The 111,474-nt window shown below is 61.5% G+C and carries 109 protein-coding genes and 2 pseudogenes (2 of these 111 running past the window's edge); 58 read left to right on the top strand and 53 right to left on the bottom strand.

The features are described from left to right. The 3 genes in view from tssC to tssA are tightly spaced (at most 54 nt apart) and all read right to left on the bottom strand, a layout consistent with a single transcriptional unit that may run on beyond the window. Positions 1 to 293 carry the beginning of a type VI secretion system contractile sheath large subunit gene (gene tssC / locus BFQ01_RS20960; protein WP_065926733.1) on the bottom strand. The gene continues 1,204 nt to the left of window position 1, outside the view, so the window shows 293 of its 1,497 coding nt (coding positions 1-293); its start codon is at positions 291 to 293; its stop codon lies beyond the left edge, outside the window. A gap of 2 nt (positions 294 to 295) precedes the next feature. Next, positions 296 to 802 (bottom strand): type VI secretion system contractile sheath small subunit, encoded by a 507-nt coding sequence (tssB, locus tag BFQ01_RS20955; RefSeq protein ID WP_065926732.1) that lies wholly within the window; start codon positions 800 to 802, stop codon positions 296 to 298. 54 nt (positions 803 to 856) lie between these two features. Continuing rightward, entirely contained in the window at positions 857 to 1,876 is a 1,020-nt protein-coding gene (gene tssA / locus BFQ01_RS20950) for a type VI secretion system protein TssA (RefSeq protein ID WP_065926731.1), read from the bottom strand. Positions 1,877 to 2,269: 393 nt separating this feature from the next. Here tssA and tagH point away from each other — a divergent pair, with 393 nt between their 5' ends. From tagH to BFQ01_RS20885, 13 genes are all read left to right on the top strand, one after another. Then, on the top strand, positions 2,270 to 3,604 hold the full coding sequence (tagH, locus tag BFQ01_RS20945; protein ID WP_065926730.1) for a type VI secretion system-associated FHA domain protein TagH: 1,335 nt from the start codon (positions 2,270 to 2,272) through the stop codon (positions 3,602 to 3,604). A 57-nt stretch (positions 3,605 to 3,661) separates the two neighbouring features. Then, on the top strand, positions 3,662 to 4,171 hold the full coding sequence (gene tssJ, locus BFQ01_RS20940; protein ID WP_065926729.1) for a type VI secretion system lipoprotein TssJ: 510 nt from the start codon (positions 3,662 to 3,664) through the stop codon (positions 4,169 to 4,171). Positions 4,172 to 4,190: 19 nt separating this feature from the next. Further along, a complete protein-coding gene (gene tssK / locus BFQ01_RS20935; RefSeq protein WP_065926728.1) occupies positions 4,191 to 5,525 on the top strand; it encodes a type VI secretion system baseplate subunit TssK in 1,335 nt (444 codons plus the stop codon). Between the two features lie 6 nt (positions 5,526 to 5,531). Further along, positions 5,532 to 6,821, top strand: a complete 1,290-nt coding sequence (locus BFQ01_RS20930; RefSeq protein WP_027608269.1) for a DotU family type VI secretion system protein — start codon at positions 5,532 to 5,534, stop codon at positions 6,819 to 6,821. Beyond that, positions 6,818 to 10,318, top strand: a complete 3,501-nt coding sequence (gene tssM / locus BFQ01_RS20925) for a type VI secretion system membrane subunit TssM (protein WP_065926727.1) — start codon at positions 6,818 to 6,820, stop codon at positions 10,316 to 10,318. Before BFQ01_RS20930 ends, tssM begins: the two co-directional genes overlap by 4 nt. Beyond that, complete coding sequence (tagF, locus tag BFQ01_RS20920; RefSeq protein ID WP_065926726.1) at positions 10,315 to 10,968, top strand: type VI secretion system-associated protein TagF; 654 nt, start codon at positions 10,315 to 10,317, stop codon at positions 10,966 to 10,968. Before tssM ends, tagF begins: the two co-directional genes overlap by 4 nt. After that, positions 10,969 to 11,688, top strand: coding sequence for a PP2C family protein-serine/threonine phosphatase (locus BFQ01_RS20915; RefSeq protein WP_065926725.1), 720 nt, complete (start codon positions 10,969 to 10,971; stop codon positions 11,686 to 11,688). It begins immediately after the preceding gene. Then, positions 11,685 to 14,693: a serine/threonine-protein kinase gene (locus BFQ01_RS20910; protein WP_065926724.1), complete on the top strand. Its 3,009-nt coding sequence runs from the start codon at positions 11,685 to 11,687 to the stop codon at positions 14,691 to 14,693. The genes BFQ01_RS20915 and BFQ01_RS20910 overlap by 4 nt, the downstream gene beginning before the upstream one ends. Next, positions 14,693 to 15,397, top strand: coding sequence for an ABC transporter ATP-binding protein (locus BFQ01_RS20905; RefSeq protein WP_065926723.1), 705 nt, complete (start codon positions 14,693 to 14,695; stop codon positions 15,395 to 15,397). The genes BFQ01_RS20910 and BFQ01_RS20905 overlap by 1 nt, the downstream gene beginning before the upstream one ends. Next, positions 15,397 to 16,581, top strand: coding sequence for an FtsX-like permease family protein (locus BFQ01_RS20900; RefSeq protein WP_065926722.1), 1,185 nt, complete (start codon positions 15,397 to 15,399; stop codon positions 16,579 to 16,581). Before BFQ01_RS20905 ends, BFQ01_RS20900 begins: the two co-directional genes overlap by 1 nt. Positions 16,582 to 16,624: 43 nt before the next feature. Next, on the top strand, positions 16,625 to 18,283 hold the full coding sequence (locus BFQ01_RS20895) for a formylglycine-generating enzyme family protein (protein ID WP_242001056.1): 1,659 nt from the start codon (positions 16,625 to 16,627) through the stop codon (positions 18,281 to 18,283). Between the two features lie 84 nt (positions 18,284 to 18,367). Continuing rightward, positions 18,368 to 19,294: a type VI secretion system-associated lipoprotein TagQ gene (gene tagQ / locus BFQ01_RS20890; protein WP_027608277.1), complete on the top strand. Its 927-nt coding sequence runs from the start codon at positions 18,368 to 18,370 to the stop codon at positions 19,292 to 19,294. 124 nt (positions 19,295 to 19,418) lie between these two features. Beyond that, the gene (locus BFQ01_RS20885; RefSeq protein WP_065926883.1) at positions 19,419 to 19,799 is read left to right on the top strand and encodes a helicase; all 381 of its coding nucleotides are present in this window, start codon (positions 19,419 to 19,421) and stop codon (positions 19,797 to 19,799) included. A 49-nt stretch (positions 19,800 to 19,848) separates the two neighbouring features. Here BFQ01_RS20885 and BFQ01_RS20880 read toward each other — a convergent pair whose 3' ends face one another. From BFQ01_RS20880 to exbB, 6 genes are all read right to left on the bottom strand, one after another. Further along, on the bottom strand, positions 19,849 to 21,249 hold the full coding sequence (locus BFQ01_RS20880; RefSeq protein WP_065926720.1) for an aminoacyl-tRNA deacylase and HDOD domain-containing protein: 1,401 nt from the start codon (positions 21,247 to 21,249) through the stop codon (positions 19,849 to 19,851). Positions 21,250 to 21,326: 77 nt separating this feature from the next. After that, positions 21,327 to 23,402 carry an ATP-dependent DNA helicase RecG gene (gene recG / locus BFQ01_RS20875; protein ID WP_065926719.1) on the bottom strand — a complete coding sequence of 692 codons (2,076 nt, stop codon included), beginning with the start codon at positions 23,400 to 23,402 and terminating at the stop codon, positions 21,327 to 21,329. Between the two features lie 8 nt (positions 23,403 to 23,410). Next, entirely contained in the window at positions 23,411 to 24,331 is a 921-nt protein-coding gene (locus BFQ01_RS20870; RefSeq protein ID WP_015886540.1) for a hydrogen peroxide-inducible genes activator, read from the bottom strand. Between the two features lie 142 nt (positions 24,332 to 24,473). Continuing rightward, entirely contained in the window at positions 24,474 to 25,223 is a 750-nt protein-coding gene (locus tag BFQ01_RS20865) for a TonB family protein (protein WP_065926718.1), read from the bottom strand. Continuing rightward, a complete protein-coding gene (gene exbD, locus BFQ01_RS20860; RefSeq protein ID WP_017526806.1) occupies positions 25,220 to 25,645 on the bottom strand; it encodes a TonB system transport protein ExbD in 426 nt (141 codons plus the stop codon). Before exbD ends, BFQ01_RS20865 begins: the two co-directional genes overlap by 4 nt. Before the next feature lie 6 nt (positions 25,646 to 25,651). After that, positions 25,652 to 26,623, bottom strand: a complete 972-nt coding sequence (exbB, locus tag BFQ01_RS20855; protein ID WP_065926717.1) for a tonB-system energizer ExbB — start codon at positions 26,621 to 26,623, stop codon at positions 25,652 to 25,654. Positions 26,624 to 26,812: 189 nt separating this feature from the next. On the opposite strand from exbB, the gene BFQ01_RS20850 reads away from it, so the two are divergent. Then, a complete protein-coding gene (locus tag BFQ01_RS20850) occupies positions 26,813 to 27,664 on the top strand; it encodes an SDR family oxidoreductase (protein ID WP_065926716.1) in 852 nt (283 codons plus the stop codon). 64 nt (positions 27,665 to 27,728) lie between these two features. Here BFQ01_RS20850 and BFQ01_RS20845 read toward each other — a convergent pair whose 3' ends face one another. The 6 genes from BFQ01_RS20845 to BFQ01_RS20820 form a co-directional block, all read right to left on the bottom strand. Then, on the bottom strand, positions 27,729 to 28,472 hold the full coding sequence (locus BFQ01_RS20845; RefSeq protein ID WP_065926715.1) for a hypothetical protein: 744 nt from the start codon (positions 28,470 to 28,472) through the stop codon (positions 27,729 to 27,731). A 56-nt stretch (positions 28,473 to 28,528) separates the two neighbouring features. After that, the gene (locus BFQ01_RS20840; protein ID WP_003176922.1) at positions 28,529 to 28,909 is read right to left on the bottom strand and encodes a RidA family protein; all 381 of its coding nucleotides are present in this window, start codon (positions 28,907 to 28,909) and stop codon (positions 28,529 to 28,531) included. A 24-nt stretch (positions 28,910 to 28,933) separates the two neighbouring features. Then, on the bottom strand, positions 28,934 to 31,039 hold the full coding sequence (spoT, locus tag BFQ01_RS20835) for a bifunctional GTP diphosphokinase/guanosine-3',5'-bis pyrophosphate 3'-pyrophosphohydrolase (RefSeq protein WP_005792489.1): 2,106 nt from the start codon (positions 31,037 to 31,039) through the stop codon (positions 28,934 to 28,936). 60 nt (positions 31,040 to 31,099) lie between these two features. Then, a complete protein-coding gene (rpoZ, locus tag BFQ01_RS20830; protein ID WP_017735757.1) occupies positions 31,100 to 31,363 on the bottom strand; it encodes a DNA-directed RNA polymerase subunit omega in 264 nt (87 codons plus the stop codon). Positions 31,364 to 31,530: 167 nt separating this feature from the next. Further along, positions 31,531 to 32,151 carry a guanylate kinase gene (gmk, locus tag BFQ01_RS20825; protein WP_027608284.1) on the bottom strand — a complete coding sequence of 207 codons (621 nt, stop codon included), beginning with the start codon at positions 32,149 to 32,151 and terminating at the stop codon, positions 31,531 to 31,533. 10 nt (positions 32,152 to 32,161) lie between these two features. Beyond that, positions 32,162 to 33,025: a YicC/YloC family endoribonuclease gene (locus BFQ01_RS20820; protein WP_065926714.1), complete on the bottom strand. Its 864-nt coding sequence runs from the start codon at positions 33,023 to 33,025 to the stop codon at positions 32,162 to 32,164. Between the two features lie 204 nt (positions 33,026 to 33,229). Here BFQ01_RS20820 and rph point away from each other — a divergent pair, with 204 nt between their 5' ends. Then, positions 33,230 to 33,952 (top strand): ribonuclease PH, encoded by a 723-nt coding sequence (gene rph / locus BFQ01_RS20815; RefSeq protein ID WP_027608286.1) that lies wholly within the window; start codon positions 33,230 to 33,232, stop codon positions 33,950 to 33,952. A 22-nt stretch (positions 33,953 to 33,974) separates the two neighbouring features. Further along, the gene (locus tag BFQ01_RS20810) at positions 33,975 to 34,343 is read left to right on the top strand and encodes a DUF4870 domain-containing protein (RefSeq protein WP_027608287.1); all 369 of its coding nucleotides are present in this window, start codon (positions 33,975 to 33,977) and stop codon (positions 34,341 to 34,343) included. A gap of 58 nt (positions 34,344 to 34,401) precedes the next feature. Here BFQ01_RS20810 and BFQ01_RS20805 read toward each other — a convergent pair whose 3' ends face one another. Continuing rightward, on the bottom strand, positions 34,402 to 35,181 hold the full coding sequence (locus BFQ01_RS20805) for an exodeoxyribonuclease III (protein ID WP_003195493.1): 780 nt from the start codon (positions 35,179 to 35,181) through the stop codon (positions 34,402 to 34,404). 82 nt (positions 35,182 to 35,263) lie between these two features. Here BFQ01_RS20805 and pyrE point away from each other — a divergent pair, with 82 nt between their 5' ends. Beyond that, entirely contained in the window at positions 35,264 to 35,911 is a 648-nt protein-coding gene (gene pyrE / locus BFQ01_RS20800; RefSeq protein ID WP_065926713.1) for an orotate phosphoribosyltransferase, read from the top strand. A gap of 62 nt (positions 35,912 to 35,973) precedes the next feature. Here pyrE and argB read toward each other — a convergent pair whose 3' ends face one another. The 4 genes and pseudogenes from argB to coaBC form a co-directional block, all read right to left on the bottom strand. After that, positions 35,974 to 36,879 carry an acetylglutamate kinase gene (gene argB / locus BFQ01_RS20795; protein ID WP_015886532.1) on the bottom strand — a complete coding sequence of 302 codons (906 nt, stop codon included), beginning with the start codon at positions 36,877 to 36,879 and terminating at the stop codon, positions 35,974 to 35,976. 18 nt (positions 36,880 to 36,897) lie between these two features. Then, a pseudogene (locus tag BFQ01_RS20790) lies at positions 36,898 to 38,319 on the bottom strand (phosphomannomutase/phosphoglucomutase); the annotation flags it as partial. A 241-nt stretch (positions 38,320 to 38,560) separates the two neighbouring features. Next, on the bottom strand, positions 38,561 to 39,016 hold the full coding sequence (gene dut / locus BFQ01_RS20785) for a dUTP diphosphatase (RefSeq protein WP_065926712.1): 456 nt from the start codon (positions 39,014 to 39,016) through the stop codon (positions 38,561 to 38,563). 5 nt (positions 39,017 to 39,021) lie between these two features. Beyond that, complete coding sequence (gene coaBC / locus BFQ01_RS20780) at positions 39,022 to 40,230, bottom strand: bifunctional phosphopantothenoylcysteine decarboxylase/phosphopantothenate--cysteine ligase CoaBC (protein ID WP_027608291.1); 1,209 nt, start codon at positions 40,228 to 40,230, stop codon at positions 39,022 to 39,024. A gap of 143 nt (positions 40,231 to 40,373) precedes the next feature. Between coaBC and radC the strand changes: the two genes are divergently transcribed. Next, positions 40,374 to 41,048, top strand: a complete 675-nt coding sequence (gene radC / locus BFQ01_RS20775; RefSeq protein ID WP_065926711.1) for a RadC family protein — start codon at positions 40,374 to 40,376, stop codon at positions 41,046 to 41,048. Between the two features lie 120 nt (positions 41,049 to 41,168). On the opposite strand, the gene BFQ01_RS20770 is transcribed toward radC, so the two are convergent. After that, complete coding sequence (locus BFQ01_RS20770) at positions 41,169 to 42,761, bottom strand: ABC transporter substrate-binding protein (RefSeq protein WP_065926710.1); 1,593 nt, start codon at positions 42,759 to 42,761, stop codon at positions 41,169 to 41,171. A gap of 458 nt (positions 42,762 to 43,219) precedes the next feature. On the opposite strand from BFQ01_RS20770, the gene rpmB reads away from it, so the two are divergent. Both rpmB and rpmG read left to right on the top strand, forming a co-directional pair. After that, on the top strand, positions 43,220 to 43,453 hold the full coding sequence (gene rpmB, locus BFQ01_RS20765; RefSeq protein ID WP_003176907.1) for a 50S ribosomal protein L28: 234 nt from the start codon (positions 43,220 to 43,222) through the stop codon (positions 43,451 to 43,453). Positions 43,454 to 43,464: 11 nt separating this feature from the next. Further along, positions 43,465 to 43,620 carry a 50S ribosomal protein L33 gene (gene rpmG / locus BFQ01_RS20760; protein WP_003176906.1) on the top strand — a complete coding sequence of 52 codons (156 nt, stop codon included), beginning with the start codon at positions 43,465 to 43,467 and terminating at the stop codon, positions 43,618 to 43,620. 70 nt (positions 43,621 to 43,690) lie between these two features. Here rpmG and BFQ01_RS20755 read toward each other — a convergent pair whose 3' ends face one another. Then, a complete protein-coding gene (locus BFQ01_RS20755; protein ID WP_027608294.1) occupies positions 43,691 to 44,053 on the bottom strand; it encodes a cupin domain-containing protein in 363 nt (120 codons plus the stop codon). 229 nt (positions 44,054 to 44,282) lie between these two features. Between BFQ01_RS20755 and BFQ01_RS20750 the strand changes: the two genes are divergently transcribed. Further along, positions 44,283 to 45,776, top strand: a complete 1,494-nt coding sequence (locus tag BFQ01_RS20750; RefSeq protein WP_027608295.1) for an aldehyde dehydrogenase — start codon at positions 44,283 to 44,285, stop codon at positions 45,774 to 45,776. 148 nt (positions 45,777 to 45,924) lie between these two features. After that, complete coding sequence (locus BFQ01_RS20745) at positions 45,925 to 47,067, top strand: MFS transporter (RefSeq protein WP_065926709.1); 1,143 nt, start codon at positions 45,925 to 45,927, stop codon at positions 47,065 to 47,067. 12 nt (positions 47,068 to 47,079) lie between these two features. Here BFQ01_RS20745 and BFQ01_RS20740 read toward each other — a convergent pair whose 3' ends face one another. Then, positions 47,080 to 48,645 (bottom strand): phospholipase D family protein, encoded by a 1,566-nt coding sequence (locus tag BFQ01_RS20740; protein ID WP_065926708.1) that lies wholly within the window; start codon positions 48,643 to 48,645, stop codon positions 47,080 to 47,082. Between the two features lie 62 nt (positions 48,646 to 48,707). Continuing rightward, positions 48,708 to 50,132 (bottom strand): aminotransferase-like domain-containing protein, encoded by a 1,425-nt coding sequence (locus tag BFQ01_RS20735; protein ID WP_065926707.1) that lies wholly within the window; start codon positions 50,130 to 50,132, stop codon positions 48,708 to 48,710. 166 nt (positions 50,133 to 50,298) lie between these two features. Here BFQ01_RS20735 and BFQ01_RS20730 point away from each other — a divergent pair, with 166 nt between their 5' ends. Next, positions 50,299 to 50,523 carry a DUF1127 domain-containing protein gene (locus BFQ01_RS20730; RefSeq protein WP_065926706.1) on the top strand — a complete coding sequence of 75 codons (225 nt, stop codon included), beginning with the start codon at positions 50,299 to 50,301 and terminating at the stop codon, positions 50,521 to 50,523. Here BFQ01_RS20730 and BFQ01_RS20725 read toward each other — a convergent pair whose 3' ends face one another. Beyond that, the gene (locus BFQ01_RS20725; protein ID WP_065926705.1) at positions 50,524 to 51,816 is read right to left on the bottom strand and encodes an NAD(P)/FAD-dependent oxidoreductase; all 1,293 of its coding nucleotides are present in this window, start codon (positions 51,814 to 51,816) and stop codon (positions 50,524 to 50,526) included. Positions 51,817 to 51,931: 115 nt separating this feature from the next. Between BFQ01_RS20725 and BFQ01_RS20720 the strand changes: the two genes are divergently transcribed. After that, on the top strand, positions 51,932 to 52,285 hold the full coding sequence (locus tag BFQ01_RS20720) for a YkgJ family cysteine cluster protein (RefSeq protein ID WP_065926704.1): 354 nt from the start codon (positions 51,932 to 51,934) through the stop codon (positions 52,283 to 52,285). Here BFQ01_RS20720 and BFQ01_RS20715 read toward each other — a convergent pair. Continuing rightward, on the bottom strand, positions 52,282 to 52,770 hold the full coding sequence (locus BFQ01_RS20715) for an Lrp/AsnC ligand binding domain-containing protein (RefSeq protein WP_003176896.1): 489 nt from the start codon (positions 52,768 to 52,770) through the stop codon (positions 52,282 to 52,284). The genes BFQ01_RS20720 and BFQ01_RS20715 overlap by 4 nt on opposite strands. A gap of 156 nt (positions 52,771 to 52,926) precedes the next feature. Between BFQ01_RS20715 and dadA the strand changes: the two genes are divergently transcribed. From dadA to BFQ01_RS20690, 5 genes are all read left to right on the top strand, one after another. Next, complete coding sequence (gene dadA / locus BFQ01_RS20710) at positions 52,927 to 54,228, top strand: D-amino acid dehydrogenase (protein ID WP_065926703.1); 1,302 nt, start codon at positions 52,927 to 52,929, stop codon at positions 54,226 to 54,228. Next, a complete protein-coding gene (locus BFQ01_RS20705) occupies positions 54,200 to 54,553 on the top strand; it encodes a RidA family protein (RefSeq protein WP_065926702.1) in 354 nt (117 codons plus the stop codon). The genes dadA and BFQ01_RS20705 overlap by 29 nt, the downstream gene beginning before the upstream one ends. A gap of 79 nt (positions 54,554 to 54,632) precedes the next feature. Further along, positions 54,633 to 55,706 (top strand): alanine racemase, encoded by a 1,074-nt coding sequence (alr, locus tag BFQ01_RS20700; RefSeq protein ID WP_065926701.1) that lies wholly within the window; start codon positions 54,633 to 54,635, stop codon positions 55,704 to 55,706. A gap of 116 nt (positions 55,707 to 55,822) precedes the next feature. Beyond that, on the top strand, positions 55,823 to 56,371 hold the full coding sequence (locus BFQ01_RS20695) for a cupin domain-containing protein (protein ID WP_003176893.1): 549 nt from the start codon (positions 55,823 to 55,825) through the stop codon (positions 56,369 to 56,371). 180 nt (positions 56,372 to 56,551) lie between these two features. Next, positions 56,552 to 56,968, top strand: coding sequence for a c-type cytochrome (locus tag BFQ01_RS20690; RefSeq protein WP_065926700.1), 417 nt, complete (start codon positions 56,552 to 56,554; stop codon positions 56,966 to 56,968). 79 nt (positions 56,969 to 57,047) lie between these two features. Here BFQ01_RS20690 and BFQ01_RS20685 read toward each other — a convergent pair whose 3' ends face one another. Genes BFQ01_RS20685 through BFQ01_RS20670 form a run of 4 tightly spaced genes read right to left on the bottom strand, consistent with a single transcriptional unit; the run spans position 57,048 to position 60,245 of the window. After that, the gene (locus BFQ01_RS20685) at positions 57,048 to 57,404 is read right to left on the bottom strand and encodes a hypothetical protein (protein WP_065926699.1); all 357 of its coding nucleotides are present in this window, start codon (positions 57,402 to 57,404) and stop codon (positions 57,048 to 57,050) included. Next, positions 57,401 to 58,114 (bottom strand): hypothetical protein, encoded by a 714-nt coding sequence (locus tag BFQ01_RS20680; RefSeq protein ID WP_065926698.1) that lies wholly within the window; start codon positions 58,112 to 58,114, stop codon positions 57,401 to 57,403. The genes BFQ01_RS20685 and BFQ01_RS20680 overlap by 4 nt, the downstream gene beginning before the upstream one ends. Next, positions 58,111 to 58,869, bottom strand: a complete 759-nt coding sequence (locus BFQ01_RS20675) for a ferritin-like domain-containing protein (protein WP_256097767.1) — start codon at positions 58,867 to 58,869, stop codon at positions 58,111 to 58,113. The genes BFQ01_RS20680 and BFQ01_RS20675 overlap by 4 nt, the downstream gene beginning before the upstream one ends. 35 nt (positions 58,870 to 58,904) lie before the next feature. After that, positions 58,905 to 60,245 carry a saccharopine dehydrogenase NADP-binding domain-containing protein gene (locus BFQ01_RS20670; protein WP_065926697.1) on the bottom strand — a complete coding sequence of 447 codons (1,341 nt, stop codon included), beginning with the start codon at positions 60,243 to 60,245 and terminating at the stop codon, positions 58,905 to 58,907. A 266-nt stretch (positions 60,246 to 60,511) separates the two neighbouring features. Here BFQ01_RS20670 and BFQ01_RS20665 point away from each other — a divergent pair, with 266 nt between their 5' ends. Then, on the top strand, positions 60,512 to 62,434 hold the full coding sequence (locus tag BFQ01_RS20665; protein ID WP_065926696.1) for an acetyl-CoA hydrolase/transferase C-terminal domain-containing protein: 1,923 nt from the start codon (positions 60,512 to 60,514) through the stop codon (positions 62,432 to 62,434). A gap of 131 nt (positions 62,435 to 62,565) precedes the next feature. Here BFQ01_RS20665 and BFQ01_RS20660 read toward each other — a convergent pair whose 3' ends face one another. Continuing rightward, positions 62,566 to 63,138 carry a xanthine phosphoribosyltransferase gene (locus BFQ01_RS20660; RefSeq protein ID WP_053258645.1) on the bottom strand — a complete coding sequence of 191 codons (573 nt, stop codon included), beginning with the start codon at positions 63,136 to 63,138 and terminating at the stop codon, positions 62,566 to 62,568. Between the two features lie 58 nt (positions 63,139 to 63,196). Then, complete coding sequence (gene rep, locus BFQ01_RS20655) at positions 63,197 to 65,206, bottom strand: DNA helicase Rep (RefSeq protein WP_065926695.1); 2,010 nt, start codon at positions 65,204 to 65,206, stop codon at positions 63,197 to 63,199. Positions 65,207 to 65,461: 255 nt separating this feature from the next. On the opposite strand from rep, the gene BFQ01_RS20650 reads away from it, so the two are divergent. After that, positions 65,462 to 67,135, top strand: a complete 1,674-nt coding sequence (locus BFQ01_RS20650) for a putative bifunctional diguanylate cyclase/phosphodiesterase (RefSeq protein ID WP_065926694.1) — start codon at positions 65,462 to 65,464, stop codon at positions 67,133 to 67,135. Here BFQ01_RS20650 and BFQ01_RS20645 read toward each other — a convergent pair. Continuing rightward, positions 67,132 to 68,544, bottom strand: a complete 1,413-nt coding sequence (locus BFQ01_RS20645; protein WP_065926693.1) for a NorM family multidrug efflux MATE transporter — start codon at positions 68,542 to 68,544, stop codon at positions 67,132 to 67,134. The genes BFQ01_RS20650 and BFQ01_RS20645 overlap by 4 nt on opposite strands. Positions 68,545 to 68,696: 152 nt before the next feature. On the opposite strand from BFQ01_RS20645, the gene BFQ01_RS20640 reads away from it, so the two are divergent. Both BFQ01_RS20640 and BFQ01_RS20635 read left to right on the top strand, forming a co-directional pair. Beyond that, the gene (locus tag BFQ01_RS20640; protein WP_065926692.1) at positions 68,697 to 69,617 is read left to right on the top strand and encodes a LysR substrate-binding domain-containing protein; all 921 of its coding nucleotides are present in this window, start codon (positions 68,697 to 68,699) and stop codon (positions 69,615 to 69,617) included. 177 nt (positions 69,618 to 69,794) lie between these two features. Continuing rightward, a complete protein-coding gene (locus BFQ01_RS20635; RefSeq protein WP_065926691.1) occupies positions 69,795 to 71,771 on the top strand; it encodes a methyl-accepting chemotaxis protein in 1,977 nt (658 codons plus the stop codon). 59 nt (positions 71,772 to 71,830) lie between these two features. On the opposite strand, the gene BFQ01_RS20630 is transcribed toward BFQ01_RS20635, so the two are convergent. Continuing rightward, the gene (locus tag BFQ01_RS20630; protein ID WP_065926690.1) at positions 71,831 to 73,327 is read right to left on the bottom strand and encodes a YifB family Mg chelatase-like AAA ATPase; all 1,497 of its coding nucleotides are present in this window, start codon (positions 73,325 to 73,327) and stop codon (positions 71,831 to 71,833) included. 225 nt (positions 73,328 to 73,552) lie between these two features. Further along, the gene (locus BFQ01_RS20625) at positions 73,553 to 73,813 is read right to left on the bottom strand and encodes an accessory factor UbiK family protein (RefSeq protein WP_065926689.1); all 261 of its coding nucleotides are present in this window, start codon (positions 73,811 to 73,813) and stop codon (positions 73,553 to 73,555) included. A 422-nt stretch (positions 73,814 to 74,235) separates the two neighbouring features. Between BFQ01_RS20625 and glnK the strand changes: the two genes are divergently transcribed. The 4 genes from glnK (at position 74,236) to sutA (ending at position 76,999) form a co-directional block, all read left to right on the top strand. Beyond that, a complete protein-coding gene (gene glnK, locus BFQ01_RS20620) occupies positions 74,236 to 74,574 on the top strand; it encodes a P-II family nitrogen regulator (protein WP_002555808.1) in 339 nt (112 codons plus the stop codon). Between the two features lie 34 nt (positions 74,575 to 74,608). After that, entirely contained in the window at positions 74,609 to 75,946 is a 1,338-nt protein-coding gene (locus BFQ01_RS20615) for an ammonium transporter (protein WP_027608313.1), read from the top strand. Between the two features lie 199 nt (positions 75,947 to 76,145). Beyond that, positions 76,146 to 76,571, top strand: coding sequence for a secondary thiamine-phosphate synthase enzyme YjbQ (locus BFQ01_RS20610; RefSeq protein WP_065926688.1), 426 nt, complete (start codon positions 76,146 to 76,148; stop codon positions 76,569 to 76,571). Between the two features lie 101 nt (positions 76,572 to 76,672). After that, positions 76,673 to 76,999, top strand: a complete 327-nt coding sequence (gene sutA / locus BFQ01_RS20605) for a transcriptional regulator SutA (RefSeq protein WP_027608315.1) — start codon at positions 76,673 to 76,675, stop codon at positions 76,997 to 76,999. A gap of 195 nt (positions 77,000 to 77,194) precedes the next feature. Here the strand turns inward: sutA and BFQ01_RS20600 are convergent, their stop codons facing one another. The 6 genes from BFQ01_RS20600 to BFQ01_RS31795 are packed head-to-tail and all read right to left on the bottom strand — an operon-like array spanning position 77,195 to position 81,783. Beyond that, on the bottom strand, positions 77,195 to 77,890 hold the full coding sequence (locus BFQ01_RS20600) for an HAD family hydrolase (RefSeq protein ID WP_065926687.1): 696 nt from the start codon (positions 77,888 to 77,890) through the stop codon (positions 77,195 to 77,197). Then, complete coding sequence (xerC, locus tag BFQ01_RS20595; RefSeq protein ID WP_065926686.1) at positions 77,887 to 78,786, bottom strand: tyrosine recombinase XerC; 900 nt, start codon at positions 78,784 to 78,786, stop codon at positions 77,887 to 77,889. Before xerC ends, BFQ01_RS20600 begins: the two co-directional genes overlap by 4 nt. A gap of 2 nt (positions 78,787 to 78,788) precedes the next feature. Further along, complete coding sequence (locus tag BFQ01_RS20590) at positions 78,789 to 79,508, bottom strand: DUF484 family protein (RefSeq protein WP_027608318.1); 720 nt, start codon at positions 79,506 to 79,508, stop codon at positions 78,789 to 78,791. A gap of 13 nt (positions 79,509 to 79,521) precedes the next feature. Beyond that, entirely contained in the window at positions 79,522 to 80,352 is an 831-nt protein-coding gene (gene dapF / locus BFQ01_RS20585; protein ID WP_065926685.1) for a diaminopimelate epimerase, read from the bottom strand. A 3-nt stretch (positions 80,353 to 80,355) separates the two neighbouring features. Then, complete coding sequence (gene lysA / locus BFQ01_RS20580; RefSeq protein ID WP_065926684.1) at positions 80,356 to 81,603, bottom strand: diaminopimelate decarboxylase; 1,248 nt, start codon at positions 81,601 to 81,603, stop codon at positions 80,356 to 80,358. A 9-nt stretch (positions 81,604 to 81,612) separates the two neighbouring features. Then, positions 81,613 to 81,783: an LPS translocon maturation chaperone LptM gene (locus BFQ01_RS31795; RefSeq protein ID WP_010207449.1), complete on the bottom strand. Its 171-nt coding sequence runs from the start codon at positions 81,781 to 81,783 to the stop codon at positions 81,613 to 81,615. A gap of 238 nt (positions 81,784 to 82,021) precedes the next feature. On the opposite strand from BFQ01_RS31795, the gene cyaY reads away from it, so the two are divergent. The 3 genes from cyaY (at position 82,022) to rnk (ending at position 83,117) form a co-directional block, all read left to right on the top strand. Further along, a complete protein-coding gene (gene cyaY, locus BFQ01_RS20575; protein ID WP_065926683.1) occupies positions 82,022 to 82,354 on the top strand; it encodes an iron donor protein CyaY in 333 nt (110 codons plus the stop codon). 2 nt (positions 82,355 to 82,356) lie between these two features. Further along, positions 82,357 to 82,575 carry a DUF1289 domain-containing protein gene (locus BFQ01_RS20570; protein WP_027608322.1) on the top strand — a complete coding sequence of 73 codons (219 nt, stop codon included), beginning with the start codon at positions 82,357 to 82,359 and terminating at the stop codon, positions 82,573 to 82,575. 131 nt (positions 82,576 to 82,706) lie between these two features. Beyond that, entirely contained in the window at positions 82,707 to 83,117 is a 411-nt protein-coding gene (gene rnk / locus BFQ01_RS20565) for a nucleoside diphosphate kinase regulator (RefSeq protein WP_053127715.1), read from the top strand. Here the strand turns inward: rnk and BFQ01_RS20560 are convergent. From BFQ01_RS20560 to BFQ01_RS20550, 3 genes are all read right to left on the bottom strand, one after another. Then, on the bottom strand, positions 83,114 to 85,954 hold the full coding sequence (locus tag BFQ01_RS20560; RefSeq protein ID WP_065926682.1) for a class I adenylate cyclase: 2,841 nt from the start codon (positions 85,952 to 85,954) through the stop codon (positions 83,114 to 83,116). The two genes, rnk and BFQ01_RS20560, sit on opposite strands and share 4 nt — an antisense overlap. Before the next feature lie 167 nt (positions 85,955 to 86,121). Then, positions 86,122 to 86,376, bottom strand: a complete 255-nt coding sequence (locus tag BFQ01_RS20555; protein ID WP_027608325.1) for a TIGR02647 family protein — start codon at positions 86,374 to 86,376, stop codon at positions 86,122 to 86,124. A 95-nt stretch (positions 86,377 to 86,471) separates the two neighbouring features. Further along, positions 86,472 to 86,756, bottom strand: coding sequence for a hypothetical protein (locus tag BFQ01_RS20550; protein ID WP_065926681.1), 285 nt, complete (start codon positions 86,754 to 86,756; stop codon positions 86,472 to 86,474). A gap of 125 nt (positions 86,757 to 86,881) precedes the next feature. Here BFQ01_RS20550 and BFQ01_RS20545 point away from each other — a divergent pair, with 125 nt between their 5' ends. Continuing rightward, a complete protein-coding gene (locus BFQ01_RS20545) occupies positions 86,882 to 87,541 on the top strand; it encodes a glutathione S-transferase family protein (protein ID WP_065926680.1) in 660 nt (219 codons plus the stop codon). A gap of 36 nt (positions 87,542 to 87,577) precedes the next feature. Here BFQ01_RS20545 and argH read toward each other — a convergent pair whose 3' ends face one another. Beyond that, positions 87,578 to 88,972, bottom strand: coding sequence for an argininosuccinate lyase (argH, locus tag BFQ01_RS20540; RefSeq protein ID WP_065926679.1), 1,395 nt, complete (start codon positions 88,970 to 88,972; stop codon positions 87,578 to 87,580). A 389-nt stretch (positions 88,973 to 89,361) separates the two neighbouring features. On the opposite strand from argH, the pseudogene BFQ01_RS33430 reads away from it, so the two are divergent. The 8 genes and pseudogenes from BFQ01_RS33430 to BFQ01_RS20505 form a co-directional block, all read left to right on the top strand. Beyond that, positions 89,362 to 89,478, top strand: a pseudogene (locus BFQ01_RS33430) (sensor histidine kinase); the annotation flags it as partial. Next, positions 89,475 to 90,221: a LytR/AlgR family response regulator transcription factor gene (locus BFQ01_RS20535; protein ID WP_065926678.1), complete on the top strand. Its 747-nt coding sequence runs from the start codon at positions 89,475 to 89,477 to the stop codon at positions 90,219 to 90,221. The pseudogene BFQ01_RS33430 and the gene BFQ01_RS20535, both read left to right, overlap by 4 nt. A 137-nt stretch (positions 90,222 to 90,358) precedes the next feature. Further along, entirely contained in the window at positions 90,359 to 91,300 is a 942-nt protein-coding gene (gene hemC / locus BFQ01_RS20530; protein WP_065926677.1) for a hydroxymethylbilane synthase, read from the top strand. After that, the gene (locus tag BFQ01_RS33005; protein ID WP_065926676.1) at positions 91,297 to 92,055 is read left to right on the top strand and encodes a uroporphyrinogen-III synthase; all 759 of its coding nucleotides are present in this window, start codon (positions 91,297 to 91,299) and stop codon (positions 92,053 to 92,055) included. The genes hemC and BFQ01_RS33005 overlap by 4 nt, the downstream gene beginning before the upstream one ends. Positions 92,056 to 92,073: 18 nt before the next feature. Next, positions 92,074 to 93,198: a uroporphyrinogen-III C-methyltransferase gene (locus BFQ01_RS33000; protein ID WP_065926675.1), complete on the top strand. Its 1,125-nt coding sequence runs from the start codon at positions 92,074 to 92,076 to the stop codon at positions 93,196 to 93,198. A 5-nt stretch (positions 93,199 to 93,203) separates the two neighbouring features. After that, positions 93,204 to 94,445, top strand: a complete 1,242-nt coding sequence (locus BFQ01_RS20515; protein ID WP_065926674.1) for a heme biosynthesis protein HemY — start codon at positions 93,204 to 93,206, stop codon at positions 94,443 to 94,445. Positions 94,446 to 94,681: 236 nt separating this feature from the next. Continuing rightward, positions 94,682 to 95,203 carry a disulfide bond formation protein B gene (locus BFQ01_RS20510; RefSeq protein WP_065926673.1) on the top strand — a complete coding sequence of 174 codons (522 nt, stop codon included), beginning with the start codon at positions 94,682 to 94,684 and terminating at the stop codon, positions 95,201 to 95,203. A 209-nt stretch (positions 95,204 to 95,412) separates the two neighbouring features. Continuing rightward, a complete protein-coding gene (locus tag BFQ01_RS20505; RefSeq protein WP_027608335.1) occupies positions 95,413 to 95,871 on the top strand; it encodes an Rsd/AlgQ family anti-sigma factor in 459 nt (152 codons plus the stop codon). Positions 95,872 to 95,923: 52 nt separating this feature from the next. Here BFQ01_RS20505 and BFQ01_RS20500 read toward each other — a convergent pair whose 3' ends face one another. Then, a complete protein-coding gene (locus BFQ01_RS20500; protein WP_065926672.1) occupies positions 95,924 to 96,601 on the bottom strand; it encodes an FKBP-type peptidyl-prolyl cis-trans isomerase in 678 nt (225 codons plus the stop codon). Positions 96,602 to 96,793: 192 nt separating this feature from the next. Here BFQ01_RS20500 and BFQ01_RS31780 point away from each other — a divergent pair, with 192 nt between their 5' ends. Beyond that, entirely contained in the window at positions 96,794 to 97,849 is a 1,056-nt protein-coding gene (locus BFQ01_RS31780) for an AlgP family protein (protein WP_083244916.1), read from the top strand. On the opposite strand, the gene BFQ01_RS20490 is transcribed toward BFQ01_RS31780, so the two are convergent. After that, on the bottom strand, positions 97,846 to 98,310 hold the full coding sequence (locus tag BFQ01_RS20490; protein WP_065926671.1) for a TIGR02444 family protein: 465 nt from the start codon (positions 98,308 to 98,310) through the stop codon (positions 97,846 to 97,848). The two genes, BFQ01_RS31780 and BFQ01_RS20490, sit on opposite strands and share 4 nt — an antisense overlap. A gap of 50 nt (positions 98,311 to 98,360) precedes the next feature. Here BFQ01_RS20490 and BFQ01_RS20485 point away from each other — a divergent pair, with 50 nt between their 5' ends. The 3 genes from BFQ01_RS20485 to BFQ01_RS20475 all read left to right on the top strand — a co-directional run bounded on the left by BFQ01_RS20485 (position 98,361) and on the right by BFQ01_RS20475 (position 101,567). Further along, positions 98,361 to 100,271, top strand: coding sequence for an ATP-binding cassette domain-containing protein (locus tag BFQ01_RS20485; RefSeq protein ID WP_065926670.1), 1,911 nt, complete (start codon positions 98,361 to 98,363; stop codon positions 100,269 to 100,271). Then, positions 100,271 to 100,843 carry a mechanosensitive ion channel family protein gene (locus BFQ01_RS20480; protein WP_003176850.1) on the top strand — a complete coding sequence of 191 codons (573 nt, stop codon included), beginning with the start codon at positions 100,271 to 100,273 and terminating at the stop codon, positions 100,841 to 100,843. The genes BFQ01_RS20485 and BFQ01_RS20480 overlap by 1 nt, the downstream gene beginning before the upstream one ends. Before the next feature lie 91 nt (positions 100,844 to 100,934). Then, positions 100,935 to 101,567 (top strand): LysE family transporter, encoded by a 633-nt coding sequence (locus tag BFQ01_RS20475; protein ID WP_027608340.1) that lies wholly within the window; start codon positions 100,935 to 100,937, stop codon positions 101,565 to 101,567. A gap of 151 nt (positions 101,568 to 101,718) precedes the next feature. Here BFQ01_RS20475 and BFQ01_RS20470 read toward each other — a convergent pair whose 3' ends face one another. The 4 genes from BFQ01_RS20470 to BFQ01_RS20455 are packed head-to-tail and all read right to left on the bottom strand — an operon-like array spanning position 101,719 to position 104,862. After that, entirely contained in the window at positions 101,719 to 102,459 is a 741-nt protein-coding gene (locus BFQ01_RS20470) for a penicillin-binding protein activator LpoB (protein ID WP_065926669.1), read from the bottom strand. 3 nt (positions 102,460 to 102,462) lie between these two features. After that, positions 102,463 to 103,050 carry a penicillin-binding protein activator LpoB gene (lpoB, locus tag BFQ01_RS20465; RefSeq protein WP_027608342.1) on the bottom strand — a complete coding sequence of 196 codons (588 nt, stop codon included), beginning with the start codon at positions 103,048 to 103,050 and terminating at the stop codon, positions 102,463 to 102,465. Positions 103,051 to 103,085: 35 nt separating this feature from the next. Next, positions 103,086 to 103,457 (bottom strand): YcfL family protein, encoded by a 372-nt coding sequence (locus BFQ01_RS20460; RefSeq protein ID WP_015886478.1) that lies wholly within the window; start codon positions 103,455 to 103,457, stop codon positions 103,086 to 103,088. A gap of 10 nt (positions 103,458 to 103,467) precedes the next feature. Next, a complete protein-coding gene (locus BFQ01_RS20455) occupies positions 103,468 to 104,862 on the bottom strand; it encodes a COG3014 family protein (protein ID WP_065926668.1) in 1,395 nt (464 codons plus the stop codon). A gap of 268 nt (positions 104,863 to 105,130) precedes the next feature. Between BFQ01_RS20455 and BFQ01_RS20450 the strand changes: the two genes are divergently transcribed. Next, on the top strand, positions 105,131 to 107,026 hold the full coding sequence (locus tag BFQ01_RS20450) for a cytochrome c/FTR1 family iron permease (RefSeq protein WP_065926667.1): 1,896 nt from the start codon (positions 105,131 to 105,133) through the stop codon (positions 107,024 to 107,026). A gap of 1 nt (position 107,027) precedes the next feature. Next, a complete protein-coding gene (locus tag BFQ01_RS20445) occupies positions 107,028 to 107,483 on the top strand; it encodes a YaiI/YqxD family protein (RefSeq protein WP_065926879.1) in 456 nt (151 codons plus the stop codon). Positions 107,484 to 107,512: 29 nt separating this feature from the next. Here BFQ01_RS20445 and elbB read toward each other — a convergent pair whose 3' ends face one another. Further along, complete coding sequence (gene elbB / locus BFQ01_RS20440) at positions 107,513 to 108,178, bottom strand: isoprenoid biosynthesis glyoxalase ElbB (RefSeq protein ID WP_065926666.1); 666 nt, start codon at positions 108,176 to 108,178, stop codon at positions 107,513 to 107,515. Positions 108,179 to 108,294: 116 nt separating this feature from the next. Between elbB and BFQ01_RS20435 the strand changes: the two genes are divergently transcribed. Next, positions 108,295 to 109,530 carry a sterol desaturase family protein gene (locus tag BFQ01_RS20435; RefSeq protein ID WP_065926665.1) on the top strand — a complete coding sequence of 412 codons (1,236 nt, stop codon included), beginning with the start codon at positions 108,295 to 108,297 and terminating at the stop codon, positions 109,528 to 109,530. Here BFQ01_RS20435 and BFQ01_RS20430 read toward each other — a convergent pair. After that, entirely contained in the window at positions 109,511 to 110,149 is a 639-nt protein-coding gene (locus BFQ01_RS20430) for a DedA family protein (RefSeq protein WP_065926664.1), read from the bottom strand. The two genes, BFQ01_RS20435 and BFQ01_RS20430, sit on opposite strands and share 20 nt — an antisense overlap. 208 nt (positions 110,150 to 110,357) lie before the next feature. On the opposite strand from BFQ01_RS20430, the gene hemB reads away from it, so the two are divergent. Both hemB and ppk1 read left to right on the top strand, forming a co-directional pair. Further along, positions 110,358 to 111,371 carry a porphobilinogen synthase gene (gene hemB / locus BFQ01_RS20425; RefSeq protein WP_065926663.1) on the top strand — a complete coding sequence of 338 codons (1,014 nt, stop codon included), beginning with the start codon at positions 110,358 to 110,360 and terminating at the stop codon, positions 111,369 to 111,371. Positions 111,372 to 111,389: 18 nt separating this feature from the next. Continuing rightward, positions 111,390 to 111,474, top strand: partial view of a polyphosphate kinase 1 gene (gene ppk1 / locus BFQ01_RS20420; protein ID WP_027608351.1) — the 5' portion only. Its footprint extends 2,141 nt past the window's final position; the window shows 85 of its 2,226 coding nt (coding positions 1-85); the start codon lies at positions 111,390 to 111,392; its stop codon lies beyond the right edge, outside the window.

Below are 111,474 nucleotides of genomic sequence, written 5' to 3'. Positions count from 1 at the left end.
CAGGCGCTTTCCAGCTGCTGGAAATCCTGGTGGTGGATGATCTGGTTGACCTGGGCGGTGAGCTTGGCGTCGATGGCGGCGATGATCGATTCGATCGATTTGATCGCGTCGTTGGACACCAGGTCGGTTTGCGCCAGGGCCTGTTCGGCCAGGGTGCGCACGGCGGTTTCCACGGCTTCGCGGGCACGCTCGGTCTTGGGCTTGAATTCCTGCATCAGCAAGGATGCGAACTCGCTGGTTTCCTCGGTTGCACCCAGGCTCTGGGCGCCTTCGCGGGCGGTATTGTCAGTCATGATTACTGGTCCCCTGCAGGCTTAGGCGCACTGGCAAGTGCCTGGAGCAGTGCCGGGTCCTTGATCGCCTTCATGATGATTTCTTCAGCGCCAGTCTTGCCGTCCATGTAGGTCAGCAGGTTGGCCAGCTGGGTGCGGGCTTCGAGCAGTTGCTTGAGCGAGTCGACCTTGCGGGCCACGGCGGCCGGGCTGAAGTCGTCCATGCTTTCGAAGGTGATGTCCAGGCTCAGGTTGCCTTCGCCGGTCAGCTCGTTGGGTACGTGGAACGCCACGCGCGGCTGCATGGCCTTGAGGCGCGAGTCGAAGTTGTCGACGTCCACTTCAAGGAACTTGCGGTCGGCCACAGGCAGAAGAGGCTCGGCAGGCTTGCCGGCGAGGTCGGCCATCACACCCATCACGAAGGGCAGCTGGACCTTTTTCTCGGCGCCGTAGAGCTCGACGTCGTACTCGATCTGCACTCGAGGCGCGCGGTTGCGCGCGATGAATTTCTGAGAACTTTGCTTCGCCACGTTGCTGCTCCTGGTCGCTTGAGCGACGGTGTTGTTACTGCGCAGTCGAGCGGCTTACTCGCCGTCCGGGCCGCGCAGGTTTTCAAATTGGGACATCCCATCGGGAATCAGATTGCGCACGATGGCCGCGAAGTCGGCGTGCACAAGGTGCTTGGCCCGGTTCAGCAACACAGGCAACGGGCTCGAAGGCTCGTGCCGGGTGTAATACGCAAGGATCTTGTCGAGGCTGCGCAGCACGTCATCACGGTTGCTGATGTCGCCGCTGGGGCGAGGTGCGGCGGGGGCAGCGGCGAAGTCCACCGAGGGGGCATTGTCGTCACTGACGGCCTCGGGCTCGCTGCTGGCAGCGCCGTTCGGAACAAACTGGTTAAGCACCTGCAGCGCCTGCTTGAGCGGTTGCTTCAACAGGCTGAGGTCCACGCCTTGGGCGGAACCCACCTGGTCGCTGACCTGCTGCTCGATGGCTTCGCAGGCGGCGCGTGCGGTGCTCAAGGCGTCACGGGTGGCTTGCAGGTGTTCGGGGTCGCTGTCGAGAAACGCGGCGTTGAGCTGCTGGGCGCCGAGCTGTTCGTCGGGGAAACTCATCAGGCCGCTGGCATTCAACGCGGCGCGCAGGCTCACCGGACCGAAGGTGCGCGAGCGCGTGAGAATGCTCTCGCGCAGCAGACGAATGGTTGCGTCGCTGGTCAGGCCGGAGAGGGCGTTGATGCGTACGGTGGGGTCGTTATCGTCGTCGGCATCCAGGCGCGGGTGCAGGTCGGCCCAGTATTCGCGCAGCAGCGCATTGATCAACGTAAGGACTTCAGCCAGCCCGGCCGCACCCTGGAGGGCGAGGGAGCTTTGCAACAGGAAATGGGTGATGCGCAGGTCTTTGCTGCGCTGCAGCAAGTCGAGGCTCTGCTGCTGGATGCTGCGCCATTCCGGCGGCTCGGCGGGCAGGATCGAATCGCCCATGCTGCGCTCGGGTTGGCCCTTGGCATCACGCTCCAGCTGGAGAAAATCCGCGTCATATTCCATGTCTTCGCCACAGGGCGAAGTCGCGGAAACGGCGGTGAGCAGCAACGGCACATCCACTGAAATTGATCTCCCTATCAGCCCGTTACATGGCGGGCAATGCATGCATTAGTTGCGCAAGGAACTTTGCATGTTTTCTTGGTCATATAAGAAGATGCCACTAATGTGCCATCACCGGTATTCAAGAAGTTGTGCATTTTTGGTGTAGTACTTATGCCTTGTCAAGGTAAGCTATTCGCCCTCTGTGACAGATGTGCGGTGCTTAACAACCTGCGCGACTGGTGGGTCGAACGACGCACCGGCATAGGATTTTTGTCATGGAGCCCAGTTAAGATCAGCGATCATGCTGGCATCAGCAGGTTTTGAACGGTCGATTGCACGACCTGATGGGGATCTCCCGGGCGTCGCTGTCCCTGGGGTCGACTGCGCGCGAAGTATCAGCAAGGAGGCAAGATGTCGCTGTGTTTGACTATCACTAGTTATCACAAGATTACCCCCGGGCAATGCTCGGAAAAGTCCATGAACCAGGGCTCGATGGCTATCGGCCGCAGCTCGGATAATGACTGGGTATTGCCTGATCCCGAGCGCCTGGTGTCTTCGCAGCACTGCGTTATTCAATACAAAGATGGTCGTTATTATTTAACCGATAACAGTACAAACGGTGTGGAGTTGGTTAACGCCGGCATCCGTTTGCGCAGGGGTAACAGCGAGCTGTTGCAGGATGGCGAGTTGATCCGCATCGGCGATTACGAGATCCAGGCGCGGATCGACTTCAACGTGCAGGCCATCGACAGCCAGCCATTCGCCGGTGATTCGCCGAACAGCTTTGAGGCCCTGATGGGCGCCGTGGCGAACAAGCCCGCGCCGACGCCGGTGATTGCCCCGCAATTCCAGGGCGCTTCGTCGATGGACACGCTGCCGGACCTGTTCGACTTCCTCAGCCCCACCGCCGTGCCGCCGCCCACCGTGGCCGACCATGTTCCCAGCGAACAACACGACTTCCGCCCGCCGACCCCGGTGGCGGTACCCGTGGTCGAGACGCCTGTGGTCTCGGGCTCGGTGATTCCCGAAGACTGGGACCTGTTTGGCGACACGCCGGCGCCGTCGGCCAGTGCGCCGCCACCTCCGCCACCGCCACCCACACCGATCATCCAGCCGCCACCCGTGGTCGAGCCAGTGCTCCCCGTGGCCGCCACCCAGCCGCCCGATCTCTTGCAAGCCTTCCTGCGCGGTGCCGGCCTGGACCAGTTGCGCCTGGACAAGGCCCAGGCGGAGGCGCAGATGGAAAACATCGGCCGCAGCTACCGCCTGATGGTCGAAGGCCTGATCGACGTATTGCGTGCCCGCGCCAGCCTCAAGGGCGAGTTCCGCATGCAGCAGACCATGATCCAGCCTGCCGAAAACAATCCGTTGAAATTCGCACCGAATGCCGACGAAGCTTTACTGCTTTTGCTTCGCCACGGCAACCAGGCGTTTATGGCGCCGGACATTGCCGTGCGCGACAGTTTTGATGACCTGCGCGCCCACCAACTGGCGGTGATGGCCGGGGTGGAAGCAGCGATCAAGCACTTGCTCACGCGCTTTGAACCGGCGCAACTGGAAGAGCGCATGGGCAAGCCCGGCGGGCTGTCGAACCTGTTCGCCGGCTCGCGCCAGGCCCAGTACTGGCAGCAGTTCACCGAGCTCTACAGCAATATTTCCCGCGAGGCCCAGGAAGATTTCCAGGACCTGTTCGGCCGTGAATTCAGCCGGGCCTACGAAGAACACAGCGCGCGACAGCGTCGGTAAAACCGCGCCGCAACCTACGGATTAACGGATAGCTAAGTACGTCATTGAGGACGCAGGATGATTCCCAGGTTTTTACTCGCAGTCGCCACCGCGCTGCTGCTGACCGCGTGTAGCAAGGATGCGGTCAAACCCGAAACGGCTGCTGAGGCTGAAGTGAACACCGCCGCCGTCGAGCTGCACTTCCACGCGATTGCCGGGCTTAACCCCGGCGCCAACGGCCAGGCCGCGCCGGTGCGGGTGCGCATTTTCGAACTGAAGAACGCCGCCACCTTCGCCCGCTCCGATTACTTCGCCCTGGCCGACCGTGCGCAATCGACCCTCGGCCTGGACCTGCTGGACCAGGACGAAGTCATGGTGCAACCCGGCCAGCAACTGAGCATCCAGCGCGACCTCGACCCCTCCACGCGCCAGATCGGCTTGCTGGTGGGTTATCGCGAGTTGGACCGCGCGCAATGGCGCACGGTGATCAACGTGCCGGCGCGCCAATACACCGAATACCAGATCAGCCTCGATGTGCGTGCCGTGCGCGCCGACGTCGTGGTCACCCCATCCAGCCCTGCCCAATAAGAAGCAATCGGAGCTCCCCATGTCCTGGAACAATCGCGTGGTCTGGTCGGAAGGCATGTTCATCGGAACGCAGCACTTCCAGCAGCATGACCGTTACCTGGAAAACCTGATCGACGCCCGCAGCCGCCCGTTGTCCGCCGGCGCCTGGGGGTTTTCCGAATTGCTGATCGACCAGGGCCTGCTGGCCCAGGGCAAGCTGGCCATCGTCTCGGCGCGCGGCCTGTTGCCCGACGGCACGCCGTTCAACATTCCCCAGGATGACCTGGCGCCCAGCCCGCTGAATATCGACGACAATCTGCGCGATGGCCTGGTCTACCTGGCCTTGCCACTCAAGCGTGCGGGTGCCCGCGACACCGTGGATGAAGGCGAAGCCCTGGAAGCCGCGCGCTACGTGAGCCAGGTGCGCGAAGTGCGCGATGACAATGCGCCGTTCGAAAACCGCGCGCCGGTGGCCGTGGGTTCCCGGGCCCTGCGCTTGCTGACCGCCCAGGACGGCATCAGTGACTACGCCGCCGTGGGCCTGGTGCGCATCAAGGAAAAACGCGCCGACCGTGCGCTGGTCCTCGACGACAGCTACATCCCGCCCGTGCTGGACGTGGCCGCGAGCAAGCCATTGAGCGCGTTTCGCAGCGAACTGCTGGGCCTGTTGCACCAGCGCGGCGAAGCCCTGGCGGGCCGCGTGGTTGCCTCGGGGGCAGGCGGTGCGTCGGAGATCGCCGACTTCATGCTGCTGCAACTGGTCAACCGCGCCCAGCCGCTGATTCAGCATTTCAGCCAGTTGAGCCCGCTGCACCCGGAGCGCTTTTTCAGCGCACTGGTCAGCCTGGCCGGTGAGTTCTCGACCTTTTCCACTTCAGGCCGTCGTCCCCAGGAATACCCGCAATACCAGCACGACGACCTGGCCCTGAGCTTCGCCCCAGTCATGGCGGCCCTGCGCGAAGCCCTGTCGATGCTGATCGACAGCAAGGCCACGCCGATCCCGATTGTCGAGAAAGCCTACGGCGTCCACGTGGCCATGCTGGCCGACAAAACCTTGCTCGACAGCGCCAGCTTCATCCTCGTGGTCCGTGCCGATGTGCCCGGCGAAACCCTGCGTGCGCGCTTCGGCCAGCAGAGCAAGGTCGGCTCGGTGGAGCACATCCGCGACCTGGTCAACCTGCAACTGCCGGGCATCACCTTGCTGCCGTTGCCGGTGGCGCCGCGCCAACTGCCGTACCACGCAGGCTCGACCTACTACGAGCTGGACCGTGGCAGCGAGCATTGGCAGCAACTGGGCAATTCCGGTGGTTTTGCCTTCCATATCGCCGGGCAGTTCCCGGGCTTGAACCTGGCCTTCTGGGCGATCCGAGGATAATCCGCGATGCATCCCAATGATGACGACCGCACCCAGTTCATGCCGCGCCCGGGTGGCCGCGCGCCGGAACCCGCGCGTGCCGAGCCGGCCCCGCTGTCGATGCCGGCCGCGCCGATCCTCACCGGCAAAAGCCAGGGCCTGAACCCGCTGGAAAGCGCCGCCGGCCCGCTGTTGGCGCTGTTGACGCGCCTGCGCAACACCATCGCGCACCCGGCGCCGGCCAGCCTGCGCGCGCAGTTGCTGGCCTACCTGCGCCAGTTCGAAGAGCGCGCCGAAGCCGCTGGCGTGGCACGCAACGAAGTGCTGCTGGCGCGTTACGCACTGTGCACCGCCCTCGATGAGGCGGTGTTGAGCACGCCGTGGGGCAGCACCAGCGATTGGGGCAAGCAGAGCCTGTTGATCACGGTGCACAACGAAGCCTGGGGGGGCGAAAAAGTCTTCCAGTTGCTCGACCACTGCCTGCAAAGTCCACGGGAGCGCCTGTACCTGCTGGAGCTGTTGTACCTGTGCATGTGCCTGGGGTTCGAAGGCCGTTACCGCGTGATGAACGACGGTCGCAGCCAATTGGAAGCCTTGCGTGAGCGCACGGCGGCGGCGATTCGCAGTGCTCGCGGTGACCACGAGCGCGAGCTGTCGCCCCATTGGCGCGGCGTCACCGTCGCGCGTGATCGGCTGGCGCAGTTCATGCCGCCGTGGATCGCCGTGGCGATTGGCCTGGCGTTGTTGCTGGCCTTGCTGTTCACCTTGCGCCTGCTGCTCGCGGCGCAGGCTGAACCGGTGTTCAAGAACATCCATGCCCTGGGCGAGATCCCGGTGCAGGCCATCGACCGTCCCGTGGCGCAACCAAAAGTGATCGAGCGTCCGCGTCTGGCCGGCTTCCTGGCGGAAGACATCAAGGCCGGTCGCGTCGCGGTGGAAGACAAGGTCGACCGCTCCGTGGTCACCATTCGTGGCGATGAGCTGTTTGCGTCCGCCAGTTCCAGCATCGTCGATGACTACCAGCCGCTGATGCTGCGCATCGCCGACGCCATCCGCAAGGTCAAGGGCCAGGTGCGCGTCACCGGGCACAGCGACAACCGCCCGATTGCCACGCTGCGTTTCCCATCCAACTGGGCCTTGTCCGAAGCGCGGGCCAAGTCGGTATTGGAGATCCTCGCGGCCAAGACCGGCCAAGCTGATCGCTTCAGTGCCGAGGGCCGCAGCGACACCGAGCCGTTGGCGACCAACGCAACTGCCGAAGGCCGTGCCCGCAATCGTCGGGTTGAAATCACCGTATTGGCGGAGGGCGTCGAGTGAAGGCGTTTTTCAGTTTCATGATTCGCTGGGTGATCCCCGTGCTGGGCCTGATCGCCCTGAGCCTGATCATCTGGTTTGTGGGGCCGTTGCTCGACGTGCTGGTGCCGGAAGGGCGCCGTTGGGCGCTGATCATCCTGGTGTTTGCGGTGTGGATCGCCTACCGCGTGTTCCGCATCATCCAGGCGCGGCGCCAAGCGGCCGAAGTGATGCGCAGCCTGGCGGCCGAAACCCCGGCCGACCCCAACAGCGTGGCGACCGCCGAAGAGCTCACCACCCTGCGCCAGCGCATGGACGAAGCCCTGGCGCTGCTGAAAAAGGCCAAGCTCGGTGGCGACGAACGCCGCAACCTCTACGAGCTGCCGTGGTACGTGATCATCGGCCCGCCGGGTTCGGGCAAGACCACGGCGCTGGTCAACTCCGGGCTGCACTTTCCGCTGGCGGCCCAGTTGGGCGCCGGGGCGGTGCGCGGTGTTGGCGGTACGCGTCACTGTGACTGGTGGTTTACCGACCAGGCGGTATTGCTCGACACCGCCGGCCGCTACACCACCCAGGACAGCAACTCGACAGTGGACAAAGCTGCCTGGCTGGGCTTTCTCGACCTGCTGAAAAAGCAGCGCTCGCGCCGGCCCATCGATGGCGCCTTTATCGCCATCAGCCTGTCGGACCTGCTGCTGGGCACCGATGCCGAACGCGCGGCCCACGCGGCGGCGATCCGCCTGCGTATCCAGGAGCTGTACACCCAATTGGGCGTGCGTTTCCCGATCTACCTGATGCTGACCAAGCTCGACCTGGTGCCGGGCTTCATGGAGTTCTTCGACAACCTGAGCAAGGAAGAACGCGCCCAGGTCTGGGGCATGACCTTTGCCTTGGACGACGGCAAGAACAGCGACAGCCCCCTGGCGCACCTGCAAAGCGAATTCGCCGGCCTCGAGCAGCGCCTCAACGAACGCCTGGTGGAGCGCCTGCAACAGGAGCGCGACCCGGCGCGGCGCGACCTGATCTACGGTTTTCCGCAGCAGTTCGGCGCATTGAAGGACTGCCTGCAAAGCTTCCTCGAAGGCGTGTTCAAGCCCAATGCCTTTGAAGAGCGCGTGTTGCTGCGCGGCGTGTACTTCACCAGCGGCACCCAGGAAGGCAGCCCGATCGATCGCCTGATCGGCGCCATGGCCCAGAGCATGAACCTGGACCGCCAGCACCTGGCGCGCCAGAGCGGCACCGGGCGCAGTTACTTCATCGAAAAACTCTTCACCGCCGTGGCCTTTGCCGAACGAGGACTGGTGGGCGTTAACCCGAAAGTCGAGCGTCGGCGCACGTGGATCGCACGCGGTGTACTCGCGGCCACCGTGGCCTTGGTGATCGTGGTCAGCAGCCTGTGGTGGGTGAGTTATCGCGCCAACCAGGCGTATATCGCCCAGGTCGACCAAAGGGTCGCGCCACTGGGCCAGACCGTCCAGAACCTCAGCCCGGCGCAGCGTGAAGTGCTCGCGGTGCTGCCGCTGCTCAATGCGGTGAAGAACCTCGCGGGGGATTCGCCGAGCTGGTCCGAAGGCCTGGGGCTGTATCAGGGTGATATGCTCGAAGCCGAGTCCGCCAGCGTCTATCGCAAGCTGTTGATCGCCGTGTTCGCGCCGCGCCTGGTGACGCGCATCGAGGAGCAACTGCACGGCGGCGGCAACTCCGACTTCCTCTACGAAGGCCTCAAGGCCTACCTGATGCTCGCCGACAGCGAGCATTACGATCCGGACTTCATCAAGGCCTGGATCGCCCTCGACTGGGACCGCAACCTGCCGCGCGATCTGCCGGCCGATCAGCGCCAGGCGTTGACCGGGCACTTGCAGGCGCTGTTCGAGCGTCATCCGCCGAATGCGCGCCTTGACCCGCGCTTGATCGACGATCTGCGTCGCCAGTTGCAACAGCTGCCGGTGGCCCAGCGTGTCTACGACCGGGTCAAACGCCAGAAACTGCCTGAAGGTATCCCGGACTTCCGTATCAACGAAGCCGCTGGCCGCGATGCCGCGCTGGTGTTCAGCCGTAAAAGCGGCAAGCCGTTGGGCGAGCCGTTGAGTGGCTTTTTCACCGCCAAGGGCTATCGCCAGGCGTTTTTGCTCAGCAGCCTGAACCAGACCGGCACCCTGGCTGAAGAGCAATGGGTGCTGGGCCATGAGCAGGCCGATCAGCAGAACGTGGTCAGCCTGGCCGCCGATGTGCGTCGCCTGTATTTCCAGGACTATCAGCGCCAATGGGATGCGTTGCTCGCCGATATCGACTTTGTGCCCATCACCAGCGTGGCCCAGGCAGCCGATGTGCTGCGGGTGATTTCCGGCCCGAGTTCGCCGCTGAAAAAACTGCTGGTGGCAGTGGCCAAGGAAACCGATCTGCAAGCCGAAGAGCGCCAATTGGCCGCTAAAGGCGTGCCGGTGGAAGGTGGCGTCGACAAGCTCAAGGAGCGCCTCGGCAGCCTGCTCGGCCAGGAGCAACCGACGGCCAATGCGCCGGCTGCAGCGGATGATCCGGTGACCGCGCACTTTGCCGAACTCAACAGTATCGTCAGCAAGAACGAAGGCGAACCGGCGGCCATCGACGGCCTGTTGTCGGACATGAACGCGCTGTATGTGCAGGTCAGCGCCATGGTCGGGGCCAGCGGCGATGCCTTGCTTGGCGAGGCGAAGAACCAGGCGGCGGCTGCGGCCACACGGGTCAGCCTGAACGCCGAGCGCCAACCGCCGCTGGTGCAGGGCATGGTCAAGTCGGTGGTCAACTCCACCACCAACAGCATGATGGGCGGGGTGCGTAACCAACTGAACGCGGCGTGGGTCAGCGAAGTGGTCAACGTGTACCGCCAGTCCCTGGCCGGTCGTTACCCGATGTCGCCGGGCAGTGCGCGGGATGCGACCCTGGATGACTTCGGCCAGTTCTTCGGCGTGGGCGGGGTGATGGACAACTACTTCCGCAAATACCTGCAGCCGTACGTGGACACCTCGGCACAGACCTGGCGCTGGCAGCCGGGCGCGGCACAGAAGCTGGGGATTGCGCCGGGCGTGCTGCAAACCTTCCAGCGCGCGGCGACGATCCGCGATGCGTTTTTCCGCTCCGGTGGCACCCAACCGATCGTGCGTTTTGAACTCAAGCCGGTGTCGATGGACCCGACGATCACCCAGTTCCTGCTCGACCTCGACGGCCAGCAATTGAGCTACGACCACGGCCCCAGCCGCCCGGTGGCGATGCAATGGCCGAACCCCGGCAGCATTGGCGTGGTGCGTATCTCGATCATGCCGCCGTCGGCCAGTGGTCGCTCGGGCGTGACCCTGGACGGGCCGTGGGCCTGGTTCCGCCTGCTGGAGCAATCGGACCTCACCGCCGGCAACTCGCCGGACCGCTTCAACCTGCGCCTGCGGGTCGACGGTGCGAGCATCGCCTACGAGTTGCGTGCCAACAGCGCCTTCAACCCGTTCAAGAGCCGTGTGCTCAGTGGCTTCAGCCTGCCGGAGCGGCTATGACGACGCTGGGTTTCTACGGCAAGCTGGCCAGTCGCGGAGACTTCGTCAGCCGTGCCTTGCCCCAGAGCTTTATCGGCCCTTGGGACAGCTGGCTGGCGGCGGGGTTGCTCGCCAGCCAGAACAGCCTCGGCGCCGACTGGCTCAATGCGTACTTGGTCAGCCCTCTATGGCGCTTTGTGCTGGCGCCCGGCGTGTGCGGGCCGGACGCGGCGGCGGGCGTGGTGATGCCGAGCATTGACCGGGTCGGGCGCTATTTCCCGTTGGCGGTGGTCACCTTGCTCGATCACGACATCAACCCGGCGTCCCTGGTGGGCGGGCCGGACAGCTGGTTTGAGCAGGCCGAAGAGCTGTTGCTCAGCACCCTGGATGCCGGCGCCACGTTTGAACGCTTCAACGCTGGCCTCGATGACCTGGGCTTACCGGCGACCGAGCCGCGTGCGGTGGACAGCCGTTTCGCCGGCCTGCAGCGCGTGGCGGCCAGCGTGCCGCACCAGCGCATGACCGCGCTCGCCGAACAGGCCTGCGACGGTGCGAGCCTGTGGTGGGGGCGTGGTTCGCAGACGATTTCCCCTGGTTTATTGCGGTGTCAGGGCCTGCCTGCCGCCGGCGATTTTGCGCAGTTTCTGCTCGGACAAGAAGGTGTGGTGTAGATGGGGTCGACGTACAAATCCGCGAGCAAAAGCCATGTGGGCATGGTTCGCCAGGTCAACGAAGACGCGTGCCTGGACCTGCCGGAAAACCGCCTGTGGGTGGTGGCCGACGGCATGGGCGGGCACGCGGCGGGGGATTATGTCAGCAGCCTGATCGTCGACAGCCTGCGCAGCGTGCCGATGGGCCGTTCCCTCGACGAGTACTCGGCAGCCCTGCGCAATGACCTGACCCGCATCAACGCCGCCGTGCGTGAAGAAACCGCCAACCGTGGTGTGACCATGATGGGCAGCACGGTGGTGGTGCTCGCCGCGCGCGGTTTGCGCGGTGTGTGCCTGTGGGCCGGCGACAGCCGCCTGTACCGCCTGCGCGACGGCGTGCTCGAAGGCATCTCCCGCGACCACAGCTACGTCCAGGACCTGCAGGACAGCGGCCTGCTCAGCGAAGCCGATGCCCGCGTGCACCCGCGCGCCAACATCGTCACCCGCGCCATTGGCGTGGAAGCCCAGCTGGAACTGGCGGTGGTCGACCTGCTGATCGCCCCCGGCGACAGCTACCTGCTGTGCAGCGATGGCCTGAACAAGACCGTCGACGACCATGAGATCCGCGAAGTGCTCAGCCACGACGCGCCGGATGAAATCGTGCGCAGCCTGGTGCACCTGGGGCTCAACCGTGGCGCGCCGGACAACATCACCGCCATCGTCGTGAAGGTATCGGCATGAACATTGTGATTCCGGGCTATGACATCGACGGCGAGATCGGCGAAGGCGCCATGGCCAGCGTGTACCTGGCGACCCAGCGCTCCCTGGAGCGCAAGGTGGCGCTGAAGGTGATGGCGGCGGCGCTGGCGGCCGACCCGAGCTTCTGCGAACGTTTCCTGCGCGAGGGCAAGACCCTGGCGCGGCTGTCCCACCCGCACACGGTGACCATCCATGACATCGGCAATGTCGGTGAGCTGTACTACATGGCCATGGAATACCTGCCCAACGGCACGCTCAAGGAGCGCATCGCCGCCGGCCTGACGCCGGAGCAGGGCATTACGCTGATCCGCCAGATCGCCTCGGCGCTGGGCTATGCCCATGCCCAGGGGCTGGTGCACCGCGACGTCAAGCCGGCAAACATCCTGTTCCGCGCCGATGGCACGGCGGTGCTGTCGGACTTTGGCATTGCCAAGTCCCTGGACGACCGCACCCAATTCACCCAGGCCGGCTTTGCCGTGGGCACGCCGAGCTACATGAGCCCGGAGCAGGCGCGGGGCCAGGAGATCGATGGCCGTGCCGACCTCTACGCGCTGGGCGTGGTGCTGTATGAAATCCTCGTCGGCAAGCTGCCGTACAACGGCAACGACGCGCTGTCCACCGCGCTGGCGCACCTGACCGAACCCTTGCCGGAATTGCCGGTGCACCACGGCCGGTATCAGGGCGTGCTGCGCAAGCTGTTGGCCAAGGACCCGGCGGAGCGTTTCCCGGATGCGGCGGCGTTGCTGCAGGCGCTGGATAACCTGCCTGCGGAGTCGCCGGAGGCCACGCTGGTGCGGCCGTTGCCGATCCCGCTGAGTTTTGATCTGGCGGGCATGACCCCGGTCACCATCGACATCCCGACCGACAGACCCCAGCCGCAACCGGTGCGCCAGCCGGTGGTGACGCCGACCCAGCATAACGCCGTGTCCGAGCAGCGTCGTGGGCCGGTGCTGGCACTGGCCGCCGTGGCGGTGGCCGTCGCATTGGCCATTGGTGGCGGCAGTTACTGGTGGTTGAGCGGCAGTGATGAGCCGGCCAAGCCGCCGGCTGCCGTCGTGCCTCAGGACAAGCCTCCAGCGGCGGTCGCCGACGTGCCCCCGGCAACGCCCACTGCGTCCGCCGAAGTGGACGGCGGCCAACGGCCGTTGTTGATGGCCGGTAAGAAGACTTTGTTCCAGCGCGTGCTCAGCAAGCCCGGCGCCAAACTGGCGAATGACGCCGGCAGCGCGCCTGGCAAGGCCCTGCCGGCGTTCTCCGTGCTTTATGTGTACCAGCGCAAAGACGTCGACGGCAGCCCGTGGGTGCGCGTCGGTGCCGCCACCGATGGCCGCAGCGACGGCTGGTTGCCGGCCGCCCAGGTCAGCGACTGGAAGCAAAGCCTCGTGCTCAAGTTCACCGAACGCTCCGGCCGGGCGCCGGTGATGTTCCTGCGCCAATCCGGCGAAGTGGAAAAGTTGCTCGCCGATCCAGCCGCCGCCAAAGGCGTGCTGGCCAAGGCGCAGAAGAACAGCGACGACAACGGCCAGGTCCTGGCCCTGGAGCCGGCCGCCAGCGCGGTGCCGCAGAACCAGTTCTACCTGTTGCCGATCTTCGACGCCAAGGAGAGCTTCGACGAAAACGGCCAGCCGGTGCAGTTGCTTAACGTTGCCTCCATCGACCCGGGCAGCAACGCTGCGGCCAAACCATCGACCCCGGTGATCAACGCCAATGCCGACGCCTTCCGCACTGCCGTGGTGCTGGTGGTGGACACCACGGTTTCCATGCAGCCCTACATCGACCAGATCCGCGATGTGGTGCACGAGCTGCAAACCCGTATCGCCGAGCGTGGCGAGCTGGACAGTGTCAGCTTCGGCATGGTCGGTTTCCGGAGCAGCATCAAGAAAACCCCAGGCCTGGAATACGTGGCCAAGACCCTGATCAGCCTCGACCAGGGCCGTGACCCGCAACGCTTCCTCGACATGGCGCGCCAGGTCAAGGCGTCCACCGTGTCCAGCCACTCCTTCAACGAGGACGCGTTTGCCGGGGTGATGCAGGCCGTGGACGGCATGGACTGGTCCGGCTACGGCGGTCGTATCATCCTGCTGGTCACCGATGCCGGGGCGTTGCGCAAGAACGACCCGTTTGCCGCCACCCAGATGAACGAAGCCGAAGTGCGCCAGGCCGCACTGGGCAAGCAGATCAAGATCTACGCGCTGCACCTGCGCACCGACGCCGGCAAGAAAACCCACGCCGGCGCCGAGAGCCAATACCGCACCCTCACCGCCGACGCCAACCCGCAGATCGGCGACCTGTACACGCCGGTGCCGGGTGGCGATGTGCGCAAGCTGGGCGAGCGTGTCGACGAGATCGGCAGCGTGTTCGCCAACCTCGTGCACCAGGTGCGCAGCAATACGCCGCAAGCGGTGCCGCTGCTGAGTGCCGCGCCGAGCCTGGCGGACAAATCCGCCGCGGTCGGCTATGCCATGCACATGGACTTCCTCGGTCGCCGGAACGCCAGCCAGGCGCCGCAACTGGTCAGTGCCTGGACCGCCGACCGCGACCTGACCAATCCCGCGCTGCCGGCGTTCCAGGTGTGCGTGATGCTGACCAAATTGCAGCTCAACGACCTGCAACAGTCGCTGAAACTGATCGTCGATGCGGCGCGCAAGACCCAGACCTCGCCCAAGGATTTCTTCCAGGAAATCGCCAGCGCCTCGGCCTATATGAGCCGCGACCCCCAAGCCCTGCGCAAGGGCGGCAACCTGGCCGACGGCGGCATTCTCGGCGAATACCTGGAAGGCCTGCCGTATCGCAGCAAGTCGCTGAACATGACCCAGGACCTGTGGTTGTCGTTGAGCGTGGCCGAGCAGGAAGACTTTATCGACGAGCTGGATTCGAAAATCCGCCTCTACGAAACCTTCCACAATGACCTGGCCAACTGGGTCCGTTTCGGCGATGCCGAACCGGGTGATGCGTTGTACCGCGTGCCGTTGTCGACACTGCCGTAATGCTGAACTTGAGCGCGGTGCACAAAAGCCGGGGTGTCGGCAGCCAGCGTTACAGCCTGGTGATCCCGGCGCTGCACCTGCGTGCCGGCGAGCAATTGGCAATTGTCGGGCCGAGCGGGTGCGGCAAGAGCACCTTGCTGGATCTGTTGGCGCTGGTACTGGCGCCGGATCAGGTGGGCCGGTTCGAATTCAACCGGCAGGACATTGGTGGACTGTGGCGCGCCGATCAGCAATCCACCCTGGCCGGGCTGCGCAGCCAGCACTTGGGCTATGTGCTGCAAACCGGCGGGCTGCTGGGCTTTCTGGATGTGCGCAGCAATATCGCGCTGTCCCGGCAACTGCTGGGGTTGAAAGACGATGGCAGCGTGACGCGCCTGGCGGAACAGCTGGAGATCAGCGACCAGTTGGCCAAGAAGCCGGCTGCGTTGTCGGTGGGCCAGCGCCAGCGTGTGAGCTGCGCCCGCGCCCTGGCCCATGCACCGCAACTGGTGCTGGCCGATGAACCGACGGCGTCCCTTGACCCGCTGAATGCCGAGCGCGTAATGCAGGCCCTGCTGGCCCAGGCCCGCGAGCACCGCGCCGGCTGTGTGATCGCCACCCATGACGAACCCTTGGCCCGTGCCAGTGGCTTGCAGGTGCGGCGCATCAGTTGCCGTCGCGATACCGATGGCGGCGTCACCGCGACCCTTGGGGAGGCGTGCTGATGCGCATCCCTTTGGTGGCGTCCCTGGCCTTTCAGGATTACCGCAACGATGCCTGGCTGTCGGCCTGTTCGGTGTTGGCGCTGGTGGCGGTGATTGCGCCGTTGCTGGTGTTGTTCGGCCTGAAATTTGGACTGGTTAGCAGTTTGACCGAACGTTTGGAGACCGATCCGGCCACCCGTGAAATTATTCCGCTGGGCGGTGGTCGATTCAGCAGCGCATTTGTCGAACAGCTCGGCCAGCGCAGCGATGTGGCGTTCGCCTTACCGCGCACGCGGCAGATTGCGGCGACGGCGCAGGTGGGCACGCTGACCCTGGAAATGCTGCCGACCGCTGCGGGTGATCCGCTGCTGAACGGCCTGCCGATGCCCAGGGGCCTGGACCGGATCGTGCTGAGCCACACCGCTGCCGAGAAGCTTGCGGCGCGGCCTGGGGATTGGCTGGAGACCAGCTTTGCGCGGCAAGTGGCGGGGCGTGTAGAAGCCCAGCGCACGCGCTTGCAGGTACTGGCGGTGCTGCCGCTGGAAGCCTTCGCCCGGGATGGGTTGTTTGCCGATTTGAGATTGCTGGAAGCGGCGGAAGATTACCGCGATGGCCGTGCGGTACCGGCGTTGGGTTGGGCCGGTGACGAGGTGGGTGTGAGCGAGCAGCGGGTGTATCCGGCGTTTCGCTTGTATGCGCGCAGCCTGGCCGATGTGGAGCCGCTGCGGGTATTTTTCGCCGGGCAGAATCTGTTGGTATCGACCCAGGCACAGACGATCGCCCAGGTGCAGTCGCTGAGTCGCAACCTGTCGATCGTCTTCTGGATCATCGCCGGGCTGGCCTTGGCGGGCGCGTTTGCGGCGATCTTCGCCGGGGCGTTGGCCGCTGTGGCACGCAAGCGCCGGGAATTGTCGGTGTTGCGTCTGTTGGGGTTTTCCACCGGCGCGCTGTTGCTGTTTGTGGTGCTGCAGGCGCTGTACAGCGCAGGGTTTGCCGCTTTACTCAGCGTTGGGCTGTATGGCCTGGCCGAGGCCGCGTTGAACAAGTTATTCGTGCAGGTGCCGGGCGAACACGCCAGCCACCTGCTGGCGCGTCACTATGGCCTGGCCCTGGTTGCAGTCCTTGGCGTCAGCGCCGTGGCGGCAGCCTGTGGTGGTTGGCGAGTGGCGCGTATCCAGGCTTCTGAAGGAATCAGAGATGTATAAGTTACTGGGCGCCGTTGTGGCGCTGAGCCTGGCCTCGCTGGCCATGGCCGATGAAGCGAGCGACAAGCTCGACAACCCCAAGCCGTTGCCCGACGACGTCAGCCTCCCGCTGCCGTGCGAAGGCACTATGGTGTTCCGCTACGCCTACGTGCTGGCCCAAGGGACCTTGGATGACCGCGAGATCAGTCTCGGCTACCCCTTCGCCGAAGGCGAGGCGGGTTACCAGCAGTCATTTATCTCCGGCTACCGCCGCGACTTTATCAACGGCCAGTTCACCCTCAAGGACTTGCCGAAAGACTGGAGCAAAGTCATTGCTCCGTTGATGCCGAAGACCGACGCCAAGACCCCGCTCAAGCCCATGCTGTACTTCATCGGCAAGTACGAAGTGACCGCCCGCCAGTACGCCCAGGTGATGGCCCAGGCGCAATCCCTGGCCAGTGGCGAACCGGCACCGGCGTGCGATGCGCCCACCGGCATGGCCGGGCGTTTGCCCAAGGTGAAGCTGTCGCGCTTTGAGGCTGAGCGCTTCTCGGCGGTGTACAGCGCCTGGCTGATGAAATACCACCGCGATTTGCTGCCGGTGAGCGGTCGTGGGTCGTCGGCGGAAGACGGCGGCCTGGGTTTCGTGCGCCTGCCCACTGAAGTGGAGTGGGAGTTCGCCGCACGCGGTGGCCAGGCGGTGAGTCGCCAGGACTTGGAAGGGCGCCTGTTTCCACGCCGCACCGAAGGCAGTGAAAGCGATGGCCCGCTGGGTGATTACGCGGTGTTCAACCAGGTCGCCGGCGGTACTGGCCAGGCCGCACGCTTGATGCCTATCGGTACCAAGCTGCCCAACCCCATCGGCATGTTCGACGTGATCGGCAACGCCGCGGAAATGGTCCAGGAGTCCTTCCAGCTGGTGCACGCCGGTCGTCGCCAGGGCACCTACGGCGGCTTTGTGGTCAAGGGCGGCAACTACCTCGAAGGCGAGGGCACGCTGTTTACCGGCATGCGCCGCGAATACCCGCTGTTCGCCGCCGACGGCACCGAGCAAAGCAACGAGACCACGGGATTCCGCGTGGCAATCGGGGCGTTGTCGGCGCCGCGCTCGCGTTACAAGGAGTTGTTTGCGCAGTGGCAGAAAGAAGGCCGCCTGGCCTCGCTGACCGACGCCATCGACGACGCCCAGGACCCGACCAAGCGCCTGGACAGCATCATCGCCGCCAGCGTCGACCCCAAGCTGCAGGCCGAGTTGGGGCTGGTCAATGAAGAACTCAAGCGCAATGTCTCGCTGATCGCCCAGCAACGCGAAGAAGCGGCGGGCAACCTGATTCAGTCGGCCGCGCTGGTGGCCGAGACCATCAGCAACTACAACATCCGCCTGGCCAACCTGCAGAAGAGTCGCCAGCAGGCCCTGGACAACAAGGAAGAGGCCAGCGCGGCACTGTTTGCCACGGCTATCGAGAACGGACGCAGCGCCCTCGATGGCGCGGTGGCGATCTATATCGACAACCTGGCCACCGGCACGCGTTACACCGATGCGGTGATCCAGGCGCAGTTTCAACGGATCAAGGAAGAGTTGGATCGCAAGCCCGTGCTCGGCAAGAGCCTGGTGACGCGCGCAACACTGTTCGTTCGCCATGTCGGCAACTACCGCAAGCAACAGCGGGCCGACCCGGCGACGATCTTGAAGGAATTGCTCGCAGCGAGCGGTCAGCGCTGATCGCTGGCTGTATGGCGAGCTTGGAAGGGACTCAGGCGGCAGTGGCCGCACTGGGCAAGTCAAACTTAGAAGAGAACACAACCTATGCTTTTTTCCCGTAAGGCGGTTTCCAAGCGTCACTTGCTGCTGATCGCGGCCGGTTTCAGCACTGTGCTGACCGGCTGCGCCACGTCGCCGGCCTCCAAGGTCGCGTCGAGCACCAAGGTCGAGTACTACCCCAACTGCTACGAGCCGGTGCAGCACTTGCGCGCCACCGATTCGAACATGACCAAGTCGGTGGTGACCGGTGCGGCCATCGGCGCGGCCGGCGGTGCCCTGCTCGGCGCCCTGACCGGCGACAAGGAAAAACGTGGCCGTAACGCCGCCATCGGCGCAGCGGGCGGGGCCCTGGCCGGCGGCGCAGCGGGGTACTACACCGAGCGTCAGAAGCAGATCGCCGACGACAACCAGCGCATTGCCTCGTATGCGGCTGACGTGAACAAAAGCGCCTCCGACATCGACCGCAGTACCGCGTACGCCAGGGCGTCCCAGCAGTGCTACCAGAGCGCATTCACCAAGTTGGTGGCTGATCGCAAAGCCAAGACCGTCAACGACACCGAAGGCCGCAAGCGCCTGGCGGAAATCGTCTCGGGCCTGAAGGAATCCAATGACCTGATCGTGGCGGTCAACGGCAAAGCCGCCGAAGACCTGAACAACTACACCCAGGCCTACGAGAAAGACCTGCAGCAGGTCGGCGTACAGCGTGCCGACGTGGTCACCGTGGCCAAGGCCGATGTAACGCCCGTTGTGACGCCGGGCAAGAAGAAAGGTACCGGCACCAAGCCACCGAAAAAGCCACCGCTTCCAACCGTACCAACAGAAGCCGTGAGCACCGAGAAAACCTTCCAGACCGCCCAGACCAAGCAGGATGAAAGCAAGAAGGTCGCCAGCGCCGGTAAAGCGCAGATCGAAGGCACTTGCCGCGATCCTAACCTGGTCGACTGGGCACCGGTGCCTTGCCCTAACGTTTAAGTAACATGCTGCTATAAGCGTCAAACGCCAGCCGATCTTCCGCTAATGCGCAAGATCGGTAGCGTTCTTTTTGCAATTGGTTAAACTGCTGCGGCCACTCAATAATTACACCGAGGCCGTGTGCATGAAATTTCGTCTTCTCCTGTGGGTGCTGGGCCTGATGATGGGCAAAGCCAGCCGCACCAATCCTGCCTTCCAGCAACAGCTGGGTGACAAAGACCTCGCGTTCCAGTTGCAGACCCTCGACGGGAAGGTTGCCCGTCACTTCATCGTCAAAGACCAACGCATCACCAGCCGCTCGGGCGTTCACCCGGAGCCGGCGTTCGCCATCGCGTTCAAGGATGCCGCCTACGGCTTCGCCACGATGCAGGCGAAGAACAAGCAACTGGCGTTCATGACGGGGATTCAGGACAAGTCGATCCAGATCAAGGGCAACCCGGCGCTGGTGATCTGGTTCCAGGGGTTGACCAAGTATTTGGGGCGTAAGTGCAGCTCCAAGCGATGAGCCACAAGCTGCAAGCTTGAAGCTGACTACTTGAAGCTTGCAACTGCTGTTAAGCCTGGCTGAACTGCGAGGCCAATTCGCGCAGCAGCACCTCGGCATCCAGCACCTTGGCCACGACTTCATCCGCTTTGTCACGGCTCAAGCCCAAACGCTCAAGCAGTTCGTCCGGGATGGTCTCGTCCGGCCCGGACCCAATCCCCCGGCTGCGCAGCAGGCGCACGGCCAGGCACACCAGGTTCGGGTATTCGGCGTATTGCCCATCGTAGGTCGGGTCGTGCTGGAAGCGCAGGGCAGTGGACAGCTCGTCCGGCATGTCCCAGTAGCGCATCAGCCAGGCGCCGATCTGCTCGCGGCTGATGCCCAGCAGGTGTTGCTCCACATAGCTGTGGCACAGGTGCGGGTTGACCTCCAGGTGGCGGCAGATCAGCGAGAAGTGCGGCGGGAACACATGGGCCAGCAACAGGTAGCCGAAGTTGTGCAGCAGGCCGGCGAGGTAGGTCAGGCCGGCTTCCGGGCGCTGAGCACGGGGCATGGCGCGGGTCAGGCCTTCGATCACGGCGGCGGTGTAGATGGACTGGTGCCAGTACGGTGTGGCCTGGTGCGGGTGGTCCTTGGGCAGGCTCAAGGTCTTGCCCAGGGCCAGGCCCAAGGCGAGGTTGATCACCAGGTCAAAACCCAGCACGCGCACGATGGCGTCTTCCACCGAGCGGATCTTGCCCGGCGATGCGTAGTACGGCGATGCGGCCCAGCTCACCACTTGGGCGGCCAGTGCCGGGTCGGTTTCGACCACGCCGGTGATGTCGTCGATGGTGGCATTGGGGTCGACGCGCAGCTTGATGATCTTCTGGGCGGTGTCGGCCAGCGGTGGAATCTCGATGGTCGCTTCCAGGCGTTGCTGGATGCGACGGGCGGTAAACGCCTGCATCGCCTGGGTGATTTCCTCACGGTCATCATTGGGGCGGTCGAGGTTCGGGCGGATGTTGCTCAGCGGTTCACCGAACTGGGCCGCGCTGGCCTTGGTGAGCATGGTCTTGAACGCGTCGCTGGCGATTTCCAGCAGCAGCCCGGCTTCGCCCGAATGCACTAGCAGGCTCGGCTCGTCGAGCAGGCTGCCTTCGTACAGGCACGGCGAACTGGTGAGTGCCGGCAGGCCCGGCAGCAGGCTCAGGTCGTGCTTGCCCAGCATGCGCGCGACGCGGTCCGGCGACACGGCCGTAAGGCGGCGACCCGTGAGTTCGGTAAGGCGGTTGAGGTCCAGCAGCTGGTTCTGCGGGAACAGCACCATCAGGGCGCCCACCGCGTCTTCCAGCAAGACGGCCTGGACTTTTTGCGCAGGATTCAGGCCCGGATGTTCGGTGACTTCCGTGTAGCTGATGGCGAGTTTTGCGAGCAAAGCCCGAATGACCGGTGGGGCGGTCAGTGGGGCTGTGGCGTGGGCAACTTCTGACATGGCCTGATCCAATTTCTTACAGTCACCGAAGTATAACCAGCTTGATACACCTGTAGGTCGGATAAGTGCGTCAGGCGTCACACTTGGCCGTATTGCTGCCCATGGCGCAGCCAGCGATCCAGCAGCGGGCTGACGTGATCCGGCCAGCGCTCCAGCAACGCCTGCGCTGCATCGCGTACGGCAGGCAACAGGTCGGCGTCGCGCATCAGGTCGGCGACCTTGAACTGCAGCAGGCCGGTCTGGCGGGTGCCGAGCATTTCGCCGGGGCCGCGCAGTTCGAGGTCTTTCTCGGCGATGACAAAACCGTCGTTGGTCTCGCGCATGATGCCCAGGCGCTGGCGGCCGATCTGCGACAACGGAGGGTGGTAGAGCAGCACGCAGTGGCTGGCGGCGCTGCCCCGGCCGACGCGGCCGCGCAGTTGGTGCAATTGCGCCAGGCCCAGGCGCTCGGGGTTCTCGATGATCATCAGGCTGGCGTTGGGCACGTCCACGCCCACTTCAATCACGGTAGTAGCGACCAGCAGTTGCAGGTTGCCGGCCTTGAATTCGGCCATCACCGCCGCCTTTTCCGCGGGCTTCATGCGCCCGTGGATCAGCCCGACCTTGAGTTCGCCCAAGGCGCTGGTGAGGTCTTCATAGGTGGTCTCGGCGGCCTGGCAGGTCAGCTCCTCGGACTCTTCGATCAGTGTGCACACCCAGTACGCCTGGCGGCCTTCGGCACAGGCGCCGCGCACACGTTCGATCACTTCGACGCGCCGGGTGTCGGTGACCAGCACGGTGTTGACCGGTGTGCGGCCGGGGGGCAGTTCGTCGAGGATCGAAGTGTCGAGGTCGGCGTAGGCGCTCATGGCCAGGGTGCGCGGGATCGGGGTGGCGGTCATGATCAACTGGTGCGGGTTCATGCGCCCGCCCACGCCTTTCTGGCGCAGGGCCAGGCGCTGTTGCACGCCGAAGCGGTGCTGTTCGTCGATGATCACCAGGGCCAGGTTCTTGAACTGCACTTCGTCCTGGAACAGCGCATGGGTACCCACCACCATCGGTGCGCCGCCGGCGATCTGTTCCAGCGCGGCCGCGCGCGTCTTGCCCTTGAGCTTGCCGGCCAGCCACGCGACTTCCAGGCCCAGGGGCTCGAGCCAGCGCTTGAACGTGATGAAGTGCTGCTCGGCGAGGATCTCGGTGGGCGCCATCAGCGCCACCTGGTAACCGGCTTCCAGGGCTTGCAGGGCGGCGAGGGCGGCGACCACGGTCTTGCCCGCGCCCACGTCGCCCTGGATCAGGCGCAGCATCGGCTCGTGCTGGCTGAGGTCGTAGGCGATTTCATTGCCCACGCGCTGCTGGGCGCCGGTCGGCGCAAAGCCGAGGTTGGCCAGGTATTGCGCAGGCAAGCGCGTGGCCTTGGGCATGGCCGGCGCACGCAGGGAGCGCATGCTTTCGCGCAGGCGTTGCTGGGACAGTTGGTGAGTCAGCAGTTCTTCGAACGCCAGGCGGTGCTGGGCCCAGTGATGACCGAGGGCCAGTTCGTCGACATCGGCGTCCGCAGGGGGGTGATGCAGGTAGCGGATCGCATCGGCCAGTGGCGCCAGTTGGTAGTCGCGGGCCAGTTCCAGGGGCAGCCAGTCGGGCAGGCTCTGCGGGCCAAGCATGCTCAGGGTCTGCATGCACAATTGGCGCAGGCGCTGTTGGGTCAGGCCTTCGGTGAGCGGGTAGATCGGCGTGAGGGTGGTGTCCACCGGCGGCGGTTCGTCACCGGTAATGGCGCGGTATTCCGGGTGGTAGATCTCCAGGCCGGAGGCGCCGGGGCGCGCTTCGCCGTAGCAGCGCACGCGGGTGCCGCGCTTGAGGCCTTCTTTCTGTGCGTTACTGAAATGGTAGAAGCGCAGGCTCAGGCCGCCGGTGCCATCCTGCAGGCGCACCACCAGACTGCGGCGCTTGCCCATCACCACGTCGGCACCGCTGACGGTGCCTTCGACCACCGCATCCTGCCCAGGACGCAGTTGGCCGATGGGCACCACGCGAGTGCGATCCTGATAGCGCAGGGGCAGGTGGAACAGCACGTCCTGGAGGTTTTCCAGGCCGACCTTGGCCAGCTTCTCGGCCATGGCCTCGCCGACACCCTTGAGTGCCGTCACCGACACCTGCGACAGCTCAGTCATACGTTTACTTAGCTCGCAGCAGGCGGCTTGGCCACCGAACACAGGCGGATCGAGTCGGCGAGGATCTCAATGGCTTTGGGCCGTGGGAAGCTGGCGCGCCAGGCAATCGCCACGGTACGGAACGGCACCGGTGGCGTGAGTGGGCGCACTTCGATCACGCCGGGGGCGTAGTGATGGCTGTCCACTGCCGACAGCGGCAGGATCGAGATGCCCAGGCCGGACGCGACCATATGCCGGATGGTTTCCAGGGAGCTGGATTCCACAGTGGTGTGCTTGGCGCCGTCGTTGCCTTTGGTCAGGGTCGGGCAGGCTTCCAGCACCTGGTCGCGGAAGCAGTGGCCTTCGCCGAGCAGCAGCAGGCTCTTGTCGTTGAGCAGGCCGGCGTCGATGGTGTCTTTTTGCGTCCACGGATGGGAGGCGGGCATCAGCACGTAGAACGGCTCGTCGTAGAGCGGCAGGGTCAACACATCCGCTTCGTTGAACGGCAGCGCGATGATGATCGCGTCCAGCTCGCCGTTGCGCAGTTTGTCGCGCAGCACGTGGGTAAAGTTTTCTTCGATATACAGCGGCATCTGCGGCGCGACGCGGTGCAGTTGCGGGATCAGGTGCGGGAACAGGTACGGGCCGACGGTATAGATGGCGCCGACTTTCAGCGGTGCGGTCAGCTGGTTCTTGCCGGCCTGGGCCAGTTCGCGAATGCTTTGCGCCTGTTCCAGCACCTTCTGGGCCTGGGCCACGATGCCTTCGCCCACCGGGGTGAGGCGCACGGCGCTTTTGCTGCGCTCGAAAATCAGCACACCGAGTTCGTCTTCAAGCTTCTTCACGCCCACCGACAGCGTCGGCTGGCTGACGTGGCAACGCTCGGCCGCGTGGCCAAAGTGTTGCTCTTGGGCGAGGGTAACGATGTAGCGTAATTCTGTAAGAGTCATAGCGGGCGTCCATGAGGTTGCGGGCCAAGCATACCGGCTGCAATCGATAGACGCACGTTATCAGAACTTTGCTGGGGATTGAGCGGGGAATGCGCGGGATTTTGCTGAGAGTGGCGAGGGGTGTCCCTCGCCATCATCATTTTCAGCGACGACGCTTCTCGATGTTGTACACGAACGGTGCAACGATCTCGATGCTGCCGCCCTTGAGCATATCGGCTGGCGGCTTGGGCAGCGGCTGGGCACGACGGATCATGTCCAGGGTGGCGCGGTCCAGGTCGGCGTTGCCGGAACGCCCCACCAACTCGTAGGACAGCACGTTACCGTCGCCATCCACCACGAACTTCAGGCGGTTCAGGCCTTCCTTGCCGCGGGCCTGGGCACCTGGCGGGTACTTCTTGTACTTCTGCAAGTGTGCCAGCAGGGTGCCTTCCCAGGACGCTTTGGCGGCGATCTGTTGCGGCGACGGGCCAGGTACGGGCTGGGCCGATTTTTCAGCCGGTGCCTTGGTGGGCGGAGCGTCGCTCGGCGGGTCCTCGGAGGGTTTCTCCTTGGGCGGCTCGATCTTTTTCTCCACCGGCTTGGGCAGCTGCGGTTTAGGCTTGGGCTTGACCGGCTTGGGCACCTGGATCGTTGGCTTGGGCGCCTCGGCCAGTTTCGGCAGGGGCAGCTCTTCCACCGGTGCAGGCGGTTGCGGCGGCGTTACCACTTTCGGCGGCGCCGGAGGCGGCGGTGCAGGCATCGGGGCCAGGTCGATGACCATGGCTGCCGGCGGCAACTGCACCGTGCGCGGCGCTGACCAGTGGAGCGCGATGGCAATCGCGACGGCATGCACGCCCAGCACGACGGCGAGGCTGGTGCCATAACGCGTCAGTTTGTGGCGCGTCGTGATCATTTCTTGGCTGCCGTCTCAAGTCCGACCAGGCCTACCTTGAGGTAGCCGGCTGCCCGCAGGGCATCCATCACGCTCATCAGGTCGCCGTAGTCCACGCCCTTGTCGGCCTGGAAGAAGATCGTCGTGTCCTTCTTGCCTTGGGTCTTGGCATCGAGCACCGGCCCCAGGGTTTCGGTCTTGACCTCTTCTTCGCCCAGGAACAGGCGTTGGTCCGCCTTGACGCTGAGGAAGATCGGTTTCTCCGGCCGCGGCGCAGGCTTGGCGCTGGAGGCGGGCAGGTCAACCTTGATGTCCACGGTGGCCAATGGAGCGGCCACCATGAAGATGATCAGCAGCACGAGCATCACGTCGATAAACGGCGTGACGTTGATTTCGTGGTTCTCGACGAGTTCGTCGTCGCCTTGATTCAAATGCAGGCCCATGGCCGATTACCCCACTTTCACCATGTGCGGTTGCGAGCTGCGCTCGGTAGGCAGGTGATCGAGGTCGCGGCTGACCAGCAGCAGGACTTCTGCCGACGCGTCCGATACCTGGGCCTTGTAGCCGGCAATCGAACGGGCGAAGACGTTGTAGATCACTACCGCAGGAATCGCGGCGACCAGGCCCAGGGCGGTTGCCAGCAGGGCTTCGGCGATGCCGGGGGCGACGACGGCGAGGTTGGTGGTCTGGGTTTTGGCGATGCCGATGAAGCTGTTCATGATGCCCCAGACGGTACCGAACAGGCCGACGAACGGCGCGGTGGAGCCGATGGTCGCGAGCACGCCGGTGCCGCTGCTCATGTTACGGCCGCAGGCTGCAACCAGGCGTTCCAGGCGGAACGCCACGCGCTCCTTGATGCCTTCTTTTTCACGGGTGTTGGCCGACAGGCGCATTTCTTCCAGTGCGTCGTGCACCAGGGTGTTGGCCAGGGTGCCTTTCTTGGTCGCGCTTTCGCTGGCTTCCTTGAGGGTGGTGGCCTTCTTCAGGTGGACGATTTCAGTGCGCAGACGGCGCTTGGCACCCAGCAGCTCGAAGCCTTTGGCGATCCAGATGGTCCAGGTAATGATCGACGCGATGGCCAGGCCGATCATCACGGCTTTCACCACCACGTCAGCATTCTGGTACATGCCCCATGGCGACAGGTCGTGGGCCATGCCCAGGGTGTTGTCTTCTTCCAGCACGACACCGGTTTCGTCGGCGGCGGCTGGGACTGCAGCCTGGGCCGGGTCGGTGGCCGCAGCGGGTGCGGTTGGAGCCGCAGCATTGTGCTCGGCGGCGGCCGGGGTAGCCGGGGCGGTGGCATCAGCGAATGCGGCGGTCGGCGCCAGCAGTACGCTGAACAGCATCGCAGCAATCGCACGCCAGGCGCGGGATGGGCTGTGAAGCTTGGTTGGCGAAGCGGGGGTTGTATTACGTGTCATGCTGGCCGGACCTGAGAGAAGAAAATGACTGATCGTCCTTCCAGACCCAAAGGGGTCGAGGACAAATGGGCGGTTATTATTGCAAGTAATTCTTGTTAACAGAAGTAATACAGTAACTTTATTTGCCCTTTTTCTGGCCGCCGGTCTGCTGCGAGGGCTAATCTAGACCTTTAAGAACGGAGTTTTATGATGTCTGTGCCTTCGGTTGTGATTGCCGGATGTGGCGATGTGGGTAGTCGGCTGGCTAGCCAATTGCTGGCCTCGGAATGGGAGGTTCATGGCCTGCGGCGCGATATTTCACGCCTGCCCGACGGGGTGATCGGCATTGCCGGCGACCTGTTCAACAAGGATTGCCCTGACACCTGGCCGATCGGCGGGGTGGATTACCTGGTGTACTGCGCCGCCGCCACCGACCACGATGAGGCCGGTTATCGCGCCGCTTACGTGCAAGGGTTGCAGCATGTGCTGGAGTGGCTGAAGGATTATGGCCAGGAGCCCAGGCACCTGCTGTTTGTGTCCAGCAGCAGCGTATACGGGCAGCAGAATGGCGAGTGGGTCGACGAAACCTCCGAAACCCAGGCCAAGGGTTATTCCGGGCAAGTCATGCTGGAGGCCGAGCAGGTGGCACTTAACAGTGGCATTCCTGCGAGCGTCGTGCGGTTGACCGGCATTTACGGTCCTGGTCGCGAATGGCTGCTGACCCAGGTGCGCCAGGGGTACCGTGTAGCGCTTGATCCGCCTTTATACGGCAACCGTATACACGCCGATGATGCGGCGGGCTTGCTGGCATTTTTGCTACGCCACGTGGAGCAGGGCGGTTCGCTGGATAAGGTCTATATCGGCGTCGACGATGCACCGGCGCCCTTGGCCGAGGTGGTGGCCTGGCTGCGTGACTACCTGGGCGTCACTGAGTGGTCCGAGGACGCGAGTGTGCGGCGTGCGGGCAGCAAGCAATGCAGCAATGCCCGGATAAAGGCGCTGGGGTGGACGCCCACGTATGCGAGCTACCGCGAAGGGTACGCAGCCATTCTTAAAGGCTGAAATGCGGTTAAAGATGTGGGAGGGGGTAAGCCCCTCTCCCACATTTGGAGCTGGGTGATGACTGCTATTGTTTTTCAAGCAGCCATTGGCGCGGCCCGGGAGTGAACTGAGGCACTTCATCCGCTTGAGCGGTGTTGACCGCCTGGAAGATCTCCAACTGCTTGCCCTTGCGCACGAAGATCCACGGGTTACCCACGCCGTTGAGCTGCAGCCACATGCTGTCGTAGCCGCCGCTCATGGAGGCACAGTCACCGGCCAGGCACAGAGAGTACCGATCAACATTGGGCAAACCGGCGACCTTGCCGTCAGGCTGGAACTGGACAGTGGCACCGTTGCCGAAGCCGTCGGTGATCTTCCAGTCGCCGCCCATATAGGCTGCGTACAGGGCGCGTTCGAAGTTGGCACCCAGCGGCGCACCTTCCGGTGCAGGTTCCTTGGCGCGGGCAAAGAGCTGCTCGGGCTCGTTGTCGTTGGCCACTTGCAGCAGTTGCCTGCCTTTGCGCTTGAGTTCAGTGGCGGAGCTGCCGTAGAAGTCGACGCTCCAGGCGCCGGACTGTTCGCCGAGCAACTTGCCTTCCGCGACTTCAAAACCGTTGTAGTAACGTGCCTGCGAAGCCTTGGGGTTGACCTCCCATTCGAGGTTCGGGCCATAGCTTTGCAGCGCTTCACGCAAAGGGCCGCCCTTGGCTGCCGCATCGATGGCGACCTGGTTGATCCAGGTGCCGCTCACATCCTGGTTGGCAGGGTTGCTGGCGCAGCCGCCGAGCAACAGGGCGAGCAACGAAGAGGCTACAAGCGCTTTGCGCATCATGAAATCCTTTTAAAACGAAGTCGGCGCAGCCTATGGAGGCTGCGCCGGGTGTTTTACTCGATGACCAGAATTGCGTCCATCTCAACCTGTGCGCCCTTTGGCAGGGCGGCAACACCAATGGCGGCGCGGGCTGGGTAAGGTTGTTCGAAGTACTTGCCCATGATCTCGTTGACCTTGGCGAAGTGGCTCAGGTCGGTGAGGAAGATGTTCAGCTTGACGATGTCCTTGAACGAGCCGCCGGCAGCTTCGGCCACGGACTTTAGGTTTTCGAAGACCTGTACGGTCTGGGCTTCGAAGCCTTCCACCAGTTCCATGGTCTTTGGGTCCAGCGGGATCTGGCCGGACATGTAGACGGTGTTGCCCGCCTTGATGGCCTGGGAGTAAGTACCGATGGCGGCTGGGGCCTTGTCGCTGGTGATAACGGTCTTGGTCATGAATGACTCCTTGTAATGGATGGGCTACGCACGCATGCGGGTGATGCGGATCACACCGGTCAAGGCGCGCAGTTTCTTGATCACGCGGGCCAGGTGCACGCGGTCATGCACGCTGACCACCAGCTGGACCACGCTGATGCGACCATCGCGCTCGTCCATGCTGATTTTCTCGATATTGCCGTCGGCCGCGTTGACGCTGCTGGCCAGCAGGGCGATCAGGCCGCGCTGGTGTTCCAGCTCCACGCGCAGCTCGACGTTGAATTCGCCGGTGACATCCTTGGCCCACGAGAGCTGGATGCATTTTTCCGGGTTGTGACGGATCTCGGTGATGTTGCGGCAGTTGTCGAGGTGAACGACCATGCCCTTGCCAGCCGACAGGTGGCCGACAATCGGGTCGCCAGGGATCGGCGTGCAGCATTTGGCGTAGCTGAGCACCAGGCCCTCGGTGCCGCGAATCGCCAGCGGGCCTTCGGGGCTTGGCAACTGTTCGCCTTCGCCCAGCAGGCGGCGTGCGACCACGTAGGCCATGCGGTTGCCCAGGCCGATATCTTCCAGCAGGTCTTCGATGGTTTCCTGGCGGTACTCGTGGAGCATCGCTTGCACGCGCTCCTGCGCAATCTTGTCCAAGGCGCTGTCGAAGCCGTTGAGCACTTTGTTCAGCAGGCGTTCGCCCAGGCTGATGGACTCGGAGCGGCGCTGCAGTTTCAGCGCGTGGCGGATGTGTGTGCGGGCCTTGCCGGTGACCACGAAGTTGAGCCACGCCGGATTCGGGCGGGCTCCGGGTGCACTGACGATCTCGACCGTGGAGCCGCTTTGCAGCGGTTCGGACAGCGGCGCGAGACGGCGGTTGATCCGGCAGGCAATGCAGCTGTTGCCGACGTCGGTGTGCACCGCGTAGGCAAAGTCGACCGCAGTGGAGCCTTTGGGCAGCTCCATGATGCGGCCTTTGGGCGTGAATACGTAGACCTCGTCCGGGAACAGGTCGATCTTCACGCTTTCGATAAATTCCAGGGAGTTGCCGGCACGTTGCTGCATTTCCAGCACGCCCTTGACCCACTGGCGGGCGCGGGCATGGGTGCCTTTGGGCTGCTCGTCGCCGCTGGATTTGTACAGCCAATGGGCGGCGATGCCGTTGTTGGCCATCTCTTCCATTTCGCGGGTACGGATCTGGATCTCGATCGGCACCCCGTGCATACCGAACAGTGTGGTATGCAGCGATTGATAGCCGTTGGCCTTGGGAATGGCGATGTAGTCCTTGAAGCGCCCCGGCAGGGGTTTGTACAAATTATGTACAGCACCGAGGACGCGGTAGCAGGTATCGACCTTGTCCACGATGATGCGGAACGCGTACACGTCCATGATCTCGTTGAAGGCCCGGCGCTTGCCGCGCATCTTCTTGTAGATGCCATAGATGTGCTTCTGCCGGCCGCTGACCTCGCCCTCGATCTCGTCGATCGCCAGGCAATGGCTCAGGGATTCTTCGATCTTGTTGACGATTTCCTTGCGGTTGCCCCGGGCGCGCTTGACGGCCTGGTAGATGCGCGCCGAACGCATCGGGTGCATGGCCTTGAAGCCGAGGTCTTCGAACTCGATACGAATGGCGTGCATACCCAGCCGGTTGGCAATGGGCGCGTAGATTTCCAGGGTTTCCTTGGCGATGCGCCGGCGTTTTTCGCCGGACAGCACTTCCAGCGTGCGCATGTTGTGCAGCCGGTCGGCCAGCTTGACCAGGATCACCCGGATGTCCCGGGCCATGGCCATGGCCATTTTCTGGAAGTTTTCCGCCTGGGCTTCGGCCTTGGTCTCGAAGTTCATCTGGGTCAGTTTGCTGACCCCGTCGACCAGTTCGGCCACGGTTTCGCCAAATTGCGCACTGAGCGCTTCCTTGGCAATGCCGGTGTCTTCGATCACGTCATGCAGCATTGCGGCCATCAGGCTCTGATGGTCCATGTGCATGTCGGCCAGGATATTCGCCACCGCAAGAGGATGGGTGACGTACGCCTCACCGCTTCGGCGGCGTTGCCCGTCGTGGGCCTGTTCGGCGTAGAAATACGCTCGGCGGACCAGGTTGACCTGGTCGGGGCCGAGGTAGGCCGATAAGCGATCGGCGAGGGCGTCTATGCTCGGCAAAGTGTGAACTCCTGCCGAAGGCTGTGACCCCGCGCCGTGCTACGTCGACCAGGCATAGGCTTAGACGGCCTCGTTGGACTCGTCCTCGAACGCTGCAAACAACGGTTCGTCTTCAACGATTTCAGCGTTGGCGATGAACTCGTAGCTCATCAGGCCTTCAGCGATTTCACGCAGGGCTACAACGGTAGGCTTGTCGTTTTCCCACTGGACCAGGGGCTCTTTGCCGCCAGTGGCCAGTTGACGGGCACGCTTGGTAGAGAGCATGACCAGCTCAAAGCGGTTTGCCACGTGGTCTAGGCAGTCTTCAACGGTTACGCGGGCCATGATATTCCTCGGAGCGAATGCAAGATGCGCGCTGCCCGGTTGGGCGAGCGGACTGAGCAGTTTAAAAAATCACCAGCGTTTAGGGAAGCGCTGATTTTTCGCAGGCTCTCGCAAAACCGCTGCAAGCGCCAATGTAAAGCCCTTGCAGCGGTTTTGGGAAGGGCCAATCAGCCGAGCAGTTCGGCGAGTAATTTGCCGAAACGCTGCTGTTGACGCTTTTGCTGGAGCTGATTGGCGCGGAAAATCGCCTTCAGGTCATCCAGCGCGTGGGAAAAATCGTCGTTAATGATCAGGTAGTCGTAGTCGACATAGTGGCTCATTTCGCTGACAGCTTCCCGCATGCGGCCTTCGATGATCTCGTCGCTGTCCTGGCCACGGTTGGTCAGGCGCTGGTGCAAGGCTTCGAGCGACGGCGGCAGGATAAAGATCGAGCGTGCCTTGGGCATCAGCTGGCGCACTTGCTCGGCGCCCTGCCAGTCGATTTCCAGGATCAGGTCGTGGCCTTCGTCCAGGGTCTGCTGCAGGTGGCTCTGCGAGGTGCCGTAGAGGTTGCCGAACACCTCGGCGCGCTCGAGGAAGTCGCCATGCTCGATCATCTTGACGAACTCGGTGCGCTCGACGAAGTGATAGTGCACGCCGTTCACCTCGCCCGGACGCATGGCGCGGGTGGTGTGGGAGATCGAGATGCGAATCTGCTCGTCAGCGTCGGTCAGGGCCTTGACCAGGCTGCTCTTGCCCGCGCCCGAAGGGGCGGAAATGATGTACAGGGTGCCGGTGCTATGGGTCATGGAGGTTGCCTTACTCAATATTCTGTACTTGTTCGCGCATCTGCTCGATCAACACCTTGAGGTTGACCGCCGCCGTGGTGCTGCGCGGATCGAAAGCCTTGGAGCCCAGTGTATTGGCTTCGCGGTTGAGTTCCTGCATCAGGAAGTCCAGGCGCCGACCAGCGGCGCCACCGGACTTGAGCACGCGGCGCACTTCGAGGATGTGGGTGCTCAGGCGATCCAGTTCTTCGGCGACATCGCTCTTCTGCGCGAGCAGCACCATTTCCTGCTCCAGGCGCACGGGGTCGAGGTCGGCCTTCATGTCGGTGAAGCGGTCGAGGACCTTCTGGCGTTGGGTGGCGAGCATCTGCGGTACCAGCTCGCGCAAGGTGACCACGTCTGCTTCGATCGACGTCAGGCGCTCGTTGATCAGTCGGGCCAGTTCGGCGCCTTCACGCTCGCGGCCAGCCTTGAGTTCCTTCAATCCCTGGGTGAACAGGGCGAGGGCTTCGGCGTTGAGGGCTTGCGGATCGGAGGCGTCGGCCACCAGCACACCGGGCCAGGCCAGTACTTCCAGAGGGTTCAGTGCGGCGGGCTGCTTGATCAGGCCGGCGACGGTTTCGGCCGCGGCGACCAGTTGCGCAGCGCGCTCGCGGTCTACCTGCAGCGGCTTGCCGGTGGTTTCTTCGGTAAAGCGCAGGGTGCATTCCAGCTTGCCGCGGGAGATGCCCTGGCGCAGTGCCTCACGCACGGCGCCTTCGAGGTCGCGGAAGGATTCCGGCAGGCGCAGGTGCGGCTCCAGGTAGCGGCTGTTGACCGAGCGCAGTTCCCAGCTCAGGGTGCCTTGGGCGCCGGCTTTTTCGACGCGGGCGAAGGCGGTCATGCTGTGCACCATGGAGGTACCTCGCGATGCAGTCCCGCGAAAGCGGGCTGATGGGTAAATTGAAGCCGACAGGCTGCGAAGGCGCGGGATTGTAGCGCAGTGGGGCGGGCGCGCCCAAACCCTGGGCATTCGTAACCAGATTTTTAGCAGTGCCCCGAATCGGCTCGCGGCTCTATAATGCTCGGCAGTTTTTCGTCCTCAGTACAGGTATCCCCTATGAAACGTCCAAGTGGTCGCGTTGCCGATCAGCTCCGCTCGATCCGCATCACCCGCAACTACACCAAACACGCCGAGGGATCCGTACTGGTCGAGTTTGGCGATACCAAGGTTATCTGCACCGTCAGCGTTGAAAATGGCGTGCCGCGCTTCCTCAAGGGCCAGGGCCAGGGTTGGCTGACCGCCGAATATGGCATGCTGCCACGCGCCACCGGCGAGCGTAACCAGCGTGAAGCCAGCCGTGGCAAGCAAGGCGGCCGTACCCTGGAAATCCAGCGCCTGATCGGGCGCTCCCTGCGCGCGGCCCTGGATATGACCAAGCTGGGCGACGTGACTCTCTACGTCGACTGCGACGTGATCCAGGCCGATGGCGGTACGCGCACCGCCTCCATCACCGGCGCCATGGTGGCGCTGGTCGACGCGCTTAAAGTCATCAAGAAGCGCGGCGGCCTGAAAGGCGGCGACCCACTGAAGCAGATGATCGCCGCCGTATCGGTGGGCATGTACCAGGGCGAGCCGGTGCTGGACCTGGATTACCTGGAAGACTCGGCTGCCGAGACCGATCTGAACGTAGTGATGACCAGCACCGGTGGTTTCATCGAAGTGCAGGGCACCGCCGAAGGTGCGCCATTCCAGCCGGCCGAGCTGAACGCCATGCTGGCCCTGGCCCAGAAAGGCATGACTGAGATCTTCGAACTGCAGAACGCCGCACTGGCTGACTGAGTACGCCTCAAGGAGAAGCGCCATGAATGACAGCCAAATGCCGGTGCCTACGCCTTCCTACGAGGTGCGTCAGGGGGCAATGTTGTGCCATCTTGCTGCGTTCCTGGGGTTTGTATTCCCCTTCGGCAGCGTCGTGGGGCCGCTGATCCTGTGGCAGATGAAAAAAGAAGTGGATCCGTTCATTGACGACCAGGGCAAGGAGGCACTGAATTTCCAGATCACCGTAGCCATCGCCTGGATCATTTGCATCGTGCTGGCCTTCGCGGTCATTGGGTTTTTCCTGATGACGGCCTTGGTCATCGCAAGCGTGGTGCTGACGATCATCGGCGCAATCAAAGCCAACAAAGGGATCGCCTATCGCTATCCCTTGACCTGGCGCCTGGTCAAATAATCGACACCCACAAAAAAACCGACAGCGATGTCGGTTTTTTTGTGCCTGGATAAAGACCCTAGATGGTCAGTGTCCAGTCATAGTCCACGATCAGCGGCGCGTGCTGCGAGAAGCGCGGCTGGCGCGGCAGGCGTGCACTGCGAACGAACCGGCGCAGACCCGGGGTCAGCAACTGGTAGTCGAAGCGCCAGCCCAGGTTGAGCATCTCAGCCTGTTCATTGTCTGGCCACCAGCTGTACTGGTCACCTTCGCGGCTGACTTCGCGCAGCGCATCCACATAGCCCATGTTGCCGACAATCTCGTCCATCCAGGCCCGTTCCGGCGCCAGGAAGCCCGGGGATTGCTGGCTGTCACGCCAGTTCTTGATATCCAGCTTCTGTTGCGCCACGTACAGCGAGCCACAGTAAATGTACTCGCGACGTTTGCGTCGCTGTTTATCCAGGTAACGGGCGAAATCGTCCATTAGCTTGAACTTCTGGTTCAAGTCTTCATCGCCGTTCTGCCCCGAAGGAAGCAGCAAGGTCGCGATGCTGACCTTGTCGAAATCGGCTTGCAGGTAGCGCCCGTAGCGGTCGGCTGTCTCGAAGCCGAGGCCGCTGATGACCGCCTTGGGTTGCAACCGCGAGTACAAAGCCACGCCACCTTGGGTGGGCACTTCGGCATCGCAGGCATAAAGGAAGTAGCCATCCAGTTGGAAGGCTGGGTCGTCCAGTTCAAAGGCGGAGGCGCGGGTGTCCTGCAGGCAGATGACGTCGGCATTCTGAGCTTGCAGCCAACTGAGCAAACCACGCTCGACTGCAGCCTGAATACCATTAACGTTCACACTGATGATCCGCATAAATGGCCCCAAAAATCGCGTGCGTGTATGATACACGCCGTCTACCTAATTAGCTAAATCCGTGGTATCTGAGGTTTTTTTCATGCAGGCGTATCAACGCGATTTCATTCGTTTTGCCATCGATCGCGGGGTTTTGCGCTTCGGTGAGTTCACCCTCAAGTCCGGGCGCACCAGCCCGTATTTCTTCAATGCAGGCTTGTTCAACTCGGGCTCGGCCCTGGCTCAGTTGGGGCGCTTCTACGCGGCAGCCATCGTTGAAAGCGGTATTTCCTTCGACGTGCTGTTTGGCCCGGCCTACAAGGGTATCCCCCTGGCCGCTGCAACAGCCGTGGCCCTGGCGGAACATTATGGGCGCGATCTGCCATGGTGCTTCAACCGCAAGGAAGCCAAGGCCCATGGCGAAGGCGGCAGCCTGGTGGGCGCGCCGCTTACCGGCGATGTATTGATCATCGATGACGTGATCACGGCCGGCACGGCTATCCGTGAAGTGATGCAGATCATCGCTTCCCAGGACGGCGCCAAGGCCGCCGGTGTGCTGATCGCGCTGAACCGCCAGGAGCGTGGCAACGGTGAGTTGTCGGCGATCCAGGAAGTGGAGCGTGATTTCGGTATTCCAGTGGTCAGTATCGTGTCATTGAACCAGGTGCTGCAGTTCCTGGAAGACGACCCGCAGCTCAAGCAGCATTTGCCGGCAGTTAAGGCGTATCGCGAGCAGTTCGGCGTTCAGTAATCGCCGAACCATAAAAAAGCCCCGCTCAACCAGGTTGAGCGGGGCTTTTTGTTTTCAGCGTTTTAAGGGCGCTTGCGGTTACTGATCAGCGTGCCCACACCCGTATCGGTGAAGATTTCCAGCAGGATTGCATTCGGTACACGACCATCCAGGATCAGCGAGCTGCCGACGCCGCCTTGCACCGCTTCCAGCGCGCAACGGATCTTCGGCAGCATGCCGCCGTAGATGGTGCCGTCGGCGATCAGTTCGTCCACTTGTTGAGTGGTCAAACCGGTCAGCACCTTGCCTTCCTTGTCCATCAGGCCGGCAATGTTGGTCAGCAGCATCAGCTTTTCAGCCTTCAATGCTTCGGCCACCTTGCCCGCCACCAGGTCGGCGTTGATGTTGTAGGACTCACCGTTGGCACCCACGCCGATCGGCGCGATCACCGGGATGAAGTCGCCCTTGACCAGCAGGTTCAGCAGGTCGGTGTTGATGCCGATCACTTCGCCTACCTGACCGATATCGATGATTTCCGGCTGGGTCATTTCCGGCGTCTGACGGGTAACGGTCAGTTTTTTCGCGCGGATCAGCTCGGCGTCCTTGCCGGTCAGGCCAATGGCGCTGCCGCCATGACGGTTGATCAGGTTGACGATGTCTTTGTTCACCTGGCCGCCGAGGACCATCTCCACCACGTCCATGGTCTGCGCGTCAGTGACGCGCATGCCATCGATGAAGTGACTCTCGATCGACAAGCGCTTGAGCAGGTCGCCGATCTGCGGGCCGCCGCCGTGGACCACCACGGGGTTGATTCCCACGGCTTTCATCAACACGATGTCGCGGGCAAAGCCGGTTTTCAGCTCGTCGCTTTCCATGGCATTGCCGCCGTACTTGATCACCAGCGTCTTGCCGACGTAGCGTCGAATATAAGGCAACGCTTCGGACAGGACCTTGGCGGTGTTGGCAGCGGCTTCGCGTTCGAGGGTCATTCAGGGCTCCGGTAAAAATCAGAACGGTAATTGGAGATCAGGGGCAACACGTTTCAACTGGGCGTGGAACACGTCCTTGATGCGCTGCAACTCAGCCTCGGTATCCGCCTCGAAACGCAGCACCAGCACCGGTGTGGTGTTGGACGCGCGAACCAGGCCCCAGCCCTTGGCGTAATCGACTCGCACACCATCAATGGTGGTCAGGTGGGCGCCTTCACCCCATTGCGCATCGTGCAGTGCGTCAATGATGCTGAATTTGCTCTCCTCGGTCACATGGATATTGATCTCTGGCGTAGAAATATCATTCGGGAAGGTCTGAAACAGCGAATCGCAGGTGGATTTTTCCTTGCTGAGGATCTCCAGCAGACGGGCGGCGCTGTAAATGCCGTCGTCAAACCCGAACCAGCGCTCCTTGAAGAACACGTGGCCGCTCATTTCGCCGGCCAACAGCGCGCCGGTTTCCTTCATTTTCTTTTTGATCAACGAGTGACCGGTCTTCCACATTAGCGGACGGCCACCATATTCCTTGATCAGCGGGGTGAGGCGGCGGGTGCACTTCACGTCGAAAATGATCTCGGCACCCGGGTTGCGTGCCACCACATCGCGGGCGAACAGCATCAGCAGGCGGTCCGGGAATACGATCTCGCCGGTTTCGGTCACTACGCCTACACGGTCGCCGTCGCCGTCAAAGGCCAGGCCGACGTCAGCACCGGTTTCCTTGACCTTGGCGATCAGGTCCACCAGGTTTTCCGGTTTGCCTGGGTCCGGGTGGTGGTTGGGGAAGTTGCCGTCGACTTCGCAGAACAGCGGGATCACTTCGCAGTTCAAGGCTTCGAGCAGCTGCGGGGCGATCACGCCGGCCGCGCCGTTGCCGCAGTCCACCACCACTTTGAGGCGGCGTGCGAGTTTGACGTCGCCGGTGATTTCATCAGAGTAGCGCTGCAGGATGTCAACTTTGGTGATGCTGCCTTTGCCGCTGGTCAGGTCGTTGGTCTTCAGGCGGGTGTGCAGGGCCTGGATCTGTTCGTTGGCCAGGGTGTCGCCGGCGATGACGATCTTGAAGCCGTTGTAGTCCGACGGGTTATGGCTGCCGGTCAGCATTACCCCGGATTTGCCGGCCAGTACATTGGCGGCGTAGTACAGCGCGGGAGTGGGCACCAGGCCCACATCGCTGACATGGCAGCCGCTGTCGGCCAGGCCCTGGATCAGTTGTTCCACCAGTTCCGGACCGGACAGGCGACCGTCACGACCGACCGAGACGTTCGGCTCGTCCTGGGCCAGGCTCTGGGAACCAATGGCGCGGCCAATCCAGTAGGCGGTTTCGGCGGTCAGGGTCTTGGGGACTACGCCACGAATGTCATAGGCGCGAAAGATGCTGTCGGGGAATGTCGGGGCTACTCGGGCTGCGGTACTCATCGCGGGGGGAAACTCCATCTCAAGGGGGGCAAGGCTGGCCTTAATGTGGCTGACCGGCAGGCTCAAACTGAAGGGTATGACGGTGTTTTCGGCAGAGAGTTCGTGGTGCAAAAGTGCCATCGGAGCTTGGCCCCTGTCTTTATTCCTGCGTAATGCATTGATTTCAAATGGGAAATCTCGCTGATAAAGTCCGCGCATTCTTCATCCTGAAAAGCCTTGCGGGGGCATCGAGCCGGGCAAAAGCGCCCGGCCAGGTTCAGCGTAGTCAGTGACTGCCGGAATGCCCAAAACCGCCTGCGCCGCGTTGGGTTTCGTCGAAATCCTGCACCAGTTCGAAGCGCGCCTGCACCACCGGCACCAATACAAGCTGGGCAATGCGCTCGCCGACAACGATGTTGAACGCCGTCTGGCCACGATTCCAGCACGACACCATCAACTCGCCTTGGTAGTCCGAGTCGATCAGGCCTACCAGGTTACCCAGCACGATGCCGTGTTTGTGGCCCAGGCCGGAGCGCGGCAGGATCAGCGCCGCCAGGCCCGGGTCGCCGACATAGATCGACAGGCCGGTGGGAATCAGGACGGTCTGGCCCGGTTCAAGGACGGTGTCTTGCTTGAGCATGGCGCGCAGGTCCAGGCCGGCGGAACCTGGGGTGGCGTAGGCCGGCAGCGGGAATTCGGTGCCGATGCGGGGGTCGAGGATCTTGGCTTGCAAAGCGTGCATGGAAATTAAACCTGGTTCAGCCGTTGGGCGATAAAAGAGATCAGTTGGCGGGCAATCTTGCCTTTGCTGGTCTGGGCGAAAAGAGTGGCGTGCAGCTCGCGGTCGATCACGCTGCAGGCGTTTTCCTCGCTGTTGAAGCCGATGCTCGGGTTGGCGACATCATTGGCAACGATCAGGTCGAGGTTTTTGTCTTTCAGTTTGCGTGCGGCGTAGTCCAGCAGGTGCTCGGTCTCGGCGGCAAAGCCGACACTGAACGGGCGGTCCGGACGCGTGGCGATTGTGGCCAGGATGTCCGGGTTGCGCACCATTTGCAGGAGCAGCCCGTCACCGCTCGTAGGGTCTTTCTTGAGCTTTTGCGGGGCGACGACTTCAGGGCGGTAGTCTGCAACCGCTGCCGAAGCGATAAACAGGTCACAGGGAATGGCGGCCTCACAGGCGGCCAGCATGTCCCGGGCGCTGACTACGTCGATTCGCGTGACGCGATCGGGGGTCGGCAAGTGCACCGGACCGGTGATCAGGGTAACGCGTGCGCCTGCCTCGACCGCGGCTTCCGCCAAGGCAAAGCCCATTTTTCCTGAGCTATGGTTGGTGATGTAGCGTACCGGGTCGATGTTTTCCTGGGTCGGGCCGGCCGTAATCAGCACGTGCCGGCCGGTCAGGGCCAGGTGCTGGAAGCATTCGGCGGCGCACAATGCCAGGTCGGTGGCTTCGAGCATGCGGCCCATGCCGACATCGCCGCAGGCCTGGCTGCCGGAGGCCGGGCCGAACACCTTGAGGCCACGACTTTGCAGGAGCTGGGTGTTGGCCTGGGTCGCCGGGTCGCGCCACATGGCCTGATTCATGGCCGGGGCGATGGCGACGGTGGCGTCGGTGGCCAGTACCAGGGTGGTCAGCAGGTCATCGGCAATGCCTTGCGCCAGGCGCGCAATCAGGTCGGCGGTGGCTGGGGCGATCAGTACCAGGTCGGCCCACTTGGCAAGTTCGATATGACCCATGGCGGCTTCGGCTGCCGGGTCCAGCAGGTCCAGGTGAACCGGGTGTCCGGACAAGGCCTGCATGGTCAGCGGAGTAATGAACTCACTGCCGCCGCGGGTCATGACCACGCGCACTTCAGCGCCCTGGTCGAGAAGCCTGCGGACCAGCTCTGCGCTCTTGTAGGCGGCAATGCCGCCGCCGACGCCGAGAACGATGCGTTTCCGATACAGACGCTGCATTGGTTTGCCTTTCCAGTTCAGTGAAGCCAGTTCAGTGACGCCTGCGATGCCCCCTCCCCAGGTGAAATCGCACGCAAAAAAGAGGGCCTACGATAACACAGCGCCCGCCCCGCAACAGCGGCGCACATGCACAGGGAGGTGGAATGAGTATTCGTGATTGGCCGGCGGCAGAGCGGCCGCGAGAGAAGCTTTTGGAGTGGGGTGCTGCGAGTCTGTCCGATGCTGAATTGCTGGCGATCTTCCTGCGCACCGGGGTAACCGGCAGGAGCGCGGTGGACCTGGCGCGCCATCTGCTGGCGCAATTTGGCGGTTTGCGCCCGCTGCTGGAAGCCAGCCAGGCGGTGTTCAGCCAGCAATTGGGCTTGGGGCCGGCGAAGTTTGCGCAGTTGCAGGCGGTACTGGAAATGTCCCGGCGCCATATGGCCGAACGCCTGCGCAGCGATTCGGTGCTGGAAAGCCCGGTGGCCGTGCGCAATTACCTCAAGTCGCTGTTGCGCCATGAGCCCCATGAAGTTTTCGGCTGCCTGTTTCTCGATTCAAAGCATCGGGTGCTGGGGTTCGAAGTGTTGTCCGAGGGGACCATCGACGCTGCCGTGGTCTACCCGCGGCAAGTGGTCAAGCGCGCCCTGGCCTATAACGCGGCGGCGTTGATTCTGTGTCACAACCATCCTTCCGGGAGCGTGGAGCCCAGCGCGGCTGATCGAAAATTGACCAAGCTGCTGCAAAAGGCCCTGGAAGTGGTGGATGTGCGGGTACTGGATCACATCATCGTGGGGGACGGTGATCCGTTGTCGATGGCGGAATATGGGTGGATGTAGGACGGAACAGCTGCAAGCCTCAAACGGGCTTGCAGCTTGCAGCTTGCAGCTTGCAGCTTGCAGCTTGCAGCTTGCAGCTTGCAGCTTGCAGCTTGCAGCTTGCAGCTTGCAGCTTGCAGCTTAGGGCTTGACGCTGACCTTCGAGAAATCCTGGCGCCCGAATGGGCTCACCTGGTAGCCCTCGACGCTCTTGCGCGCCAGGGCGAACGCCGTCGGGTGCGCCAGCGGCAACCACAGCGCCTGTTGCTGGATCTGCGCCTGGGCCTGCTGGTACAGCTTGCTGCGTACACCTTGTTCGCTGGTGGTCTTGCCGGCGCTGATCAGCTTGTCCAGCGTCGGGTCACAGTAGCGGGCGAAGTTGGTGCCGGATTTAACCGCCGCGCAGGAAAACTGTGGGGTCAGGAAGTTATCCGGGTCGCCGTTGTCGCCGGCCCAGCCCATGAACAGCAGGTCGTGTTCACCCGCTTTGGCGCGGCGAATCAGCTCGCCCCATTCGATCACGCGGATCTCGGCCTGGATGCCCACCTTGGCCAGGTCCGCCTGCAGCAGTTGCGCGCCGAGGTTCGGGTTAGGGTTCAGCAGGCTGCCGGTGGGGCGCGTCCAGAGGGTGGTCTTGAAGCCGTCCTTGAGGCCGGCACGGTCCAGCAAGGCCTTGGCCTTGGCGAGGTCCTGTGGATAACCCGGCAAGTCTTTGGCGTAGCTCCAGGTATTGGGCGGGTACGGGCCGTTGGCGGCTTCGGCGGTGCCTTCAAACACCGCCTTGAGGTAGCTGCCCTTGTCGAAGGCCAGGTTAATGGCCTGGCGCACCTCGGGCTTGTCCAACGGTGGGTGCTGGCTGTTGATGGCCACGAATGCGGTCATGAATGCTGCGGTTTTTTCTACCTTGAGTGCGGGGTCCTTTTCGGCCTCGCCCACATCCAGGGGCTTGGGCGACAGGGCGATCTGGCATTCGTTGCGATGCAGTTTCTGCAGGCGCACGTTGGCGTCCGGGGTAATGGCGAAGATCAAGTTATCCACAGCCGGTTTGCCGGCAAAATAGTCCGGGTTGGCCTTGTAGCGCACCACGGCATCTTTCTGGAAACGGCTGAAGATGAACGGCCCGGTGCCGATCGGCTGGCTGTTGAGCTTCTCCGGCGTGCCGGCCTTGAGCAGTTTGTCGGCGTATTCCGCCGGGTAGATCGAGGCAAAGCCCATGCTCAGGGCCGCGAGGAAGGTGGAGTCGGCGTGATCGAGGGTAAAGCGCACGGTCAGCGGGTCGAGGGCATCGATCTTCTTGACCAGCGTTGGCAATTGCAGGGACTGGGCGTGGGGGAAGCCGCTCTGGGCGATCTTGTGCCACGGGTTGGCCGGGTCGAGCATGCGTTCGAAGCTGAAGCGCACGTCTTCGGCGGTCAGGGTGCGGCTTGGGGTGAAATACTCGGTGCGATGGAATTTCACGTCCGGGTGCAGCTTGAAGGTATAGGTCAGGCCATCCGGCGAGACGTCCCAGCTGTCCGCCAGGCTGGGCACCAGTTTGCCGCTGGCCGCGTCGTAGTCCACCAGGCGATTCATCAGCACATCGGCCGAGGCGTTGGTGGTGGTCAGCGAGTTGTATTGCACCACATCGAACCCTTCGGGGCTGGCCTCGGTGCAGACGCTCAAGTTGCTGGCGGCAGAGGCCAGCGGCGCGATAAATAGAGGGGCTAGCAATAGCGGTAGGGCAGCGAGGCGCATGTTCGGTTTCCTTTGCAGATCGAAGGCCCATCTGCGAGTGCAGTCTGGAAAAGCCCTACCGTAGTGGTCTGGTTGATAAATGACTAGCCCATTTTTGCCTGTGCTTTTGCTTCAAATACTGTTTTGATGGCACCCCAGCGCGTTTCGCTGTGCGCTTTGCTGCGCGCGCGAGCGCTGTAAATCATTCTGTGCGACGAGCGGTCGGTTGTTACAGCGGCCCCTCCTGGCAACGGTTCGGGCGTCTGTCGCCGAGATTTACGCCGGTAAAAATACACGGGCTGTTGTTGCACATGGGTCTTTCTGGTATAAAGCAGCGCTCTTTTCTAGGGGCCCGGTTCCTTCGCTTGTAGGTGTAGCCGGTAAGACCCTAAAGAAACGCGGCGCCTGGCGCCAAATGACTGAGAGATTAAGCGGCCAACCCATGCCGGGTTGGGCATGTGGTTTTAGAGGGCTGAGGCATGTCGAGAGTCTGTCAAGTTACCGGTAAGGGTCCGGTGACTGGGAATAACATTTCCCACGCAAATAACAAAACCCGTCGTCGTTTCCTGCCGAACCTGCAGCATCACCGCTTCTGGGTTGAAGAAGAGAAACGTTTTGTTCGCCTGCGTGTATCTGCCAAAGGCATGCGTATTATCGACAAGCGTGGCATCACTGTCGTGCTGGCCGAAATCCGCGCCGCTGGCAAGATCTAAGGAGCTCTATCATGCGTGAATTGATTCGAATGATCTCTAGCGCCGGTACTGGTCACTTCTACACTACCGACAAGAACAAGCGTACTACCCCGGACAAGCTCGAAAAGAAAATGTTCGACCCGCGCGTTCGCAAGCACGTGATCTACAAAGAAGGCAAAATCAAGTAATTGATTTTCCTCCTTGTGAAAAAAGCCCGTATCTCACGATACGGGCTTTTTTTTGCGTCGGATTTACTGATCAGGCTTTCTGCTCGAACACCACGTAGATCTTGCGGCACGGCTCCAGCACTTCCCAGGTGCCGCTGAAGCCGGCGGGGATCACGAAGCGGTCGCCGGCACGCAAGGTCTTCGCATTGCCCTCGGCGTCGCGCAATACAGAGACGCCCTGCACGATCTCGCAATACTCATGCTCGCTGTAGTTGACCTGCCACTGCCCGACCTCACCTTCCCAGACACCGGCGTTCATCTGGCCGCACGGGCTGTTGTAATGGTTGTACACCGTTTGTTCGGGATCGCCCTTGAGGATTTTTTCTGCGGCAGGGCGGTAGCGGTCTGGGGCGGTGTTGGCCTGGCTGAAGTCGACGATGTCCTGGATGCTCATGTGCGTGTCCCGTCTGGCCTGCGGTTGGAGAGCCAAAGTCTATGTTTATTAAAATGAACATCGCAAGGGCGTTTACCGCGGTTATGTCAAATATATTGAAACATCCCTGGCCGCTGGTTTAGGGTGGCAGCTGCCTTTGAGCCGAACAGCTGGCTGGCGGGCAAGCATTCTTTGAGGCTGCCGGGGGACATCGCCTGGCCCTTGTATTCAATAAGAGGAGGACACTCGCATGACCACCCTGACCCGTGCCGACTGGGAACAACGCGCCAAGGATCTGAAGATCGAAGGCCGCGCCTACATCAATGGCGAATACACCGCTGCTGTTTCCGGCGACACCTTCGAATGCATCAGCCCGGTCGATGGTCGCCTGCTGACCAGTGTTGCCAGTTGTGACGCCGCCGATGCCCAGCGCGCCGTAGAAAATGCCCGCGCCACCTTCAATTCCGGTGTCTGGTCGCGCCTCGCGCCGGCCAAACGCAAAGCCACCATGATCCGTTTCGCCGCGCTGCTCAAGGCCAATGCCGAAGAACTGGCGCTGCTCGAAACCCTGGACATGGGCAAGCCGATCAGTGACTCCCTGAACATTGACGTACCCGGCGCGGCAAATGCCCTGAGCTGGAGCGGCGAGGCAATCGACAAGATCTACGACGAAGTCGCAGCCACCCCGCACGATCAGTTGGGTCTGGTGACCCGCGAGCCGGTCGGCGTGGTGGGTGCCATCGTGCCGTGGAACTTCCCGCTGATGATGGCCTGCTGGAAACTCGGCCCGGCGCTGTCCACCGGTAACTCGGTGATCCTCAAGCCGTCCGAAAAATCTCCACTCACCGCCATCCGCATCGCGGCCCTGGCCGTTGAAGCCGGTATTCCGAAAGGCGTGTTCAACGTGCTGCCGGGCTACGGCCACACCGTCGGCAATGCGCTGGCGCTGCACATGGACGTCGACACACTGGTGTTCACCGGTTCGACCAAGATCGCCAAGCAACTGTTGATCCGCTCCGGCGAATCGAACATGAAGCGTGTATGGCTGGAAGCCGGCGGCAAGAGCCCGAACATCGTTTTTGCCGATGCTCCGAACCTGCAAGCCGCTGCCGAATCCGCTGCCAGCGCCATCGCCTTCAACCAGGGTGAAGTCTGCACTGCCGGTTCGCGCCTGCTGGTGGAACGTTCGATCAAGGACACCTTCCTGCCGCTGGTGATCGAGGCCCTCAAGGGCTGGAAGCCCGGCAACCCGCTGGACCCGGCGACCAACGTCGGTGCCCTGGTGGACACCCAGCAGATGAACACCGTGCTGTCGTACATCGAAGCCGGCCACACTGACGGCGCCAAGTTGGTGGCGGGTGGCAAGCGCATCCTGGAAGAGACGGGCGGCACCTACGTCGAGCCGACGATTTTCGACGGTGTAACCAACGCCATGAGAATCGCCCAGGAAGAGATCTTCGGCCCGGTGCTGTCGGTGATCACCTTTGACGGCGCCGAGGAAGCGATCAAGATCGCCAACGACACCCAATACGGCCTCGCCGCTGCGGTGTGGACGTCGGACATTTCCAAGGCGCACCTCACCGCCAAGGCCCTGCGTGCCGGTAGCGTGTGGGTCAACCAATACGACGGCGGCGACATGACCGCACCGTTTGGCGGCTTCAAGCAGTCGGGTAATGGTCGCGACAAGTCGCTGCATGCGTTCGACAAGTACACCGAGCTGAAGGCGACCTGGATCAAGCTGTAAGCAACACCGCAGGCAAATGTGGGAGGGGGCTTGCCCCCGATAGCAGTGTGTCAGGCACTAACAGTGCTCACTGATCCACCGCAATCGGGAGCAAGCCCCCTCCCACACTGTTTTGTGTGAACCCATGATTATCCACAGGAGCGTGGCAATGCGTTGGGCGACCTATTTCGCCGTCCTGGCCTCGGTGCTCAGTGTCGGCCTGGCCCTGGGCGTCAGCATGCCGCTGGTCTCCCTGCGCCTTGAGGGCTGGGGCTACGGCAGTTTCGCTATTGGCGTTATGGCCGCCATGCCGGCCTTTGGCGTATTGCTCGGCGCCAAGGTCTCCAGCCGTCTGGCCGCCTGGCTCGGCACCGCGAATCTCATGCGTCTGTGCCTGTGGGCTGGCGCGGTGTCCATCGGTTTGCTGGCCATTCTGCCCAGCTACCCGATATGGCTGGCGTTGCGCCTGATGATCGGGGTGATCCTGACCATCGTGTTTATCCTCGGTGAAAGCTGGATCAACCAGTTGGTGGTGGAGCAGTGGCGTGGCCGGCTGGTGGCGCTGTATGGCTGCAGTTATGCCTTGAGCCAGCTCTCGGGCCCGTTGCTGCTGGGCCTGATCGGTACCGACCATGACTATGGTTTCTGGGTCGGCGTTGGCCTGCTGGTGGTGGCTCCGTTGGCATTGCTGGGTCGCTCTGGTGCGCCCAGTGCCGAATCGTTCAGCGTGACCTTCGCGGACCTGTGGCGCTTCTGCCTGAGCCTGCCGGCGATTGCCTGGGCGGTGGCGCTGTTTGCCGCGTTTGAGGCGATGATCCTGACGCTGCTGCCGGTGTATTGCCTGCAACAGGGCTTCACTGCCGAAATTGCCTTGACGATGGTCAGCACGGTGGTGGTCGGGGACGCGCTGCTGCAGCTGCCCATCGGGGCACTGGCGGATTATCTGCCACGACGCACGCTGTTTTTGAGTTGCGCACTGCTGTTGCTGGCATCGAGCCTGGCGGTTCCGTTGCTGATGCACACGCTACTGATCTGGCCAATATGGGTGCTGTTCGGCGCCAGTGCCGGCGGGTTGTTCACGTTGTCGCTGATCCTGATCGGCGAGCGTTATCGTGACGATGCGCTGGTGCGTGCCAATGCCCACATCGCGCAGTTGTGGGGCATCGGTTGCCTGATCGGCCCGCTGGTAGCCGGCGCCGGCAGCCAATGGATCAGCGGGCACGCGCTGCCGTGGCTGATGGCGGCCGGGGCATTGGGCTTGGTGGTGCTGTTGCTGCGCCAAGGCGCATTCGGTGCTGCTCAGCCGGCTTGATCCTCGCTGTTCCTAGAGCATGCGTTCCAGGCCGACCGAGGTGGCGAACCAGGCATTGAACCGTCGCCACCAACTGCCCGGTTCACGGGTCAGGGTGTGCAGTTGGCCGTTGTCCTCGGTCACCCATACCACGTTGCCGTCCTGCAGTTTCGCCTCGTAGCTCAGGGCCGGCGCCATGCCTTGCAGGGCGAGATTGCGCACGTGTTCCGCCAGTTCGGGGCTGTCCACCAGCACGCCGACCTCGGTGTTCCACAGCACGGAGCGCGGGTCGAAATTGAAAGAGCCGACAAACGATTTTTGCCGATCAAAGATCATCGCCTTGCTGTGCAGGCTCGAGTCCGAGCCGCGGAACGTGCCTCGACGAAACAGGTGCGGGCCGCTGCCGCCGCCGTCACCCGGTTGGCGGCGTAGCTCGTAGAGTTTTACCCCGTGCTCCAGCAGCGCCTTGCGGTACGGTGCATAGCCGCCATGTACGGCAGGCACGTCGGTGGCTTCAAGGGAGTTGGTCAACAAGCTCACCGATACGCCCGCGTCGGCGCGCCCCGTCAGGTACACCAGCCCGGGCTGTCCCGGCACGAAGTACGCCGAGATCATCATCAGTTCATGGTTGACGCCTTCCAGCTCCGGGGCCAGTTGCGTGGTCAGCAGCAGGTGCGGGTCCGGGTCGGCCTTGGACAGCACCTTGCTGGGTGCGTCCCACAACGCCTGGTTCCAGGCCCAGATCAGTTCGCGGCGCCAGATGTCCATGCGCGGCTGGGTCTGGTAGGTGCGCAGGCGCGCGTACAGCGCGTGCTTCTGCTGGCGCGATTCGGCCAGCGACGCCTCCAGGCTCAGGCGCGCGGCGGCCAGGTCACCTTTGGAGGGCGTATTGGAGACGAAATCATCAATGGGTTTGCTCAGGGCGCTGTTCCAGTACTGATCGAAACTGTGCCCGAGTTGCTCGGCCACCGGCCCCACGCTGAGCATGTCGATATCGGTGAAGTTCAGGTTGGGCTCGGCGTCGAAATACTCATCCCCCAGGTTGCGCCCACCGACGATGGCCACGCTGTTGTCCGCCAGCCACAGCTTGTTGTGCATGCGCCGGTGTTGCAGCGACAGGTTGAACAGGCGGCCCATGGCGCGCGTCACACCGGTGCTGCGTCCCAGGTGCAGGGGGTTGAACAGGCGAATCTCGATCTTGGGGTGGGCGGCGAGGGTGGCGATGATCTGGTCGAGGCCGTCGCTGGTGGTGTCATCCAGCAGGATGCGCACGCGCACGCCACGGTCGGCGGCCTTGAGCAGTTCATCCACCAGCATCCGCGTGCTGATGCCGTCGTGGACGATGTAGTACTGCAGGTCAAGGCTGGTCTGGGCATTGCGGATCAGCTCGGCGCGGGCCATGAAGGCTTCGCTGCTGTTGGGCAGCAGGCGAAAACCTGAACGGCCCTGGTAAGGCGCGGCCTGGGCCTGGATCGAGCGGCCGAACGACGATTGGGCGGCCGGCAGGGCATCGCTGGGTATGCGCGGGGTACTCACCGTGGCGCAGCCGCTCAAGGCCAGGGCTCCCAGCAGGAAAAACGGTAAAAGCCGTCGAATCATCAAGGGAGTCGTGTCCAGGTCAGGGCGGTTGTCGACATATGACGGCGGTTTCTTGCGAAAGGTCAGTCCACCGTTTCGGCCAGCATCTTGATCGCGGCAGCGCCGACTTTGCGCACGGCCTCTTCAATCTGGGCGGTAGGCTTGGCAGCGTAGTTCATGCGCAGGCAGTTACGGTACTTGCCCGACGCGGAAAAGATGCTTCCCACAGCCACCTGTACGCCTTGTTCCACCAGTGCGCGGTTGAGCTTGAGGGTGTCGAAGCCTTCCGGCAGTTCTATCCACAGCATGAAGCTGCCTTGTGGGCGGCTGGCGCGGGTGCCGGCAGGGAAGTAGCGGCTGACCCAGTCGAGCATCAGGTCGCGATTACGCTGGTATTGTGTGCGCATCCGTCGCAAATGCGGTTCGAAATGACCCCCTTTGAGAAACTCGGCAATTGCGATCTGCGGCTGCGTGGCGGTGGAGCCGGTGCTGATGTACTTCATGTGCAGTACCCGCTCCAGGTACCGGCCCGGAGCGACCCAACCAATGCGCAGGCCTGGCGCCAGGGTCTTGGAGAACGAACTGCACAGCAGCACACGACCGTCTTCGTCGAAGGATTTGATGGTGCGCGGGCGTGGGTAGCTGTAGGCCAGTTCGCCATACACATCGTCTTCGATGATCGCGACGTCAAAGCGCTGGGCCAGGGTCAGCAATGCGCGTTTGCGCGCTTCCGGCATGATGTAGCCCAGCGGGTTATTGCAGTTGGGGGTCAGCTGGATGACCTTGATCGGCCACTGTTCCAGTGCCAGTTCCAGGGCTTCGAGGCTGATGCCGGTGATCGGGTCGGTGGGGATTTCCAGGGCTTTCATGCCCAGGCCCTTGAGGGTCTGCATGGCCCCGTGGAAGCTGGGCGAGTCCACCGCGACGATATCGCCCGGCTCACAGATGGCGTGGATGCTGGCGGACAGCGCCTCGTGGCAGCCGGTGGTAATCACGATGTCCTCGGCCGTCAGTTGGCAGCCGGAATCCAATGACAGCCGGGCGATTTGCTCGCGTAGTTCCATACAGCCGAGAATATTGTCGTAATACAGCCCCGGCAGATCCTGGCGCCGGCTGACGCGGGCCAGGCTGCGCAGCAGGGGTTTGAGGGTGGGTGACAATACGTCCGGCATGCCGCGGCCCATCTGTATGACGTCTTTGCGCGGAACGGCGCGAATCAGTTCCAGCACCAGATCCCACTGGGAGATTTCCACCGGGCGCTGGGCCGGGCGGCCGACCTCGGGCAGCGCCGGCAACTCCCGGCCCACCGGTACAAAGTACCCAGACTTGGGCTTGGGCATCGCCAGGCCATTGTCTTCCAGCAACCGATACGCTTGCTGCACGGTGCTCAGGCTGACCCCGTGCTCCACACTCAAGGCGCGTACGGACGGCAGCCGATCTCCGGGGCGATAGAACCCCTGTTCGATGCGTGTGCCCAGTAATTCGGCGAGGTTGACGTAAAGCGTCATGGCGGTCGCTCCCAGGGGACCAGTACAGATAGGGGGAAAATACAGGATTCAGCCGCGCATAGGCAGTATCTGTATGGATTTAATAAAGGTGGGTTGAATCTGTAATGGTTTTGTCTGCTCGCCCATTCTAGCCACTCATGGCAACAGGCAAATGAGGGGCAGCAAAATGAACGGCATGAGTGATGTGCGGCTGACGTTACACAGTCAGGAATTGCAGGCTGGGCAAGAGCGGGCGACGTCGCCGCGCGAGATCAGCCGCTGGAGCTTGTTCTGGCACCGCCGCCATACGCGCAAGGCCTTGCTGCACTTGACTCGCGAGCAATTGCGCGACGTTGGGTTGACCCTGGAGCAAGCCCGCCAGGAAGGCTTGAAACCCTTCTGGCGCGATTGATCAGACCAGCTCTTTGAGACGGTGCCAGAGCATTCCCAAGGCCAGCAGCGGCGAGCGCAGGTGCTTGCCGCCGGGGAAGGTGATGTGTGGCACCCGGGCGAACAGGTCGAAACGTCCCTGCTGCTGGCCGCTGATGGCTTCGGCCAGCAGTTTGCCCGCCAGGTGTGTGGCGTTGAGGCCGTGGCCTGCGTAGGCCTGGGCGTAATACACGTTGGGCTGATCCGCCAGGCGGCCGATCTGCGGCAGGCGGTTGGCGCCGATGCCGATCATGCCGCCCCATTGGTAATCGATCTTCACGTCGGCCAGCTGTGGGAACACCTGCAGCATCTTTGGCCGCATGTAGGCGCCGATGTCCTTGGGGTCGCGTCCGGAGTAGTGACAGGCGCCGCCGAATAACAGGCGACGGTCGGCGGACAGCCGGAAGTAATCCACCGTCACGCGCTGGTCACACACGGCCATGTTCTGCGGTAGCAGGTTGGCGGCTTGCGCCTGGCTCAACGGTTCGGTGGCGATGATGTAGCTGCCGGCGGGCAGCACCTTGCCGCTCAATTGCGGATTCAGTCCATTGAGATAGGCATTGCAAGCGAGTACCAGGGTCTTGCCGCGCACTGTGCCTTGGGCGGTGTGCACCTTGACCTCGGGGCCGTAGTCGATGCGCGTGACTTCCGACTGTTCGAACAACTGCACACCCCATTGCTGCGCGGCGGCGGCTTCGCCGAGAGCCAGGTTCAACGGGTGCAGGTGGCCGGAACCCATGTCGATCATGCCGCCCACATAGCGGTCGGAGCCGATGACGCTGCCCATGTCGCTCGCTTGCAGCAAGCGTACTTCGTGGCGATAGCCCAGGCTGCGCAGTTCTTCGGCGTCTTCGGCAAGGCCTTGCAGGTCGCGAGGCTTGTTGGCCAGGTCGCAGTAGCCCCAGGTCAGGTCGCAGGGGATCTGGTAGCTTTCGACACGTTCACGCACGATCTCCACGGCTTCCAGGCCCATCAGCTTCATCTGGCGCACGCCATCGGTGCCGATCACGTTGGTGAACTGCTCCAGGCCATGACCGACGCCGCGAATCAACTGGCCGCCATTGCGCCCGCTGGCGCCCCAGGCGATCTTGCGCGCCTCCAGCAGAACCACGCTGAAGCCGCGCTCAGCCAGCTCCAGGGCCGTGTTGAGCCCCGAGAAACCGCCGCCGATCACGCACACATCAGCGCCCACCTCGCCCGTCAACGCCGGGTAGTCGGGTTGCGGTACGCTGCTGGCGGCGTAGTAGGAAGCGGTGTGCCGGGCGCTGGCGGTCATGGGGAGCATCCCTGTTTGGAAAATTTGACGCAGGATACAGCGGTCGGACGAAGCTGTCTGCGCGGGGCGTTTTGCTTCAGAATCCACCTCTATTCGCCGTTCGGTACCTGTTTCGATGAGTTGCAACAGTCAGAAAATCAGCGCGCTGCGCCGTCAGATTCCTTCGTTCGAGTGCGTCCCCGGCTGCCACGACTGCTGTGGGCCGGTCACCACTTCGCCCGAGGAGATGTCGCGCCTGCCACGCAAGACCGCTGCCGAGCAGGACGCCGCAATGGACGAGCTGAACTGTGTGCACCTGGGCCCCCACGGCTGCACCGTGTATGACGAGCGGCCGCTGATCTGTCGGCTGTTCGGTACCACGAAGACCTTGCCATGCCCCAATGGGCGGGGGCCGGTGGAGCTGATTCATCCACGGGTGGAAAAGCAGATCCATGAATACATGGCGAGCACCCGGCAGGTGCTGGTTTAATCGGGAATAGGCAGGTTGAGGCTCTCCTTGACCTCTTCCATCACGATATAGCTCTTCGATTCCCGCACATGGGGCAACTTGAGCAGGATGTCGCCGAGCAATTTGCGGTACGAGGCCATCTCGGAAATCCGCGCTTTCACCAGGTAGTCGAAGTCCCCCGAGACCAGGTGGCATTCCAGCACATGGGGCAGTTTCAGCACGGCGCGGCGGAACTCTTCAAAGGTGTCGCCGGATTTGTAATCGAGGCTGATCTCGACAAATACCAGCAAACTTCCCTTCAAATGCTGGGGATTGAGCCGCGCGTTGTAACCCATGATGATCCCCTCGCGCTCCAGCCGTCGCACCCGCTCGGTACACGGCGTGGTGGAGAGCCCGACCTTTTCCCCCAGCTCGGTGAACGAAATTCGCCCATCGGTTTGCAGGATGCGCAGGATGTTGCGGTCGATCTTGTCCAGCTCCCGCTTGGTCTGGGTGTTGGTACGCATAGGGGATACGCCTCTGTAAAAAGGGTTTTTGCCGAGAATTGTCGCCAAATATAGGCATTTATATAGTGAAATGCACTGGCGATTGCTTTTTATACTGCGCCCATCATTGCTCGAATAACACACGTCAGCGGCCAAGCCCGCGATGAGGGTATAAAAATGCGCGTTCTGGTCTTGGGTAGCGGCGTCATTGGGGTGACCAGTGCCTACTATTTGGCGCGGGCTGGCTTTGAAGTGGTTGTGGTCGACCGTCAGCCGGCTGCTGCCATGGAAACCAGTTTCGCCAACGCCGGCCAGGTGTCCCCAGGCTACGCCTCGCCATGGGCTGCGCCGGGCGTGCCGCTCAAGGCCATCAAGTGGTTGCTGCAACGCCACGCGCCGTTGGCGATCAAGGCCACGGCGGATATTGACCAATACCTGTGGATGGCGCAGATGCTGCGCAACTGCACCGCCAGCCGTTATGCTGTGAACAAGGAGCGCATGGTGCGCCTGTCCGAGTACAGCCGTGACTGCCTCGACGAATTACGTGCGCAAACCGGTATCGCCTACGAAGGCCGCAGCCTCGGGACTACCCAGTTGTTCCGTACCCAGGCCCAGTTGGATGGCGCCGCCAAGGACATTGCCGTTTTGAAAGAGTCCGGTGTGCCGTTCGAGCTGCTCGACCGCGCCGGTATCGCCCGTGTTGAGCCGGCCCTGGCCAGCGTCACCGATATTCTCGCCGGTGCCCTGCGCCTGCCCAACGACCAGACCGGCGACTGCCAGATGTTCACCACCCGCCTTGCCGAGATGTGCAAGCAGTTGGGTGTGGAGTTTCGCTTCGAGCAGGACATCCAGCGTCTCGACTACGCCGGCGACCGCATCAACGGCGTATGGATCGACGGCAAGTTGGAAACCGCCGACCGCTACGTGCTGGCCCTCGGCAGCTACTCGCCGAAGCTGCTCAAGCCGCTGGGGATCAAGGCGCCGGTGTACCCGCTCAAGGGCTACTCGCTGACCGTGCCGATTACCAACTCGGCGATGGCGCCAACGTCGACCATTCTCGACGAGACCTACAAGGTCGCCATCACCCGTTTCGACAACCGCATCCGCGTCGGCGGCATGGCTGAAATAGCCGGTTTTGACCTGTCGCTTAACCCGCGTCGGCGTGAAACCCTGGAGATGATCGTCAACGACCTTTATCCTCAGGGCGGCGATCTGGCCGAAGCCACGTTCTGGACCGGCCTGCGCCCGACCACACCCGACGGCACGCCGATTGTCGGTGCCACGCCGTTCAAGAACCTGTTCCTCAACACCGGCCATGGCACTCTCGGTTGGACCATGGCGTGCGGCTCCGGTCGCCTGTTGGCCGACCTGATGGCGAAGAAAACGCCGCAGATCAGCGCCGAAGGCCTCGATATTTCCCGTTATGGCAACCACCAGGAGTCCGCAAAACATGTCAATCCAGCGCCAGCTCACCAATGAGCGCATGAGCCAGATCGTTGTTCACAGCGGTACCGTGTATCTGGCCGGGCAAGTCGGTGACGACATGAACGCCGGGATCGAACAGCAGACCCGTGAAACCCTGGCCAATATCGAACGTTTGCTGGACTTGGCCGGCACCGACAAAACCAAGCTGCTGTCGGTGACGATCTACCTGAAGGACATCGACGCCGATTTCGCCGGTATGAACGCGGTGTGGGACAAGTGGCTGCCCAAAGGCGTCGCCCCGGCCCGCGCCACGGTTGAAGCCAGGCTGTGCGAACCGGAAATCCTGGTAGAGCTGTCCGTCGTGGCCGCGCTGCCTTAAACAACGCTCCCTCTCCCGGTGCTGACGCTGTTGGTCGGCGCCGGTTTTTCTTCACTTTGCCGCCTAGAAGCCTGCCGCCATGCGTCCTGCCCGTGCCCTGATCGACCTCCAAGCCTTGCGCCACAACTACCAATTGGCCCGTGAAGTCACGGGGGCCAAGGCCCTCGCCGTGGTCAAGGCCGACGCCTACGGCCATGGTGCCGTACGCGTTGCCCAGGCGCTGGAAGCCGAGGCCGACGGGTTTGCCGTGGCGTGCATCGAGGAGGCGCTGGAGTTGCGCGCCGCTGGTATTCGCGCGCCAGTGCTGCTGCTGGAAGGCTTTTTCGAAGCCGACGAGTTGCCGCTGATCGTCGAGCATGATTTCTGGTGCGTGGTGCATTCGCTGTGGCAACTGGAGGCCATCGAACAGGCCCGGTTGAGCGCGCCGCTGACCATCTGGCTCAAGCTCGATTCGGGGATGCACCGCGTTGGCCTGCACCCCAAGGATTACCACGAGGCTTACCAGCGCCTGCTGGCCAGCGGCAAAGTCGCAAAGATTGTGTTGATGAGCCATTTTGCCCGTGCCGATGAACTCGATTGCGTCAGCAGCAACGAGCAAGTGGCGGTATTCGATGCGGCGCGCCAGGGCCTGGTGGCGGAGGTCAGCCTGCGCAACTCGCCGTCGGTCCTGGGCTGGCCGAGCGTATCCAGCGACTGGGTGCGTCCTGGCATTATGCTTTATGGCGCCACACCGTTTGGTGAGGACCAGGCCTTGGCCGCGCGTTTGCAGCCGGTGATGACCCTGGAATCGAAAGTGATCTGCGTGCGTGAACTGCCAGCCGGCGAGCCGGTAGGCTACGGCGCCCGGTTCATCACGCCCAAACCGATGCGTATCGGCGTGGTTGCCATGGGCTATGCCGACGGCTACCCGCGCCATGCGCCCACCGGCACGCCGGTGCTGGTGGCGGGGCAGCGCAGCCAATTGCTGGGTCGCGTGTCCATGGACATGCTGTGTATCGACCTGACGGACGTCCCCGAGGCGGGTCTTGGTTCCACGGTGGAGCTGTGGGGCAAAAATATCCTCGCCAGTGACGTCGCCGCCGCTGCCGAGACCATCCCGTACCAGATCTTCTGCAACCTGCGTCGTGTGCCAAGGCTCTATTCCGGCGCTTGAGCGACAGGGACGAACACAGCTCCCTGGGATTTAGGCCCAAGTGTTGTAAATACTGAACGCTGTCGCCATGATAACGCTCAATTACAACAACGCCTGAATCCTAGGAGGCTCCCGCATTGGACGTCGGTGAACGACTGCAATCCATCCGTAAGCTGAAGGGTCTTTCCCAGCGTGAGCTCGCCAAGCGCGCGGGTGTCACCAACAGCACCATTTCGATGATCGAAAAAAACAGCGTCAGCCCCTCGATCAGTTCCTTGCGCAAGGTGCTGGGCGGCATCCCCATGTCCATGGTCGAGTTCTTTTCCGAGGAGATCCTCCAGGAAATACCGACGCAGATCGTCTATAAAGCCAATGAGCTGATCGACATCTCCGACGGCGCCGTCACCATGAAGCTGGTGGGCCGTGCGCACCCGAGCCGGGCAATTGCGTTTCTCAATGAAATCTACCCGCCTGGCGCCGATACAGGCGAAGAAATGCTCACCCACGAGGGCGAGGAAACCGGGATTCTGGTGGAAGGCCGTCTGGAGTTGGTGGTCGGTCTTGAAACTTTTGTGCTCGAAGCCGGCGATAGCTACTACTTTGAAAGCACCAAGCCTCATCGTTTCCGTAATCCGTTCGATGTGCCGGCGCGACTAATCAGCGCAGCCACACCCGCGAACTTTTAACAAAAGAGGCGTCCTGCCAGCGTTGCAGAGACCCCGAGCTGTATTCCGTGAGACCGAATCTCCCTTTATTTAATAGGGTTGTTTCGGCCAGGCGGGCTAACCGTTATACTTTCGCCGCCTGCGAAACCGTGGCCGCAGGCGTGAATAGCCACCATTGAGGGTGAACGCGTGAACCTAATTATGAAAATGCTGGCTGCACCAGCAACCGTACTGGCCCTATGGGCTGTGAGCGCACAAGCTGCGACCAATGATGACATTGCCAAGCGCCTGGAGCCCGTGGGCCAGGTCTGCGTCCAGGGCCAGGAATGCAAAGGCATGGAAGTCGCCGTGGCCGCAGGCGGCGGCGGCGGGGCGAAAACCCCTGACGAGATCATCGCCAAGCATTGCAACGCGTGCCATGGCACCGGCCTGCTGAACGCGCCGAAAATCGGCGACACCGCTGCCTGGAAAGAACGCGCCGACCACCAGGGAGGCCTCGACGGCATCCTGGCCAAGGCGATCACCGGTATCAATGCCATGCCGCCAAAAGGCACCTGCGCAGATTGCTCGGATGACGACCTTAAAGGCGCGATTGAGAAAATGTCGGGATTGAAATAATAAATAGAAGGTTTATACGGAGGGGAAGGTCAATGAGTGAGCTACCCCTCGTATATTCGAAAGAGTGAATAATAGTAAGTCAAAGCAGAAAGGTCGCTAACAATCCGGCAGCACCTAAAAGGAAACCTACTAGAGCCCCACGGCCTGGAAGTTCCTTTAGCATTGCGTAAATCACCAGCGGTTCCAGAACAAGCAGCAATGTCAGTGATGCTACTGTGACTACCCATATGTTTCCGGTTCCTTGGTAACCAAACCAATACGCAAATATCAGGCATATGCCAGCGACGCATATTAATATTATAGGCTTTACAAAAAGTTCAGGGTTTTGTATTGCCCTAGTGGAAAGTTTTGAGGCGTATATCTCGCTGTATATTGTTAGTATTTCGCCGAGTATCATGAGTACTATGGATAGGATTAAGTATTGGTTGCTTTTCATTTTTTAGCTCTTGTTATAATATCCAGTACTTCTTTCGCTGTAGATTCTGCAAAGTCGGTGCTGCCCAGTAGAAAGTGAGGGCCATCATGGTCGAGTAAAAATGTATTCTCGTATTGGCCACCTTCCAGCAGAATAAGATGTCTCAATGTGTTTTCAATTTTGTCAATGTCTGATAGGTGGTTTCGTCTTAGTAGTTTTACCGCGTTTGCAAAGTGCGTGGCCTCATCAGCGATTAGGTTGCTAATCCATGAATTAAATAGTGGGCTTCCAAATTCATTGTAGAAAGTGTCTTTTTTATAGGTTTTAACAGAGACGTACTCGTCGTAGGCGAATACGGTGAGCAAGTTTAACTCGTTTGAGAGCAATTGCTCAAATCGGTCAAAGTTGCTTGTTCTTGTTTTCAGTTTTTCTAAAATAGACTCTTCGCTCATATTGAATAAAAGTCGATTTAGCTCAAGGAAACCATCGGCATGGTTTTTTTCATCTGAAAACCAAAGATCTAGATATTGCACAAAATATGAGGATAGCTTTGGTCGCCTTTCATAAAGATAATGGTATAAATTTATCGAGTCATACTCTGCTAATAGATCGGCCCAGAAAAAATCTTTGTATTTTTCGTCTATGCCGGGGTTGATCCATCCGCTATTAGAGATCTCTTTGAAAATTGCCTTGGAACTCCAGTGCCGTTTATTAAGAAAAGTAGGTTTCATTTGTCGTATCCTCTAGTCAGATCAGTTGCGGTGTTAAGTTTTTTTATTATGGTTGGAATTATAGTTTTTTCGATATCTGTTCGGCTGATCGGATAGTCAAATGTGTTGTGGTCGAGCACAAAGGTTCCCGTGTAATGCTCTTTTTCGAAATCCAGCTCAAAAAGACTTTTTAGAATAGAAGGGGCCTCGAGGAGTCTGTGTGAGTACATTAGTTTGATTTTCTCTATGAATAGAAAAAAATGCTTGGATTCATCTTTCTTGGCTTTTCTGATCCATGTTGAAAGCTGTGGCGAATTAAAATGGTCATATTTTTTTATGCTGCGATGATAGACATGAGTAGTGATTATCTCGTCATAGGCAAGTAAAATTAATAGTTTCAATGGGTCGCTGATGAAAGAGTCTAGGCTGCTAAAGTCGGACTTTCGTGTTTCAACGCTCAAGGCAATTTCGTCAAGTGGCAAGCCTGTATAGGCTGAGTAAATTAAGGAGAACCCGTAGGCGTGATCAATTTCATCTTTGAGCCAAGGGTTTAGGGTGTCTTCTAGTTTTGTCATTAATTCTGGATTTTTAGCTTCTATACACCAATACAGTCGCCTTGCATCATATTCCGTGATTATTGAATCGAAGAATATAGCTTGCCATTCGGCCTTTTCTTCCTCGCTAAACTTTAGCGGTGGGAAGGAGAAGTCTTTGAGTATCTCAAAGGCATTGCTCGAATATTTTTTCATGTGATCGGTGTTTTCTACCAAAGCCATTATAAATTCCCCATTCGGATTTTTATTATGGAAAGTTAATTTCTGCTTATGAAATTTTTGAGTGATAGTGATCTGTCGGTATGGGAGGGCCTCCAATTTACCTGTTGCTTGACTATTGGCTCCCAATAGTCGGCAGTGAAGTCGTATATGTATTTCCAGTCCAAATTTTCAGACTCTACAATCCCCTCGCTTGGGGATTTTTCTGCCCACTTCATTCCCCCTATAATGCTGGACGCTACTTGAAGGCTTGTCGCATTATTGTATTTTGCTTGCTTTCTTGTTTTGCCAATTGATAAGTTTGAGCCAAGCCAGAACGCATCGTATTTGTTGCTGATAAGAAAGATGCCTAGTTCGTCCGCGCCAGATATGATTTCGTCTTTTAATATTGTTTTTTTAAAGTCATAATTTGTCTGGTGTTTGTCAAGAAGCATTATTGAAGCGAGTGTTTGATCGCAAGGTTCGTAAGCGTAATACACGGTTGGGCGGTACGTGGGGTTTTCGGGATCACCTAAGGTCAGGTATTCGGCAATTGAAAGTGCTTCGTTGTGAGTCAATAGAAAGGCGGAAAATTCTAAATAGTTAGGTGACCAGCTTTTTACTCTAACTTGATGTCCCGTCTCGCTCATTTCAATCGCGTAGCCGTTTTTTTTGGCTCCTAGGGGAAGCTCATTTTCATGGGTGCCCCAGCCTAGTTCTGCGGGCTGCCTGCACTCGGTAATTAGTCCGTCTGCAGACCATGTCGAGACAAAACCAAGAGGGTCGCGTGCTGTAGAGGTAGCCTGTGAGTCATGCTCGGAAATTTGTATAACTTGTATTTCAAGCTCTTTTGCCAGGCCTGCCCAATCTGCTTGGTGATTTGGCGCTGCCGATATATTGTTCAGGGCCGCCATCTCAAGAAGCGCTTTTTTTAAAAGTATTGAGATAAAACCTGGGTTTGCACCATGTGCCAAAATAGCCGTTGAGCCACTATTGCTTTGCTGGTGAGCCTTCATCGCTTCCCGTAACTCGAAGTTACTTGTGAGTGTTTTGTTATTTTTTGTTTCATAGCTCCAAGGTTCTATACATGTATCCAAGTAAAGTGAACCGTGCAGTTGTGCAAGACTCACGAGGGATAGACTCGATACAGACACCGCTAGATTAAGAAGAAAGACATTTTCATTAAGGTGTGGAGACAGCACATGGTCAAAATTTTTAGCAGTAATGTTCACGTTTTCCAAGCTTGCTAGAAATTCGTTGGCAATTTCTCTTTGAGAAGTTTGAAGGTTTTTTTCAAAAATAGTTACTGTTGCTTCAGCGTAATGTTTTGATAAAAGCGGCAGTAAGCCCTGAGCGATATTCCCAAAGCCTATGATGACTATATGATTTATTTTTTTCATGGGTTAGCCATATTTTTTATTGGTCATGAGGGTGGTGCAGCATTTTTATACTAGTCTGGGCGTTGGCTTTTTTTTGTTTCTTGGATCCTAAAATGATGTAGGGCTCGATTCTATAACTCGTAGGCTTTTTCTTTTGATTTGTTTATTGAGTAAACTTTTTCAGTCTCTTTTTTATTAGTGGTTTTTTAAATTGAGGGCTGTTCTTTGCAGCAAACACCCGCCACTCTCTGTCCAACCCCTAATCACGGAATGTTCAGGAGGGTCGGATGGTGCAGTTGTGTTCAATCGAGCAAGCAGTTGACGACGTACTGGCGCGCTTGCCGGCGCATATCCACATGGGCATGCCCTTGGGGCTGGGCAAACCCAACCTGTTCGTCAATGCGCTGTACCGGCGCATCGCCAAGCTGCCGGAGCGGGCGCTGACGATCTACACCGCGCTCAGCCTGGGCCGCCCACCGCTGGGCGACGGCTTGCAGAAGCGTTTTCTCGAACCCTTTATCGCGCGGGTGTTTGGTGATTATCCCGAACTGGATTTCCTCGCCGACCTGCGCAAAGACAGCCTGCCAAAAAACATCCACGTGCAGCAGTTCTTCATGCAGCCCGGCAGCCTGCTCCATAGCACCTCGGCCCAGCAGGACTACGTGAGCAGCAACTACAGCCACGCCGCCCGCGATATCAATGCCGCCGGCCTGAACCTGGTGGCGCAACTGGTGGCCAGCAGCAGCGAACACCCCGATCGGCTGAGCCTGAGCTGCAACCCCGATATCACCCTCGACCTGTTGCCGATGATCGCCAAGCGCCGCGACGCGGGTGAAACCGTCCTGATCGTCGGCCAGGTTCACACCGATTTGCCCTACATGCCCGGCGATTCCGAGTTGGGCATGGACGCGTTCGACTACCTGATTGACGCAAAGGACAGCACCACACTGTTCTCCACACCGAACATGCCGGTGGGGTTCCAGGACCATTTCATCGGCTTGCATGCCAGCACCCTGGTGCGCGACGGGGGCACCTTGCAGATCGGCATCGGCTCCATGGGGGATGCGCTGACCGCCGCGTTGCTGGCGCGCCAGGCGGACAACGAAGCCTATCGACTGCTGCTGACGGACATCGATGTGTACCAGTGGGCCCCGCTGATCAGCCGGGAAGGCGGTGTCGAGCCCTTCGCCCGTGGCCTCTACGGTTGCAGCGAAATGTTCGTCAACGGCCTGTTGGTGCTGGCGGATGCGGGGATTATCCGGCGCAAGGTCTATCCGGATGTGGCCACCCAGGAGCAAGCCAACGCCGGTTTGCTGGACGATGCGGCGCAGCCCGACGGCGTTTCGATCCACGGCGGTTTCTTCCTGGGGCCGCGCAGTTTTTACCAGCGCCTGCAGGAGATGACCCACGCCAAGCGCCTGGAATTCAGCATGACCCGCATCAGCTACATTAACGAGCTGTACGGCCAGGAAGAACTCAAGCGCCTGCAGCGCCAGGATGCACGGTTTATCAACAGCGCGATCACGGTGACGTTGCTGGGCGCAGGCGTGGCCGACCAGTTGGAGGACGGTCGCGTGCTCAGCGGCGTGGGCGGGCAATACAACTTTGTGGCTCAGGGGCATGCGCTGGAGGGCGCGCGCTCGATCCTGATCCTGCGCAGCTGGCGTGAGTCGGCAGGGGAGGTCAGTTCCAATATCGTCTGGGAGTATGGGCATTGCACCATTCCCCGCCACCTGAGGGACATCGTCATCACGGAATACGGTATTGCCGACCTGCGTGGGCAGACGGATGCCAAGGTGATCGAGGCGTTGCTCAACATCACCGACTCACGCTTCCAGGCCGACTTGATCGAGCAGGCGCAAAAGGCCGGCAAGTTGCCCAAGGATTTCCAGCTCGATCCGCGCTTCAGCGACAACACGCCGGAGCGGCTCCAGGGTATCCAGGCGCGGCATCGACGTTTGTTCCCGGAGTATCCGCTGGGCAGCGATTTCACGGACGAAGAGCGGGATCTGTTGCGCGCCTTGAACTGGCTCAAGAGCAAATTCAAGCTGACGGAGATTCTGGAGTTGGGCAAGGCGGCGCTGGATGCCCCGGAGCCCCAGGCGTTTCCCGAGCATCTGAAGCGGATGGGGTTGGATTCGCCGGAGGGTTTGAAGGAGGATCTCTATCAGCGTCTATTGCTCGCTGGCTTACAAGCAACCGCACACTAAAAACCAACACAGATCAAAATGTGGGAGGGGGCTTGCCCCGATAGCGGTGTATCAGTCCCAAATGTGTTGGCTGACCCGCTGCTATCGGGGGCAAGCCCCCTCCCACCTGTTTAACCGCGTGCAGGCAACGATTATTCGATGAAGGTGACGACGCCACCGGCCAGCGACTTCACCCGCGCCAGCGACTCAACCCGATAACCCTGCGCATCCAACTCCGCACGGCCACCCTGGAACGACTTCTCGATCACAATCCCCAAGCCGGCAACGGTCGCACCGGCCTGCTTGATGATCGAAATCAGCGCCTGGGATGCCTTGCCATTGGCCAGGAAGTCATCGATCACCAGTACGCGGTCGCTGCTGGTCAGGTGGCGCGGCGAGATCGCCACGGTGCTTTCGACTTTCTTGGTGAAGGAATACACCGTCGCCGACAGCAGGTTTTCGGTCAGGGTCAGGGACTGCTGCTTGCGGGCGAAAATCACCGGCACGCCCAGGTTCAGGCCCGTCATGATCGCCGGTGCGATGCCCGACGCTTCAATGGTGACGATCTTGGTGATGCCCGAGTCCTTGAACCGCGCGGCGAATTCGTCGCCGATCAGTTTCATCAGGGCCGGGTCGATCTGGTGATTCAGAAAGGCGTCGACCTTGAGTACCTGATCGGAAAGCACGATGCCTTCTTCGCGAATTTTCTTGTGCAGTGCTTCCACGGAAAGCTTCCTCTAATGGCGGGTTGTGCGCCGAAAGTAGATTGAAAAGTAGTCGATTCTAGCGCTTTAACATCGCGCGTATATCCGCCAGGGCGGTGTTGCCGCGAACGGCCTTCACCTCGGTCGGGGTGTCGTCATTGCCTTCCCAGGCCAGGTCATCCGGCGGCAGCTCGTCCAGGAAACGGCTGGGGGCACAATCGATGATTTCGCCGTATTGCTTGCGCTTGGCGGCAAAGGTGAAGGCCAGTGTCTGACGTGCGCGGGTAATGCCCACGTAGGCCAGGCGCCGTTCTTCCTCAATAGTGTCGGCTTCGATGCTGGAGCGGTGCGGGAGGATTTCCTCTTCCATGCCCATGATGAACACGTAGGGAAATTCCAGGCCCTTGGACGCATGCAAGGTCATCATCTGTACACCTTCGGCGCCGTCTTCCTCTTCCTGCTGACGCTCGAGCATGTCGCGCAGCACCAGCTTGCCGATGGCGTCCTCGACAGTCATTTCGCCGTCTTCGTCTTTTTCCAGGGTGTTCTTCAACGCTTCGATCAGGAACCAGACGTTGCCCATGCGGTAATCCGCGGCCTTGTCGCTGGAACTGTTGGTGCGCAGCCAGTTTTCATAGTCGATGTCCATGACCATGCTGCGCAGGGCGCTGATCGGGTCTTCGCCGGCGCACTGCTCACGTACCTTGTCCATGAAGCGCTTGAAGCGCGACAGGCGATCGGTGAAGCGCGTGTCCAGGTGTTCGCCCAGGCCGATTTCATCGGTGGCGGCGTACATCGAGATCTTGCGTTCGGTGGCGTAGTTGCCGAGCTTTTCCAGGGTGGTGGAACCAATCTCGCGGCGCGGCACGTTGATCACGCGCAGGAAGGCGTTGTCGTCGTCCGGGTTCACGATCAGGCGGAAGTAGGCCATCAGGTCCTTCACTTCCTGGCGTCCGAAAAAGCTGTTGCCGCCTGACAGCCGATACGGGACCTGGTGGTGCTGCAATTTCAGCTCGATCAGCTTGGCTTGGTAGTTGCCGCGATAAAGGATCGCGAAGTCGCTGTAGGGGCGGTCGGTGCGCAGGTGCAGGGTGAGGATTTCCACCGCCACGCGCTCGGCTTCGGCGTCTTCGTTGCGGCAGCGGATCACGCGGATCTCATCGCCGTGGCCCATCTCGCTCCACAGTTGTTTTTCAAACTCGTGGGGGTTGTTCGAGATCAGCACGTTGGCGCAACGCAGGATGCGGCTGGTGGAGCGGTAGTTCTGCTCCAGCATCACCACTTTCAGGGACGGGTAGTCGTCCTTGAGCAGCATCAGGTTTTCCGGGCGGGCGCCGCGCCAGGCGTAGATCGACTGGTCGTCGTCGCCCACCACGGTGAACTGGTTGCGCGTACCGATCAGCAACTTCACCAGTAGGTATTGGCTGGCGTTGGTGTCCTGGTATTCGTCCACCAGCAGGTAGCGCACCTTGTTCTGCCACTTTTCGAGGATGTCGGCGTGTTCCTGGAACAGCTTTACCGGCAGCAGGATCAGGTCGTCGAAGTCCACCGCGTTGAACGCCTTGAGCGTGCGCTGGTAGTGGGTGTAGACGATGGCGGCGGTCTGTTCCTTGGGGTTGCGCGCGTTTTCCAGGGCTTCGGGCGGCAGGATCAGGTCGTTTTTCCAGGCGCCGATCATGTTCTTGATCTCGTCGACGCCGTCGTCGCCTGCGTATTCCTTCTGCATGATGTCGGTCATCAGGGCCTTGACGTCGGTCTCGTCGAAGATCGAGAAGCCCGGCTTGTAGCCCAGCCGCACATGCTCCTTGCGGATGATGTTCAGGCCCAGGTTGTGGAAGGTACATACCGTGAGACCACGGCCTTCGCCACCCTTGAGCAGGGTGCCGACACGCTCTTTCATTTCCCGCGCTGCCTTGTTGGTAAAGGTCATGGCGACGATGTATTGGGCGCGGATGCCACAGTTCTGGATCAGGTGCGCGATCTTGCGGGTGATCACACTGGTCTTGCCGGAGCCTGCGCCGGCGAGCACCAATAGAGGGCCGCCGACGTAGTTCACGGCTTCTTGCTGCCGGGGATTGAGTCGGGACATACGGAATTCAGGGAGTCGTTGTTCAAAAGGGCGGGCATTTTAACAGGCTGGCAAGATTCTGCTGCCCTGGATCGACGGTGTGACGTACCACTCGATCTAAATTTGCCGGTTTTGCTACTTTGCCGCAGGATGTCTGGGTTTTTAAGACAATTGCTTACAGCCTGCGTATTTGATAACCACGATCATTGGTGATTATCAGGCCGCACGTCATAATGCCCGCCGCCAACGAATTTTTGCAGAGTCTAGGGAGCTAGCTTGTCTACGCCTGTCGAACCCTTGCGTTTGCTGCTACTGGCCGATACGCCTGAGTGGGCAGCGTTGTTGCGCGAGTGCCTGGCGCCGATGGGCGATGGGGCTGTGCTGATCAGCGCGCCAAACTGGGACTCGGTGAGTCGTCTGTTCGATGACGACGACAGCGCAGTGCTGTTGACCATGCCCAGCCTGCAACCCGGCCCTGGCCGTTGCAGCTTGCCGTGCGTGTTGTTGTTGGAGCAGGAGCCGCTGGTTCCGCCACTGGGCGTCAGTGACTGGCTGATCCGCAATGCGCTGGACGCCGACACGTTGCGTCGTTGCCTGCGCCATGTGCGTGAGCGGGGGGTGCTGGAAAACACCCTGCAACGCCTGGCCGAGCAGGACCCGCTCACCGGCATCGCCAACCGCCAGGGCTTCCAGACCCTGCTGGCCGCACGGTTGGCCGAGAACGAAGGTCGCGGCCTGGCCCTCGGTCACCTGGACCTCGATAATTTCCGCCATGCCAACGATGCCCTCGGCCACCAGGCCGGCGACCGCCTGATCCTGCAAGTGGTCTCGCGGCTCAAGAGCCAGCTGGAAGCCGGCGATCAACTGGCGCGCCTGGGCAGCGACGAATTCGCCCTGCTGATCGATACGCGCCGCGCGCCCCAGCGTGCGGAGTGGATGGCCGAGCGCATCACCGAAGCCATGGCCGAGCCGTATTGGGTGGATGGCGAAAGCCTGCTGATCGGCTGCAGCCTGGGCGTGGCCCATGCCCGCGCCCGTGCCGGCGCCGACCCGCTGATGTGGCACGCCCATATCGCCATGCAGCAAGCCAAGAGCACCCAGGGCTGTACCTTTCATATCTTCAACGAACGCATCAACCGCAACGCGCGCAGCCTGGCCGACTTGGAAAGCGAGCTGCGCCGTGCCTTGCGCCGTGATGAGCTGGAGCTGCATTACCAGCCGCGCCTCGACCTCGACGACGGGCATATCGTCGGCCTGGAAGCCCTGGTGCGCTGGCGCCACGGCGAGCGCGGCCTGTTGCCGCCGAGTGAATTCGTGCCCCTGGCCGAACAGAGCGGCCTGATTGTACCGTTGGGTTACTGGGTGATTTCCCGGGCCCTGCGTGACATGCAAGACCTGCGCGAACGCGGCCTGCCGCCGCTGCATATGGCGGTCAACCTGTCGTTTCGCCAGTTCCAGGACAGCCAGCTGCTTTCTACACTGAGCCGGCTGATCAGCGAGCGCGGCGTGGAAGCGCAATGGTTGGAGTTCGAACTGACCGAAACCGCCGTGATGCGCCGCAGTGACCTGGTCAAGCAGACCATGGACGCCCTTGGTCGCCTGGGTGTGCGGTTTTCCCTGGATGACTTCGGTACCGGTTTCTCGTCGTTTGTGCACCTCAACAGCCTGCCGATTGCCTTGTTGAAGATCGACAAAAGCTTTGTCGGCGGCATGGAGGAGCGCGAAGAGAACCGCAAACTGGTGCACGCGATGATCAACCTGGCGCACAACCTTAATCTGGAAGTGGTGGCCGAAGGTGTGGAAACCCCCGAGCAACTGGCGCTATTGCGGCTGTTCGGCTGCGACCAGGCCCAGGGTTACCTGATCAGCAAGCCGCTGCCGTTGCCGGAGCTGGTGGAATACCTGACCTTCGGCGACGGCAAGCACACCCGCGTGAGCGAGGGTCTCTAGTCGGCCTGTACCGCCTGGAAGCCGGTGTCGGCTTCGGGCGCCGGGCCTTCCCGGCGAATCATCCGCTTCATCTTCGCTTCAAACGCCCAGGTCAGGCTTATCGCGGCGCAGGCCAGTCCCAGTGCCAGGCCCCACCACACGCCGGTTGGCCCCCAGCCCAACGTGAAAGCCATCAGCCAGGCCGAGGGTGCGCCAATCAACCAGTAGCAGCCCGCACCGATCAGGAACGTGGTCTTGGCGTCCTTGAGCCCGCGAATGCAACCCATGGCGATGGTTTGCACGCCGTCGAACAGCTCGAACCACGCGGCGACGGCCAGCAGGCTCACGGCCAGGACGATCACGTCGTGGAACGCCGGGTTGTCGTGGTCGATCAGCAGTCCTATGAGCGGCTCGGAAAACAGCCACAGCACCGCCGCGAATCCCAGCATTATCGCCGCGCCAAAGCCTATGCCGACACGCCCGGCCATGCGTGCGTGCACCAACTGTCCGGCGCCATAATGCTGGCCGATGCGCATGGTCACCGCGTAGGACATCCCCGCCGGCACCATAAAGGCCACCGATACGATTTGCAGGGCGATCTGGTGCGCTGCCAACTGCGTGCTGCCCATGGTGCCCATGCACAGGGCTGCAAAGGCAAACAGCCCGACCTCCACCGCATAGGTGCCGCCGATCGGCAGGCCCAGGCGCCACAACTCGCGCAGATATTGGGTGTTGAGGTGCAGCAGCCCTGTACTCAGCGGGTAGGCGGCATAGGCCCGGTTGCTGCGGATGTACCACATCAACGCCAGCGCCATGCTGTTGGCGACAATCGCCGTGACCAGGCCGATGCCCATCAAGCCGAGCTTGGGCAGGCCGAACATGCCTTCGATCAGTGCGTGGTTGAGCAGGTAGTTGACCACCGTACCGCCGAGGCTGATCACCATCACCGGAGTGGCTTTGCCGATGGCGCTGGTAAAGCCGCGCAGGGCCATGAAGCTCAGGTAGCCGGGCAGGGCAAACGGCAGCATGGTCAGAAATTGCCCGGCCGAATGTACGTTGGTCTCGGTCTGGCCGAACATCAGCAGCACCGGCTTGAGGTTCCACAGCAGCAGGGCCGCCGCCAGGGCCATCAGCCAGGCCAGCCACAGCCCGGCCTGGGTCAGGCGGGTGGCACCTTCGATATCGCCCGCGCCGTGGCGGATCGCAACCAAGGTGCCCACGGCGGCAATCACGCCGATACAGAAAATCGCGACGAACGAATAGCTTGCGGCACCCAGGCCGCCACCGGCCAGGGCTTCGGGGCTCAGGCGCGCCATCATCAGGGTGTCGGTCAACACCATCAGCATGTGCGCCAACTGTGAGGCAATCAACGGCCCTGACAGCCGCAGAATGGCCCAGAGTTCGGTACGTGCCGGATGCTGCATGATCATCACGCTCAAAAAGTCAGAGGGTTGGGGAAGGGCTGATTCTCGGCGCTCTCAGCCCATTGCACAAAGGGATAAATGCGATCGTTTGCATGATTAAAACTCATGCTTGATTGATTCTGGTAGGGTTTCAGTATTGCGCTGTCGGAGCTTTCCTCATGTCTCGTCGTCTTCCTCCTCTTTATGCCTTGCGCGCGTTTGAAGCGGCCTCCCGACACAGCTCTTTCACCCGCGCGGCCGAGGAGTTGTCGATCACCCAAAGTGCGGTGAGCCGACATATCCGCACGCTTGAAGAGCATTTCGCCTGCCGGCTGTTCCAGCGCAATGGCCGCACCTTGCAGCTCACTGAAGCGGCGCGTCTGTTGTTGCCCGGTGTGCGCGAAGGGTTCGCGGCGCTGGAGCGCGCCTGCCATACCTTGAATGCCGAAGATGACATCCTGCGCATGAAGGCCCCCTCCACATTGACCATGCGCTGGCTGCTGGCGCGACTCAGCCGCTTCCGGGCGCTGCAGCCGGGCAATGAGGTGCAACTGACCAGCGCCTGGATGAGCGTGGACGAGGTGGACTTCAACCAGGAGCCGTTCGATTGCGCGGTGTTATTGAGCTACGGGCATTTTCCAGCGGATTGGGAAGCCAGCTATCTGTTCCCCGAGCTGTTGATACCGGTGGGTGCACCGAACCTGTTGAACGACGGTCCTTGGGACGTGACCCGCCTGGCCGGCGCCGAGTTACTGCACCCCACACCCGACCGCCGAGACTGGCGCAATTGGCTGGAGCGCATGGGGCTATCGTCCCAGGTGTCGCTCAAAGGCGGGCAGGTGTTCGATACCTTGGAGCTGGGCATGATCGCCGCCGCCCGCGGTTATGGCGTGTCGATGGGCGACCTGCTGATGGTGGCCGAGGATGTGGCGCAGGGACGCTTGAGCTTGCCGTGGCCGACTGCGGTAGCGAGTGGGGAAAATTACTATTTGGTGTGGCCGAAAACCCGTCCAGGGGGTGAGCGCTTGCGGCGTCTGGCGGATTTCCTCCAGAGCGAGGTGCAGGCCATGGTTTTACCCGACGTCGAACGGCTCAATTGAGGGGTTTTGACTCAGCGACGCAACCGTTTGCGTGATACCCCTGCGCTTCGCTCAAGTATTGCAAAACGCCGCCGAAGTAGGTGTGTTGGAACCATCGTGCACCAACGTTTCCCACCAGATAATTTGCCGAGCAGCGCTATGAGATCAGGATGATCCTGGCCTCGGCCAGGAGCTGTCATGTCTCAACCTCGCGCCCGGATTGCCTCCCAGTTAGGTCTCGCGTTAGCCGTGATTTTGGCTGTCGTCATCAGCGGCAGTACTGTTTTCGCCTTGCGTTCCCTCGATTCCGCCAACCTCGATACCCGCGAGGAGCACCTGGCCAGCGAGGCGCGCTTGCTTGCCGACCAACTCAATACCTTCCACAGCACGTTGCGCGAGAGCACCCAGCGTTTGAGCGGGCTGTTTGAAAAACGTTTCGGTGCCGGGTTGAGCGTGCATGTGGACCAACCCGTGAGCGTGGCCGGTGTTCAGACGCCCAGCCTGTACCTGGGCAACGAGGTGTTGAACAACAACTTTGATGAGGTGGACGAGTTCAAGCAAATGTCTGGCGGCGTGGCCACCGTATTTGTGCGCAGTGGCGACGACTTCATCCGTATCAGCACGTCCCTGACCAAGCAGGATGGCAACCGCGCCATCGGCACCGTCCTCGACCGTCAGGGCCCGGCCTACCAGCGCGTTGTGGGTGGGCAGACCTACATCGGCAGGGCGGTGTTGTTCGATCGTTCCTACATGACCCAGTACAGCCCGGTGCGTGACAGCGGCGGTAAGGTTATCGCCGTGCTGTTCATCGGTTTTGACTACACCGATGCGCAGAATGCCCAATTCGAAAACCTCAAGCGCTTCCGAATTGGCCAGACCGGCTCCCTTGCACTGCTGGATGAGCAAAAGCACTGGCTAGTGGCACCCGCCGGCGTGCAGGCGTTGGATCAATCGGTGCCGGTGATGCTGGACCTGGCCAAGACCCCGGGCAAAGGTCGCTTCTGGAGCGACAAGAACGAAGATTTCTATAGCGTTTCGGTACCGTTCGAAGGCGGCCCGTGGGCCGTGGTCGCGAGCATGCCGAAAGCTGAAATCCGCGCGGTGACCTGGGCCGTGGGGATTCGCCTGGTGATCGGCAGCGTGCTGGCGATGTTGCTGGCGGTGGGCGCCACGGTCTGGCTGCTGCGCAGCAAGCTGCAACCGCTGAGTGACTTGGTACACCAGGCCGAAGCCTTGGGTGCGGGCGACTTGAGCGCACGCCTCAACGTATCCAGCCATGACGAAATCGGCCAACTGGCGCGCAGCTTCAATCAGATGGGTGAAGCGCTGTCGACGATGGTTTCCCATATCCGCAAGGCGGCCGAGGAGGTCAATAGTCGGGCCCAGGCGTTGTCCGGTCTGTCCGGTGGGGCCTATGACGGCATGGAGCAGCAGTCCGGCGAAATCACCAGCATGGCCGGCGCGGTGGAAGAGTTCAGTGCCACCTCGCTGAACATTGCCGACAACATGGGCAACACCGAGCGCCTGGCCCAAGAAAATGCCCAGCAAACCCGCATTGGTCGCAATTCGATGCAGGAGGCGTCGTCGTCGCTGGAACATATCGCGACCGCGCTGAACAGCACGGCCACAGTGATCAATACCCTGGGCCAGCGCTCCCAGGAAATCGGCGGCATCGTCGGTGTGATCACGTCCATCGCCGAACAGACCAACCTGTTGGCGCTCAACGCGGCCATCGAGGCTGCACGCGCCGGTGAACAGGGCCGTGGGTTTGCCGTGGTGGCTGATGAAGTACGCAACCTGGCATCGCGCACCCGCGAAGCCACCGATGAAATTTCCGGGATGATCCAGAGCATCCAGCGGGAAACCGGTAACGCCATCAGCACTATGGAACACGGCAACACGCTGATGCAGGAAGGCTTGTCGCGCAACGCCGACGTGGCCTCGGCCCTGGCGCGCATTGATGAGCAGAGCCGATCGGCCGGCCAGCAATTCGCCGCGATCACCACCGCCACCCAAGAGCAGAGCAGCACCGCGACCTTGCTCAGCAGCAACTTGCAGAGCATCGCGCTGGCTAACAGCGAGCAGCGTGAGGTGGTGTCGAACCTGGCGATTACTGCCAAGGAACTGGAGACGTTGGCGGCGAGCCTGCGCCATGAGGTGGATCGCTTTCGCTGAGCCACCGTTTTCCAAGATGTGGGAGGCTTGCCCCTCCCACATTTGGCGCTGCGCCAAGCTTAAGTGATCGCCGCCGGGCGGTATTGCAGGGCCTCTTTCAGGTGGTCGCGGGTGATGGTCTCTACCTGATCCAGATCCGCCAGGGTGCGCGCCACCTTGAGCAGTCGATGGGCCGCGCGCAGCGATAGGGTCAGTCGTTCACAGGCCGTTTCCAGCCAGTTTTCATCCACCTTCGTGAGCTTGCAGTGCTCGCGCAGCCCCGGCAGATCAAGAAAGGCATTCGCACAGCCCTGGCGCTTTTGCTGATGCTCGCGAGCCTGGGCGACCCGCGCTGAGGCATGGGCGGTATCCTCGCCCGCCTGTTGGATCGGGTTCAGTGCCGTCGTTTCCCTCGCCACGGTCAGGTGCAAGTCAATCCGGTCCAGCAGCGGCCCCGAGAGCTTGTTGCGATACCGCTGAATCTGCTCCGGCGTACAACGACAGCGCCCGCTGGGTTCGCCCATATAGCCGCAAGGGCAGGGGTTCATCGCCGCCACCAGTTGAAAGCGTGCCGGGAAACTCACTCGGTCGCGAGCGCGGGAAATCACGATATGCCCCGACTCCAGCGGTTCGCGCAAAACCTCCAGCACCTTGCGATCAAACTCCGGCAGCTCATCGAGGAACAGCACGCCATGGTGAGCCAGGGTGATTTCCCCAGGCTGTGGTTTCGAGCCGCCGCCCACCAGCGCCGGCCCTGACGCAGAGTGGTGTGGCTGGCGAAACGGCCGGTGTGGCCAATGGCTCAGCGGCGCCAGGCTTACAACCGATTGAATCGCGGCAACCTCCAGCGCCTCCTGTTCGCTCAACGGCGGTAATAAACCTGGCAGGCGGCTGGCGAGCAAGGTCTTGCCGGTGCCGGGCGGCCCGCTAAACAAGAGGTTATGCGCCCCCGCTGCAGCGATCAGCAACGCTCGCTTGGCCGCGAGCTGGCCCTGAACTTCACTCAGGTCCGGATAAGGCTTGTTCAAGTACAGCAGGCCATCGGACGTGTAAGGCTCGATCGGCACATGTCCATTCAGGTGCGCCACCACTTGCAACAAGTGGTCTACCGCAATCACCTTCAACCCCGACGCCAGGCACGCCTCCTCGGCATTCGCCCGAGGCACTATCACGGTGCGCCCGGCCTTGCGCGCCGCCAAAGCCGCCGGTAGCACGCCTTTAACCGCACGCACTTCACCGGACAACGCCAACTCACCCAGGCATTCAATGTCATCGAGCATCAACGCTGGCACCTGCACGCTGGCGGCGAGGATCCCCAGGGCAATCGCCAGGTCAAAACGCCCGCCGTCCTTGGGCAGGTCGGCGGGCGCGAGGTTGAGGGTGATGCGGCGCGCGGGGTATTGCAGGGCCGAGTTGAGGATGGCGCTGCGCACGCGGTCTTTGCTTTCCTTGACGGCGGTTTCGGGCAAACCCACCAGTGTGAGGGACGGCAAGCCATTGGCCATATGCACTTCGACGGTGACGGCAGGGGCTTCGACGCCGATCTGGGCGCGGCTGTGGACGATGGCGAGGGACATGCTCGTTCCTTGAAAGGGGAGGCCGCTTCCTGCGGTTTTTCAAGGGTAGATGAGGTGGGGAAGTGCAGCGTGGAGGAGGTTTTACAGAACGTATCCGAGGTGCAGCGCAAAACAAATGTGGGAGCGGGCTTGCTCGCGAATGCGCTGGATCAGTCAGCATCTTCGTGTCTGACAGACTGCATTCGCGAGCAAGCCCGCTCCCACATTTTGACCGAGTTGCCTCAGTTACTCGGCAGTGTTGGTCAACCGAGCTTCCAACTCCGCCACCTTCGCCTCCAGGCTCTCCAGCCGCGCACGGGTGCGGGCGAGCACCACCATCTGGCTATCAAACTCTTCCCGGCTCACCAGGTCGAGCTTGCTGAAACCGCTTTGCAGCAAGGCCTTGAACTGGCTTTCGATTTCATTGCGGGGCAGCGGGGTGTCGCCGCTGAACAGGCGAGAGGCGTGGCCGCTCAGGGCGTCGAGGAGGTCTTTGGGCGCGAGCATGGGAAATATTCCGGAAAACTGTTGGCGGGCAGTGTATCACGCAGCGTCTATAGTCTTTTTCACGGCCGGGGTCGCACGCTTTTCGCGCATCAGGCCGGGCGCCTATGCACCGTTTTCGTGCGCATTGCGGGCGCCAGATAGCCCCGCTGGTGGGCTTAAGTGGGCAAAGGACTGATTTCAGTGATTTTTACGGAGCTGGCAAGGTTTCTGCTTAGACGATCATGACCCATGCACTGATGCAGTCGCTGTGACGAATGCAGTGCGCCGACGGATCAGGGGTACAGGTTTCGTCACCAGTGGTTCGCTGGCGTCGCAATGGCAACTGCCCTTGCGACGATGCGTTACAAAGCCAGGCACTGCGCTTAGACTTGAGACGGGTTTGTTTTCCTGGGGCAAGTCCACCAATTCGGGAGAGAGTTTTCATGAAGCTAGTCACTGCCATCATCAAGCCGTTCAAGTTGGACGATGTACGCGAGTCGTTGTCCGAGATCGGCGTGCAGGGCATTACCGTTACTGAGGTCAAGGGCTTCGGTCGGCAGAAGGGTCACACCGAGCTGTATCGCGGCGCGGAATATGTAGTGGATTTCCTGCCGAAGGTGAAGATTGATGTCGCCATTGACGACAAGGATCTTGACCGGGTTATCGAGGCGATAACCAAGGCCGCCAACACCGGCAAGATCGGTGACGGCAAGATCTTCGTGGTCAATCTGGAACAGGCTATTCGCATCCGTACCGGCGAAACCGATACCGACGCAATCTAAGCCGCCAAACCCCAACGCCCCAGGAGAAAACAATATGACTCTGCGTAAATTCGCAGGGCTCGGAGCCCTGTTGTCCATCGTAATGCCAAGCCTGGCCATGGCGGCAGACGAAGTGGCTGCTCCAGTCCTCAACTCCGGTGACACCGCCTGGATGCTCACATCCACCGCGCTGGTGCTGTTCATGACCATTCCAGGCCTGGCGCTGTTCTACGGCGGCATGGTGCGCTCCAAAAATATTCTGTCGGTGATGATGCAGTGCTTCGCCATCACCGGCCTGATCAGCATCCTGTGGGTTGTCTACGGCTACAGCATCGCGTTCGATACCACCGGTATGGAACAGGGTGTGGTCAACTTCAACTCCTTCTTCGGCGGCATGGGCAAGGCGTTCCTGGCGGGTGTGACCCCGGCCAGCATCACCGGGCCGGCTGCGCTGTTCCCGGAAGCCGTGTTCATCACCTTCCAGATGACCTTCGCCATCATCACCCCGGCGCTGATCGTCGGTGCGTTCGCCGAACGCATGAAGTTCTCCGCCATGCTGATCTTCATGGCTATCTGGTTCACTCTGGTCTATGCGCCAATCGCCCACATGGTGTGGAGCGGCAACGGTGGCCTGCTGTGGGACTGGGGCGTGCTGGACTTCGCCGGCGGCACCGTGGTGCACATCAATGCCGGTGTCGCTGGCCTGGTGGCGTGCATCGTGCTCGGCAAGCGTAAAGGCTTCCCGACCACTCCAATGGCGCCTCACAACCTGGGTTACACCCTGGTGGGTGCGGCCATGCTGTGGGTCGGCTGGTTCGGCTTCAACGCTGGCTCTGCGGCTGCGGCCAACGGCACCGCCGGCATGGCGATGCTGGTGACTCAGATTGCTACCGCTGCTGCAGCCCTGGGCTGGATGTTCGCCGAGTGGATTACTCACGGTAAGCCAAGCGCACTGGGCATCGCCTCGGGTGTAGTGGCTGGCCTGGTCGCCGTTACACCGGCCGCCGGCACTGTTGGTCCGATGGGCGCCCTGGTGATCGGCCTGGTGGCCGGTGTGATCTGCTTCTTCTGCGCCACCAGCCTCAAGCGCAAGCTGGGCTACGACGACTCCCTGGACGCATTCGGCGTGCACGGTATCGGCGGTATCGTCGGTGCGATCCTCACCGGTGTGTTTGCAGCCCCTGCATTGGGCGGCTTCGGCACCGTGACTGACATCGCAGCTCAAGTCTGGATCCAGTGCAAAGGTGTCGGCTTCACCGTGATCTATACCGCCATCGTCACCTTCATCATCCTCAAGGTGCTGGACGCGGTCATGGGCCTGCGGGTTACCGAAGAGGAAGAGGCTGTCGGCCTCGACCTGGCGCAACACAACGAACGCGGCTACAACCTGTAAGTACGCGAAAAAAAGATGCCCGGCTTGCCGGGCATTTTTTTGCCTGGCGTTTGTCAGTCATAACAAGCTGTGCCGGTTTTTGCGCAGAGTTTGTCATGCACTTTCCAGCGTGCGAATGTCTTACAGGCACGTAGGCGTATTCGGCACTTTGTTTTTTCCCAGAGCGCGCTAGAATGCGCGCCGATGGGCGGAGAACTGTATGTGGCAACAGACCCTGATTACCCTGCGGGCCAAGCCCCGGGGCTTTCACCTGGTGACTGACGAGTTGCTTGCCGGCTTGCCTGAGCTGAAGGCCTGCCGCGTGGGCCTGTTGCACCTGTGGCTGCAGCACACCTCGGCCTCGTTGACGGTCAACGAGAATGCCGATCCGGCGGTTCGTCGTGACTTCGAGCGTTTTTTCAACTCGCTGGTGCCGCAAGGTTACGCCGGGTTCGAACACAACGACGAAGGTCCGGATGATCTGCCGGCGCACTTCAAGGCCAGTCTCCTGGGCTGCCAGCTGAGTTTGCCGGTCAAGGCCGGCCGCTTGGCGATGGGGACCTGGCAAGGTGTTTATCTGGGCGAGCACCGTGATCATGGCGGTGCTCGTAAAGTCCTCGCCACCTTGCACGGTGATGGGGCATAAGCCACTGGTTATCCGGTGGATGTGATTTTTTTCCGGCAACCTCGACAGAGGGCGAAGCTGGGCTATAACTAATCTGCTTTTCGCAAGTCATGAGGTAGAACATGAGCGACGATGATCTGGAAAACGACGAACTCGAAGTAGGTGACGAAGACGACACCGAAGAAGGTCTTGAAGCGGCGGCGGAAGACGTTGCTGAGGACGACGGTGGTGATGACGCTCCTGTTCCAGCTGCCAAGGGCAAAGCCAAGGCTGCTGTTTCGGTAGATGAATTGCCGAGCGTTGAGGCCAAGAACAAAGAGCGCGATGCCCTGGCCCGTGCCATGGAAGAGTTTCTTGCCAAAGGCGGCAAAGTGGTCGAAGTCGAGCCCAATGTGGTTGCTGACCCGCCCAAGAAGCCGGATAACAAGTACGGCAGCCGACCTATCTAAGGTCAGCCACCTGCTTGTAAGAAAAAGCCCGCCGTCGCTGCGGGTTTTTTCATGCCTGTAATAACCGGCTACAGGTTACCCCCCAATCAAGTGTGGGAGGGGGCTTGCTCCCGATTACAGTAGGTCAGTCAATACATCTGGAGACTGATACACCGCTATCGGAGCAAGCCCCCTCCCACATTTTTCTCACCCGTGTTACTGCCAGCTGCGAAGTAACGCCGGCAACTCCGTCAGGCTGCGAATCTGTGCATCCGGGAGTTTATCCCCTTCCCACACCTTGCTCGACGGGTTGAACCACACTGCCCGCAGCCCCGCCTGCTGAGCCCCGGCAATGTCGTCCCCGGGGTGGTCGCCAACATGCACCGCCGCACTGGCATCTACTCCGCCGCGCTGCAGCGCTTCCTGGAACAGCCGCGCATCCGGCTTGGCGATGCCAATATCTTCAGCGCGTAGCGCAAAGTGAAAGTAGTCCGCCAGGCCAACACGCTGCACATCGGCATTGCCATTGGTGATCACACCCAGCAGAAAGTGCTGGCGCAGCGCTTGCAGCATCGGCTCGGCCTCAGGGAAAGGCGTGAGTTGATGGCGGGCGTGAATGAACGCTTCGAAACACACATCGGCCATTTCCGTGGCCTCAGGCTGTGGATAACCGGCCTCTTCAAACGCATGTATCAACACCCGATGGCGCAGGATACTGATGCGGTGTTTGAGTTCGGGATGCCGTTGCAGCACCTGTTGGCGCAGGCTGGCGAAATGCTCCAGGGGCAGGTCGCCCACCTTGGCGGCATGGGTGGCCAGCCATTCGCGCATCGACGCTTCGGCGCTGATGATGACGGGTACGTTGTCCCAGAGCGTGTCGTCCAGGTCGAAGGTGATCAGCTTGATGTTCATGAGTCGCCGTCCTTGATGCGTTTGGCCCGTGGATGGGCGCTGTCGTAGACCGTTGCCAGGTGCTGGAAGTCCAGATGGGTATAGATCTGCGTGGTCTTGATGTCGGAATGGCCAAGCAGTTCCTGCACGGCGCGCAGGTCCTGGGACGATTCCAGCATATGGCTGGCAAAGGAGTGCCGCAGCATATGTGGATGCAGGTTCTGCCCCAGCTCGCGCTCGCCGGCAGCCTTGACCCGTACCTGGATGGCGCGCGGCCCCAGGCGCCGCCCTTGCTGGCTGATAAACACCGCGTCGTCCACCGGGTTGGCCAGGGCGCGCAGCGGCAGCCACAGTTGCAGGGCTTCGCGGGCTTTCCTGCCTACCGGCAGCACCCGAGTCTTGCTGCCTTTGCCGAGCACTTGCACCAGGCCGTCGGCCAGGTCCAGTTGATCGAGGTTCAGGCCCGTCAGCTCCGATAGGCGCAGGCCTGAAGAGTAGAACAGTTCGAGGATCGCCTGGTCGCGATGGGCGAGGAAATCGTCCTCCACGGCGCCATCGAGCAATTGCAGGGCACGGTCGGTGTCCAGGGTCTTGGGCAGGCGTCGTTCGCCTTTCGGCGGGGACAGGCCGCTGGCCGGGTCGTGGTCGCAGAGGCCTTCGCGATTGAGGTAGTGATACAGGCCACGCACCGCCGACAGCAGGCGCGACAGACTGCGCGAGGACTGGCCCGCCTGGTGCAGCCGTGCGATCAGGCTGCGCAGGCCCTGGATATCCAGGGTCTTCCAGCTGGTGACCTGCTGTTTTTCGCAATACGCCAGGACCTTGTTCAAGTCCCGTCGGTAAGCCTCCAGGGTATGGGGTGACACCTGGCGCTCGTTACGCAGGTGAGCGCAGTAAGCGTCCAGTTGCCGTTCCATGGCTAGCGCACCGCGCGCAGGGCGGTGGTGTGGCGCGGAAGGACGCGGCCCAGTACTTCGGCGATATAGGTGAGGAACAAAGTGCCCACCGAGCTCTTGTAGTGCGCGGGATCGCGGCTGGCGATGGCCAGGACGCCGTGCAGGCCTTGATGGCTGAGAGCGACGACGGCGGTAGAGCCGATCTGCTTGCGCTGTTCGGCGCCGAACAGGAAGTCCAGCTCGTGCTCGCGCAGGGTGCCGCTGATGGTCTTGCCTTCGGAAAGCAGGCCGCCGATCGCGGTTTGCGCGTCGCCGCCACTGACCCAGCGACCCACCGGCATCGGGTTGTCGCTGAACAGGATCAGGCTGACAAACGGCACCTGGAAGTCCTGGCGCAGGCTGTCTTCCACGGCGATGACCGTTTCTTCCAGGCTGGTGGCGTCCATCAGGGTAAGAATCAGACGGCGGGTTTTCTCGAATAGACGGTCGTTGTCGCGGGCGACATCCATCAGGTGCGAGAGCTTGTGGCGCATTTCGATATTGCGCTCGCGCAGGATCTTCATCTGTCGCTCCACCAACGACACGGTGTCGCCGCGCTGGTGGGGGATGCGCAGGGCCGGGAGCAGTTCTTCGTGTTCGACGAAGAAGTCCGGATTAGCCTCAAGGTACGCCGCGACGGCAGCGGCCTCCAGACTTTCGCTCGGGGTAGTTGCTTGTGCGGGTACTTGAGGCTTATCGGTCATTGGCTTGGCTCACTCATAGACGGACCTGTCCTTCGTATACGCGCGAGGCCGGCCCGGTCATCATCACCGGGTGGCCAGGGCCTGCCCACTCGATGGACAGGCGTCCACCGGGCAGGTCGATCAACAGTGGCGAATCCATCCACCCCTGGCTGATCGCGGCCACGGCAGCGGCGCAAGCACCGGTACCGCAGGCCTGGGTTTCGCCGGCGCCGCGTTCCCACACGCGCAATTGCGCGCGGGAACGGTCGATCACCTGCAGGAAACCCACATTGACCCGCGCCGGAAAGCGCGGGTGGTGTTCGATCTTCGGCCCCAGTTCATGCACGGGGGCAGTGTTGATGTCGTTGACCCGTAGCACCGCATGGGGGTTGCCCATGGACACGGCAGCGATGTCGACGGTCTGGCCGTCAACGTCCAGCGGGTAGCTGGCGGCCTGCTCGGTCGCCTGGAACGGAATATCCGCCGGCACCAGGCGCGGCGCGCCCATGTTGACGCTGATCTGGCCGTCGCTGCGGATATCCAGCTCGATCACGCCGCTCTTGGTCTCGACGCGAATCTGCCGCTTGGCGGTCAGGCGCTTGTCCAGCACAAAGCGTGCAAAGCAGCGCGCACCGTTGCCGCACTGTTCCACTTCGGAGCCGTCGGAGTTGAAGATCCGATAACGGAAATCCACCTCCGGGTTGCTTGGCGCCTCGACGATCAGCAATTGGTCGAAGCCAATCCCGGTATGCCGGTCGCCCCACTGTTTAGCGTGCTTGGGCAGGATGTGCGCGTGCTGGCTGACCAGGTCGAGGACCATGAAATCATTGCCCAGCCCGTGCATCTTGGTAAAACGCAGCAGCATGGCTTACTCCGGCAGCAGGCTTTCGCCAGCATACAACTCGGCTACCGTCTCGCGGCGACGCACTTCCAACGCTTGATCACCGTCCACCAACACCTCGGCGGTACGTCCGCGGGTGTTGTAGTTGGAACTCATGACAAACCCGTAGGCACCGGCCGAATGCACGGCCAGCAGGTCGCCTTCTTCCAGGGCCAGTTGACGATCCTTGGCCAGGAAGTCGCCGGTCTCGCAGATCGGGCCGACGATGTCATAGGCGCGTGCTTCGCTGTTGCGAGGCGTCACCGCGGTGACATTCATCCAGGCCTGGTACAGCGCCGGGCGGATCAGGTCGTTCATCGCCGCATCGACGATGGCGAAGTCCTTGTGCTCGGTGTGCTTGAGGTACTCGACCTGGGTCAGCAGCACGCCGGCATTGGCGACGATATAGCGGCCCGGCTCGAACATCAGCGTCAGGTCGCGGCCTTCGATGCGCTCGCGCACGGCCTGGATATAGTCGGCGATCGCCGGTGGCTCTTCATCGCGATAACGCACGCCCACGCCACCACCGAGGTCGATGTGGTGCAGGTAGATGCCGCATTCGCCCAGGCGGTCGATCAATGCCAGCAGGCGGTCGAGGGCATCCAGGAACGGCGGCAGTGTGGTCAGTTGCGAGCCGATATGGCAGTCGACACCCAGCACTTCCAGGTTCGGCAGCTGGGCGGCACGGATGTACACGTCTTCGGCGTCGGCAATGGCGATGCCGAACTTGTTCTCTTTGAGACCGGTGGAAATGTACGGGTGGGTGCCGGCATCGACGTCCGGGTTGACGCGCAGTGAGATCGGCGCACGAACACCCATCTCGGCGGCGACGACTTGCAGGCGTTCCAGCTCGTCGGTGGACTCTACGTTGAAGCAATGTACGCCGACTTCCAGGGCCCGGCGCATGTCTTCGCGGCTCTTGCCTACGCCGGAGAACACGATCTTGTCAGCCTGGCCGCCGGCGGCCAGGACCCGTTCCAGCTCGCCACGGGAGACGATGTCGAAACCGGCGCCCAGACGCGCCAGGACATTCAGTACACCCAGGTTGGAGTTGGCCTTGACTGCGTAGCACACCAGGTGCGGTACGCCATCGAGCGGGTCGGTGAACGAGCGGTATTGGGCTTCGATATGCGCACGGGAGTACACGTAGGTCGGGGTACCAAAGCGCTGGGCAATCGCGGACAACGCCACGCCTTCCGCGAACAGCTCGCCGTCCCGGTAGTTAAAAGCGTCCATGGAGCTCCCTTATTCGTAGGTGTCGTGCTTATGCGCTTTGGAGGGCTTTTGCGACGATTGCGCCTGTTCATTCGGGTCTTTGCTGTCATCGGGCAGGTACAGCGGGCCTTTTTGACCACAGGCACTAACGAGGCAAGCGACCGCGACGAGCGCAGCAAGGGAAGAGATCAGGCGCTTCATGGCGAAATCCTTGAATATGCATTAATTGCGCCCGAGTATACCGACCACCCGCCAGCTTGCCTATGCGCTGAAATACCCGTCCGGCGGGGGTTTGCCGAGATGGTCGGGAAGCGGACTACGCTGGTTGAGGATATTTCACACCGTCAATCGTGTTGAAATCGGTATCCTTTGCAATCGGCGGGGCTCGCCCGTATCGTGCGGCGCTTGAGCAAAACCAGACACTTTCGAGGTTGCCACAATGAGTTTGACCGAAGCCCGTTTTCACGACCTGGTGGATGCCACCCAAGAGAAGCTGGAAGATATTTTCGACGACAGCGACCTGGATGTGGATCTGGAAAACTCGGCCGGTGTGCTGACCGTCAAGTTCGAGAGTGGCCAGCAACTGATCTTCAGCCGCCAGGAGCCGCTGCGTCAGCTGTGGCTGGCGGCGCGCTCCGGTGGCGTCCACTTCGACTACGACGAAGAAAGCGGCAAATGGCAGTGTGACAAGAGTGAAGAGTTGCTGGGCGAGATGCTCGCGCGCCTGGTCCACGAATATACCGGCGCCGAGCTGGATTTCGACGAGATCTGACCGTGACCCAGCCTGCGCCTGTACGCCCGCCCAAGCCGCTGTTCAGTAATGTCAGCCCGGCGGTGCCGTCACCTTGTATCAGTTTGTGTCGCCTGGACGAGCAAAAAGTCTGCCTCGGCTGCTTCCGCCATGTGGAAGACATCCGTGAATGGCGCTCCGCCGATGATCAGCGGCGCCGAGTGATCGTGGCCCAGGCCGAGCAACGCAAGGCCGCGCCTTGAGCCCGTCTTGTTTATTTACGGTGCTGTGGTAGTGTCCGGATACGCCTCAACTCATCGAGGCCCGTGAGAACCCCGCCTTTTCCTGGCGGGGTTTTGCTTTTTTGTGCAGAAAAAAGGAGTCTGCCTGAATCATGACCGCACCTTCCATCATCCTCACCCGTCTTGATGTGCAGCGTCTTGAGCAATTGATCGACCGTATGGACGAGACGCAGCCGGGCGTTATTGCACTGCAAGCCGAACTCGACCGCGCCGAAGAAGTGGTTGGCCACGATGAAGTGCCTGCAACGGTCGTGACCATGAACTCCAGTGTGCATTGCCGTGAGCAAGGCAGCGGCAAGGACTACCACCTGACCCTGGTCTACCCGAAAGATGCGAATGCCGATGAAGGCAAGATTTCGGTCCTGGCCCCGGTGGGCAGTGCCTTGCTTGGCCTGCAGGTAGGGCAGCACATCGATTGGCCGGCACCGGGCGGCAAGACCCTCAAGCTTGAGCTGCTCAGTGTTGATGGTCAGCCCAAGGATGGCGGCGCCTTCCCTCTCTAGACCTGGCTCAGCGCCTCATTCAGCGCGAGCTCCAGCTCGGCCTTGTAGCGCAGGTACAAATTGCTTGGGCTTTGCACATCACCGAGCAGCCCCGACAGGTCGAGGTCGGTGATGTAGCAGCGGTAGCGCTCGGTTTCCCGGCGTTGCCCGACGATTTCCTGGGCGACCACTGCAAACAGTTGGTCGCCAAACTCCAGCTCGGAAAACTCCCGCTGATTGCAGTACAGGGTTATGCCCACCTGGCCCGGCGCCGCCTTGCCGATAATCGCCTGCACGTCATAAAACGGTTTGTTCGCGGGGTTCTGCGGGGCTGGCCGCGGCTCCACCCCACGCGCGCGCGTGCTGCCTGACGGCAGCAGTTGGTAGTACAAGATTTGCACCTCACCCAACGGTTGTTGCGTGTCCAGGGGCGACAGTGCTTCCCGGCGATAGATTATCGACTGCAAAAAGCGCTGCAACGGCGCCAACAGGCTCTGCTCATCATGAAACGGCAAGCGTTGCTGCCAGAGCGCGTTGAATTCATCCAGCACATACAGCTCGGCGAAGCCTTCGTTGACCCGGTAGAACACTTGCACGCAATCGGCCATGCCCATGGGCAGCAACAGCGCCAGGTCGTGGTCTTCCAGGGCCATGGCATCCAGGTGCAGCGGGCTGTAGCTGGCCAATTCTTCGCTGAGGTAGGCGACCAGCGCATCCTGGGTCGCCAGTGATACGTGGGAGGCCTGGCCGGGCATCAACTCCATCACGTGATAGTGCTGCTGTACCTGGAGCAAGTAGCGGTGATTGCCCTGACCCAGCAGCAGGTTCTGTGCGGTGTCGAAGATTTCTTCCACTCGCTGGGCAATGAACTGCGCGCGGTTGTGACAGAAGCAGCGCACCCGCAGCCGAGGCAGATGATCCGACGGCAGTTGATTGAGGTAGTCGCGCAGGCAATCGAGCAGGGCATGGGGGGCGTCGTAGCGGCTGACCATCACCTCGTTCCAGCTGTTGAGCGTGACCTGATCGAGGGTCAGTACCAGGTTGTCTCGCACACCGGCATAGCTCAGGGAGTCGGTGCGCTCGGTGGTCATCAGGATATTCAGGTCGCGATGATGCTTGAGCGGGTCGACGCCGACGTTGATCAGCAGCAACACTTCCTCGGGCACCGCCGAGCGCAGCAGGCGCGCTTCATCAACGCTGGCCAGGGGCAGGGCGATAGCCTGCTGCAGGCTGCCCAGCAGGTTGAACAGCTCGAATTCGGTCATGTCGCTGGTGCCGGGGTGCAGCGCCAGGCGCGTGCTGCTGTCGATGACGCCGTTGCGGTGGCACCAGGTGAGCATTTCCAACAGGTCGCGGCTGCGCTTGATCGGCGCGAAGTGCTCCCATTCCAGGGCCGTGAGATTACCGTTGTACAGGCCCCAGTGGTGCTGGCCGGGCTCCTTGCGGTTGGGCGATTGCACCAGGGTCAGGGTGTCTTCGGCCAGGTCCGGGGCGATGCCGGGGTTGATGAATTCAACCTTGCCGGCCTTGCGTTCAAAGGCGGCATACAGGCGCCGTCCCAGCACATTGAGGTCGCGCTTGTTGATCAGGCTGACGGTCTGTTCGGTACGAGCGAACTGGGTCAGGAAGCGATAGCTGTAGTTCAGCTCGCTGACCAGGGCGCGGCGCTCGGAGGCCACCTGGCGCACTTTCCACTGGCTGCGGCTGTCCAGCAGCGCCAGTTGGCGTTGGTCCCAGCCCCACTCGTGGGCCAGGCGCTCCAGCAACAGCCGCTGCCAACTGGTGCTGCGCTGACCGGCGCTGAGCTTGCGGTTGACCTTCAGGTACAGGGCGCGACGCACCAGCTCCAGGCGCTCCGGCTCGTTGCGTGCCTTGAGATATTCCTCGATACGGCGGTACACCACGATGTACGGGTCCAGCTCATCCAGGTCCATCTGGTTGGCGAACACCGCGCGCTTGAAGCGCAGGCTCAGGCAGTGCACGTTCGGGTGCTCGCTGGCGTAGACCTCGGTCAATAGCAGCTTGAGCACCGACTTGTAGGGCGACTCGATGCCCTTGAACAGTTGCCACAGCCCGGCACCGATGAATTCACCGGGAGGGATACGCGCCAGGTGGCCGAGGTCGAGGGTTTCATCGGCGCGGATAAAACGCTTGGAGATCAGTGTGTGGGTGAATTCCGCATAGCGGGTCTCTTCATACACCGGCACCAGCCACCAGATCGGCGTACGCCCGGCCAGCCAGATGGCTGTGCGGTAAAACTCGTCCAGCAACAGGTAATGCTGGGTCGTGCCGCAGTCGTCGGAGCTGAGTTGGGTGTCGCGCTCGCCGAGTACAAAGCGCGTCGGCTCAATCAGGAAGAAGTGCGCTTCTGCGCCCATGCCCAGGGCCCAGGCTTCCAGCAGTTGGCATTTTTTACGCAGCTCCGCGAGCTCGTTTTCGCCCAGGTCGGGTGCGTGGCACACCCACACATCCATGTCGCTCTGGTCGGCCTGGGCGAGGGTGCCGAGGCTGCCCATCAGGAACAGACCGTGGATCGGTTTGGGTTGATTGACTGGACGCGGCTTGTAAGAGAACGAGCGGGTCAGGCGCTGGGCTTCCGTGAGTGCCTGGGCGTCGGGCTCGAAGTTCGACAGCCCGGCCGGCGTACTGCCCGAGACATACCCCGGCAACAGTGGGTGATTGACGTGAAAAAACAGCGGCAGCAGGGTCAGCACGCTTTGCTGGCGCGGCGTCAGCCCTTCGACGGCACGAGCCATGCGACCTTCATTGAGGGCCATGAAGCGCGCACGCAATTGGGCCAGCACCTTGCGGTCGATGCCTTCGTCCAGGTCAGGGCGGATTTCATGGGTGCGGGTCATGTCGAACTCGGTGGCTCGCAGGGCCCGACGCGGGCGGCCATGTAGGAGTTTACAGCCAGTCGCGTAGGAGGTTTAGAGGGAAATGGTTTTTGACGTCAAAAACCGGGCCGTTGCACAGCAGTGCCCTCGGAGTCCGCAAGAGCCGGACTCCATGGGCGGTATACGGATCAGGCGGCTTCTTTGGTGTTGGCGGTGCTCAGGATGGTCAGCAGGGTTTGGGCCTGCTCTGCAGCGTCCCGGCCAAGGCTGGTCAGGTAGCCTCCGTCCGGTTGATCGATAAGTCCTTTCGCATGGAGGCGCTTGGCAGCGGCGATGGCAGAGGGAGCGGCGGTCTGATGGACTTTCAGACCTTCCTTGGTGCTGTCCAAGGGGAAGAGTACAAGGATTTCCAGTTCGGCAACCAACTCAGGGGTATACGACATAAGGACTCCAGACTTTCTAAAATTTATTAGAGGCTAGCAGGCCATAAGGTGAACGCACTTTGCCGAACTGTCCAGCGTGTTGCGGTGTGCCGGGATTATTCCTTTTCGGGCGGCAGCTCAGGCAGTGCCCGCAGCGCTGTTTCATACCATTCGGTATTGAATGCGCGGTCATCATCCAGCATCGCGTCGATCTCGAAAGCCAGCACATGGGCCATGAGATTCAGGATCTCTTCACGTTCATAGCCCACCAGGGTCAGTTTATTGAAAGTGGCCTTGGCAGCGGGCGGATTGTCGCTTTCGATCTGGTTTTCGATCGCTTCGATCAAGGTGTTTTCGGTGAACTCTTCTTCGTCGCTGTCGATATCGGTCGGCTCGCTCATGGCAGGCTCCTCAAGGAAAGGGCGCCAGTCTACCCCCATTCAGGCAGGTGATGCTGCTGGTCAGGACCGGCCCTGGGATCTATAACTCCTGCAGCCAACCCCGCACACGGCCTGGAGGCTTTGCGATGCTCAAGCTTTACGGATTCTCGGTCAGCAACTACTACAACATGGTGAAACTGGCACTGCTGGAGAAAGGCCTGGCTTTTGAGGAGGTGCCCTTTTATGCCGGGCAAACCCCTGAAGCCCTGGCGGTCAGCCCGCGTGGCAAGGTGCCGGTGCTGGGCGTGAAGCTGGGGTTTATCAACGAAACCAGTGTGATCCTCGAATACATCGAGCACTCCCAGGAAGGCCCGTCGCTGTTGCCGGCCGACCCGTTCCAGCGTGCCCAAGTGCTGGCGTTGTGCAGGGAAATCGAGCTGTACATCGAATTGCCCGCCCGCGCGTGTTTTGCCGAGGCGTTTTTCGGTATGCCGGTGCCGGAGGCGATCAAGGCGAAATCCAGGGCTGAGTTGCTGCTGGGGATCGGCTCTTTAGGCCGTCACGGCAAGTTCGCGCCTTTTGTGGCGGGGGAGGGCTTTACGATTGCGGATCTGTATTTCATGTACAGCGTGAACCTCGCCTGTGCGGTGGGCGAGAAGCTGTTTGGCCTGGACCTGTTGGCTGAATTGCCGGCGGCCAGAGCGTTGCTGGAGCGACTGCATGCCATGCCTAATGCGCAGAAGGTGGCGGCGGACAGGGAGGCCGCGATGCCGGCGTTCATGGCGATGGTTGCGGCCAAAAAATGATCAAATGTGGGAGGGGGTTGCCCCCTCCCACCTTTTTCAGCGGCTGGCGAGCAGGGCCTGGCCGCGAGCGACTGCAGCCTTCACCTGTGCCGGCGCGGTACCGCCCACGTGGTTACGGGCATTCACCGAGCCTTCCAGGGTCAACACGGCAAACACGTCCTGTTCGATCTGGTCACTGAACTGGCGCAGCTCTTCCAGGCTCATTTCCGCCAGGTCCTTGCCGGTGTCGACGCCGTATTTCACTGCATGGCCAACGATCTCGTGACAGTCGCGGAACGGCAGGCCACGGCGTACCAGGTAGTCCGCCAGGTCAGTCGCCGTGGAGAAACCGCGCAGGGCCGCTTCACGCATGATCGCGTGCTTGGGCTTGATCGCCGGGATCATGTCGGCAAACGCGCGCAGCGAGTCGCGCAGGGTGTCGGCGGCATCGAACAGCGGTTCCTTGTCTTCCTGGTTGTCCTTGTTGTAGGCCAAAGGCTGGCCTTTCATCAGGGTCAGCAGGCCCATCAGTGCGCCGAATACACGGCCGCTCTTGCCACGCACCAGTTCGGGCACGTCGGGGTTTTTCTTTTGCGGCATGATCGAGCTGCCGGTGCAGAAGCGATCCGGCAGGTCGATGAACTGGAATTGCGCACTGGTCCACAGCACCAGCTCTTCGGAGAACCGCGACAGGTGCATCATCGCGATGCTGGCGGCGGCGCAGAATTCGATGGCGAAGTCGCGGTCGGACACGCCGTCCAGGGAATTGCCGCCGACGGCGTCGAAACCCAGCAGTTGTGCGGTGTACTCACGGTCGATCGGGTAGGTGGTGCCGGCCAGGGCTGCGCTGCCGAGCGGCATGCGGTTGGCGCGCTTGCGGCAATCCACCAGGCGCTCGTAGTCGCGGCTGAGCATCTCGAACCAGGCCAGCAGGTGGTGGCCGAAGGTCACGGGTTGTGCGGTTTGCAGGTGGGTGAAGCCAGGCATGATGGTGTCCGCCTCACGCTCGGCCTGCTCCAGCAAGCCTTTCTGCAAGCGGGTGATTTCGGCCAGGATCAGGTCGATTTCATCGCGCAGCCACAGGCGGATGTCGGTGGCCACCTGGTCGTTACGGCTACGACCGGTGTGCAGTTTCTTGCCGGTCACACCGATACGGTCGGTGAGACGGGCCTCGATGTTCATGTGCACGTCTTCCAGGTCGACACGCCAGTCGAACGTACCGGCTTCGATCTCACCACGGATGGTGGTCAGGCCATCGATGATGCTGTCGCGCTCGGCGTCGGTCAGCACGCCGACCTTGGCCAGCATTGTCGCGTGGGCTATGGAGCCCATGATGTCGTGGCGGTACAGGCGCTGGTCAAAGGTGACGGAGGCGGTGAAGCGGGCGACGAAGGCGTCGACGGGTTCACTGAAGCGGCCGCCCCAGGACTGGTTGGTCTTGTCGGTGCTCATGGGTTCGCTCGTGGTCTGCTTATTAAGAGGCATGAAAGTGTGCCGGCGATAATAACAGGGTTGCCCTTGGAGGCGGTGCCGCGGGTCGTCGGCATTTTTATTTGTGCAAAGGATGGCTAAGTGCCTTGCCGCCGACCGCGTCCGGGACGAGACTGGAGACAGGTGCTTATTGATACGATATTTGACGATTGAGCAATATCGTCTCGGCGAGCGTCTACAGTTGGACTGATAGTGTGTGAATGCACCAAAGTCGGGTAATGCGGTCAGAGCCTGACTATCCATTTAAAAGGGGGGTATTCGGATTGTGTATCAGCAAACCCTACGACGATGCCCGAAGGCAGCAGGTCTTGGGCGCTATTGAACAGGTCCGGGTAAATATGGGTGCCGCTGTCAGGGCACTTTTTGCCGCTCGCGCTAGTCTTAGCGTGGATCGCTGTGACGCAAGTCACCGCACCTGTCTACGCTATCCTTGTGCGAGACTCACGCAGGAATCCAGCGCTATATGAATGTCCTGATCGTTGATGACGAACCCCAAGCCCGCGAGCGACTGAGCCGTTTGGTCAGTGAACTCGAGGGTTATACAGTCCTTGAACCGAGTGCCACCAGCGGCGAGGAGGCGTTGACGTTGATCGACAGCCTCAAGCCGGACGTGGTGTTGCTCGATATCCGCATGCCGGGCCTCGATGGCCTGCAAGTTGCTGCCCGCCTGAGTGAGCGCGAATCGCCACCTGCCGTGGTGTTGTGTGCCGCGCAAGAAGAGTTTGCCGCGCAGACACTGGAAGCCAGTGGTGTCAGCTTCGTAGTCAAGCCAGTGACTGCCGAGGCCTTGCTCAGGGCCCTGAAGAAAGCCGAACGTCCCAATCGCGCCCAACTCGCTGCCCTGACCCAGCCAGCCGCCCAAAGCGGCAACGGGCCGCGCAGCCATATCAGCGCCCGCACACGCAAAGGCATCGAGTTGATCCCCTTGGACCAGGTGGTCTACTTCATTGCCGATCACAAGTACGTGACCCTGCGGCATGAGGCTGGCGAAGTGTTGCTCGATGAGCCGCTCAAGGCCCTTGAGGATGAGTTCGGTGACCGCTTCGTGCGAATCCACCGGAACGCGCTGGTGGCCCGTGAGCGAATCGAGCGCCTGCAGCGCACGCCCCTCGGGCACTTTCAGTTATTCCTCAAAGGGCTTAACGGGGATGCGTTGATCGTCAGCCGGCGCCATGTCGCCGGCGTGCGCAAGATGATGCAGCAGCTTTAGCCCGAGGGTTTTGGCAAGCCTGCATTCATTATCCCGGTGCGACGTGGCCAGGGAGGCCCCGCACTTGCTGATTCAAATCAAAGCGTATTTGCCTGAGCTGTTATTATCTGCCGTATCTATTCAGTACGGATTGATCCATGTCCTCTCGCGAAATCCGCATCGCCACCCGTAAAAGCGCCCTGGCCTTGTGGCAGGCCGAATACGTCAAAGCACGCCTTGAGCAGGCCCATCCCGGCCTCAAGGTGACCCTGGTGCCCATGGTCAGTCGCGGCGACAAGCTGCTCGACTCGCCGCTGTCGAAGATCGGCGGCAAGGGCCTGTTCGTCAAGGAACTGGAAACCGCGCTGCTGGAAAACGAAGCCGACATCGCTGTGCACTCAATGAAAGACGTGCCCATGGACTTCCCAGAAGGCCTGGGCCTGTTTTGCATCTGTGAGCGTGAAGACCCGCGTGACGCCTTCGTTTCCAATACCTTTGCGTCTTTGGATGACCTGCCCCTGGGCAGCATTGTCGGTACCTCCAGCCTGCGTCGCCAGGCACAGCTGTTGACCCGTCGTCCGGACCTGCAGATTCGCTTCCTGCGCGGCAACGTCAACACCCGCCTGGCCAAGCTCGATGCCGGTGAGTATGACGCGATCATCCTCGCCGCCGCCGGCCTGATCCGTTTGGGCTTCGAAGACCGCATCACCTCGGCCATCAGCGTCGAAGACAGCCTGCCTGCTGGCGGGCAAGGCGCCGTGGGCATCGAATGCCGCACTGCCGACCGTGAAATCCACGCGTTGCTCAACCCCCTGGATCACTACGAGACCGAAGTGCGTGTCACGGCCGAACGCGCCCTGAACAAGCACCTCAACGGTGGCTGCCAGGTGCCGATCGCCTGCTACGCCGTGCTCGAAGGTGAAAACCTGTGGCTGCGTGGCCTGGTTGGGGATCCGGATGGGGGCACTCTGCTGACTGCTGAAATCCGTGGTCCGCAGCGTGACGCCATCGCCCTGGGTGTCCAGGTGGCTGAAGAGCTGCTGGACAAGGGCGCTGGCGCCATTCTGCAAAAAGTCTACGGCGAGGCCGGCCCGCAGTGACCGGTTGGCGCGTGCTGCTGACACGGCCTGCCGAGGAGTCGGCGGCCCTGGCGGCGGCGTTGTCCGAAGCCGGTATCTTCAGCAGCAGCTTGCCTTTGCTGGACATCGAACCGTTACCCGTTACCCCCGAACAACAGGCCGTCTTCGGTGATCTTGGCCGCTACTGTGCAGTGATCGTGGTGAGCAAACCGGCCGCGCGGCTTGCCGTGCAGCAGTTGGATCAAGCCTGGCCGCAACTGCCGTGGTTCAGCGTCGGTGCGGCCACCGCGCAGGTCCTGGCTGATCACGGCCTTCCCGTTCACTATCCCCAAACCGGCGACGACAGCGAGGCCTTGCTTCAATTGCCTGCGTTGCGCGAGGCTATCGCACGGCCCGGTGCGCGGGTGTTGATCCTGCGCGGCGAGGGGGGGCGGGAGCTGCTGGCTGAGCGTTTGCGCGAGCAAGGTGCTAGTGTCGACTACTTGGAGTTGTATCGTCGTTTCCTTCCGGCCTACGACACCGGTGTACTGACCCGGCACATCCAGTTGGAACGCTTGAACGGCCTGGTGGTCAGCAGTGGGCAGGGTTTTTTGCACCTGCAGGCCCTGGCCGGATCCGATTGGCCACAGGTGGCGCAGCTGCCGTTGTTCGTGCCCAGCCCGCGAGTCGCCGAGATGGCGCGGGCCGCTGGCGCAGAAAAAGTTGTGGATTGTCGCGGCGCGAGTGCCGCGGCTTTGTTAGTGGCGTTACGGAGTCATGCCGTTCCCACTCTCTGATACGCAAAGGACGGATACGTGAGCGAAACAGCCTTGCCTAAAGATGAAACCCAACCCGCACTTGATGCGTCGGTTGAGTCACCGGTCACCGCGCCGCGCCGCGGCAATGGCCTGGCAGTTGTCGCCCTGCTGCTTGGCGCTGCGGGTGTTGCCGCCGGCGGTTGGGGTCTCTGGCAGGTTCGTGCCCTGCAAGCCAGCAGCCAGCACCAACTGGGTCAAGTGCAGACCCTGGATGACCAATCCCAGGCCCTCAAGCAAAGCCAGCAACAACTGGCTGCACGCCTGGCGCAACTGCCGGGTGCGGATGAGCTTGAGGAGCGCCGTCGGCTGGTGGCCCAGTTGCAGGGTGACCAGCAGCGCTTGAGCCAGCGCCTGGAAACCGTGCTGGGTGCCAGCCGCAAGGATTGGCGCCTGGCTGAGGCCGAGCACCTGATTCGCCTGGCGAGTTTGCGCTTGTCTGCCTTGCAAGACATCAACAGCGCCCAGGCCCTCGTCCAGGGCGCCGACGAGATTCTTCGCGAGCAAAGCGATCCGGGCTCCTACGCTGCCCGCGAGCAGCTGGCCAAGAGCCTTGCCGCGTTGCGCAGTACTGAGCAGCCGGATCGCACCGGGCTGTATCTGCAATTGGCGGCCTTGCGTGATCAGGTCGTGCAACTGGCGGCCATTGCCCCTGAGTATCAACTGACCGAGCCCGCATCCCAGGGGCGTCCGAGCACCGATACGGACAGCCGTTGGAGCCAGTGGTGGGAGCAGATTTCCCGTTACTTCCGCATCGACTTCAACCCCGACGACAACATTCGTCCACTGCTCGCCGGTCAAGGCCTGAACCAGGTACGCCTGGCCCTCAGCCTGGCCCTGGAGCAAGCACAATGGGCGGCGCTCAATGGTGAATCGGCGGTGTACAGCCGCTCCCTGGGTGAGGCTCGCAGCGTGTTGCAGGACAACTTCAACCAGGACAACCCGCAGAGCAAGGCGATGCTGGCGCGTATCGCCGAGCTTGAGCCCAAGGCTGTCTCGGTGGTGACCCCGGACCTGGCGGCGAGCCTGGCTGCGGTGCAGGCGTACCTCGAACGTCGTCATCTGTCTGCTGACGAAGCCAAGGCGGCATCCACGCCGGCGGCCACGTCGGCGAAGCAGGAGTAGAGCCGATGAAGCGTTTCTATGTGATCCTGGTGCTGGCGATTGCAATCGCCCTGGCACTGGCCGTGGGCATTTCGAAACACACCGGCTACGTGCTGATTACCTATCCTCATGTGCTGCACTACGAGTCGAGCCTATGGGCTACCGTGGTGGCGGTGTTTGTCTTCGCCCTGGCTATCTACTTGATCCGCGTATTGCTGAGCCTGGTCACCACCTCGGGTGGCGTGGTCAACCCGTGGTCACGACGTAACCGCAGTCGCCGCGTGCAGATCGCCATTGAACAGGGCCAGATGGACCTCGCCGAAGGCCGTTGGGCCAGTGCCGAACGTCACCTGCACCGTGCCGCCGAAGCCGAGCGCCAGCCATTGCTGTACTACCTGGGCGCGGCCCGGGCGGCGAATGAGCAGGGCCGTTATGAAGAGTCGGACGGTTTGCTCGAGCGCGCCCTGGAGCGTCAGCCCCAGGCCGAGCTGGCGGTTGCCTTGAGCCATGCGCAGTTGCAATTGGACCGTGGCGATACTGACGGCGCGCTCACCACCTTGCAGGCCATGCACGAGCGTCATCCCCACAACGGCCAAGTGCTGCGCCAATTGCAGCGTCTGCACCAGCAGCGTGGCGACTGGTCGTCGGTAATCCGCCTGTTGCCGGAGCTGCGCAAGGATAAGGTACTGCCCGCCGGCGAATTGGCCGAATTGGAGCGGCGTGCCTGGGGGGAGAACCTGAGCCTGGCGGCCCAGCGCGAAGAGCAGGGCGAAGCCGGCCTGCAGTCTCTTGAGCGGGCCTGGCAACAGCTCACTTCCGCCCAGCGCCAGGAGCCGCAACTGGTCCTGGCCTATGCCGAGCAACTGCGTCAATTGGGCGCCGATGCCAAGGCGGAGGAGGCGTTGCGCGGTGCCATCAAGCGCGGCTACGACAGCCACCTGATTCGTCTCTACGGCCTGCTGCGCGGCAGTGATCCTGCCCGGCAATTGAAGTTTGCCGAGGGCTGGCTAAAGGACCACCCGGGCGATGCCAGCCTGTTGTTGACATTGGGTCGTCTGTGCCTGCAAAACAGCCTGTGGGGCAAGGCGCGTGATTACCTGGAAAGCAGCCTGCAGGTGCAACGTAATCCCGAGGCCTGTGCCGAACTGGCGCGGCTGTTGGCGCAGTTGGGCGACACCGAGCGCAGCAACCAGTTGTTCCAGGAAGGCCTGGGCTTATTGGATAACCGCTTGCTGGCGTCTCCGCTGCCAGTTCCTGCCCGAGTTTGATGCAGGAAGAAGTCTAGGGTTGGCTCAGATATTTCTGATGACCAGCCCTTCAATGCTGCGCATATGCCGGCCCTGAGGGGCTTTGAAGCAAACTCCTACGTTCATGCGCTTCAAGTCTTCCATTCTCTGACGGGATGTCCCTACGTTCTCACGGAATCGTCTGCTCTGGCGCGTATTGAAAGGGGTCAGGCCTTTCCTCTAACGTAACGACCTATCTCTCGCGATGCGGATAAAGCATGTCTTTGGCCCCTTCACGCTCCTTGTTTTTCCTTGCGTTCATGGCGGGTGCGCTGACGTTGGGTGCGTCCTTCTATCTTGAGTTCGGTGCCTCGTTACGCCCTTGTTTCCTGTGCCAGATGCAACGGGCCTTTCTGGCTGCCTTCACGCTGATCAATCTGGTCGCCGCTATCCACAACCCCAGGCGTTCCACTTTTTACTTGTACGGGTTTACGAGCATGGTCTGTGCGTTGCTGGGTGCCATCACCGCCGTACGCCAGGTGCTGCTGCAAAATGCCGCAGCGGATCAGGCCGCCGATTGCTGGCCCAGTCTCAGTCACATGCTCGAGAACCTGTCGCTGTGGCAGGCGTTGCAATTGACGGTCGAAGGCACGGTCGATTGTATGGAAATAAGCTGGACGCTATTTGACCTGAGCCTTCCCGAGTGGAGCCTGTTGTTCTTCCTGGGCATGTTGATCCTCGGTGTCATGCAATTTTCCCGACTGTTCTTGAGCCGTCCGTTGCGCTCAGCGGGCCACTGATCGGAGGCCGCAGTTTGTAGGACGGGATTAAACACTTGTATGAACTTTCTCTCCTGCGTACCTTGAAGCCATAGTCATGGGGGCATAATCTGGCCCGCACGCGTTATTGAAACCGTTTGTCAGACGCGGCCTTGTCCCGCTGCTGTTTTATCCTTGAAGTGTTGCGCGGGCATCAGGCGGCAGCGCCCCTATAGGGAAGAGAGATCATCATGCTGGAAAGTTGTCAGAATGCTCAGGAACGCTGGGGTGGGGTGCACAAGCTGATCGACAGCTGGTTGAAGGCACGTCACGAACTGGTTCGGGCCTTTGATGCTCTCGGCGCCAAGCCCGAGGCCCTGGCTGAGAATCGCAAGCCGTTGCAGGAGTTCTGTGAAGTGTTGGTGGACTATGTGTCTGCTGGCCATTTCGGTGTCTACGAGCAGTTGACCAAAGAGGCGGAAGCCTTCGATGATAAGCGTGGTCTGGAACTGGCCGAGACCCTTTACCCGCGTATCGATGTCATCACTGAGAAACTGCTGGCGTTCACCGACCTGTGTGATGCCGGCCAGTGCGTTGCTGAGAAATTCAAGGAGTTGGGTGGCCTGCTCCATGAGCGTTTCGAACTGGAAGATTGCCTGATCGAAGTGCTCCACAACGCCCATAAGGAAGAAGCTGTCCCCCAGGCCTGACCTTTGCGGGCGAGATAAGAACGGTGCGCATGGCGCACCGTTTTTTATTGGCTCAATGACGGGTGCCGAGTAATTCGATCTCGAATACCAGTGGCGTATACGGCGGGATCAGCTCGCCGGCACCGTCGCCTCCATAAGCTTGGGCCGATGGGATCACGAGGCGCCATTTGGCCCCGACCGGCATCTGCTGCAACGCGCTGCTCCAGCCGCTGATCACACTGTCCAGGCGAAACCACTGGGGTTGTGTGCTCTGATCGAAGACCGTGCCATCGGGCAATCGTCCAACGTAGTTCACCTGGACCTGATCATTCGCGCCAGGCTTGTTACCAGTGCCGGGTGTCAGTTCCGTGAGCAGGATGCCATCGGCCAACTCGCGCACCCCTTTCACGGCTTTTTCCCTGGTTAAAAACTGCTGCTCGGCGGCGAGCGCCTTTTCGCTTTTAGGCGCTTGGGCGTCGGCTTCGGCCTGCGCTTCGTGCTCGGCAAGAATCTGTTCGATGCGCGTGTTATCCAACGCCAGCGGCTTGCCTTGATAGGCTTGCTTGAGGCCGTCGATCAAGGCCTGGATCTGCAGGTCCGGGACTTCCTGGCGCAGGCGCTCACCGAGGCTGGCGCCCAGGCTGTAGGCGAGGTCGTGCTGGTCTTGGGGCGTGGTTTTTGACGGTGATTGCTCGCTCGCATTGGCCGTGGAAATCGCCAGGCCCAGCACAAGGAAAAGGTAACGCGACATGGGCATTCTCCTGCCGAAAGTGCGACGGATTATGCCAGTGCGAGTGCGTAAAAAGTGCCGCGTGTTTTCGTTATATCGATAAGAATTTTCGCACGTTGCAACGCAACGCAAACGATACTGTCAACATGCCCTAGCGGCGGTAAGAGCAGAGGGCTAGTATGAGCCGCACCCACGTCAGCCAGGAGGTAAACCATGTCGGCCAAACAGAAGCCTGTAAATACCCCGTTGCATTTACTCCAACAATTGTCGGGCAGCTTGCTCGAACATCTGGAAAGCGCATGTTCCCAAGCGTTGGCCGATGCAGAAAAACTGCTCGCCAAGCTGGAAAAACAACGCGGTAAAGCGCAAGAAAAGCTGCACAAATCCCGCACCAAACTGCAAGACGCCGCCACTGCCGGCAAGGCCAAGGCACAAGCCAAAGCCAAAGACGCGGTAAAAGAACTCGAAGACCTGCTGGATGCTCTCAAGGATCGTCAAGCTGAAACCCGCACCTACATTTCCCAACTCAAAAAAGATGCTCAAGAAAGCCTGAAACTGGCCCAGGGTGTTGGTCGTGTGAAGGAAGCCGTAGCTAAAGTGCTGGGTGCCCGTGCTCCGGCTAAAGCGCCAGCCAAGCCAGCGGCTAAAACCGCTGTTGCAAAACCAGCCGTGAAGCCAGCGACCAAAACTGCTGCTGCAAAGCCAGCCGTGAAGCCAGCGACCAAAACTGCTGCTGCAAAGCCAGCCGCGAAGCCAGTTGCTAAAACCGCTGCTGCGAAACCAGCCGCGAAGCCAGTTGCTAAAACCGCTGCTGCGAAACCAGCCGCGAAGCCAGTTGCTAAAACCGCTGCTGCGAAACCAGCCGCGAAGCCAGCGGCTAAAACCGCTGCTGCGAAACCAGCCGCGAAGCCAGTTGCTAAAACCGCTGCTGCGAAACCAGCCGCGAAGCCAGCGGCTAAAACCGCTGCTGCGAAACCAGCCGCGAAGCCAGTTGCTAAAACCGCTGCTGCAAAGCCGGCCGCGAAGCCAGCAGCTAAAACCACTGCCGCCAAACCAGCCGCCAAACCTACTGCTGCAAAACCGGCTGCCAAACCTGCGGCTGCAAAGCCAGCCGCCAAGCCAGTTGCAAAGCCTGCTGCTGCGAAACCAGCACCGGCCAAGCCAGCAGCACCTGCTGCTACCCCGGCAGCGACCACCGCTCCAACCGCATCGGCCAGCAGCACCCCTGCACCGGTAGCGCCAAGCACCACCCCAACCAGCGCTTCCTAAGTGCCGGTGATCATGACGCGCAGCTGCTGCAGCGCGTCATGGTCAAGGTTGGCGGCATCCTCAGCCGCCAGTCCTTCCAACCACCGCGGTTGAGTCATCTCCCCTTTCGGCCATGCCTGCGTCAACGCTTCCAGGCGCGTCAGCAATTGCCGTTCGGCATCCAGTTCCAGGGCTTTGACCCGCTCGCGCAGCGCCGCCAGTTGCTCATCCTGCTGCACCTTGGCACGCCATTGCACACGCAACTGCCGCAAGGGTTCGATCACCTGCGCCTGCCACGGCCGGGCCAGCTGTTGCAGGGTGCGCATACGCTCCGGCTCAAGTGCCACGCCCCGCTGTTCCAGCCACGCGCCGCAGAGCAACAAGCACACGTCCGCCCCTTGCTCCTGCAAGCGCAGGCAGGCGGCTTCGACGCCCGGGCGGGCGTAAGTCGAGAGAGCAAAGCTCCACAGGTCAGCGTTCATATTCACACCCAAGCCAGCGGCCAACGAAGCTGGTAGACTCCGCCGCCATTATGATCCGACTTCAAAGCCTAACATTACAGCGTGGCCCGCAACGTCTTCTCGAAGACGCCGAGCTGACCCTGCACGCCGGTCACAAAGCCGGCCTGATCGGTGCCAACGGCGCCGGCAAATCCACGTTGTTCGCCCTGTTGCTGGGTGAGCTGACCCCGGATTCCGGGGACTGCTTGCTGCCGGCCGACTGGCGCATCGCCCATATGCGCCAGGAGATCGACACCCTGGACCGCATCGCGATCGACTACGTGCTCGATGGCGACCTGCGCCTGCGCCAGGTGCAGCACGACCTGGCCGAGGCCGAGAAAGCCCAGGACGGCGCCGCCCAGGCCCGCCTGCACGCGGAACTCGACAGCGCCGACGGCTACACCGCCGACGCCCGCGCCCGCAAGATGCTTGCCGGTCTTGGCTTCACCAACGAACAGATGGATCGTCCGGTCGCCGACTTCTCCGGTGGCTGGCGCATGCGCCTTAATCTGGCCCAGGCGCTGATGTGCCCCTCGGACCTGCTGCTGCTCGACGAACCGACCAACCACTTGGACCTCGATGCGATCCTGTGGCTGGAGGACTTCCTCAAGAGCTATCAGGGCACCTTGCTGCTGATTTCCCACGACCGGGACTTCCTCGACGCCGTGGTCGACAACATTGCCCACGTCGAACAGAAGAAGATCACGCTCTACCGTGGCGGCTACACCGCGTTCGAACGGGCGCGTGCCGAGCGCCTGGCCCAGCAGCAGCAGGCGTTCGAGAAGCAGCAGGCGCAGCGCGCGCACATGGAAAGCTACATCGCCCGGTTCAAGGCCCAGGCCACCAAGGCCCGCCAGGCCCAGAGCCGGATCAAGGCCCTGGAGCGCATGGAAGAACTGTCGGCGGCCCACGTCGATTCGCCGTTCGACTTTGTGTTCCGCGAATCGGTGAAAATCTCCAGCCCGTTGCTGGACCTCTCGGATGCCCGCCTGGGGTATGGCGAGAAAACCATCCTGGAGAAGGTCAAGCTGCAGCTCACCCCAGGTGCGCGCATCGGTTTGCTCGGCCCGAACGGCGCGGGCAAGTCGACGCTGATCAAGAACCTGTCGGGCGAGCTGCAACCCCTGGCCGGTCGTTTGACCCGTGGCGAGAACCTGGTGGTGGGCTACTTCGCCCAGCATCAGTTGGACTCCCTCGACGCCAAGGCCAGCCCGTTGCTGCACCTGCAACGCCTGGCGCCGACCGAGCGCGAGCAAACCCTGCGCGACTTCCTCGGTGGCTTTGACTTCCGTGGCGCGCGCATCGATGAGCCGGTGCTGAACTTCTCCGGCGGCGAAAAAGCCCGCCTGGCCCTGGCGTTGATTGCCTGGGACCGCCCTAACCTGCTGCTGCTCGACGAACCGACCAACCACCTCGACCTGGAAATGCGCCTGGCGCTGACCATGGCCTTGCAGGAGTTCAGCGGTGCGGTCCTGGTGGTGTCTCACGATCGCCACTTGCTCAAGAGCACCACCGACAACTTCCTGCTGGTAGCGGATGGCAAGGTCGAAGAGTTCGACGGCGACCTGGACGACTACGCCCGCTGGCTCACGGACTACCGCCTGCGCAATGCGCCGGTCAGCAACACCCCGGTCAACCCGGACAAGACCGATAAGAAAGCCCAGCGCCAGGCCGCTGCCGCACTGCGCCAGCAGTTGGCGCCGCACAAGCGCGAAGCCGACAAGCTTGAGGCCGAGTTGGGCAAAGTGCACGAGCGCCTGGCCAAGATCGAAGCCAGCCTGGGCGACAGCGCCGTGTACGAGGCTGCGCGCAAGGATGAGCTGCGCGACCTGCTGGCCGAACAGGCCAGGCTCAAGGTGCGCGAAGGGCAATTGGAGGAAACCTGGATGGAAGCCCTCGAACTGCTGGAAACCCTGCAAGCGGAGCTGGAGGCGCTGTCCTGATGGAAGCCTTGCAACTGCCGTTGCCTGCGCAATGGATCGAGCCTGTATGGATCGGCGTGCAAATCCTGCTGATCCTGCTGGCCGGCTACCTCGCCCAGCGGTTTGTCGCCAAGGGCCTGACGCGCCTGGGTGAGCGCTACCCGTTTCCGCCACAACTGCTGATGCCCCTGCGTGGCGGATTGCGCTGGCTGATCATGGGCAGTGCGTTGATCTTTGTGCTGGGCCGGCTGGGTGTGTCCGCCACGGTGTTGTGGACCGCGCTGTCGGGGTTTGTCGCAGTGGCGGCAGTGGCGTTCTTCGCCATGTGGTCGGTGTTGTCCAACCTGCTGTGTGCGATCCTGATCTTTACCGTCGGACCGTTTCGCCTCGGTGACATCGTCGAGTTGGTGGATACCGTCGACAAGCCCGGCGTGAAGGGCAGGGTAGTGGCGATCAACTTGCTCTACACCACACTGATCGAAGTGGAAGCGGCAGGCACCGACAGCGCCATCGTACAGGTGCCTAACAGCCTGTTCTTCCAGCGCTCGGTGCGGCGTTGGCCCGGCACCCATGTGTTCCCTGGCGACCGCTAGCATTTACCGCGTGTAAAAATCTATAGCCAGCCTCTGCTCGGCGGAGTTAGCTTAAGGCCCGACAATCGCTGACTCTTCCCCGAGGTGTGCTATGGCACTCGACACGTGGCTGGCCTTTTTCCTGGCCAGTTGGATCATCTCCCTTTCCCCTGGCGCCGGTGCCATCGCTTCGATGTCCAGCGGCCTGCAATACGGCTTCCTGCGCGGTTACTGGAACGCCATTGGCCTGCAACTGGGCCTGGCCATGCAGATTGCCGTGGTAGCGGGCGGTTTGGGTGCCATTCTGGCGGCGTCGTCGACCGCGTTCTATGCGATCAAGTGGTTTGGCGTGGCGTACCTGGTGTACCTGGCCGTCAAGCAATGGCGTGCCTTGCCCATGGACATGGCCGATGACGCGGCGATACGCCCGCTCGGCAAGCCAATGGCGATGATGTTCCGTGGTTTCCTGGTCAACGCCAGCAACCCCAAGGCCCTGGTGTTCATGCTGGCGGTGCTGCCGCAGTTCGTGAATCCCCAGGCGCCGTTGCTGGTGCAGTACCTGATCATCGGTGCGACGATGATCAGCGTCGATATGATCGTGATGGCGGGGTATACGGGGTTGGCGTCGAAAGTCTTGCGCCTGTTGCGCACGCCTAAGCAGCAGAAGCGTGTGAACCGCACGTTTGCCGGGTTGTTCGTGGGGGCTGCGGGTTTCCTGGCCAGCTTGCATCGCGCAACGGCGTAAACCTCGGTACCTCTGAAGAAACCGAGTTAAAAGTGTGGGAGGGGGCTTGCTCCCGATGGCGGTGTCTCAGTTACAGCTAAGCTGACTGACACCCTGCTATCGGGAGCAAGCCCCCTCCCACATGGGTTGTGTGTTTCCAAAGGATTACCCTTCAGCGCAGGATCTTCGGCGCTTCATCCCTTGGCAGGTTATTGCGCAACACCGGCTGGCCAGGCTCTTGATAGCCGCCGCCCAACTGTTCTGCCAGTTGCCGTGCCACGTCCTCACCCAGCGCCTTCGACACTTCCTTCACCACCCGCGGCCGGTTCAGGCTCACGCGTATGTCGCGGCTGTTCACCAGCTTGGTGTCCTGGCCTTCGCCCATGGCGGTAAACGCCGAGGTGATTTCGTAGGTGCGGGTGTTGATCAGGCTGAAATCCGCCACCAGCGTCAGGCCCAGCACCGCCGAGTAGCTGTTGGTGTGGTCCAGGGCGTTGATGTCCTGGGTGAAGTCGATGTCTGACAGCGTACCGAACAGCACATAGTCCGCGCCCTTGAAGTGACCGGCCTTTATGCGCTTGATCACGTCATAGACGTCACCCTTGGCATCGGCGGTGTAGGGCGTGCCCTGCACCAGCTGGAACTGGCGGGACTTGAGAATCTCCCCCTTGATATCACCGCTGAACTTGCGCAGCTCGGTTTGTTCGATGTAGCTGCTACGGCTCTCGTACTCGCTGTAGTTCGATGCACCGCTGGCGTTGTAGCTGCTTGCCTGGAAGTTGTTGCTGGCCGAAACCTGGTGGATGTACTCCTCGACCTGCGCCTGGTAGGCCAGGTCGGTCACCGCGATCTTGGGTGCAGCCGAGGCGCCAAAGGCGCACAACAGGCCGATCAAACCGATCCATGCACGCATTGCCTAGCGCTCCGTGGTCTTGCGGATTTCTTTTTCGTCCATCCATTCGGCCAGGCCGCTCTCGACGTCGATCAGCTGCAGGCTGAACTTGTAGAACACGTCTTTGTAGTCCGAGCTGCGCTTGACGATGGAACTGATGGAGCCTTCCAGGCGGTACTTGGCGGCGACCATGTTGCCGGTCTTGCTGACGCTGGACTTCTTATACAAGCCGCTCTGGTTCTGCAGCTTGAGCTGGTCGACCTGGCTTTGCATGTCGGTGTTGTCACTGGCGAAGCGTGCGGTGCCGGTCTTCATCAGCTGGGTCTTGATCGACGTGGTGATCTCACGGGTGTCGATGTACTCGCTGGTCTTGTTCTTCACGTCATACACCTGCACCACCGGGCGGCCTTGCAGGATGCCGGACTGGGCGAGGGAGCGGGTCATGCTTTCGGCGATCATCTGCAGGTCGGTGGAGCCGAACTCGTTGGTCACCAGTTCCACGGCCTTGGTGTCGCCGTAGCTGATGTTTTTACCACCCAGTACCGGGGAGGTATTCGCGCAGCCGCTGGCCAGGACGGCAACCACGGCGAGAATCGAGAAGCGTGCAAGCATGGGGAAATCTCTCAGCAGCAAAAAGAATGAACGGCTCAAGGGGTTTTGACTTCAAGGCGGAAGTCCGCGGCCTGGGGCACATTGGCAATGGCGGGCAGGAAGGTCGCCTGGTTGGCGTACAGGTTCAGCACTTTCCAGGTCTCTTCATCGCCCACCGGGAAACCATCGGCGCCCAGCCAGGCGAAGCGGTAATACATCATCTGGTTACTGCTGGTGATATTGCTCAGTTGCACCTTGGCGGTGAGGAAGCCGTTCTCGCGGGCCACACGAATGGCGCCGACCGCGATGCCCTTGAACTTGCCCATCACCACGATCTTGCTCGCGGCGCTGCCAGGCTCCGGTGGTGGCGGGGTGGCGCAGCCGGCAAGCAGGACCAGCGCCAGTGCGCCGAGGATAAAGTGACGCATAGGGTGCTCCTTAAGGTTGTTTGAGGGCGATGGCCTGGGTTGTCGTGCCGGGCAGCACATGGGCGGCGAGGCCACCGGCGAACACTTGGTTGCCGACCACGCGCAGGGTGATCACCTGGTAGCGCTGGTCGGCCTTGATCGTTACCAGCGTGCCACCCAGGGCGTTGGGCAGGCTGACCTGGTGTTCACCACGCTTGAGGCGCAGACGCGTGACTTGGGTCATGTCCGGCAGGGTGCGCCAGGTGCGGGTGTCGGCGCCTTCGGTCACGGCCGAGGCGATACCCAGTACCAGGCCTGCCATGGGGTTGGTCTTGTTCAGGTTGTTCTGCGCCACACCACGGCTTACCGCACGCACGGTAGTGCGCAGGATGATGCCTGGCATGTCGTCACGCAGGGCGCGGCGGGACATGGCCGTGGTGCTGTTGAGCGCCGTGAGGTTCTGTTGCTGGCCGTCGACACCGATCTGGGCAAAGGTCGCTGTGGAGGTGTCGGCCTTGATCACCGGGAACGACAGCGGGGTGATCACCAGATTGCCATTGATCGGGATCGGCAGCGGCAGGCGGATCGAGTCGCGGGCGGGTGCGAGGCCGCTCTGCACTACGATCAGCACGTCGGTTTCGTCACTGCCGACCTTGGATTTGTCCAGGTCGAGCAGCGCTTTTTCCAGCAGTGGTGTGTTAGGGCGCAGCTCGACGGCCTTGCGATAACCGGGGGCTGCCAGGTCTTTTTCGCCCAGGGCTTCGTAGACGAAGCCGGCCAGGTAATGGCTGAACGCACTCTGGTAGCTGTTCTTCAGGCCGACCACCTCCGGCGCGTCGAGGGCCTGCACCGGGTAGCCGTGCAGGTCCTTGATCTGGGTGGTCACGCCCTGTTGCTCGGCTTCGTCTTCGCGCTTGAGGTATTCCTTGTCGCGCAGGTCGGCGATCACCGCTTCGCGTTCGTGGGTCTTCTTGATTTCGGTGCGTGCACCGTCGAAGTCGTTCAAGGCCAGCAGGTTCAGGGCCATCTGCGTGGTCAGCATGACTTTTTCGTAGTCATAGCCTTCGTAGCGACGCACCTTGTCATTGGCCAGGAAGCTGCCGAACTGGGAAAGGTATTTTGCGCTGTCGAACTTGACCGACTCTTCCCACTTGTAGACTTGCAGGTCGGCGCTGCGCCAGGCGGTCTGGCTGCCGGTCAGGTCGCCCTTGGCCCGCAGCAACTCGCCCTTTTCGAAGAAATACAGCAGGTCTTTGTCTTCGCCGGTGTTGTTCTTTTCCAGCAGGGTCAGGGCGGCGTCGACATTGCCGGTGGCGAGTTGCTGGTTGGTGGCTTGCAGCTCGGCGTCGTAGCTGCGGAACATTGAACAGCCGCTGAGCAAAGTGACTGCCGCGAGCGCGAGCGGAGGTAAGGCGCGAAAAACCATGTCACTTCTTCCCTGAAAGTAGTCAACCAATATGGTTATTCCTCATAAAACCGAGGAACGAAATTCCCTTTCGCACTAACAGGGCGCGGCATTATAAGCATCGTTACTGGCAAAACAATGGCTTTTTGCCTCGATTGAGCTGACAGCGATGCCAGTAACCCATCTCCAAAATGCCCCGTCCGCCCACACGACAAATCACTAACGCCTTGAGTCAAACCCTTTAACGCTTAACAATGTGTTACTTCGTATTTCCACTTGAGATTCATTCATGACTGGCCCCTTCCGTTTTCTCGCCTGGCTGCTGTTGCCGGCATTGATGTCGTGCAGCTTCAACCTGCTGGCCGCGACTGCCGAGGGCGCTCCACAAGCCCTGCATCTGCTGGACTACATTGGCGCCGACTACCCACCGACGGTAGAGGCGGGCAAGGTGGTGGATGATTCGGAATACCGCGAGCAGGTGGAGTTTCTTGGGGTCTTGCAGGGGTTGGTGGCGGATTTGCCGCAAAAGCCTGAGCGCGCGGAACTGGTGAAGGGGGTCGAGGAACTGCTGGCGGCTGTCACCGCTCATGCAGACGGCGCGACCGTCGCTCGCCAGGCACGCCAGTTGGGCGCCAAGCTGGCAGTCGCGTATGAAGTCAGCCAAGCCCCGGCCATCACGCCCGACCCGACGCGCGGCGCACCGCTCTACGCCCAGCACTGTTCGGTGTGCCACGGCACTGCCGGTGCCGGCGATGGTCCGGCCGGCGTGGGGATGACGCCGCCTCCGGCCAACTTGACGGATGCTGCGCGCCTGGATCGCCTGAGCCTTTACGCGATCTACAACACCCTGGGCCTGGGTGTCGAAGGCACTGACATGCCGTCCTTTGCTGACCAACTGGACGACCGCCAGCGTTGGGACCTGGCCACCTACATCGCCGGCTTCACCGCCGACCCGGCTGCGGCGAAAAGCGAGCAGCCCTTCAACCTCGCCGACCTGGCCCGCCAGACGCCTAATGAAGTGCTGGCCGCAAACGGCCCAACCGCTGCCGCGACCTTCCGCGCCCAGCGTGCGCAACCGCCGCAGGTCAAGCGTGGCCCGGCGCAGTTGCTCGATTACACCGCCAGCACCCTGGACAAGAGCCTCGCAGCGTTCCGTAACGGTGACCACGAGCAAGCCTATGATTTGTCGGTGGCGGCGTACCTGGAAGGCTTTGAGCTGGTGGAAAGCTCACTGGATAACGTCGATGCCAACGTGCGTAAGGACACCGAGAAGGCCCTGATGGCTTACCGGCAGTCGTTACAGGACGGTCTGCCGATCGAGCAGGTGCAGCAGCGCCTGGACGTGGCCAAGGGCAAGCTCACCGAGTCCGCAGGCTTGCTGGGCAGCGATGGCTTGAGCTGGTCGTTGAGCTACATTTCCGGTCTGCTGATCCTGCTGCGTGAAGGCCTGGAAGCCATCCTGGTGCTGGCGGCGATCCTGGCGTTCCTGCGCAACACCGGCCAGCAATCGGCGGTGCGCAGCGTCAACATCGGCTGGGGCCTGGCACTATTGGCCGGCTTGGCCACCTGGGCATTGGCGGCGTATGTGATTGATGTCAGCGGCGCCCAGCGCGAATTGCTCGAAGGCTGCACGGCGCTGTTCGCCAGTGTGATGGTGCTGTGGCTTGGCGTGTGGATGCACGACCGCCGCCATGCCGCGGCGTGGCAGGACTACATCAAGAGCAGCCTGGTGGGCGGCGGTGGGCGTTTCGGTTTTGCGATATTGGCGTTCTTCTCGGTCTACCGCGAGCTGTTCGAAGTGATCTTGTTCTACGAAACCCTGTGGCTGCAAGCGGGCCCGGCCGGGCACAACGCGGTGCTGGCGGGTGGTGCCACGGCGTTGGTGCTGCTGGTGGGCCTGGCCTGGGTGATCCTGCGCGGTTCGGCGAAACTGCCGCTGGCGCTGTTTTTCGGCATCAATGCGGGGCTGTTGTGCGCGTTGTCGGTGGTGTTCGCCGGGCATGGCGTCAAGGCGTTGCAGGAAGCCGGCATCTTCGGCACGCGGCCAGTGGCGTTCTTTGACTTCGACTGGCTGGGCATCCACGCCGATGCGTACTCGTTGAGCGCACAGGCCGTGGCGATCCTGGCCATTGTGGTGCTCTATGGCCGCAGCCGGCTGGCAGAAAAGCAGCGAGTGGCGGCATAACATGCGCGTATGGATCGATGCAGACGCCTGCCCCCGGGCCGCCAAGGAGCAGGTGGTGAAGTTCGCCCTCAAGCGCCAGTTCGAGGTCGTCCTGGTGGCCGGCCAAAGCCAGATCAAGCCGAGCTTCTCGTGCGTGAAGTTGATCGTGGTGCCCAGCGGCCCGGACGCAGCAGATGACTATCTGGTGGAGCACGCAGTGCCCGGCGAACTGGTGATCTGCAGCGATGTGCCCCTGGCCGACCGCCTGGTGAAGAAGGGCGTCACGGCCCTCGACCCTCGGGGCAAGGAGTTCAGCCCGGCGAACATGAGTGAGCGATTGGCGGTGCGCAACCTGTTTACCGACCTGCGCGAGCAGGGCCAGATGGGCGGTGGACCACCGCCCCATGGGGAGAAGGACAAGCAGGCGTTTGCCAACTCACTCGACAGGATACTGACGCGGTTAATGCGCCAGTCCTGATCCGTTGGAGAGGGAGCCCGGCATCCCCACTAATCGTTCTCGTGAGTCAGCTCCAGCACCCGGTCCACCAGCTTGTTGATGCCTGAGGCCACTTCACTGATGCTCTTGCCGAGCATATAGGCGGGCGTACTGACCAACTTGCGTGCGGTGTCCTCGACAATGTCTTCCACGCTGCATTCCTGGTGGGTGGCGCCCATCTTGTCCAGGGCCGCGGCAGTGTCGGTGTCGTTGCCGATGGTGCAGGTCACGCCCGGGCCGTAGATCTTCGCGGCCAGGGCCGGCGAGATGCAGATCAGCCCCACCGGCTTGCCCGCTTCGGCAAAGGCTTCGGCCAGTTCTAGCACTTGCGGGTTGACGCTGCAACCCGCGCCCTCGACGGCAAAGTTGGACAAGTTCTTCGCCGCACCGAACCCACCGGGTACGATCAGCGCATCGAACTCGTCGGCGTTGGCGTCTCGAATATCCTTGATCTCGCCCCGGGCAATGCGGGCCGACTCCACGAGGACGTTGCGCGACTCGGGCATTTCCTCGCCGGTCAGATGGTTGATCACATGCAACTGGGCGATATCGGGTGCAAAACACTGGACCTGAGCACCGCGCTGATCCAGGCGCAGCAGGGTGATCACGCTTTCGTGGATCTCTGCGCCGTCGTACACGCCGCAGCCGGAAAGGATCACTGCAATCTTTTTGCTCATGGGCATTTCTCCTGGAGTCTTGGCGTTAAATGTCTACTAATTTGTCACCTGTTGCCAATGGGATCTCGCGCTGCTGCACCTAATCTTGATGTAACAAAAATAGACCGGATCAGACCATGGACTTCGTGCCTTACGCGGTACCGTTTTTCATTGCCTTGATTGTGGTGGAGCTGCTCGCCGACCGTTGGCGTGGCCAGCGCAACTACCGGGTGGCGGACGCCATCAACAGCCTCAGCACCGGCGTGCTGTCCACCACCACCGGGCTGTTGACCAAGGGTATGGGGCTGCTGACCTACGCGTTCGCCCTCAAGCACCTGGCGTTGATCGAACTGCCTGCCCACAGCGTCTGGACCTGGGTATTCGCCTTTGTGTTCTACGACTTCTGCTACTACTGGCTGCACCGGATGGGGCACGAGCGCAATATCCTGTGGGCCGCGCACTCGGTGCATCACCAGAGCGAGGACTACAACCTCAGCACCGCCCTGCGCCAGACCAGCACCGGCTTCCTGCTGAGCTGGATCTTCTACCTGCCCCTGGCCGTGCTTGGCGTACCGCTGGTGGTGTTTATCAGCGTGGCGTCCCTCAACCTGTTGTATCAATTCTGGGTGCATACCCGGCACGTGCCCAAGCTTGGCTGGTTCGAGTGGTTTTTCGTCACGCCCTCCAATCATCGGGCCCACCATGCACAGAACGCTCTCTACATGGATCGCAACTACGGCGGTGTGTTCATTCTTTGGGACCGGCTGTTCGGCACCTTCCAGGAAGAAGACGACAACGAGCCGGTGATTTTCGGCGTGACCACACCCTTGGCCAGCTGGAATCCGTTATGGGCCAACCTGCAGTTTTATGCACAGCTTTGGCGTGATGCACGGCGTACCGAAAGTAAGTGGGACAAGCTGCGCATCTGGTTCATGCGCACCGGTTGGCGCCCGGCGGACGTGAAGGCCAAATACCCCGTGGCCAAGCCGGATTTGAGCCAGTTCCGCAAATTCGACGTGCCACTGGACGCGCGCCAACAGGTCTACATCGCCCTGCAGTTCGCGGCGTATGTGGGGTTTGGCAGCTATTTGATGAATGTCGGCGAGGGTCTGCCCAGCGCAGCGCTGATTGTCGGCTGGGGGGCGATGGCGCTTGGATTGTTCACCCTGGGGGTAGCCCTGGAGAATCGCCCGTGGGCGTTAAAGGCAGAGCTGATACGCCTGGCGCTGAATGTGCCGTTGGTGTGGCTGGCGCCGGTGGTCGGGCTGTGGCCGGCCAGCAACCTGGGCTGGCTGGGCCTGGTGAGCTACAGCCTGCTCAGCGTGATTGGCCTCTACTGTTGCAGGGGCCGGCTTACTCGACTGGTGTCTTAGGCGCTTCTACCGGGACGGGCTCGGTGGCGGCGAGCCGCGCCTTGGCATCGGCACAGGCCTGGCGGGCGATACGGGCGTTCTTGAAGCGGCGGCGCAGCCACAGGCCAAAGCCCAGCAGCAGCAAGGCGCCCAGTACCCATAGCTCGTATTTCTTGACGCTGCCCAGCATGCCTTCCAGTACCGCGCCGAAATGATAAGCCGCAGCGCCCAGGGCCGCCGCCCAGATTGCAGCACCTATACCGTTGAGGATCAGGTAGCGCAGTGGCGGGTAGCCCGACAGGCCGATCGCAACAGGCATTACCGTGCGTAAGCCGTAGACAAAGCGGAAGCTCAGCACCCAGATATCCGGGTGCTTGCGGATATGTTCCAGGGCCTTGTCGCCCATCAATTGCCAGCGCGGCTTGCGCGCCAACAGTTTGCGGCCGTGCTTGCGCCCCATGTAATACCAAAGCTGGTCGCCGGCGTAGCTGCCGAAGAAGGCAACGACCACCACCAGGTTGATATCCATGTACCCACGGAACGCCAGGAAGCCTGCGAGAACCAGGATGGTTTCGCCTTCGAAGAACGTGCCTAGGAAGAGGGCAAAGTAGCCGAAGTCATGCAGAAATTGTTGAAGCATGGTCTGGGTGCTGGCGAAATGAACGCGCAGCCTACGCCTTCGTGAACATTCATGAAAGTATCGAGATGTGTCACGAAGTGAACAATTCCTACATTAACCGACGAATGCGACTACAGGTCGCATCGTTAAGCACAACTGTCATACCTTCGTCATAATGCCCGCTTATAACTGCAACGCTCGCCCGTGAACCCGGGCTCAGGAGTCTGTCGTGAGCTTTACCCCTGCCAATCGCCTGTTCCCTGCTACCCGCCTGCGCCGTAATCGCCGTGATGATTTTTCTCGCCGCCTGGTTCGTGAAAACGTACTGACGACGGATGATCTGATCCTGCCGGTGTTTGTACTCGACGGTGAAAATCGCCGGGAATCGGTAGCGTCGATGCCGGGTGTAGAGCGTCTGACCATTGATCTGCTGCTTGAAGAGGCAGCGGACTGGGTCGACCTGGGGATTCCGGCGTTGGCGTTGTTTCCGGTCACGCCGTCTGAACTCAAGTCCCTTGATGCTGCCGAAGCCTGGAACCCGGACGGTATCGCCCAGCGCGCCACCCGCGCCCTGCGCGAGCGTTTCCCGGAGCTGGGGGTGATCACCGACGTGGCGTTGGACCCGTTCACCACCCACGGGCAGGATGGCATTCTTGACGAAGACGGCTATGTTCAGAACGACATTACCGTCGACGCGCTGGTCAAGCAGGCCTTGTCCCATGCGGCAGCAGGCGCCCAGGTGGTTGCGCCGTCGGACATGATGGATGGCCGCATCCAGGCGATTCGCGAAGCCCTGGAACTGGCCGGCCACGTCAATGTGCGGATCATGGCCTACTCGGCCAAGTACGCCAGCGCCTACTACGGCCCGTTTCGCGATGCGGTGGGCTCGGCGCTGAACCTGGGCAAGGCCAACAAGGCTTCGTACCAGATGGACCCGGCCAACAGCCATGAAGCCTTGCACGAAGTGGCGGCGGATTTGGCCGAAGGTGCCGACATGGTGATGGTCAAGCCGGGGATGCCGTACCTGGACATCCTTTACCGAGTCAAAGAGGAATTCAAAGTGCCGACCTTTGTGTATCAGGTCAGTGGCGAATACGCCATGCACATGGCTGCAATCCAAAATGGCTGGTTGAGTGAAGGGGTAATCCTAGAATCCTTGACGGCCTTTAAACGTGCCGGGGCTGATGGCATCCTGACCTATTTCGCCGCCCGCGCCGCCCAATTGCTTAGAGAGCAACAATAGCCCTCACAGGAACATTCGATGAATACCGAAGGACTCTCCGAAGTTGCCGTAAAAGACGCTCACCCGGTGGTGGAACAAGTCACCGAGACCCCGCCGGAGCACG

The organism is Pseudomonas sp. 8 R 14 (genome assembly GCF_900005955.1).
Lineage (GTDB): Bacteria > Pseudomonadota > Gammaproteobacteria > Pseudomonadales > Pseudomonadaceae > Aquipseudomonas > Aquipseudomonas marginalis.
Note: the sequence above shows the minus strand (reverse complement) of the source record. Positions and strands in the feature narration are given on the sequence as shown.

Bases quoted from the DNA above. Each gene is read 5' to 3' on its own strand.
- BFQ01_RS20915 (WP_065926725.1), top strand. From the start codon at position 10,969: ATGGGGTCGACGTACAAATCCGCGAGCAAAAGCCATGTGGGCATGGTT.
- BFQ01_RS20740 (WP_065926708.1), bottom strand. From the start codon at position 48,645: ATGATTCGACGGCTTTTACCGTTTTTCCTGCTGGGAGCCCTGGCCTTG.
- dapF (WP_065926685.1), bottom strand. From the start codon at position 80,352: ATGCTGCTGCGTTTTACCAAGATGCACGGGCTGGGCAATGATTTCATG.
- BFQ01_RS20460 (WP_015886478.1), bottom strand. From the start codon at position 103,457: ATGCGTCACTTTATCCTCGGCGCACTGGCGCTGGTCCTGCTTGCCGGC.
- BFQ01_RS20840 (WP_003176922.1), bottom strand. From the start codon at position 28,909: ATGACCAAGACCGTTATCACCAGCGACAAGGCCCCAGCCGCCATCGGT.
- lysA (WP_065926684.1), bottom strand. From the start codon at position 81,603: ATGGACGCTTTTAACTACCGGGACGGCGAGCTGTTCGCGGAAGGCGTG.
- BFQ01_RS20865 (WP_065926718.1), bottom strand. From the start codon at position 25,223: ATGATCACGACGCGCCACAAACTGACGCGTTATGGCACCAGCCTCGCC.
- BFQ01_RS20485 (WP_065926670.1), top strand. From the start codon at position 98,361: ATGATCCGACTTCAAAGCCTAACATTACAGCGTGGCCCGCAACGTCTT.
- alr (WP_065926701.1), top strand. From the start codon at position 54,633: ATGCGTCCTGCCCGTGCCCTGATCGACCTCCAAGCCTTGCGCCACAAC.
- BFQ01_RS20805 (WP_003195493.1), bottom strand. From the start codon at position 35,181: ATGCGGATCATCAGTGTGAACGTTAATGGTATTCAGGCTGCAGTCGAG.
- BFQ01_RS20730 (WP_065926706.1), top strand. From the start codon at position 50,299: ATGAACGGCATGAGTGATGTGCGGCTGACGTTACACAGTCAGGAATTG.
- BFQ01_RS20725 (WP_065926705.1), bottom strand. From the start codon at position 51,816: ATGACCGCCAGCGCCCGGCACACCGCTTCCTACTACGCCGCCAGCAGC.
- exbB (WP_065926717.1), bottom strand. From the start codon at position 26,623: ATGACACGTAATACAACCCCCGCTTCGCCAACCAAGCTTCACAGCCCA.
- BFQ01_RS20705 (WP_065926702.1), top strand. From the start codon at position 54,200: ATGTCAATCCAGCGCCAGCTCACCAATGAGCGCATGAGCCAGATCGTT.
- BFQ01_RS20910 (WP_065926724.1), top strand. From the start codon at position 11,685: ATGAACATTGTGATTCCGGGCTATGACATCGACGGCGAGATCGGCGAA.
- BFQ01_RS20645 (WP_065926693.1), bottom strand. From the start codon at position 68,544: ATGATCATGCAGCATCCGGCACGTACCGAACTCTGGGCCATTCTGCGG.
- BFQ01_RS20675 (WP_256097767.1), bottom strand. From the start codon at position 58,869: ATGGCTTTGGTAGAAAACACCGATCACATGAAAAAATATTCGAGCAAT.
- BFQ01_RS20845 (WP_065926715.1), bottom strand. From the start codon at position 28,472: ATGCGCAAAGCGCTTGTAGCCTCTTCGTTGCTCGCCCTGTTGCTCGGC.
- BFQ01_RS20630 (WP_065926690.1), bottom strand. From the start codon at position 73,327: ATGTCCCTCGCCATCGTCCACAGCCGCGCCCAGATCGGCGTCGAAGCC.
- BFQ01_RS20505 (WP_027608335.1), top strand. From the start codon at position 95,413: ATGCTGGAAAGTTGTCAGAATGCTCAGGAACGCTGGGGTGGGGTGCAC.
- rpmG (WP_003176906.1), top strand. From the start codon at position 43,465: ATGCGTGAATTGATTCGAATGATCTCTAGCGCCGGTACTGGTCACTTC.
- BFQ01_RS20450 (WP_065926667.1), top strand. From the start codon at position 105,131: ATGACTGGCCCCTTCCGTTTTCTCGCCTGGCTGCTGTTGCCGGCATTG.
- BFQ01_RS20445 (WP_065926879.1), top strand. From the start codon at position 107,028: ATGCGCGTATGGATCGATGCAGACGCCTGCCCCCGGGCCGCCAAGGAG.
- argB (WP_015886532.1), bottom strand. From the start codon at position 36,879: ATGACCCTCGAACGCGAAGCCGCTGCCAACACCGCCAAGGTCCTGTCC.
- rep (WP_065926695.1), bottom strand. From the start codon at position 65,206: ATGTCCCGACTCAATCCCCGGCAGCAAGAAGCCGTGAACTACGTCGGC.
- BFQ01_RS20745 (WP_065926709.1), top strand. From the start codon at position 45,925: ATGCGTTGGGCGACCTATTTCGCCGTCCTGGCCTCGGTGCTCAGTGTC.
- BFQ01_RS20750 (WP_027608295.1), top strand. From the start codon at position 44,283: ATGACCACCCTGACCCGTGCCGACTGGGAACAACGCGCCAAGGATCTG.
- BFQ01_RS20635 (WP_065926691.1), top strand. From the start codon at position 69,795: ATGTCTCAACCTCGCGCCCGGATTGCCTCCCAGTTAGGTCTCGCGTTA.
- rnk (WP_053127715.1), top strand. From the start codon at position 82,707: ATGACCGCACCTTCCATCATCCTCACCCGTCTTGATGTGCAGCGTCTT.
- BFQ01_RS20895 (WP_242001056.1), top strand. From the start codon at position 16,625: ATGGCCGATGAAGCGAGCGACAAGCTCGACAACCCCAAGCCGTTGCCC.
- BFQ01_RS20670 (WP_065926697.1), bottom strand. From the start codon at position 60,245: ATGAAAAAAATAAATCATATAGTCATCATAGGCTTTGGGAATATCGCT.
- tagQ (WP_027608277.1), top strand. From the start codon at position 18,368: ATGCTTTTTTCCCGTAAGGCGGTTTCCAAGCGTCACTTGCTGCTGATC.
- BFQ01_RS20615 (WP_027608313.1), top strand. From the start codon at position 74,609: ATGACTCTGCGTAAATTCGCAGGGCTCGGAGCCCTGTTGTCCATCGTA.
- hemC (WP_065926677.1), top strand. From the start codon at position 90,359: ATGTCCTCTCGCGAAATCCGCATCGCCACCCGTAAAAGCGCCCTGGCC.
- BFQ01_RS20810 (WP_027608287.1), top strand. From the start codon at position 33,975: ATGAATGACAGCCAAATGCCGGTGCCTACGCCTTCCTACGAGGTGCGT.
- BFQ01_RS20900 (WP_065926722.1), top strand. From the start codon at position 15,397: ATGCGCATCCCTTTGGTGGCGTCCCTGGCCTTTCAGGATTACCGCAAC.
- BFQ01_RS20550 (WP_065926681.1), bottom strand. From the start codon at position 86,756: ATGAGCGAGCCGACCGATATCGACAGCGACGAAGAAGAGTTCACCGAA.
- BFQ01_RS20930 (WP_027608269.1), top strand. From the start codon at position 5,532: ATGCATCCCAATGATGACGACCGCACCCAGTTCATGCCGCGCCCGGGT.
- BFQ01_RS20685 (WP_065926699.1), bottom strand. From the start codon at position 57,404: ATGAAAAGCAACCAATACTTAATCCTATCCATAGTACTCATGATACTC.
- BFQ01_RS20770 (WP_065926710.1), bottom strand. From the start codon at position 42,761: ATGCGCCTCGCTGCCCTACCGCTATTGCTAGCCCCTCTATTTATCGCG.
- BFQ01_RS20590 (WP_027608318.1), bottom strand. From the start codon at position 79,508: ATGACCGATAAGCCTCAAGTACCCGCACAAGCAACTACCCCGAGCGAA.
- BFQ01_RS20690 (WP_065926700.1), top strand. From the start codon at position 56,552: ATGAAAATGCTGGCTGCACCAGCAACCGTACTGGCCCTATGGGCTGTG.
- argH (WP_065926679.1), bottom strand. From the start codon at position 88,972: ATGAGCACCGACAAGACCAACCAGTCCTGGGGCGGCCGCTTCAGTGAA.
- BFQ01_RS20545 (WP_065926680.1), top strand. From the start codon at position 86,882: ATGCTCAAGCTTTACGGATTCTCGGTCAGCAACTACTACAACATGGTG.
- coaBC (WP_027608291.1), bottom strand. From the start codon at position 40,230: ATGCAGCGTCTGTATCGGAAACGCATCGTTCTCGGCGTCGGCGGCGGC.
- BFQ01_RS20475 (WP_027608340.1), top strand. From the start codon at position 100,935: ATGGCACTCGACACGTGGCTGGCCTTTTTCCTGGCCAGTTGGATCATC.
- BFQ01_RS31780 (WP_083244916.1), top strand. From the start codon at position 96,794: ATGTCGGCCAAACAGAAGCCTGTAAATACCCCGTTGCATTTACTCCAA.
- tagH (WP_065926730.1), top strand. From the start codon at position 2,270: ATGTCGCTGTGTTTGACTATCACTAGTTATCACAAGATTACCCCCGGG.
- radC (WP_065926711.1), top strand. From the start codon at position 40,374: ATGAGTATTCGTGATTGGCCGGCGGCAGAGCGGCCGCGAGAGAAGCTT.
- BFQ01_RS20735 (WP_065926707.1), bottom strand. From the start codon at position 50,132: ATGACGCTTTACGTCAACCTCGCCGAATTACTGGGCACACGCATCGAA.
- tssJ (WP_065926729.1), top strand. From the start codon at position 3,662: ATGATTCCCAGGTTTTTACTCGCAGTCGCCACCGCGCTGCTGCTGACC.
- tssK (WP_065926728.1), top strand. From the start codon at position 4,191: ATGTCCTGGAACAATCGCGTGGTCTGGTCGGAAGGCATGTTCATCGGA.
- exbD (WP_017526806.1), bottom strand. From the start codon at position 25,645: ATGGGCCTGCATTTGAATCAAGGCGACGACGAACTCGTCGAGAACCAC.
- BFQ01_RS20510 (WP_065926673.1), top strand. From the start codon at position 94,682: ATGTCTTTGGCCCCTTCACGCTCCTTGTTTTTCCTTGCGTTCATGGCG.
- BFQ01_RS31795 (WP_010207449.1), bottom strand. From the start codon at position 81,783: ATGAAGCGCCTGATCTCTTCCCTTGCTGCGCTCGTCGCGGTCGCTTGC.
- BFQ01_RS20715 (WP_003176896.1), bottom strand. From the start codon at position 52,770: ATGCGTACCAACACCCAGACCAAGCGGGAGCTGGACAAGATCGACCGC.
- tagF (WP_065926726.1), top strand. From the start codon at position 10,315: ATGACGACGCTGGGTTTCTACGGCAAGCTGGCCAGTCGCGGAGACTTC.
- BFQ01_RS20625 (WP_065926689.1), bottom strand. From the start codon at position 73,813: ATGCTCGCGCCCAAAGACCTCCTCGACGCCCTGAGCGGCCACGCCTCT.
- xerC (WP_065926686.1), bottom strand. From the start codon at position 78,786: ATGGAACGGCAACTGGACGCTTACTGCGCTCACCTGCGTAACGAGCGC.
- BFQ01_RS20885 (WP_065926883.1), top strand. From the start codon at position 19,419: ATGAAATTTCGTCTTCTCCTGTGGGTGCTGGGCCTGATGATGGGCAAA.
- BFQ01_RS20680 (WP_065926698.1), bottom strand. From the start codon at position 58,114: ATGAAACCTACTTTTCTTAATAAACGGCACTGGAGTTCCAAGGCAATT.
- BFQ01_RS20490 (WP_065926671.1), bottom strand. From the start codon at position 98,310: ATGAACGCTGACCTGTGGAGCTTTGCTCTCTCGACTTACGCCCGCCCG.
- BFQ01_RS20555 (WP_027608325.1), bottom strand. From the start codon at position 86,376: ATGTCGTATACCCCTGAGTTGGTTGCCGAACTGGAAATCCTTGTACTC.
- BFQ01_RS20480 (WP_003176850.1), top strand. From the start codon at position 100,271: ATGGAAGCCTTGCAACTGCCGTTGCCTGCGCAATGGATCGAGCCTGTA.
- glnK (WP_002555808.1), top strand. From the start codon at position 74,236: ATGAAGCTAGTCACTGCCATCATCAAGCCGTTCAAGTTGGACGATGTA.
- BFQ01_RS20665 (WP_065926696.1), top strand. From the start codon at position 60,512: ATGGTGCAGTTGTGTTCAATCGAGCAAGCAGTTGACGACGTACTGGCG.
- elbB (WP_065926666.1), bottom strand. From the start codon at position 108,178: ATGAGCAAAAAGATTGCAGTGATCCTTTCCGGCTGCGGCGTGTACGAC.
- rpoZ (WP_017735757.1), bottom strand. From the start codon at position 31,363: ATGGCCCGCGTAACCGTTGAAGACTGCCTAGACCACGTGGCAAACCGC.
- BFQ01_RS20820 (WP_065926714.1), bottom strand. From the start codon at position 33,025: ATGGTGCACAGCATGACCGCCTTCGCCCGCGTCGAAAAAGCCGGCGCC.
- recG (WP_065926719.1), bottom strand. From the start codon at position 23,402: ATGACTGAGCTGTCGCAGGTGTCGGTGACGGCACTCAAGGGTGTCGGC.
- BFQ01_RS20535 (WP_065926678.1), top strand. From the start codon at position 89,475: ATGAATGTCCTGATCGTTGATGACGAACCCCAAGCCCGCGAGCGACTG.
- BFQ01_RS20610 (WP_065926688.1), top strand. From the start codon at position 76,146: ATGTGGCAACAGACCCTGATTACCCTGCGGGCCAAGCCCCGGGGCTTT.
- BFQ01_RS20755 (WP_027608294.1), bottom strand. From the start codon at position 44,053: ATGAGCATCCAGGACATCGTCGACTTCAGCCAGGCCAACACCGCCCCA.
- dadA (WP_065926703.1), top strand. From the start codon at position 52,927: ATGCGCGTTCTGGTCTTGGGTAGCGGCGTCATTGGGGTGACCAGTGCC.
- rph (WP_027608286.1), top strand. From the start codon at position 33,230: ATGAAACGTCCAAGTGGTCGCGTTGCCGATCAGCTCCGCTCGATCCGC.
- BFQ01_RS20640 (WP_065926692.1), top strand. From the start codon at position 68,697: ATGTCTCGTCGTCTTCCTCCTCTTTATGCCTTGCGCGCGTTTGAAGCG.
- cyaY (WP_065926683.1), top strand. From the start codon at position 82,022: ATGAGTTTGACCGAAGCCCGTTTTCACGACCTGGTGGATGCCACCCAA.
- BFQ01_RS20600 (WP_065926687.1), bottom strand. From the start codon at position 77,890: ATGAACATCAAGCTGATCACCTTCGACCTGGACGACACGCTCTGGGAC.
- BFQ01_RS20500 (WP_065926672.1), bottom strand. From the start codon at position 96,601: ATGTCGCGTTACCTTTTCCTTGTGCTGGGCCTGGCGATTTCCACGGCC.
- pyrE (WP_065926713.1), top strand. From the start codon at position 35,264: ATGCAGGCGTATCAACGCGATTTCATTCGTTTTGCCATCGATCGCGGG.
- gmk (WP_027608284.1), bottom strand. From the start codon at position 32,151: ATGACCCATAGCACCGGCACCCTGTACATCATTTCCGCCCCTTCGGGC.
- BFQ01_RS20850 (WP_065926716.1), top strand. From the start codon at position 26,813: ATGTCTGTGCCTTCGGTTGTGATTGCCGGATGTGGCGATGTGGGTAGT.
- BFQ01_RS20870 (WP_015886540.1), bottom strand. From the start codon at position 24,331: ATGACTCTTACAGAATTACGCTACATCGTTACCCTCGCCCAAGAGCAA.
- BFQ01_RS20430 (WP_065926664.1), bottom strand. From the start codon at position 110,149: ATGCTTCAACAATTTCTGCATGACTTCGGCTACTTTGCCCTCTTCCTA.
- BFQ01_RS20720 (WP_065926704.1), top strand. From the start codon at position 51,932: ATGAGTTGCAACAGTCAGAAAATCAGCGCGCTGCGCCGTCAGATTCCT.
- BFQ01_RS20560 (WP_065926682.1), bottom strand. From the start codon at position 85,954: ATGACCCGCACCCATGAAATCCGCCCTGACCTGGACGAAGGCATCGAC.
- dut (WP_065926712.1), bottom strand. From the start codon at position 39,016: ATGCACGCTTTGCAAGCCAAGATCCTCGACCCCCGCATCGGCACCGAA.
- BFQ01_RS20515 (WP_065926674.1), top strand. From the start codon at position 93,204: ATGAAGCGTTTCTATGTGATCCTGGTGCTGGCGATTGCAATCGCCCTG.
- BFQ01_RS20435 (WP_065926665.1), top strand. From the start codon at position 108,295: ATGGACTTCGTGCCTTACGCGGTACCGTTTTTCATTGCCTTGATTGTG.
- BFQ01_RS20905 (WP_065926723.1), top strand. From the start codon at position 14,693: ATGCTGAACTTGAGCGCGGTGCACAAAAGCCGGGGTGTCGGCAGCCAG.
- BFQ01_RS20470 (WP_065926669.1), bottom strand. From the start codon at position 102,459: ATGCGTGCATGGATCGGTTTGATCGGCCTGTTGTGCGCCTTTGGCGCC.
- BFQ01_RS20880 (WP_065926720.1), bottom strand. From the start codon at position 21,249: ATGTCAGAAGTTGCCCACGCCACAGCCCCACTGACCGCCCCACCGGTC.
- sutA (WP_027608315.1), top strand. From the start codon at position 76,673: ATGAGCGACGATGATCTGGAAAACGACGAACTCGAAGTAGGTGACGAA.
- rpmB (WP_003176907.1), top strand. From the start codon at position 43,220: ATGTCGAGAGTCTGTCAAGTTACCGGTAAGGGTCCGGTGACTGGGAAT.
- BFQ01_RS20455 (WP_065926668.1), bottom strand. From the start codon at position 104,862: ATGGTTTTTCGCGCCTTACCTCCGCTCGCGCTCGCGGCAGTCACTTTG.
- lpoB (WP_027608342.1), bottom strand. From the start codon at position 103,050: ATGCTTGCACGCTTCTCGATTCTCGCCGTGGTTGCCGTCCTGGCCAGC.